The sequence below is a fragment of the Acinetobacter radioresistens DSM 6976 = NBRC 102413 = CIP 103788 genome (assembly GCF_006757745.1).
GTDB classification, from domain to species: domain Bacteria; phylum Pseudomonadota; class Gammaproteobacteria; order Pseudomonadales; family Moraxellaceae; genus Acinetobacter; species Acinetobacter radioresistens.
This window is the reverse complement of record NZ_AP019740.1, coordinates 2,534,618-2,649,960: the sequence shown is the minus strand read 5'-3', so window position 1 is coordinate 2,649,960 and position 115,343 is coordinate 2,534,618. Positions and strand designations below refer to the sequence as shown.

Sequence of the window (115,343 nt, the reverse complement as noted above, 5' to 3'; positions counted from 1 at the left end):
TATTGTTTTAATTTACTTTTTTTTATGTAAATTATTTATTAATCCGATTATTAGGTGAGTTGCTGTTCGTCAAATAAATTATAAAAATTTTAATTTGTCTGACAATTCTTCATGTCTAGTTGTCAAACATAGGTTAAATTGATTCACAAGCAGTTTTTAATATCTTTACTTTTTAAGATAACACTAGATTAAAACGCTGCATCAAATTTAAAAAATTACAAATGAATTTGAATGTAGGGTTTGCACTGAATATGTCCAGTTAATAAGTAGCATGTGCTGAACCGTCGCAATGCTACTTTTTTTTGCCTAAATTTTTTAAATTTCCTGATTCAGGTCATATTTAATCGTACTTTTTACTGGCACAGTTGCAGTGAAAATTAGAGTAATTACTCTTCTCTTCAGATTTTGCATCTGATATGTTGAGCTAACTCATGGATATAACAAAATTAAAAAGAGGACAGGAAGAATGTTAAACGTCCAAAAAATTGGCCAAGGCATGGCACTCGCAGTAATGGCAAGTTCTTTATTTACCGGATGTTCTTATGCAGTAAAGTCTGGGACAAATCTGGCCTTGGGCTTTAGTGAACGGCACATTGTGCCCCCAATACTGGCTATGAATGATTCGGATATGGTCTGTAATTCTGGTAATGCTTTAACACCGGCAATTATGGCGACTAAAGATATGGGGGGAGATCCTACCCGCATAGCTGTGTTGCTTTACACGGCTTCTGGCATGTGTGCGGAAAATCAGGCACTTGAAGCCGAGCTGCGTTATTTGCGTGCATCAAAAAGTGGTAACGTGACCGAAGCACAGGATGCCCGGATTGAGCAAAAACGCTGGGCTGCAACTGCTGCACAGCGCCAGTATACGGCCTATCAACTATTTGCAGAGCGCTGGGAAGCAAAACATAAAGCTACCCTCGGTGACTCATGTCCGACCATGCGTAGTGACCTAGACCAGACTGTGTATTTGCTGGGAATGATCAGCGGCTTGCAAGCCATGACTAATGATATTAATTCGGGGGGGGAAGCCAATGTACCTAAAGATATCGCTGCAATTGTAGAGCGCGGCATGACTTGTCTGGATAATAACAAGTTCTGGGGCGCTCCACAGGCGACCCGCGCCGTGATCTGGACTCTGTTGCCTGGTTCAGGTGATGGTAAACCCGACCCGTATCAAACCTTAAAACAATCGGTACAAATTGGAGAGCAAAAAGGCGTGCGCATGTCACATGCATTATATGCAGTCGCAGCACAGGCATCAGGTGATGATAATAAAATCCGTGATGCATTACGTACCTATCATGCCTCACTTGCTGAAGACAAACCGGTTAATCCGGATTACCGTTTAATCGATACAATGGCAGGAATGATGGTTCGCGGTATTTCTGATCGTTACTGGACTGAGAATACCGGAGTACGTACTGCTGAAGGCGGGATGAGCAGTTTCTGGGATGAGCAGCAATCTGGCAATGAACTAGAGGACCTGTTTGAAGGGGGAGATACAAATGGCGTGGAGGACTCTAGCGATATAGAAGTCGAAGCATCAGATACCCCAAACGAAACTAAACAGGGCAATTAACAGTTCAAAAAGGGCAGAACATGATGCTAGCATAATCTAGATTTACCTACATTTGAATATGGCGAGTATAAGGGCATATGACTATAAACGACTGGAATTTAATTAAGAAGTTAGTTTTTATAGCCAGCTGTGCCTCAATTTCAGCCTGTTTACAGGTATATGCGGATTATTTTATTTATTGGCGTGATCTTGTATTTAGAGAGCCGTGGCGTTTATGGTCTGCCCACTGGGTTCATGTAGGCTGGATACACTATTTACTGAACATGCTGGCATTCTCTTGTCTGCCTTTTATTTTTCCCCATATTCGTATTCGCAATTTCTTTTTCTTGCTGATTGTTTTAGCTCCACTCATCAGCCTGAGTTTTTATTATATTTTACCCTCAGTTGAAGCCTATGCAGGTCTATCCGGTGTCTTGCATGGTTTATATGTAGCAGGCGCAGTCATCTATAGCCAGTATAAAAGAGAGCGTAAATTTGCATTGTTAGTATTCAGTCTGATACTGGCCAAACTACTTTGGGAAAATACAGTAGGTCAGCAGGGAACAGCAGAGCTAATTGGCAGTCCCGTACTGGTTGAAGCTCATCTGCTAGGCGTATTCTGGGGCACTATATTGGCCTTAATTGCTCTGGTATACCGCAGGAGGAAAATTAAAATAGGCATGGCAATTTAGAAAAAGAGCAAGGATCGTATTTAACTACTTTTTACAGTTTCATCATAAATAGCGTAACCGTAGTGTGGATAAGGATATATCCACATTAAAGAAATAAAAAAAGAATTTTATGCCTAAGCATTGCTGAAGCATAAACACAGGATAAAAGTGGAAAGAACATGCAACCAACACAAAAACAAACTGGCTTGGGTCGCCTAAGCTATATCTGGACAGAGTGGATTTCCACTTTTGTTATTCTTGTTTTGTTACTGCTTACACTGGTGATTGGGACCGGTGAAATGATTCATGGTCAACTGCTACGGATGGGAGAACGTCTGTATGGCGATCCTGCAAGTGGAATGCAATATTCGTTTTTACGGGCTGAACCAGAAAAGCCAACCTGTGAACGTCATCCTGATATTGATGCACAGGTACAAAAACAGATGCAGGCCAATGCAGCAGATGAGTTCGCTGATATTTTCGGCACCGCTTCAGAGGCTGATGTTAGGGCTTCGATCTTGGCAGGGCAGCAACTCTGTGAAGAAAAATATCAGTTCCATGATCGGGCAGTTACCTATATTGATGACCACAGTACCCTCAGAACATATCGTGCCGTCGAAACTTCATTTTTCGGAGTTTTTCAATTTGGAACCGAAAACCGTGCTCTAATTCTAGTTATTATGGTGGTATTTGCTGCCATCAGCGCGACTTTAAAAACTCATCATATTGGTTTGCGGAGTCCTGCTACCCGAATTGACTATAAAGTATATTCGGTCTTCATGCTGGCGGCGAATCTGTTACTCACTTCATCTGCTTTAAGCCAATATCATTCAATGATGAATGCCGGAGTTGAAATTGGCCGGGAAATCCAAATTATTTATGGGCTGTGGATTACCCTGTTTGGTATATTAAGCCTGATCAGCTTATTTTATCTGTTTAAGCCTCCTAAACCGTCACGTGAAGGCGGCAGCTTTGGTCTGGCATTTCTAAGTGTGCCTTTATATGCCTATATGGCAGTAATTACTGGGGTGGCCTTTACTTTCTTCATGGACTATCCGATGGGTCAGGGAATTTATCTCGGACAATTGGTGGAGTTCTCCAGTATCTTTTTAAATTTGGCTTTATTTATCTGGGCAGGGATGCTGTTAAAACAGACCCAGATTGTAGATATGTTCCTGAATATTTTACGTCCATGGAACTTGGCTCCAGAAACTTTGACCTGGTTAATTTTGCTGGCTGCTGCTTTGCCTACAGCTTATACCGGTGCATCGGGAATTTTTGTTATTGCAGCCGGCGCGATTATATATAAAGAGGTTTGGCTTTCAGGTGGGCGCCGACAGTTCGCACTGGCTGCAAGCGCCATGTCTGGCTCACTTGGTGTAGTATTACGTCCATGTCTGTTGATTGTAGTGGTCGCTTCACTGAATAAGGAAGTAACGACTGACTTGCTTTACCACTATGGTTTATATGTATTTTTATTGACTTCGACTCTGTTTCTCGTTATTTCACTCTTCTTTGCCGAACAGAAATTTCGGATTGCTGCGCCAAGTGTCGCTTTTCCAAAGTCATTTCGTGCTATAGGCCCGGTACTGCCTTATGTACTGATCTTTGTATTGATCTGGCTGTTTTACAAATATATCCTGGCAACCGATCTTAATGAATTTACAGCACCAGTCATGATGCCCGTAATTCTGCTTATGATTGTTCTGTTTGATAAGTTAAGGCAAAGCCCGGAAGCTGTTACTACGGTAGGCTACAATCCTGCTGTAGACCGTTATGCAGTAACAATGGGAGATCCTGCTACGCTGGCTACAGTGAATACCGCTATACCTGCGACTGAATACCATCAGGTGGTTACAGCTAACGCAACACAAGGAATGTCTGCTGATCATAGTGTAGCAAGATCAGGTCCGGTAAAAGAGCCCCAAGTAGGTTTTAAGCGTGCTTTACATTTATCTACCAGTGAAACAGTGGGCCATATTGGTGCCTTAGTAATTCTCATGGCACTGTCAGTCAGTGTGGGTGGGTTTCTGGAACGCATTGAGATTATGAGTGCTTTCCCAACCGATATCAGCAATACCTTTTTAGTGCTGGCAATGATTGTTGCTGTCATGGTATTTGTTGGCATGATTATGGACCCATTTGGGGCAGTCATTCTAATCTCAGCTACAATTGCGCCCGTGGCTTATCAATATGGTATCCATCCTGTACATTTCTGGATGATTGCTTTAATTGGTTTTGAACTAGGCTATGTCACGCCACCTGTTGCCTTAAATCATCTCCTTGCCCGTCAATCTATTGGTGATGAAGAGGTAGCAGATGCGGATGCAGAAGTACGCCATAAATCATTTTACTATCGTTATGAGCGGTGGATATTACCAGTTATTGTCATGTTTCCTGCGATGCTAATTATTACTTTCGCGCCTTATATTTTTAAGCTGTTCGGCTGGTATCATTAAAATATTGAAACATTAATAGAAAAGCACTCTCGAGTGCTTTTTTTGTAGATATCTTTAGGTAACAGATTAGCTCGAAGGTTGTTGTGCCAGCTGGGCTTCAAGTAATTTAAGCTGCTCTTCTTTAAGCTGAATCAGTTTATCTGCACTGGCATGCTGTTCTTGAAGAAGTGCCTGCTGTTGCTGTAACTGGTCCTGGATATCATCCAGTTTGGCAATTTCTTCTTTGGCCAGTGCTGGAGCCGGATGAACAGGTTCATTTAGGAGCTGATCATCGACCAAGGGAGGACCTTGTTTGGCTTGCTGAGTTTCGGACTGGTCTGAAGATGCAGCATTCATAGGCTTTGATGTACTTTGCTTAATTTCTACCGGCTGTGAGACAGCAGGGGACTGGTCTTGTAGCAACCAGAAATACAGCGCGATCATGACGATGATTGCCGTAATAACGCCGGCAATAAACCATAATAAGTTTGAATTATTTTTTTGCACTGTAACAGGCATCTTTACAGCCTACTGTTTCTGACGAGGCTTGAACTGGATTACCCCTACATCATCAGGAAGAGGAACCTCCTGTGGCTGCTCTATATGAGTAGGACGCCGATCTGAATAACTACATTCAATGCATTCAATCCATTCATCATCTTCGGTGGTCAGCATAATAATTTTATCCAGCGCTTCGCATTTTGGACATCTTACTCCTGCGATAAAACGACGTTTAATATTCATTATCCTAACCACACACTGATTAAATAAAGGACTAGTTTAAGCGGTTTTAGGGTGATCCGTCCAACCTTGATGACGTAATAGCGCGTCAATTTTAGGTTCACGACCACGGAAATTGACAAAAGCATCTAGTGCCTTATCTTTACCGCCTGCGGCCAGTATGGCTGAACGGAAAGCCTTGCCGGTTTCAGTATTGAAAATACCTTCATTCTCAAAGCGGTCAAATGCATCACTTGCCAGTACTTCAGCCCACTTATAAGAATAGTAACCAGCAGCATAACCACCGGCAAAGATATGACTAAAGCTGTGCTGGAAGCGATTATAGGGTACAGCTGGCACCACGGCATATTGTTCACGAATATTATCCAGAACTTGTTGAATCTGCGGGCTATTTAATGCTGGCGTCATTTTATGAATAGTAAGGTCAAATAGTGCAAACTCGACCTGACGTAAAGTCTGCATGCCAGACTGGAAAAAACGTGCTGCCAGCAGTGCCTGTAGTAACTGCTCTGGTAAGGCATCTTTAGTTTCAATATGTTCACTTAACAGGTTCAGGCTCTGCTGATCCCAAGTCCAGAATTCCATAAACTGACTAGGTAGCTCGACTGCATCCCATTCCACGCCATGTGTACCTGCTACTGAAATATTGTCGACTTCGGTGAGCATGTGATGCAGACCATGACCAAATTCATGGAATAGCGTATTGACTTCATCATGAGTGAGCAGGGCAGGTTGTGTTCCGACCGGGGGAGTAAAGTTACAGACCATGTAACATACGGGCTTTTGCAGGTGTTCGGATTGCTGCATGCGTGAACGGAATCCGCTCATCCAGGCTCCGCCGCGTTTACCGCTACGCGCATACAAATCAAAATAGAAACCGCCCAGAACTTCGCCTTGGTCTTCAAGCTCAAAATAATGTACATCGGGATGCCATGTGGCTGCTTCCCGCTCTACAATCTGGATACCATATAAACGTTCTACGATCTGGAATAAACCACGAATGACTTTAGGAGCAGGAAAGTAAGGCTTTAAATCTTCCTGAGACAGATTGAACTGTTGTTGTTTAAGTTTTTCTGAGTAGTAAGCTGTATCCCAAGGTTTAAGCTCATTCACTCCATCTGAGCCGGCTATTGCTTTAAGTTCAGCAATTTCTTTCAGAGCGGGCTTACGGGCATGTTCAGCCAGTTCAACCAGAAATTTATTCACACTGTCTACATCGGGCGCCATCTTGCTAGCCAAGGAGTACTCAGCATAGTTGTTAAAACCTAGCAGTTTTGCCATTTCCTGACGCAGACTCAGAATTTCTTCCATAATCTGGCTATTATCATATTCAGGATGGTCAGACTGCTCTGAAGCGCGTGTAGTATAGGCCTTATACAGTTCTTCACGTAACTCGCGGTCATCGGCATAAGTCATAATTGCCAGATATGCAGGCAGGTCCAGTGTTGCTACAGGCTGTTCCAGTTCACGCTGCTGTCCATACTGTTTTAGCAGCTCGATACTGCTTTGTGGTAAGCCCCTGAGCTGCTCCTGTTCAAGCGGTTTAAAATAGGCCTGCGTAGCATCTAGCACGTGATTGGAAAAATCTGAAGAGAGTTGTGATAAACGTGCAGAAATCTCTGCATAGCGTTTCTTTTCTTCACCTTCTAGAGCAACACCTGAAAGTTTAAAGTCACGTAAGGCCAGTCGAATGGCGCTTTGCTGAGCTTCTGGCAGTAGGGAAAAGTCAGGGCTATCATGTAGAGCCTGATAAGTCTGATACAAGACACTATGCTGACCAAGCTCAGTATAATATTCACTTAAGGCAGGAAGTAAGGCCTGAAAAATCTCGCGTGTTTCGCTATTATTCATCACGGCATTTAAATGCGAGAGTATGCCCCAAGATTCGCTCATATTATTCTCAAGCGTATCTACCTGTTCCAGTATGTGAAGCTGTTGCTGGTGATTTTCTGGGACTTGCTGTAATTGCTTTAAAAAAGTCTGGCCATATTCAATCTGCTGTTCAATCTGCCGCTTTAAATGCTCAAGTTTGATCTGGTCAAATTGTGGCAAAGGTAAAGTTGCTTTTTCCAAAGTCATCGTTATACGCCTGATTTTCAAAATACTTGCTACTAGATGTAAGTCTTGTATAAAGGGAAATCAAGACTTGGCAGGAAAATAAGCGTGGGAATCTTGTGGCTGAGCATTAAACTTGCCTTTAAAAAAACATGATTGCAATAAAATTTTTAATAAGGCTAAAAATGAAAAGGCAAGAGATTAGCTCTTGCCATTCACCAAAATAAAGAAGATTTAATCCTGCCGTGATTTGGCATTGGACCTGCGCTTCTTATCCTTTGATTTTTTCTTGGGAGCTTCTTTGCTTACAGAAGCCTTTTCAGCAGATTTTTTTCCTGACTTCTTGGTATAAGAGCTAGGCTTACTGCTTTTATTGCGTTTTTTACGGACAGGTTGCTCACCAGAGTCATCCTTGTTGCGTACGCCGTGATTTTCTTCCCGCACCTGTGCAACGCGAGGGGCACGGCTACGCACTGCTCGTCCAGCATGAGTAAGTTGCCGAACCAGCTCAAAGTCAATTTTCCGTTCTTCAAGCTGAACACCTGCAACCTTAATTCTGACTTCATCTCCCAAGCCAAAAACCTGGCCACGAGACTGGCCAATCAGACTCTGACTCGGCTGGTCATAGACAAAAAAGTCATCTCCAAGCTGGCTGACATGCAGCATGCCATCAACGTACAGATCTTTCAGGGTAACGAACAGCCCGAATTCAGTTACAGCACTGATTATACCGTCGAATTCTTCACCTAGATGCTGCTGCATATAATGGCATTTTAGCCACATTGTTACACTACGGGAGGCTTCATCAGCACGGCGTTCTGTCTGAGAATAATGCTCACCTGCCTCAGCCAGCTGGTTGCCTGACAGGGCAAATTGTTTATGTTTCAAATGTGCTTTAATTGCGCGGTGTAACAGTAAGTCCGGATAGCGGCGGATTGGCGAGGTAAAATGAGTATAAGCTTCATAAGCCAGACCGTAATGACCGATATTTTCTGGTCCATAATAAGCCTGCATCATAGAACGTAATAACACGGCATGAATACTTGGTGCATCAATCCGGTCTTTTGTTGCTTCAATGACGGCCTGATAATCAGCCTGAGTTGGCTGCTCCGGGAAATTTAGTCCCAGAAGTTTCACATAATCTCGTACTTTCTGGGTACGTGAAAATTCTGGTGCATCATGAACCCGATATAACATTGGAATTTCATTTTTCAATGAATATTCAGCAGCTGCAACGTTAGCCAGCAGCATACATTCTTCAATCAGTTTATGTGCTTCATTACGGCTACATGGCAAAATTTCCTTAATACCGCCCAGCTCGTCAAATGTCATATATGTTTCGACAGTTTCAAATTCCATCGCATGACGTTTTGCACGTAATTCTTTCAGGACCTGATAAAGTTGGAACAGGGTATTAAGTGATTTGCGAACAGTACGATCTTCAGGGACAGCCTGGCTGTCACCGTCCAGATAGGCAGCAACCTGGGTATAGGTCAGACGTGCTTTAGAGTGCATGACTGCCGGATAAAATTCATACTGGGTAACACGGCCGGCACGTGAAACATTTAAATCACAGACCATGCACAAGCGGTCCAGATGCGGATTCAGTGAACAGAGACCATTAGAGAGCGCTTCTGGCAACATCGGCAGGACAAAATGCGGAAAATACACAGAAGTCCCGCGTTCTTCAGCTTCTTCATTCAGTGCTGTGCACAAACGTACATAGTGACTGACATCAGCGATTGCGACCACCACTCGATAGCCACCGCCCGGACGTTTTTCTGCATATACGGCATCATCAAAATCGCGTGCATCTTCACCGTCAATTGTGACCAGAGCCAGATCACGTAAATCTACCCGGCCCTGACGGTCCTGTTCATCCGGCTCTTTAAAACTGGCTGCTTCCTTTAAAACCTCTTCAGGAAACTCATAAGGCAGCCCATATTCCAAGATGGTTTGTGGAATGATAATTTCAGTATCGGCTTTATCTGCCATTGATTGCACAATATGACCGGTAGAAAACTCTTCCCGAGTCGGATAATCATCAATGGCAACACGCACCATATCACCCAAGTTAATTTTGGCGTGATCGATCAGTTCTTTTTCCAGGGTAATCGGTTGATGCTGGTTTGGCATGGAAGGCTGAATAAAATATTCACCCTCATACATTTTCAGCTGCCCAATAATCTGCTTGACCCGGCGCTGGATTACTTCAGTAATAAAGCCCCAAGCTTTACCCTTGCGGTCAGTACTGGTCTGACGTACCCGTACCCGGTCACCATTAAAGACCAGACGAAGTTCACGTTCTGGTAAATACAAGTTATCCTGGCCATCAATCTGTGCGATGCCCATACCTTTTGTATTGATATACACTGTAGCTTCATAAGTAGGCAAGTCAGCAACCAGCTGAAACTTGAATCCATCCTTGACCAGTTGTCCATCACGTACCATTGCAATCAGGCGGTGATTAAGCGCGTCAATACTTTTTTGGTCCTGGATTTCAAAATGCTCAACCAGGTCGGCATGGGATTGCGGCGCCTGTAACTGTTCAATCGTTTTTTGAATCAAAATACGACTAGGAATAGGATTGTCATAACGTTCAGCTTCTGCTTTAGCTTCAGGATCGACCCAATTTTTCATAATTTCATTTGGCTTGACATCAGAAGATACCTTTAGCATAAGTCATGCCGGCCCGGACTGCACGTAAATGATTGCAATAATGTGTTTTATCTTGAGAATAATCGGAAACTAAGTATCTCAAAAATTATAGAGTGAGCATTTAAAGATCAGAAAAGTCTGTAAAACCCGATAAATTGCTTAAAAAATATTTAATTGAACAAAAAAGGCAGAAATTTTTTCAGTCATGGCTTGATGATTGGGAATTAAGTTTGTATTATGGCGGCTCGTTACGGTGAGATGGGTGAGTGGCTGAAACCACGTCCCTGCTAAGGACGCATACGGGCAACTGTATCGAGGGTTCGAATCCCTCTCTCACCGCCAACGATTACCTCAATGCGCTCATAGCTCAGCTGGATAGAGCACTTGGCTACGAACTAAGGGGTCGGGAGTTCGAATCTCTCTGAGCGCACCAATTTATTGGTTTAATTCCTATAAATATTTGAAGTAATTGATTGTAACGACTTGCCATTAATGGCACACAAGTACGCGCTCATAGCTCAGCTGGATAGAGCACTTGGCTACGAACTAAGGGGTCGGGAGTTCGAATCTCTCTGAGCGCACCAACTTGAACATTAAACCGCTTTATAGCGGTTTTTTTGTGCCTGAAAATAATAGATTACTACTTTAATAAATTGGCCTTTAGCTACTTTGGAAATATGAAAACTGCTTATAAAAATTTTTGATCAAGAGTTATCTGATTTTCTCCAAAACGCTTACTAACTAGGCATTCAGATAAAAGTTGTTAAAAAAGACTTATAAAATTCTGAAAAACACGTATAATGCGCAGCATCAAGTACGCGCTCATAGCTCAGCTGGATAGAGCACTTGGCTACGAACTAAGGGGTCGGGAGTTCGAATCTCTCTGAGCGCACCAACTTGATAAACAATAGAAGAAACCGCACATTTGTTGCGGTTTTTTGTATCCAAAATAACGATAAAATATTTAATAATTATCTTACTCGCTGTTTAATTTTTAAAGCTAATATTGTATTTCCACCTATGGCAGGTAATATATCATGATAGGGCAAACTGCGCATGGCCCGCAGCAGGAAAGGCGCCTGGTCATGAATTTTTACCGCACTGGTAAGCTTTAATACAGTACCCTGACCATATGCATCAAGCTGCATACCGCCTTGTATATACTTTAAGTCTCCACCCACCGCATGAAAAACATTTTGTAGTGAATTCGGGTAGTCAAAGCGCAGTTTAAAATCGAAAGGAATACTGATTACACCTAAACCGACAGAAACCTGATAATCAGCATCAAGTTGTTGTGGATTAAGCTGCTTGGTCTGTACATTTTTAATCTGACGTGGAAAGAGCGATTTAAAGCTAGGTGGCTGTAGCCAAGGTTTAAGTTGCTCCGGGCTCTGTGCAAAATACTGATAGCTGGTACTAAAACGCATAGCTTCTGTACCCTGCTGATAGGGCACTTGATAGCCCGAAAGAATAAAAGATACAGGTTCTTGAGACTGCTGGCTTAACTGGACAATTTTCTGACGCTGAGCAGTACTGAGCTGGAACTCTGGTAATATGCCTGCTTTCAGGTTTTGGGTTGTTGATATTTTATAGCGACGTTGCAAGGCTTCTAGTAAAAAGGCATTGGTAGCACCTGGAATACCAAGTTTGGCTTCTGGAATGGCATTCAGGATCTTACTGAATAAAAAACCTTTAGGCTGGTTAAGATCACCCCATTGGGTAATCGTAATTAAAGTTCTCTGGTTGCCTATATCAAACCATTCAATTTTTCCTGCACCGTAAGGAACAGGAGCATCAATTACTAAGGTGGCAATACTATTATTGCTGTATTGATGCTGCATTAATACCTGTTCTTTGAAATTGAGTACCGGAATAGGCGTGGGAATATGAATCTGATATTTGACCTGAGTAATATTGCCTTGTTGAGCTTGGATCTTCGCAGATTTAAGCGTAGGAAATAAACCGGCATAATTACGATAGTGAGTCAGCAGTTTGGCAATATTCTGGCTAGAGGTTGGAACAATTACTGCACCACTATAATATTTTCCTTGTATTTTCTGCTGGGCTTGAAATGTAGGCAGTTGAATATTTTGTTTAGGGTGAGCATAAATAAAAATACGGTCGCCTGTGAAGCCTGCAAGCGTCTGGATGTTACCTTGAAATGGTGAAAGACTGCTGGGTATCTGTTCGGTCCAGGTTATAATTTGGGCTGATACTACAGTACTAGCAGATAGCCAAAACCATACAATGAGATAAAAATATCTGTTGCTATAGAACATGCCAATCCTGTTTATCTATTTTTTATGGGACAAAGTGAAATAATATTAAGGAAAAAGGGCAGTTATCTACTATAACTTCGGACACTAAAAAGATGAGGAAATAACGTATTCTGGTGTAAGATTTAAAACAATTTGAAAGTTTTGTTGATGTGCTTATGTCTGAAGTTCAGCCTGCTGTATCTGTGCGCTATAGCCTAAATCTGGAAGAATCCCAAGATGGCTTCTCTTTGGCAACATTTGGCAAAAAACAGCTGACCCGTTTTATTACACCTCTTGTCAGCATCGCTATTGTGACATGGGGTATTTATTTAGGACCTACCGGCGTTGGCCGTTATTATGTGGCACTTGGCGTATTCTTTCTGATATTACAACTCATCATGCGTTACTGGTTTTTACCGATGATGTTCAAACGTCAGTTTATCAAGTATCAGTTTGGTAAAAGTGAGCAGGGAATCGAGCTGTTTCAGGACTATATTGAACTCTATGCAAATGGTCGCAAGCAGACTTTCCAGTATGCAGAAGTACAGCACTTTGCTATAGGCAAGCTTACTTATATGCTTGAGTTCAAGAACCGGACTGTCATTATTGTACCAAAACGGGCTTTTCTGAATGCCCAGCAACAGGCTGTATTTGAAAATACATTCAAGAAATAAATTTTATTGAACTGAAATAGAAAAGGAAGGGAAAAGCATGGCTACGCGTCCATCAAAAATTGTCTGTGTAGGCCGCAGTTATGCGGATCATGCCAAAGAGTTGGGGAACGCCGTACCTGACCATCCGGTACTATTTATCAAGCCGCCAAGCAGCTTGGTTGGACTTGAACAGGGAATCAGCTGGAATCCGGCATGGGGCGACTGTCACCATGAATGTGAACTCAGTTTACGTATAGACCAGCCATTACATAATGAAACTGATCCGCAAGAAGCTTTGAAAGCTGTTGGAGCAGTAACTCTAGGTTTGGACCTCACCTTACGAGAGTTACAAACCGAACTTAAACGCAAGGGCCAGCCTTGGGAGCGGGCCAAAGCTTTTGATGGTTCCTGTATCTTGGCAGACTGGGTAAGTCTGGAAGAAATAAAAGACTGGAAAAATATTCATTATAGCTTACAGGTAAATGAGGCATTACGTCAGGAAGGTGACACTTCATTACTGATTTTTGATATTGGTTATCTGCTTGCAGATATCAGTCAGGTATTTACACTTGAACCGGGTGATGTCGTCATGACCGGTACACCGGCTGGTGTGGCTGCATTAAAATCTGGAGACCGTCTGATCATGACGTTAAAAGGTGTTTCCCAAGATTTTACATGGAATACATTTGTTCAATAAGCAGATGGTTTTAAGTGTTAAAAAAGGCCATTTCATATGGCCTTTTTTAAGCAGATAGGTAATTTTAAATTTTATTTTCTCTCAAAAATCGTTGAAAGAGGAACAGAAAGTTTGGCAGAAAGATAGTCATCACTTTCAATGAGTACGGGGCCAAGCTTTTGCATCCATTCATCATCTGGATGAATATTGCCTACATCATTACGTCGTGGCAGTGGATACGGAAGTGCTTTATAGAAACTCCAGAAGTCAACCTGACTTAGATTACGTACCAGTACATAATCATTATTTTCTGTACGCTTGACCAGATTCTGCTCTTCCAGCATAGCTACATAAGCGGGCCAGCGACCTATTTCCCCCCGGCCCAAGATATTCATAGCTTCTTTTTCAGTAACCGTTTCCCCCAGTTTCTGTTTTCGATAAAACAGATCCAGAACATCCAGCAGCATCAATACCGGATGACGTGTCTGGCCATAGCGAGAATGAAACGCAGTAATCGCAAAACTGACCTCAACCCCTAAAAGTACAATATTCCAAGACAGGTAAATCCATAACAGGAAAATAGGAATTGCGGCAAAGGCACCATAGACAATTTCATAACTGGTAAAATTGGACATAATGGTGCCAAACAAGTTCTTGAGCATTTCAAAAACAATTGCACTGAATACGCCGGCCAAGGCAGCAGCAATCACAGGTACATTGCGGTTGGGTATAGTCCAGTAAATAATAAAGAAACCAGCAATCGTCAATGCAATGGAAAGCAATGACAGGAGAAACGCGCCATCCATTTCATAGCCTGCAAAGTTATTGCTTAAAATACTTAAAGAAGCCAACGCAGATGAGATGACAAAAGCACTGCCAAGCACAATGGGCCCTAAAGAGATAATTGTCCAATAACGCATAAACCCGACAATGCCTCCCCGCGTTTCTTTAACACGCCAGATCCGGTTAAATGCGGTTTCAATGGTACTTAACATCATGATGGTTGTGACAAAGAGGAACAGCACCCCGATGACAGTCAGATTACTAGACTTCTCGGTAAAAGCATTGAGCATCTTGTCAAATGCAATCGTGCTTTTAGGCAGAAAATTGCTATAAATAAGCTGCTGCAACTGCTGACGCGCTGGTTCCAAGGCCTGAATAGAGGAAATAATGACCAGAAATACGGTCAGCATGGGCACAATCGCAAAGAGCGTGGTATAGGTTAAAGAACCTGCCAGCTCTCGACAACGGTCTGCTTCAAAACGGCGAATGACAAACAGGATAAATTTGAACCAAGTTTTGTCATAGAACGGAAGCTTCTTTAAAAAATTCAACATAAAAATAAAATCTCGATTTTTTTCATGATCTTTATGTAATTCGTTGTTCCAGCTTAGCAAAAACTTAAAGAAATACCGTATAGTTTTCTTTTTAGCTAAACTCTAAAAGTGTATGCAAGCTTATATTCTTGTTTTTTATTACAGTAAATATGGTTCTACCCGAGATATGGCGCATTTAATTGCAAATGGTATCGAAGCCACCGGTATGAATGTAAAGATCCGTACGGTCCCACAATTGGCGACAGTAGTCACAGAAGCTGCACCGAGTATTCCTGCAGAAGGCGATATCTATTGTACGCTAGATGAGCTGGCTAACTGTAGCGGTCTGGCTCTTGGTTCACCTACCCGCTTTGGTAATATGGCCAGTGAGATGAAATATTTCTGGGACCAAACAACCAGTTTATGGCTGAGCGGAGCATTGCATAACAAACCTGCCTGTGTATTTAGCTCGAGTGGTTCTATGCATGGTGGGCAGGAAAGCACTTTGCTGAGCATGCTGCCTCCACTTTTCCATCATGGTATGATGATTATAGGGCTTAGTAATGACCATCCGGCGCTCTCAAATACTAAATCTGGGGGTACACCTTATGGTGCCACACATGTGAGTGGACCACGCCATGACCAAGGGTTGACTCAGGAAGAAAAAGATTTGTGCTTCGCCCAAGGTAAAAGGCTTGGAGAGATTGCTCTTAAACTGCAGCCATAAAAAAGAGCGCTAATGCGCTCTTTTATTGTCAAAGAAGCTTATTCCTGAACAAAAACTACTTTGCCATCTGCTAGTGACTGTACACGGGCTAGTGACTCGACACGATATCCTTTTTCAAGTAAGACATCGCGGCCAGGCTGAAAAGACTTTTCAATTACAATCCCGACCCCGACAACTTCAGCACTGGCTTGATGAATCAGGTCAATCAGACCTAAAGCCGCCTGGCCATTCGCCAGAAAGTCATCAATGACCAGTGCGCGGTCACTTGAGTTCAGATGTTTGTTTGAAATCGCAATTGTACTTTCAGTCTGCTTGGTAAATGAAAAAACTTTAGAACGGTATAAGTCATCTTTTAAAGTTAATGACTGATATTTACGGGCAAAAATTACAGGAACACCCAGTTCTAAACCTGCCATGACTGCAGGAGCAATACCAGATGCTTCAATCGTGATAATTTTGGTGATGCCTGCATCTTTAAAGCGGGCAGCAAACTCTTTACCAATTTGCTGCATCAATACAGGATCAATTTGGTGATTTAAGAACGCGTCCACTTTTAAGACTTGATCAGATAGAACGATACCTTCACTTAAGATTTTCTGTTCTAGTGCATGCACGGGAGAATTCCTCTAGGGGCGGATGCTTTTTCAAGCAAAAGCGTATTTTAAAAAGCATCCGCAAAAATGCAAGCTGAAATTGATCAAATTACTTAATTTGTTGGTCCTTTATAACCTGTTAATAACAGGCCATAGGACGTTTTACCATCTTGATGGGTAACTTTAACCGGTAAGTAATCTAATTTTGGGGCCAGCCAGAAAACTGTATTTCGCTCGGCCTTGTCATGTTGCATCCGTACTTTAATGGTGCTGAATGTACCATAAGAGGTTTTCACCTGTTCAGTACCTTGCCTAACAAACTTACGGTTTTCCACTTCTTTGGCATCAGCAATTGGATAGGTTGACTTTAAACCTGAGCCTTTTAAATCTTCCCGAATCTGTAATTCGGCATTTAGCTCATCGAGTACCCCAGATTGCCAGGCAAAAGAACGGGACTTATCATCTTTTTGCGTTTTGATAAGTTTGGTGCCCGGATTAAACTGGATGCTCATTTTGTCATTATGTACTAAAATTTTGCTGGTCCGGTTAAAGCTGTCAGAGATAATCTTGTTATTGTTAAAGCTAAAACGGCTGGTTTCGGTGGCTGATGCAATAGCGCCCGCCTTTGCGGCAAAGGTGTACACCCACTGGTTACCGTTCTTACTTAAAGTCCGGGTCGCTGTACCCATATTCTTATCATTATAAGAAAATTGATAGCTGGCTTGAAAGGGACTCATGGCGAGAGCATGACTTGAAAAACCGGAAAATAACAGCGCCGTGGTCATACCAGTCGCTAAGGTCAGGGTTTTAAACAGGGTAGTTGCCATAAGTGTGGGGATCCTTTTACAGAAACAGGTTGCATCAAAGAAACATAACTTATTTTTCATCTAGTATTATGCTCTTCAATAATGAAGAAGTAATAGAAATAGGCTACTTAACTGTATCAGTATGTAGGTTTTTCACAGTTCAGCTTAAATATAAGATATTTTAAAGTCTATTTTTGTTGAAGTGGCGTCACATGGGTAGCTTCAATATCATCTTCTATTTTCTGCATTTGGGCATCGCGCATAGACTTATGCAGAATAGCCCGCATATTAACATTCCCAACCAGAACCAGTTCTGCTTCACGTAACAGCCCCTGATTTACATTGATTTTATCCAGTGTTTCCAGAACCGAACGGCTTTTGCCCAACCACTGATTCAAATCCAGATATAACAGGTCATCTTTAACTTGCACAATATTAAAACGCTCCAAGATAGAACCTAAAGGGTCTTTTCTTAAAATTTTCTGGTAAAAGAAGAGAGCGGCATTAAATCCGATTTTTATAAATACATTTTTAAATTTGGCCTCAATCACCTGCGTGTCACTGATCTGCTCAAAAATCAGAAGCTGGGTGTTTTTATTGAGTTCCATCTGTAGCAGTTTTAAGTCAACAGACAGGGTGGTATATAAACCCTTTACTTCCAAAGTGGCGTACAGTCTGAGCCAGTCATCATGCACATCAGCATGCAAATCCTGCAAAAGTTTAACATTATTGGTGACATAACGTTCAAAAGTGGCATTCAAAAAAACTTGAGACAAGGCAAACTCACGCTCTTCTTCAATAAATCCCTCTGCTTTTTGATATACTTGACGTATACGTTTAGAAATATTGGAAATTAGCGTTCTAGGCATAAAAATGATTCCAGATGGAGAGTTCTTTTTCGTTCAGTTGCAATCTTGACGGGACGTAAGAAAATTTCAAGCTTGAATCCTGCAGTTAGCTGAATTTAATCGCGTCATTTTTAATGTTGAGTATGAAGATTGGTGACTGGGGTGACAAGTCCATAAGTTTAATAATAACTTTGTATTGTTGTTATTTTCTACTTCTTTCTAAACCGACTTCAAACCAAAAGAGTCTGGCTGGTAAAAAGTCATATGTTGAAAAAAATAATTTTACCTGGTGGGATAGGTCTGGCTTGGTGGCAGGATCCGATTTTTATGGGTGCTCTGTTGCTGGCTGTCATTTTACATTCGGCGATTTTAACTCTGCATTTTGCAATGCCAGATCCAGAGGCTGCTGCCAGTAAGGAAATCGCTGTCAGCATTCGTCCGAGTTCTGAGCAGGTCAAAGATGCCGACTATCTGGCACAGGCAGACCAGCAGGGTTCAGGCCGCTTTCGAGAGGCTCACCGTATCTCAAGCCAGCTACCGGCCAGTTCACAACAACAGAGTGCGGGTGAGCAGCAGCAGGAGACTTTACAGCAGATGCACCAACAGCCTCAAATACAGTTTGAAGACAAAGTCCTGATGACAATCATGAGCTGGCGCAAAGAAGCGGAGCAAAACCAGCGTAAAAAGGCTTTAGAAGAATTACAGAGCCAGTTTCAGGCTAAGGCAGCAACGGCTGCCAGTCTGGAAGCCCAGTATTTACAGCGTCAGCAGGATTTCAGCCGTCAGCAGCGTATCAAAACGGTGGATGGAATACAGGCCAAGCAGGATGCAGCAGCTGCCTATCTGGACAAGTTCCGTGAAAAAGTTGAACTCTATGGTAACCGCTATTATCCGCAGCAGGCTAAGGCTGAGCGCCTAACAGGAGAAGTGCAGCTTATGGTCATCCTGAATGCTCAAGGCGGGATACGTGCAATCCGGTTATTGGAAAGTTCAGGACATACCATTCTAGATGAGGCAGCTAAGGCTTCTGTACGTAAAGGTGCGCCATTTGGGCGATTTGATGCAGGTATGAAAGATATTTCTGAACTACGCATTGTACGGACGTGGCGATTCGACCCGGCCGAGGCTGAATTCGAAGTAAAATAAATTAAAGGTTTCGTATTAAGGATTAGAGTTCAGTTTCGGCCGGTAATAAGTTCCCTGCTCACGGCCATCTGCCCAGACAGCTTTGAGTTTTTCATCAGCAAGATAAAGAGAACTTGGAAAAATCTGAAGCTGTTTTAAGAATTTGGCTTCAGGTTTGAGACCGATACACTCTCCGGTTTTCCACCAGATACCTTCTGCATATTGGTCCAGGCTACCGACTGCCAGCATCCATTTAAAATGACCATTTTCTTCCAGTAGCAATTCAGAGCCAACTTCCATGACGCCGCTGAGATAATAATGTCCACTCCATGTTTTATCTTTAGACTGAAACTCAGACTGCGGACAGCTGCTCTGCACAGTAACAGGTTGTTCTGCAAAAACTACAGGCATAAACATTGTACTGGTCAACAGGGCAGTAATTTGCATGAGTAGTTTCATAGTTATTATTCCTGCCAAGTTTGTAATTATTAAAATAGCTTACTTTAATTTATTCTTCCTGATAAGGATTATTCAGGCCAAGCTTGGCCAGAATTTCAATTTCCAGTGCTTCCATTTCATCGGCATCTTCATCACTGATTTCGTGGTCATAACCTAACAAATGTAATGTGCCATGGACCAGCATATGTGTGAAATGCTCTACGGGTACTTTCTGCTGCTCGGCAGCTTCTTGTAATACGACCGGAATACAAATCACCAGATCACCCAAAGGCCGGGCTGCCAGCATGGGTAAAATTTCTTCCGGAATTTCACTCGGGAAAGATAAGACATTGGTAGGTTTGTCTTTCCGGCGGTATTCCAGATTCAGCTGTTGACTTTGATCAAGGTCAACACAGGCAATTCCAATTTCGCAGTCCTGTTTAACGTCAAGATGACGAAGAGTGGTTTCAATCACTTTTTTAAGATAAGCACGTTTGAGCACCAGTTCAGGCGCTACAAACGTTTGTTGCAAAGAGAGACTAAGTTTCAAAATAAACCTTAAATGTTGTCTGGTGTTTCTGATTGATGCTGTGCATCTGCAGCAGTATCATTTTCATTTACAAGTGCTTCTTGACGTGCCTTGCGCTCAGCACGTGCTTCAGCACTCAGCCGGGACTGTTCACTGTCCCAGCCTTCATATGCTTCTACAATTTTTTGTACCAACTGGTGGCGTACTACATCACGTGAATGAAAGCGGGTAATATGAATTTCCTTAATCGGTTCCAGTACCCGCAAAGCATGGGCTAGTCCTGATTGCTGTCCACGTGGTAAATCTACCTGAGTAATGTCTCCGGTAATTACTGCACGCGAACCAAAACCCAGACGGGTCAGGAACATTTTCATCTGTTCTGGCGTGGTGTTCTGTGCTTCATCCAGAATGACAAAAGAATGGTTCAGGGTTCGACCACGCATATAAGCAAGTGGGGCAACCTCAATGACCTGCCGTTCGATGAGTTTGGCAACCTTCTCGAAACCGAGCATTTCATACAGTGCATCATAAAGAGGGCGAAGGTAAGGATCAATTTTCTGGCTTAAATCACCCGGCAGGAAGCCCAGCTTCTCACCTGCTTCTACCGCCGGACGGACCAAAAGAATTCTCTGGATTTCATTACGTTCCAGCATATCGACTGCAGCAGCAACCGCCAGATAGGTCTTACCTGTACCAGCAGGACCGATACCAAAAGAGATATCACTTTGCAAAATGCGCTGCACATAACGTTTCTGGTTGGCACCGCGTGGATTGATCCGGCCTTTTCGGGTCTGTAACCAGACACTGTCGAGGCCGGTATGTTCCTGCTCGGTATCATCCATCAGCTCGCGCTCGGTCTGACTGCCTTGAATCATCATATGCAGTACATCGGCACTGATCTGCTGCGAAACCTCGGCTTCTTCATGCAGTCGCTGTAACAGGCTTTCTGCCCGTTCAACTGCATCGATTTCACCATCTACAAAGAAGCTATCACCACGATGGGTAACTTTGACATCCAGACGCTGTTCAATCTGTTTCATATGTCCGTTATAAGCACCTAACATGCTCTTAAGGCGTTCCATAGAAATGCCAGGGAAACTTACTGTACGTCGAATCGCTGCAGTCAAGAGAAATCCTTTAAGTAATTTTTGTCGTTCCCCTTACATTACGCCACGTCAGGCTCAAGATTCAAGAGTTCTCCGTAAACTAAATTTAAAGTTTTAATTTCGGTAATTTCAATCTCGGCAAAACGTCCCACCCAAGCCGGGTCTCCGATAAAGGTAACCAGACGGGTATTATCGGCTGTACCGACTAGCAAGTTCGGATCCCTTTCTGAAATATTTTCAATCAGAACACGTTGAATCGTTCCTTGCATGGCATTTGTTTTTGCAATACTGGATTGCTTGATCCATTGCTGAACACGTGCTAAACGCTCTTTTTTCACTTCTTCCGGTGTGTCATCGGCCAGCTCTGAGGCTGGTGTACCAGGACGTTTGGAATAAATAAAGCTATAAGAGTGGTCAAAGTCCATTTCCTGAATAAACTGATAAGTTTCTTCAAAATTCTGATCAGTCTCGCCTGGAAACCCAATAATAAAATCACTTGATAAATGCATATCGGGACGGACTTTACGAAGCTTGGCTATTTTTTCAATATAAACATCAATAGTATGGTTACGCTTCATTGCCTGAAGTACGTCATTTGAACCACTTTGTACCGGCAAATGTAGGTGTGAGACCATTTGTGGCAAGTCGCGGTAACACTGAATCAGATCATCATTAAATTCTAGCGGGTGTGAAGTGGTATAACGAACCCGGCCAATACCCGGAATTTCGGCCACCAGACGCAGCAGGTCAGCAAAGGTACAGATAGTGCCTTCGAAAGTCTCTCCACGATAGCCATTTACGTTCTGGCCAAGCAGATTGATTTCGCGAACGCCTTTTTCTGCCAGACCAGCAATCTCGGCCAGTACATCATCCAGCGGACGTGAAACTTCTTCACCACGGGTATAAGGAACTACACAAAACGAACAGTATTTTGAACAGCCTTCCATGATTGAAACAAAAGCTTTATAGCCTTCTACGCGTGGTTCGGGCAAAAAGTCAAATTTTTCAATATCCGGAAAGGAAATATCAACCAGCTTGATCTTCTCTTTCTTTGGCTTCTCAAGCTGGTCTATATGCTGGTCCAGCATTTGCGGTAAACGGTGCAGGGTTTGCGGGCCAAATACCATATCGACATAAGGCGCACGCTTTTGAATATTATCGCCTTCTTGGGAGGCCACACAGCCACCCACACCAATCACCAAGTCAGGATTCTGGTCTTTCAGCTTACGCCAGCGGCCCAGCTCACTAAACACTTTTTCCTGTGCTTTTTCACGGATTGAACATGTGTTCATCAGCAGGATATCGGCATCAGCCGGATTGCTGGTCAGGATATAGCCATGTGAGTCGCCTAAAAGGTCTGCCATACGGTGACTGTCATACTCATTCATCTGACACCCTTGCGTTTCAATATACAGTTTTTTAACTGGCATATTATCGGCAGGGGTGTGCTGTGGCTGGGTAACAGTGTTTTCTGAGGCAGCTTTGGCACCATTTGGAATGAAGGTTTGAACCGTCATGTAGGCTCCTAAAGGATAATGATCAGATAACCGGCCTGAATATACATAAATCAACCGGTAAAGGGATTTTTAAGGTCGCACATTTTAACAGTATTTTTAACTAAAGCCCTAAAAATAAATTCAGTTCAGTTTACGTTGATTTTACAGACAAAATTACTTTTGAATTAATGAGAGGTGAATCATGAGTTTACATAACACAACAGTAGTCATCATAAAGAATAATTAAACTATCGGTCCGGAACTGGGTTTTGCAGCTGGAAAAGGGCGGGTATGCATCTCAAGAAAAATAATTCATTAAGTAAATATGGATTAAAAAACAAAAGTTTTCAGCGCCTCTTGCTTGGAAGCTTGATGAGTGTATTCGGTATACATTGTAGCCAAGCTGCTGACGAGCAGTTTAATGATGCCTTAAGGGCTGCCAATGCGGGTAATGTTGCGCTGTTAGATCAGTATCAGGCTGCTATGCAAAATGATGTACTTGGCTATTATCCGGAATACTGGAAATTAAATACCAATCTGGGTTTTCAGTCGCCTTCAGCAATTATTAGCTTTGCCCAGCGGTATCCGCAGGCTGCCATGACCGAAAAACTTGCCGCTGACTATGTAGAAGAAAAAGTAAAACAGGCTGATTATGCCAATGCCCAGCCAGTTTTGGCTTATGTGACCAATCCTGACCGTGCAGAAAGCTGTGCGGTTGCCCAGGTGCGGGCTAAGACTGGCGACCCTCTGGTCTTCGCCGAGTATAAGGATATATGGTTTACTACTGAATCGCAGCCTGATTCCTGTACCGGTTTGGGGCGTATGATGCTGGCCAGCCCATTAATGACTGCTCAAGATCGCCAGCAGCGTTTATGGGGACAACTACGGGCAGGACAGTCGGGTCATGCGCTGGCAACTGCACAAACTATTGGGCTACCTTTATCATTGCCCCAGCTGAACCAGATTCAGGCTAATCCGCTTAATTATTTATGGTCTGCACCCAAAGCGACTCCAACCGATCATGCTTATCTGATTTTTGCCTTGGGACGCTTGGCCAATAACGAACTGGAAACAGCGTTATCTTCGGTAAAACGCGCGGCTGAGGGTACGCCTGCCGATGTACAACGCTATTTGTATCGCACAGTGGGTTATATTGGCGGTACTACTGTCATGAAGAATAATTTTAATCGGGAAGTCCTGAATGCTTTAGATACCAGCTATGGTTATCCATTTACCCCTGAAGAAGCAGAAATCTATGCGCGACAGGCGATTCGCTTTGGAGCGTGGGAGAGTGTAATCCGTGCTATTGATAGTATGACAGTCACCCAGAAACAGGAAGACCGCTGGCAATACTGGCTGGCCCGTAGCGTGGAAAAACGGAATGACAGTGGTTCACGCCAGACAGCACGAGCTATCTATAGTAAATTGGCCCAGGCAGGCGATGATTATCATAATCTGTTAGCAAAGGATCAGTTGGGCCAAAAATACAGCAGTGTGCCGGGTAATCAGCAACCTTCTAGCCAAGACATGCAGCGGCTGAACCAGAATATCCATTTTAACCGCGCGTTTACCTTGCGCCGTATTAATGCACCAGATAGCTATATTAACCGTGAGTGGAACTGGGCAGTACGTCAGGCATACCTGAAGCAGGATGATGGTTTATTACTCGCTGCGGCGAAACGTGCTCATGATATGGGATGGTATGATCGAGCAATCTATGCCGCAGAACGTACAGTGAGACAGCATAATTACAGTTACCGTTATGCTACTCCACATCAGGGTACAGTGGTGAGTCATAGCCGCAATGTGGGAGTAGATCCTGCTTGGGCTTATGGACTTATGCGTCAGGAAAGCCGTTTTGTATCTTCTGCACGTTCACATGTTGGAGCTGGCGGATTGATGCAGATCATGCCGGATACAGCACGACTGGTCGCCCGGCAAATGGGCGAGAGTTATAACCCGGCTGCCCTGACTGATATGAATACCAATATCCGCTACGGTACTTATTATCTGTCCATGATACAAAATCAGCTCAGTAATAACCCTGTATTGGCAACGGCTGGCTATAATGCCGGTCCGAACAGGGCTAAGCGCTGGCAGCCTGAATTTCAGAGTCTGACTGCTGATCAATATACGGAAGCCATTCCGTTACTTGAAACCCGTGACTACGTTAAAAATGTCATGGCAAATGCAACTCATTATGGGGTGCTATTGGGGCAAGGACCACAATCTATTCAGAACCGGATGAAAGTAATACCGGTCAGGAATACACCATAAGGGTCCGGTGAATTAATGTGTTACTGCAATTTATAGCTAGTTTTTCAATGAAGAAAATAAGTCTAAAGGCAACCTCTTCTTTTGCAGCTGCCGGATGTGTAACTGCTGTGATCGGGTTGTGTAGTTCTCCGGCCTTTGCTGCACCAGCTTTGCAGGGGTATGTGATGCGTGTGCAAATGACACCGGCAGTATGTGCACTGGACTCATCCAGACAGAAAACCCGCCAGTGTCTGGAAGGGTATTCATTGACGATTGCCGGTTTGCTGCCTGAAACAACAGAAGAAGACTGTACAACCAGTTCTTCTGCAAATCTGTCACCCATTCAGGCAAACGTTGTGTCGCGTATTATGCCGGGTGAAAATAGCCGTGCTCAGTTATGGCATAGCGTAGGAGGGTGTTTGCCAATGAATGCCAGCCAGTATTTCCGTACCATTATTAATTATGCCGAGCGCTTAAAAATACCTGCCGATCTGACCGGCTCAGTCAGTCGTCAAATGCAAAATAATTCATTAAAACAGCAGTTTTTAAAACTGAACCCTGCTTTGCCAAATAATGGAATACGCTTTAGTTGTGAAAGTTTAAGAGGCACACCTGTCTTGACAGAGGTTCAGGTATGTTACCGGGTTAATGGGCAGTATAAACAGTGCTCAAGTGAAGTCGTCTCCAGTTGTCCAGGTAGCTTTACCGTAAAAGGGGCATATTAAACAATTATTTGATGCTTAAAGATAATCTGAAAGTATGAAAAGGATTTCATTTATATTTCCTATCAGACTTTAGGGGAAATCCATTCTCTTTTACATGCATCTATCAGACGATTGGAGTACAATCTTTGCCGTTTATGTTTATTAAGATTAGATAGAACAGCTATTTAATCATTATGACGATCCTCAATTGGAGATAATTACATGAAGCAACCTGTTCGCGTTGCCGTTACTGGCGCTGCTGGTCAAATTGGTTACAGCCTGTTATTCCGTATCGCAAGCGGCGAAATGCTGGGTAAAGACCAACCAGTTATTCTTCAATTATTAGAAATTCCTGTTGAGAAAGCTCAACAAGCGCTGAAAGGCGTAATGATGGAACTAGACGACTGTGCTTTCCCATTGTTGGCGGGCATGATCGGTACTGATGATCCTAAAGTAGCATTCAAAGATGCTGATTACGCGCTTCTTGTGGGTTCACGCCCACGTGGTCCTGGTATGGAACGTGCTGACCTGCTTAAAGTGAACGGTGAAATCTTCATCGGTCAAGGTCAGGCGCTTAACGAAGTGGCTAGTCGTGACGTTAAAGTATTGGTTGTAGGTAACCCTGCAAACACCAATGCTTACATCGCAATGAAATCTGCTTCAGATCTTCCAGCGAAAAACTTTACAGCAATGCTACGTCTTGACCACAACCGTGCCTTGACTCAGCTTGCTCAAAAAGCAGGTGTTGCAGTTTCTGACATCGAAAACATGACTGTTTGGGGTAACCACTCTCCAACCATGTATGCTGACTATCGTTTTGCAACTGTGAACGGCGAAAGCTTGAAAGACAAAATCAACGATGCTGAATGGAACAAAGACGTATTCCTTCCAACTGTTGGTAAACGTGGCGCTGCGATTATCGAAGCGCGTGGCCTGTCTTCTGCTGCTTCTGCTGCAAATGCTGCTATCGACCATATGCGTGACTGGGCACTTGGTACAAACGGCAAATGGGTAACAATGGGTATTCCTTCTGATGGATCTTACGGCATTCCTGAAGGCGTAATGTTTGGTTTCCCTGTAACCACTGAAAACGGTGAATACAAAATCGTTCAAGGTCTTGAAATCGACGAATTCAGCCGTGAGCGCATTAACGTAACTCTGAACGAACTTGAAGAAGAGCGCGCAGCAGTTGCTGATATGCTTAAATAATCTATTTTTTAGATTGATAAAAAGCGCCTGTCATAGGCGCTTTTTTTATAGTCATCTTTAGATTTATCACAAAAGATAACAAGAATACATCGGCCTGTAGCCCTAATTTTCTGCGTATTTGTTAGTTTATAGATTGATGAAATAACAAATAGGAGTCAAGTTATGGTACTCGAACAACAACCCACTTTAGAATTATTATTTGAGCAATTAGGCTTACCTTCAGATGAAGCTTCTATAGACCAGTTTGCAAAAGATCATCAGCTTCCTTCTGATGTAATTTTACCAGAAGCAGATTTCTGGACACAGGGGCAGAGTTCTTTCCTGCGTGAACACTGGCATCAGGATGATGAATGGATTGTGATTATTGACAAGCTGAACCAGATGCTGCACGTTGAAGACGATAAAAATCCTAAGCATCCTGAATAAGAAAAAAGGCTCTTCTGTGAAGAGCCTTTGATTTCAATCAATGAACACGCGACTGAAGCAGTTTCATAAACCAGTCCTCATTACGCACAGCCTGAAAGGCAAAATGTTGTCGTAATGTTTCCCGATCAAACTCTTGAGTCTTGGTATATTTGCTCAGCCAGTGCCGGGTAAGAGCCAATTCATTTTTAGCAACAGATGCATAGCCTAAAATCAGAAAAATTTCACCATGCTCATAATGTGCCAATGGTTTTAAAATCTGCTGGGCAATTAAGGCAAAATGCGCTTCACGATTCAATTCAAAGAAAACCATATAAGCTTTAGCTAGCTGAATCGAGAGGTCAAGGTAAACCCTTAACGGCATTTCTTCATATTCCAGGCGGCCTTGTTCAAGAATGACAATAGCCTCCTGTAAGAAATGAACCTGTTCCTGACGATGATTGCTGCGATTTACCAGTTCCATGCGTAACTGCCCACGCTCAAGCGCCAGTTCAGGCGTACTGCATGACAAGAACAATTGATCTGTTTCACCGATGCGGGCTATCAGTTGCTTGGTATCTTCTAGCATTCGCCATTACTCTTATAAATATTAAGTTTATATATGAGGCTGGTTTTACAGATTTAAAGCGACCGGCCCGGCCTTTACCATAACACCGGTCCACTACGTAGCCATGCAGTAATAGACAGGCGCTGTTGTTGCGCCTTTAAGACTTCATGCAAAAGATCACTTTGAAAAATCACCAATCGATTGGGTGTGGGTTCAATAATATGCCAATCCTGATGTACATCCTGTAAGCGCAACTGCCCACCCCAGTGACTCTGCCATTGTTCATGTAAGTAGTAAACAGCAGAAAAAACCCGATCATTTTTTTGTTGGGGATTATCACGGTGTAAAGTATAAAACTCGCCAGCATTATAACAGGCGAAGTGAGCTTCAACTTCACGAATACTGGTAAAGAATGCCCGGTTAAGTGTGATAGCCAGTTGTTGCAAGGTGTTTATATGTTGCTGTGCAATAGGCAAATTCTCATTGATCCATAAAATATGGTCACTGCGGATTTGCGTAACCACTCCGTTTTGAACAGCAGCTTCCCGAAAACGATTAATATTTTCAGTACATTCTTCTACTAAATCATGCAAATAAGCTTGCTCATAGGCTCGATCAATAACTGCAAAACCATGTTGATGTAAATCACTGATCACTTGGTCAAGAGCCCAGGATTGCGGTAGAAGAACGTCTTCCATATCACCTCGAAAAAATAAGGATAAAAAGTAAGGGATTATTTTAGAATAAGAGAAGTTCCTTAAAGAAACATTTTTTCATGCTAAAATGCCTATTGAACTAAGGAATTAATGCAAAAATGAATTACCGTCACCATTTCCATGCAGGCAACTTTGCCGATGTTATGAAACATGTACTGTTGCTGCAATTGTTGACACGCCTGAATAGTAAAGACAAGCCTTATCGTTATATCGATACGCATGGCGGCGCGGGTCAATATGATCTGTCGTCTGCACCTGCACAAAAGTCTGGTGAATTTCTGACAGGTATTCACCGTTTGGTCAAGCTGGATGACTCAGTCAAGCGTAATGCACCAGAAGGCGTACAGCAATACCTGAAACTGGTTGAAAGTATGCGTAGCCAGCAGGGTCAAGGAGCTTATCCGGGCTCACCATGGTTTGCATTACAGGGAATGCGTGATATTGATAAAGCCACAGTGTTTGAAATGCAACGGGATATATTTCAGCAGTTACGTGACAATATTCGTGATTCACGTGCTGGGCTGCATGAACGTGATGCTTATGAGGGACTACTGGCCGTTATTCCACCGAAAGAAAAACGCGGTCTGGTCATGATTGATCCGCCTTATGAATTAGAACGTAAAGATTTTCCGCAATTGGTAGAGCTTTTACAGAATGCCTATAAAAAATGGCCGACGGGCGTATTTGCCGTGTGGTATCCGATTAAGGATCGCGCCATGATTGAGCGTTTTGAAAAGAAAATGATGAAGACCGGTATTCGCCGGCAGCTCATCTGTGAAATCTGTGTATGGCCGGATGATACGCCAGTCGGTTTAAATGGTTGTGGTTTACTGGTCATTAATCCGCCTTGGAAGTTTTCTGAAGATGCAGATGAGGCACTACAATGGTTGTTTCCACATCTGCGCATGCAGGAAATTGGCGGACATGCGGCAGTACGCTGGCTAGTTGGTGAATAATCTGTATTTTACCGTAAATTGGATAAGGTCATAGTTAGGACGTATAAGAATGACAAATATACCTAAGCCTGAACGGGATGATAATTCTCACGACTCATTTGATGGAATTACCTTTGAAGTAGTCGAAGAAGAGCATACTCATGAAGGGCAGAAAATAAGGCGTCGTGGAATTTATCTATGGCCGAACCTAATTACGACCGCAGCTTTACTTGCAGGGTTCTATTCAATAGTCGCGAGCATGAATGGAGTCTATAGTCAGGCCATTTATGCGATTTTTATTGCTGCGCTCTTAGATGGTCTGGATGGACGGGTAGCACGTGCCATTGGTGCACAAAGTGCTTTTGGTGAACAATTTGACTCATTGTCTGACCTGCTGGCTTTTGGCGTAGCGCCTGCAATGCTCATGTATAGCTGGAGTCTTAATGATCTTGGTCGTATTGGTTTAGCTTGCTGTTTTGTCTATACCGCTTGTGCCGCCTTCCGGTTAGCCCGTTTCAATGTGCAGATCGGAGTAGTCGATAAGCGTTATTTTATCGGGATTGCAAGTCCGTTGGCTGCAATCATTGTGGTTTCATTAATCTGGGTAGGAATAGATTTTCCAGCGATTTTTGATCTGCAGGACCGGGGAATTCAAGCCACCAATGCTGTCCTGATGCTGATTATCGGAATCCTGATGATTTCTAATATCAAGTATTACTCATTTAAACAGATGGATCGCAAACGTGTACCTTTTGCAGTCATGCTTCCTGTTGTTTTGATTCTTGCAGCAATTACGTACAATATACCTGTTGGAATACTGACTGTTTCTATTATTTATGCATTATCAGGTTTCATTACAACATTTTTGGCCCGAAGACATCAAAGTCGTATTATAACCTAACCAAATCAGGGGGTTCAGTATGGTTAAATTGATTACGTCGTTGAATCAATCACAGCAGCTGAACCCTAAATCATTTTCTAAACTGAACTTGGCTTATCATCCGCCTAAAGGCCGTTTTAAAATTATCCATCAGGGTCTGATTCTACCCAATCTGCCTGCTCCATTTCATTATCTTAATTTTATAAGTCTTATCGGCCAGCCCCGAATACCAGTATTTTTTAATCAAAGTGCCATTCTTGAGCAGGCGCTCGATACTGCAACAGTTTTGGTCAGCTCCAGTCCACATATGGTGGGGCAACTTAAAAGTTACTCTATAAAAGAACAGTGCCTTTTTAATTCTGATAATTTTTCCTTTGCAGATATTGATCAAGTATCTGGTGAATTACCTGCATTGCGAATCAAACACCAGTCACCCGAGTTTTCTATAGATTTAAATGTGGTGACTCTGCCTGTTCTTTCTCAATTTATAAAAATAAAATGGGGCTTATTCGAGCACTGGTCTTTGCTTTGCCAGTGTAAAGGCGAAGTTTACTACCAAGAACAGCGTTATTTAATTGAAGGAACCGGTAGCTTTGAATATGCCCGTGCTGCCAATATACCCGTAATTACCTGGTGCTTTTTTACCTATCAGGTTATTAATCTGAGTCCGTCCTTACAAGTTCTGCTTCTACAAATCCGTAATAATTTTAATCAACTTGTTCAATCACATCTTTATGTGCGTGATATAGCTGGAGACATGGAGCTCCATGACAAAAATGTAATATTCAAAGTAGACCGTGTTTATCCTAAAGTGACTACACCTAATGGTAAAAAGATGTACTTGCCTAGAGAATTTTCTTGGTGCGTAGAACATGAAGGACAAATATTATTTGAATTGCATGCACAAAGCCGAGGGGATTTCAAATTTGGTTTGGCAGCAGGCTATGTCGGAAGCTTTCGTTATCAGGCTCATTGGGAGGGCGAAAGCTATGAAGGCGAGAGCGGTTATATTGAATATATTGACTGCCGACCTTTGCGTTGGCAGGAAAAAAATGAACAGGATAAAATACTGGATCAGTTAAGTGTGGCTGAGCCGTGTATACTTAAGAAATAAAAAAAAGCCGGGTTTTTGCCGGATAAATAACCAGCCGATCACTTTTTTATAAAATACCGCTTGCGTTGAGAAAAAAATGGCCTATAATGCACATCCATCGGCGGTGATGAAGATTAAAACTTCTGATAAAACAGCAACTTAGTTAAATATAGTTAAGTCGGGTTTTGTTAGATAAGTTTAAAATAATCTGAATTACCAGTTGACTTTCTGAAAAGAAAGCGTAATATAGCCGACCTAGCTTGCTGCTGACGAAGCAGTAAGAAGATCATTAAGAGAATATGAAGAACAACTTGTGTGGATTTTTACTGGTTGATCGATCGAAATAATTTTCATTGATTGAATGGTAGAAATTTCTCGAAGTTTATTTGAGTAAATTTTTAGTCAGAAGATTAATGAGCCAGAATTGGTACCTTGTCTATAAATAAGGTACAAATGATTTTAACTGAAGAGTTTGATCATGGCTCAGATTGAACGCTGGCGGCAGGCTTAACACATGCAAGTCGAGCGGATGAAGGTAGCTTGCTACTGGATTCAGCGGCGGACGGGTGAGTAATGCTTAGGAATCTGCCTATTAGTGGGGGACAACGTTCCGAAAGGAGCGCTAATACCGCATACGTCCTACGGGAGAAAGCAGGGGACCTTTGGGCCTTGCGCTAATAGATGAGCCTAAGTCGGATTAGCTAGTTGGTAGGGTAAAGGCCTACCAAGGCGACGATCTGTAGCGGGTCTGAGAGGATGATCCGCCACACTGGGACTGAGACACGGCCCAGACTCCTACGGGAGGCAGCAGTGGGGAATATTGGACAATGGGGGGAACCCTGATCCAGCCATGCCGCGTGTGTGAAGAAGGCCTTTTGGTTGTAAAGCACTTTAAGCGAGGAGGAGGCTACCTAGATTAATACTTTAGGATAGTGGACGTTACTCGCAGAATAAGCACCGGCTAACTCTGTGCCAGCAGCCGCGGTAATACAGAGGGTGCGAGCGTTAATCGGATTTACTGGGCGTAAAGCGTGCGTAGGCGGCCAATTAAGTCAAATGTGAAATCCCCGAGCTTAACTTGGGAATTGCATTCGATACTGGTTGGCTAGAGTATGGGAGAGGATGGTAGAATTCCAGGTGTAGCGGTGAAATGCGTAGAGATCTGGAGGAATACCGATGGCGAAGGCAGCCATCTGGCCTAATACTGACGCTGAGGTACGAAAGCATGGGGAGCAAACAGGATTAGATACCCTGGTAGTCCATGCCGTAAACGATGTCTACTAGCCGTTGGGGCCCTTGAGGCTTTAGTGGCGCAGCTAACGCGATAAGTAGACCGCCTGGGGAGTACGGTCGCAAGACTAAAACTCAAATGAATTGACGGGGGCCCGCACAAGCGGTGGAGCATGTGGTTTAATTCGATGCAACGCGAAGAACCTTACCTGGCCTTGACATACAGAGAACTTTCCAGAGATGGATTGGTGCCTTCGGGAACTCTGATACAGGTGCTGCATGGCTGTCGTCAGCTCGTGTCGTGAGATGTTGGGTTAAGTCCCGCAACGAGCGCAACCCTTTTCCTTATTTGCCAGCACTTCGGGTGGGAACTTTAAGGATACTGCCAGTGACAAACTGGAGGAAGGCGGGGACGACGTCAAGTCATCATGGCCCTTACGGCCAGGGCTACACACGTGCTACAATGGTCGGTACAAAGGGTTGCTACACAGCGATGTGATGCTAATCTCAAAAAGCCGATCGTAGTCCGGATTGGAGTCTGCAACTCGACTCCATGAAGTCGGAATCGCTAGTAATCGCGGATCAGAATGCCGCGGTGAATACGTTCCCGGGCCTTGTACACACCGCCCGTCACACCATGGGAGTTTGTTGCACCAGAAGTAGGTAGTCTAACCGCAAGGAGGACGCTTACCACGGTGTGGCCGATGACTGGGGTGAAGTCGTAACAAGGTAGCCGTAGGGGAACCTGCGGCTGGATCACCTCCTTAACGAAAGATTGACGATTGGTAAGAATCCACAACAAGTTGTTCTTCATGACGATGTATCTGAGGGTCTGTAGCTCAGTTGGTTAGAGCACACGCTTGATAAGCGTGGGGTCACAAGTTCAAGTCTTGTCAGACCCACCACTACTGACGAAAGCAGTAATGCAGAAAAACAGATATGTTGACTTATTGATAAGCTGGGGACTTAGCTTAGTTGGTAGAGCGCCTGCTTTGCACGCAGGAGGTCAGGAGTTCGACTCTCCTAGTCTCCACCACGAATCAAACATGATTTGATTCGAAGCTAGAGATTACAGAATTTAGTAAATGGAAGGTTCAAGAATCCTGGTTTATTAACTTCTGTGATTTATCACAGTTGACTGCAATCCGACGAGGATGCAGTGAATCATTAACAGATTGGCAAATTTGAGTCTGAAATAAATTGTTCAACTCATTCAATAGACGTTACAGGGCAACCTGTTGACTAACGTAGATTGAACTGAGAACTAGCAAATTAACTGAATCAAGCGTTTTGGTATATGAATTTAGATTGAAGCTGTACAGTGCTTAAATGCACAGTGCTCTAAACTGTAATGTTGAAGTTGCTCCTTGTAGGTAACGTCGACTGTTTGGGGTTGTATAGTCAAGTAATTAAGTGCATGTGGTGGATGCCTTGGCAGTCAGAGGCGATGAAAGACGTGATAGCCTGCGAAAAGCTTCGGGGAGGCGGCAAATATCCTGTGATCCGGAGATGTCTGAATGGGGAAACCCACTTACCATAAGGTAGGTATTGCATGATGAATACATAGTCATGCAAGGCGAACGAGGGGAAGTGAAACATCTCAGTACCCTCAGGAAAAGAAATCAATTGAGATTCCCTCAGTAGCGGCGAGCGAACGGGGATCAGCCCATTAAGTTATGTGTGTTTTAGCGGAATGCTCTGGGAAGTGCAACCGTAGAGGGTGATAGTCCCGTACACGAAAGGGCACACATAATGATGACGAGTAGGGCGAGGCACGTGAAACCTTGTCTGAATATGGGGGGACCATCCTCCAAGGCTAAATACTCCTGACTGACCGATAGTGAACCAGTACCGTGAGGGAAAGGCGAAAAGAACCCCTGTGAGGGGAGTGAAATAGATCCTGAAACCGCATGCATACAAGCAGTGGGAGCACCTTCGTGGTGTGACTGCGTACCTTTTGTATAATGGGTCAGCGACTTATATTCAGTGGCGAGGTTAACCGAATAGGGGAGCCGTAGAGAAATCGAGTCTTAATAGGGCGTCTAGTCGCTGGGTATAGACCCGAAACCGGGTGATCTATCCATGAGCAGGTTGAAGGTTGGGTAACACTAACTGGAGGACCGAACCCACCGTCGTTGAAAAGCCGGGGGATGACTTGTGGATAGGGGTGAAAGGCTAATCAAACTCGGTGATAGCTGGTTCTCCCCGAAAGCTATTTAGGTAGCGCCTCGGACGAATACCATTGGGGGTAGAGCACTGTTTCGGCTAGGGGGTCATCCCGACTTACCAAACCGATGCAAACTCCGAATACCAATGAGTACTATCCGGGAGACAGACTGCGGGTGCTAACGTCCGTAGTCAAGAGGAAAACAATCCAGACCGCCAGCTAAGGCCCCAAAATCATAGTTAAGTGGGAAACGATGTGGGAAGGCATAGACAGCTAGGAGGTTGGCTTAGAAGCAGCCACCCTTTAAAGAAAGCGTAATAGCTCACTAGTCGAGTCGGCCTGCGCGGAAGATGTAACGGGGCTAAAACTATGTGCCGAAGCTGCGGATGCACATTTATGTGCGTGGTAGGGGAGCGTTCTGTAAGCCGATGAAGGTGGATTGAGAAGTCTGCTGGAGGTATCAGAAGTGCGAATGCTGACGTGAGTAACGACAAAACGGGTGAAAAACCCGTTCGCCGAAAGACCAAGGGTTCCAGTCCAACGTTAATCGGGGCTGGGTGAGTCGACCCCTAAGGCGAGGCCGAAAGGCGTAGTCGATGGGAAATTGGTTAATATTCCAATACTTCTGTGTAATGCGATGAGAGGACGGAGAAGGTTAGGTCAGCCTGGCGTTGGTTGTCCAGGTGGAAGACAGTAGGCATGCATCTTAGGCAAATCCGGGGTGCTCTATGCTGAGAGTCGATAGCAAGCCAGTTTACTGGCGAAGTGGCCGATACCATACTTCCAAGAAAAGTCTCTAAGCTTCAGTTACACAGGAATCGTACCCGAAACCGACACAGGTGGTCAGGTCGAGTAGACCAAGGCGCTTGAGAGAACTCTGCTGAAGGAACTAGGCAAAATGGTACCGTAACTTCGGGAGAAGGTACGCTGCTGATGGTGATAGGACTTGCTCCTTGAGCTGTCGGCAGCCGCAGAAACCAGGCCGCTGCAACTGTTTATTAAAAACATAGCACTCTGCAAACACGAAAGTGGACGTATAGGGTGTGATGCCTGCCCGGTGCTGGAAGGTTAATTGATGGGGTTAGCGTAAGCGAAGCTCTTGATCGAAGCCCCAGTAAACGGCGGCCGTAACTATAACGGTCCTAAGGTAGCGAAATTCCTTGTCGGGTAAGTTCCGACCTGCACGAATGGCATAATGATGGCGGCGCTGTCTCCAGCAGAGGCTCAGTGAAATCGAAATCGCTGTGAAGATGCAGTGTACCCGCGGCTAGACGGAAAGACCCCGTGAACCTTTACTGCAGCTTGACACTGAACTTTGACCTTACTTGTGTAGGATAGGTGGGAGGCTTTGAAGTAGGGACGCCAGTTCCTATGGAGCCATCCTTGAAATACCACCCTGGTAATGTTGAGGTTCTAACTCTGACCCATAATCTGGGTCGAGGACCGTGTCTGGTGGGTAGTTTGACTGGGGCGGTCTCCTCCTAAAGAGTAACGGAGGAGTACGAAGGTGCGCTCAGCGTGGTCGGAAATCACGCGTAGAGTATAAAGGCAAAAGCGCGCTTAACTGCGAGACCCACAAGTCGAGCAGGTACGAAAGTAGGTCTTAGTGATCCGGTGGTTCTGTATGGAAGGGCCATCGCTCAACGGATAAAAGGTACTCTGGGGATAACAGGCTGATACCGCCCAAGAGTTCATATCGACGGCGGTGTTTGGCACCTCGATGTCGGCTCATCTCATCCTGGGGCTGAAGCAGGTCCCAAGGGTATGGCTGTTCGCCATTTAAAGAGGTACGCGAGCTGGGTTTAGAACGTCGTGAGACAGTTCGGTCCCTATCTACCGTGGGCGCTGGAAATTTGAGAGGATCTGCTCCTAGTACGAGAGGACCAGAGTGGACGAACCTCTGGTGTACCGGTTGTGACGCCAGTCGCATCGCCGGGTAGCTATGTTCGGAAGGGATAACCGCTGAAAGCATCTAAGCGGGAAGCCTACCTCAAGATAAGATTTCCCCGTGACTTTATGTCACCTAAAGAGCCGTTCAAGACCAGGACGTTGATAGGTTGGATGTGGAAGCATAGTGATATGTGAAGCTGACCAATACTAATTGCTCGTGAGGCTTGACTATACAACACCCAAACAGTTGTATACAAAGCATCAATCGATTCATAAATATGCAATATCCCTTGATTCAGCCTAATGCTGGAACATACAATTCAGACCCAGATCTGCCCGCTGTTAATAACTCATTTGGACTAAAGTACGGCATATACTGCACCGCAGTTAAATCAGACCCGAACAAGTCCATCAACAGTTGTGCTGGCGACCATAGCAAGAGTGAACCACCTGATCCCTTCCCGAACTCAGAAGTGAAACCTCTTAGCGCTGATGGTAGTGTGGGGTTACCCATGTGAGAGTAAGTCATCGCCAGCTCATTATTCTAAAAAGCCCCCTCACATGAGGGGGCTTTTTTTATGCGCAGGGGTTATATAAAATAATAGTTACTTTTAATAAATAAATTATTATATTGATTTTTCACTTATTTAAACTTCAGCTTATGAGCTGTATTTATAAAGCAGATAAATTGATAGGGATTATTATTAAATGAAAAGACAATTAAAATATGGCATAGGTATAGGTATATCACTTTTTATTTGTACTTCAATCAGTCATGCCGCCTCAGCTCAAGAATTAATAAAAGTAGCTGAGTCACAAAAGCAGCCTTTTTTAAATACTTTAAAAACTTTAGTAAATATTGAGTCTGGTAGCCGCGATATAGAAGGGCTGAATATAATTGCCAAGCAGGTAGCGCAACAACTTAAAAATACGGGTGCTCAAGTAGAAATTATTACTAATCACGATATTTATCGTATGGATGATACGCCCGAGCAAGTGGGACCAGTTGTGAAAGCAACCCATAAAGGTAAGGGGCAAACTAATATTATGCTAATTGCGCATATGGATACAGTTTATCCGAAAGGCTCGTTAGCAAAACAGCCATTTCGTATTGAAGGTGATAAAGCATATGGCTTGGGAATCATTGATGACAAGCAGGGAGTTGCATCGATTATTCATATTCTGTCTATACTTAAAAAATTAAACTATCAGGACTACGGCACCATAACAGTATTGATGAATTCAGATGAAGAAATCAGTTCGCCAGGTTCCCGTAAACTGATTAGTAAAATTGCTCAACAGCAGGATGTCATATTTTCATTTGAGGGTGGGGGAACAGATGGAAGTTTACGCTTGGCTACCAGCGGTATTGGCGCTGCCTATTTAGAGGTTAAAGGTAAGGCCTCTCATGCGGGTGTTAAGCCTGAAGATGGGGTAAATGCATTAACTGAGCTTTCTCACCAGATATTACAGCTGCAGGATCTGTCTGATGCTAAAACAGGTTTAAAATTAAACTGGACAGTTGCTACAGCTGGCAGAACCCGTAATGTAATACCAGAAGAGGCTCAAGCCCAGGCAGATGTACGTGCCTTAGACAATGCCGATTTTAAGAAAGTTGAAAGAATATTGGCTGAGCGGATAAAAAATAAAAAATTAAAAGACAGCCAAGTGGCAGTTAAATTTGAATTGCGCCGGCCTCCTTTATCTGCAAGTGAGCAAGCTCTATCAATTGCCAAGCAGGCCCAACAAATTTATTTGCAAGAATTCAAACAGCCGTTAAATATTCTAACTGAGGCAACAGGTGGAGGGACAGATGCTGCCTTTGCTGCGCTGGATTCCAAAGCAGCAGTCATCGAAGGAATGGGAGTTTCAGGATATGGAGCCCATTCCAATCAGGCCGAATATATTCTGGTAGAAAGTATTGTTCCACGTTTATATATGGCTACTCGGCTCATTATGGATATTTCAGAGCAGAAAAATAAATAGTTTTATATAAGACTAGAGTAAAGCCATGAATTCTTATTCATGGCTTTATTTAATTTAGGACATTTAATTGTCTGCGTGCGTGCTTTAATGCTGTTCTTAATCCTTCTTCCATAGTTGGGTGATAAAATGGTTTTGCAAGTAAGCGATCAACAGTTATATTTTCGGCCATCATCCAGTTTAGCAGATGGGCAAAATGTTCAGCATTGTTTACTAATAGTTCTGCACCCAGTAATTGTTTAGTCTGTTTATCTACGTATACCTCAACTTTGCCCATATTCTTTCCTAATACGATGGCTCTTCCCTGTTTCTCATAAAAAACTTCTCCAGTCACAAATTGAGAGCCTGCTTTAACCAGTTGTTGATAACTTTTTCCAACTATAGCCATTTCTGGTTGGCTAAATACAATAGATAGGGGCGTAAATAATTTTATAGGTTGAATATGGGGGTAACTTAAACAGTTATGTACAGCAAGCTTGCCTTCTTGTGCTGCCTCATGCTGAATGGGAGTATCTGTATATGCATCGCCTACTATAAAGATAGGGTACTCTGTAAGCTGTTTGGTTTCTGGATGAACAGGAAGATTTTTAATATCTTTAAAATCAGAGTGAATCTGGTCAAGTTTTAATGTATTTAGAAGACTTTTCCTTCCGGTAGCTACTAACAAATAATCAACTTCTAAGTCTTTAAATTTTCCATTCTGCTGATAACTTAACTTTACCCCATGCTCTGTTTTTACTACCTGTTCAGGTAAGGTGTTATATAAAATACATAACTCTTTAGCAAATTCCTGCTGGGCGATTTTCTGAAGTTCTGGACTGCTTAAATTACCTATCCGCTGACTACGTGCAAATATGGTTGTTTTTACATTTAAACGTTGCATGGCTTGTGCGAGCTCAAGGGCAATTACACCGCTACCCACTACGGCCAGTGAATTGGGTAGAGTCTCGAGCTCAAAAATATCATCTGATGTAATTAAACGATCCTGAAGTTCTTTTTTCCATTTAATATCGAAGCTTGGAGTTGAGCCAACTGCAAGAATAAAGCTTTTAGCCTGATAATGCTGGCTATTCACTTCTATGGTGTTGGCATTAATAAAATGTGCCTGTCCAGAGATTTTATGAGCTTCATTCCAGCTTTTTACATCCATCAGAGTAGCTTTTACAAATTGATCTCTGAGCCGTCGTACATGTGGCATGACGTGAGCTGTATTAATCTTACTTTTAGCTTTTAAGCCAACTTCATCTGCATGATGTATGTCATGCATCCGGTTAGCTGAAGAAATCAGAACTTTACTTGGCATACAACCTACACGGGCACATGTAGTATCCCAAGAGCCATCATTGATAATTAAAATATTTTGTGTATGTTTAATTGCCTCCTTATAGGCACCGATGCCGGCTGTGCCTGCCCCAACAATAATAAGATCGTACATTTATCTACCTATTTTAAAAGATTTTTTATATTCAAGGCTTCATCATATATTGTTGTAATTTTTGGTCTGTATCTTTTGTTAAAACTAATTAAAGAAAGGTATTAATAAAGAATCAGATTGATAAAAAATGTTATTTTAAGTAAATTTCACTTATAAGTAATCAATTTTTAAATGATTTGAATTTTACAAGAAATATAGGGTCTATAAATGTCTAACTATTTAATCAAATTAAAAAAACTTGGGGTAAATATAACTCTACTCACGAGTTCAATTGTATTGGTCGCTTGTGGTGGAGGTGGAAGTGACGGATATTTTAATCAAGATGGTGGGTCTGGAAATGGGTCAGGCTCGACCGATGGGGGGACTACAGCTGAAGTTCGTATAAGTAATATTGAGCTCTATGATACTAACAATTTATTGACCCGTACCGTTACAGTGCAAGGCGCTACAGCAAAAGTTAAAGTAACTAATGCTTCTGGTCAAGCTATAAGCAGTGCTTTAGTTACTTTTTCAGGTTCAGGTGTCACATTTGGCACCACTAATAATGCTGTCTTAACTAATGCTGAAGGTGAAGCCAGTATTTCTCTTAAACCATCAAATACTACAGATACAGGAAGTCACCAGATTTCTGCCACTGTAATTTATAATGGTATATCGTCAACTTCTTCTCCCTATTATTTCACTTTACAGGCTTCTAATATAACTTTAGCTAACATGACTGCAGAAAGTACACTATTGGAATCAGGTGCTTCTACAAATATTACTTTAAAAACTCAAGATGCAGTAACAGGTATTAATCAGAACGATGTAACTGTAAACTTTAGTGCAACTTGTGGAAAATTTGAACCAAGTTCTATGGTTTCTTCAAATCAAGGCGATATTACTACAACTTATACAGCAGTTAATGCAAATGGTAACTTGTGTGAAGGTTTACAGACTATCACTGCAACTGGCAGTAATACAGCTATAAGCAATAGTATTCAAGTTAATATTGCGAACATACAGGCTAACTCAATAGTTTACAGCTCAGATCCGGTAAATCTTGGCATACAAAGAAGTGGATCTGCATCTTCTGGCCAGATTGAATATACGATTTACTCTAATGGAAAACCGGCTACCAATCAGGATGTCAGAATTGAGCTTATGCGAGGGCCAGAAGATATAAGCTTCATTACGCCAGGTAATCGCTTAACTAAAATTGTCAAAAGTAACTCATCTGGTAAAGTAATTATTAATTTATATCCAGGTAATAAACCTGGGCCTGTAGAAATCAAAGCCTCATTAGCTTTAAATTCTAATATTTTTGCACTGTCTAAAAACGTTACTATCTCTACGGGGCGTGTGACTCAAGATGGACTAAGTCTCTCAGTAGATAAAAACTCGCTTCAAAATGATGTAGATGGAGATTCTGCTACAATTGTAGCTCGTATGGTTGATAGAGTCGGTAATCCTGTACCCGATGGTACGAGCATCAGTTTCGTTGCAGAAGGCGGAAGTATAATGCCTAATTGTTCTACAGTAGGGGGCGCTTGTACTGTAAAACTGATTACCCAGAATCCTCGTCCTGCTGACAATCGTGTGACTGTGTTAGCTTATGTAGAGGGAGATAAAACCTATGAGGATTTAGATGGCGATAACTTATATACAGCTGGCATAGATAAGCTTAGCTCTAATATTGGTGACTTCTTCCGCGATGATAATGAAGATAATATCTACAATTCTAACTTGGGCGAGTTTCTTTATAAACGCGGAGCTAGTGGTACAGCTTGTACTGATTCTAAATTTGTGCAACCTAATATACCTTCTACTTGTGACAATAACTTGGATGCAGTTATTCGTCAGCAATTATTATTTGCTTTTGCTACAGATACTCCTACTATTTCTGATATTAGTCTTTCAAATACGCAGTTCTCATTCAAGCTTTTTGGTAATAGTGCTAGATCAGTTCCGATGCCTACAGGAACCACAGTTGCAGTTAAAGTTGAGGATAATACTAAAAACAATGAGTTATCATGTTCAGCTGAATTAAGAGCAGGTGGAGCGACTGTACCTAATGTATTTGACTTAAAAACACCTTCAGCTTTTAGGAATAATGAACAAGTCAATTATGAATATCGCTTAAAAGAGTGTGCTGCAGGAGACACTATTATTCTGGGTATAACAGCTCCTAATGGAAAGATCAAATCAGTAGAATATACCATCCGTTAATTAAAAATAAAAAACAGCGCCTAGGCGCTGTTTTTTTATGAATGTCAGTATCTGAAAATTAAAGTGAGGTTCCCACACTTACCCCAACAGTTGGGCGTACATTCATAGAACTGCAGCCCATCAAGGTAAGTGAACATAAAAGAACGAGTAAAATTTTATTCACGTAATAATCCCTGTTGCTTGGCCTGATTAAATAGAGCAGTCGAGCGCCCCCCACTATGACAGATCAGCAGAATCGGTTTAGGCAGGCTATTATAATAACGAGCAAACTCAACAATATCCGGCTGTGAAACTTTTACACTTTCAACAGGCTGGTAAATCAGACTGACATGAGACTTTTCTGCAACAGTCCGGAGCTGATTTACGGTTACAGGATTGCCGAGCTCACCGTCGGGCCGGTTAACAATGACTGATTTAAAACCCTGCTTGAGTAACTGCTGAAACTTTACCAAATCCATCTGTCCGGCTACGCTAACCTCTTCATTTAAAGGTTTGCTGATGGCCTGGTCAGTAACAGCAGCATTGACTGAAGAGATGGCACTTCCACACCAGCCCAGACTGAGCAGAAGGGCGCATATGTATTTAGTCATCCAGCAGGTCCATCTGTTTTGCTAATTGATAGAGGTTATTTGAGCGATTGCCAGTACGGCAGAACATTAAAATAGGTTTTGGCAGTTCATTATAGTGATTTGCAAATGTGCGCACATCAAGTTCACTGATCTGGCCAGCAACAACAGGCTGATAGACATAATCTAGGCCCGCAGCTCGAGCGGCCTCTTCAATCTGTGCACTGGTAGGCTGTTCAGCACCACCTTCCATATCTGGACGGTTATTGATGATCGATCTGAAACCTTTTTCAACTACTTGGGACACATGATCAGGGCCAATCTGGCCTGCAAAACCTACATTCTCGCTCATTTTTTTACTCCATAGACTCATAAGGAATTTATGCAGACATGATAGCATTAAGCAAGATTATGCGTCGAAATCGGTAGAAAATTAATAAATTTTTCCCAACAAAATATTAATGGATCTGATGAATATTTTTGATTGGAAGGTTTTTTAATCATATATGGGCTGAGGGCAGATTTAGAGTTTCTGTTTTTATAAAATAATACCATTTGAAAAGTCGGGCATACTCGCATTAAAATTTTCATATACATTGACTGGATGAAAATGAATGATTCTTGTATGTCCAAGCTGTAGTGCAAAAAATCGTGTACCAGAGGAAAAGCTTGATGCAGCTCCGAATTGTGGACAATGTCATGCTGCCTTGCTTCCACGAGCACCAATTGAGTTAACTGAGCAGAATTTTAGTAATTTCATGAGTCATAGTGACCTGCCTGTACTGATTGATCTATGGGCCGACTGGTGTGGGCCATGCAAAATGATGGCGCCGCATTTTGCTGAGGCTGCCAAACATAACCCGCATGTTATTTTTGCCAAGATTAATTCCGAGACTTCTCCACGCTTAAGTGCTGCATTTAATGTCAGAAGTATCCCGACCCTGGTACTGATGAATAAAACCACAGAAGTTGCTAGAATAAGTGGCGCCCTTCGATCTGCCGAGTTACAACAATGGCTGGATCAGCAACTTAAAGTCCGGAGTTAATGTGTCAGATATTAATCTAAAACCTGAAGGGGTATTGTCTCTTCAAACAATTGCTATGCCTGCTGATACCAACTGGAGCGGAGACGTGTTTGGTGGCTGGATCGTTTCACAGATGGATTTAGCTGGTGCAATTCATGCTGAACGTTTTAGTAAAGGACGATGCGCCACTATTTCGATTAACCAGATGACTTTTCTGGTACCGGTTAAAGTGGGCGATGTAATTAGCTGTTATACCAAAATTTTAAAAGTTGGTAATACTTCAATCCAGATGCAGATTGAAGTCTGGGATAGCCATGATTCATCACGGCCAGCTAAACGTGTTACAGAAGGAGTTTTTACTTTTGTCGCTGTAGACGTAAAAGGTAATAAACGCATAATTCCAGAAGAGGTTAAGCAGAAGTTTTAGAGTCACAACAGGTTTAAAATAAAAATCCCAGACATAATCTGGGATTTTTTATAATTGTCATTAAGACGGTTTAAGCCGATCTTTAGCGACCCAGGCCCACAGCATTTCACACTGAATGGGCTCTTCACCAGACTCGTCTACCACTGAGACTGTAACGAGCGTTTCGCCTTTCTCCGAGGTTTGCATCATCTGCTGCTGTTCAGCAGACAAAGTTGCTACAGCGGTCATCGCTCCTTGAGTGGGCCGTTTAAAGTCAATTTTAAAACTTTTAATCAGTACAATAGCATTTTGAGGAACATTCATTGCAGTTACAAAACCAGTAGCAGTTTCGGCAAGAAGTGTCATGGCACAGGCATGAATCTGACCAATATGGTTCTGCATGGTATGATGATTCGCCATACTGACTACCACTTTGGATGCGGTTACTTCAAGATAACGAATCTTTGCTGTACCTACCATTGGCACCACCCGACCAAATGCTCTACTCCACAAAGTACTGCGCAGGCCTTTAGGAAGCTTTGAGGTGGTCTTGATCAGTCTGGACAAGCGATTATTATGGGCCATGAGGTTTCTCTTGCAAGCAATAGTGTCTTAATCTTTGAAGTTGTTAAATTGTAGTGGCAAGCCAAACTGCTGCTCACGCAGAAAGTTCATTACCTGCTGCAGGGTATCGCGCTTTTTGTCTGTTACACGGATTTTGTCACCCTGAATCGATGATTGCACTTTAATCCCACTTTCTTTAATGGCTTTATTAATTTTTTTTGCCGTATCTGAGTCAAGGCCATCTTTAAGTTTGATCACCTGGACTACATTTTTTCCTGAAGCAGTCGCTTTTTGGGGATCGAGTGCCTGTACATCAATTTTACGTTTATAAAAGTGATTCTCTAACATGCTATACACTTGTTCACATTGGAAATCACTTTCTGTGATAATTTTAATTTCTTTATTTTTTTCATTTAGTTCGATGGAAACATCCTGGCCGCGGAAGTCAAACCGGGTTGCAATTTCCTTTTGGGTATTTTGAACAGCGTGATTAACTTCAAATAACTCTAATTCGGATACAATATCGAAAGATGGCATGGTTTAGACCTTTACAAAGGGAAAGAATATCTGAGATGCTAGGGATGTTTTCTTCATTTGCCAAGTATTGTTTACATCAAAGGAGTGCGCAATGATCCGTAAACAAGAAATTACTACATTTGAGTTCCCAGAAAATGCTGTTATCTGGGATGTCCGTGACACAGGTGCATATGCAGAAGGTCATATTCGAGGTGCGATCAATCAGCCTATCAATGATCTGAGCGCAGAAAGCTTGTCTCAGGTAGCAGCGGATCAACCGATTTATATCCTGTGCGGTGGTGGCAGTAAAGCCCCGCGTGCGGCTGAAATGCTTGAAAGCATTGATGACTCGCGTGAATACGTGGTATTGATGGGGGGGACCCGAGCAGCACGTGATGCAGGATTGCCTTTGGAACAAGAAGGATAGAAAAAAGCGCCCCAGAGAGGGCGCTTTTTTTCAGGCTATGAGTACTGTACTGTCCAGCTTCGCACAGGCTGGTTGATTCAAGAATTTCTTTGCTGTTTTAAACGTTTTTGAAACCGTTGAGGGTTGAGCTTCTGTACTACACTGGCCGGTACAGGGCAGGCTTCTTTAAATACCAATGCGGCCAGTATTTCACTGCATAAGGGTGCATACAGAAAACCTTTAGAGCCTAAACCGGAAAAAGTATAAATTTCTGTATCAGACTCTATTTTGCCGAGCAGGGGAAAGTAATCCATAGTTTGGGCACGAATAGAGGCACGGCCCTGCCAAGCTTCTATAGGTGGTAAAGTGGCTGCATATTCTGGAAATACTTTTGCAAGAAGTTCTGCATTATGCTGATGATCCTCAGCCAGGACTTCATCATCTTCACGGCCTGGTAAGAACGAAGCGCCAAGAAGCAGATTTTCAGGATCAAATTGCAGACAATAACCGCCATAACTGATGGCTTCCTGCATATTCAGAGGTTGTACCGTATTATTGACCCAGCTTACTTGCCCTCGAATTGGCCGTAGTTTCGGGCAATTGCTGAGCAGTGACTGGCTCTGTCGAGCACAGCACACCACCACATGGTCAAATTTACCCAGAGATTTACCGTTGGCATCATATAAGACGGTGTCTTGAGCTTGCGGAATAATACGTTCCACGGCTGCCTGCGCAAACTGGATCAGTGAATGTTCTAAAATCTGGTCACGTAACAGATGTGGAGAGACACCGCCAGCTTGATTAAGCCGTAGACTTTCAGACTGTGTAGAAAGCGGGTGACATTGAGCAGTTTGTACTGTAAGTAATTCATCCGGATATTGTTCTGCCAGACTCAAGAGCTGTTCGCCTTCTTTTAAAGCCATCTGGTGAATCTGTAATGGCCGGAAAGCTCTAAATTGCTGATAATAATTAAGTGCATATTGCCAAGTAACTGTCATTAAATGGGTATGACTTTTTTCGATCTGGCTGAGCTTCGGATTTAACAGGGCAAGTGGATTTCCAGAGGCACCAGCTAAAGGCGCATTGCGGTCAAACAGTTTAACCTGATGGCCACGCTGGGCAAAAGACCAGGCTACACTTAGTCCGGCAATACCTGCACCAATCACAGCGATCTGTTTTTGCCGATGAGTTGTTTTAACAGCTATTCGGGGGGGGAGTTGCCCTGAAGTCAGACTCTCTGGTTTTTCCTGCTTTTCAGTTGCAGCATCGGCAACGGACGGCTGCCAGATCGCTTTTAACATTTCACGCTTATGACCAAAACCACGTGGACGTGTAACCTGAATGCCGTGACTACGTAACCCCCGCTTGAGAACACCGGCGACGCTGAATGAAGCAAATGTAGTACCATGGTCAGATAAACGGATAATATGATTTAAAACCTGTTCTTCCCACATATCCGGATTACAAGAAGGCGCAAAGCCATCCAGAAACCAGGCATTTACAGATGCTGTCTTTTCCATAAGGGGGAACATATCATGTGCATCTCCCAGCCACAGGTCAAGGCTAAAGCGTTCTTCAGGAAATGACAGCCGGTGACAGCCTGCAATCAGTAAGGGATACTGCTGGAGCAGCTGCTCGGCTAAAGGAGCAAGTTCTGGCCAAGCTTTTAATGCACGGATCAGATCAGGTTTACCAAGCGGAAACTTCTCTACACTGACTGCATGCAGATGGCTATGATTATCAGGTCTGACCTGTTGCCAAAGTTGCCATAACGCTAGAATATTCAGTCCAGTACCAAAACCGGTTTCACCTACACAGAAATATTCAAAGTCGCTTAAGGTAGCGAGGCGTTCAGTCAAGTCATTGCCATTTAAAAAAACATGGCGTGTTTCCAGCAGACCGTTATCTTTAGAGAAATAGACATCTCCAAACTGTCGGGATACCGGTACCTCAATATTATCGATAAGTTGCCAGTCTAAAGCAGCTGTTTGAATCGGATAGGACAAACCATAAAACCCTTTATTTATGCAGAGAAAAAGTGGAAATTACCACTGACGCCGGCGCTTGGTGTATACATAACTTGCAATAAGAAAACCCATCAATACGCCTACAGCTAAAGTTGCTGCGCCGTAGAGAAACATCTGGGCACTACGTTCACTCTGTAAAACCTGAACCTGTACAGCAAGGCTATCATTTTTTAATTGCAGTTCCTGATTTTGTGCCAGCGCGTCCAGATTGGCTTTTTCCAGTTGTTGCAGGCGTATACCTTGATCTTTGATCAGTGTTTTAATCTTGGCATCTTGCAAGGCCTTATTTTTGGCGAGTTGTTCAGCTGTTAAAGGCCGGACTTCCTGAGGTTGGCCTGTAGGGGCAACTGTTGCAGCGACAGCCATAGCGGCTGGTCGGTTAGCCGTATTAGCATTTAGTGGGGCTGTTACAGGTGCAGCTGCTACAGGTTCACTGACTGCTTCAACAGCCCAGGCGGTAGAACAAAAAAATAGAATGCCCAGACAGCTTTGGACTACAACACGCATGAATTTATCCTTGAGGAAAGGCTTTATTGAAAGGCTTAATATCGATATGCGCATAAACACCAGCTTTTAGAAAAGGCTCTTCTTTAAGCCAGACATCCAGTGCTTCACGGCTATCAAACTCAACAATCATAGTACTGCCATAAAAACCTGCCTGAGGATCAGCAGGGTCTTTAGGCATCGCACCTGCTACGATCAGGCGGCCTTCGTCATTTAGCTTTTGTAACCGTTCAATGTGTTGAGGACGTGTGGCGAGACGTTTTTCAACTGTACCCTCGTGATCGGTACAGCTTAATACAAATAAAGGCATGAAATTTTTGACCTGTATGACACACCTTAAGCTTCGGGCGACTTAAAGTGTTTACGTAAGACTATGAACTGAATAATGATAAAGGAAAACATAACAATCATGTCACCAAATGCCGTAAATTCTCCCCAATATTTTCCATTCATCCAGATAAAGGCAAAGAAAATATGCAGGCAGGCCATGACTACAAACATGGCAGCCCAAGCAAAGTTCAGATTCTTCCAGCCTTTTTCGGTCAGGTTGAAAATAGGACCAAATAAACGCTGGATCAGGGGTTTACGTTCTTTACCGAAAAATGGCGACAAAAGGAAAGCTCCGGCAAAGACCAGATTCAAAATAGCTGCCTTCAGACGGATATAAAAATCATCGCTAAGCATTAAAGTGATACCACCAAAAATTACGGTCATAAACAGCACAATCCACTGCTGTTTATCCAGACGGAATTTTTGCATGACAAATAAAGCACCATACACCACCAACATGGAAATGATGAGTCCTGTGGTCGCCACCAGAATATTATTGTTATCTACACCGCCCGCAGAGCCGATCAGTTGTAAAAGTGGATGTTGGGTATCATCTGGTTCAACCGTCTTGTACAGATAAAAGAAAATAATCAGTGGAACAAAGTCCAGAAGCGCTTTCATGTTAGAGTATCAGTTCTGTTTAAATAAATAGCATAGTATAAGAGATGCACGGCATAGATTTACATACACACAGCAATATTTCTGATGGAACTTTGTCTCCAGAGGCGCTGGTGCATGCTGCTGTTGCAGCAGGTGTTCATACCTTGGCCCTTACAGATCATGACAATATGGACGGCATCCAGCGGGCTAAAGCCTGTAGCATGACACTTGAGGCTCCTTACTCACTCAGGATTATTCCTGGTGTAGAGATTTCAAGCCAGTGGTCACGCCCTGCCACCAAAAAGAGTTATGGTGTACATGTGGTCGCGCTGGGCATGCAAAATCCGGCCCCATTATTGCAAATGCTTGAGCAGCAAAAACGTATACGTGCAGCACGTGCCAGACACATTTGTCATCTGCTCACCGATATTATTCAGGTAGATATTTATGAGCAGGTTCTGGCGCTGGTTGAAGGTGAACCTGACCGGATTACCCGAACACATATTGCCAAAGCGCTGGTACAGCAACAGATTGTATCCCGGCCACAGCAGGCTTTTGACCGTTATTTAAAAGAGGGGAAAAAAGCTTTTGTAAATTTTGAAGGTCTAGGGCTGGCCGAAACCATTCAAGTTATACATGCCAGTCGTGGTTTTGCAGTTTTGGCTCATCCAACTCGTTATACCTTGTCGGCCACCAATATCCGTTATCTGGTCGAGTTATTTGCAGAGTCTGGCGGGGATGCCATCGAATTGCCACCGGCCAGTGACCCGACTTCTACTCGCCAGATGATTGACCGGCTGATTCAGCAGTATGCACTGAAAGTTTCAATTGGTAGTGATTATCATGGTGAAAACATGCCTTGGCTCAAACTGGGCAATGTACCTTCACTCCGCCCAGACCAGATTGGGATTTGGGAAAGTTTTTCGCTATAAACCTGTTTAAAGAAGATTATCGTCCTGTGCCTGAATTGGGGGAGGCGTAGGCTTACCTAAAGTGCCGAGCAGTTCAATTTCAATCAGTCGTACCATTGAGTCTAGCGGTAAGTCATTACTTTGGGTGCCAAACGGTTCTTCAAGTTCTGTACTCAGTGCGTCAAGCCCCAGGAATGTATAGGCCAGCAGCCCGACCAGAAATGGGGTAAGCAAACCTAAAGTCTGGCCCAGACTAAAAGGCAGCAAGAAACAGAAACAATAAACAGTACGGTTAAGCAAAACCGAATAGGCAAACGGAAGAGGCGTATTGGCAATCCGGTCGCAACCAGTCTGGACCTCACTCAGTGCTGCTACATTTTGATTCATCTGTGTATAGATGATGTCGGAAATTTCGCCTTCTTTTAAAGCCAGCAACAGTTCCCACTGAATCAGGCTCAAAGTATACTGCGGCGCATTATGGTGCTGATAAAGCTGGGTCAGTGCCTGTTGTGACATACCGCTGGTCTGCAAAAGTTCAGTAGGATTAGCAGTCTGATGACGCAAACGGTCACGTAATACATTGGCAAATACAATGACGTGCTGAATAATACGTTCACGACGTGCCTGTGGCAGTACACGGCAGTCACGGTCAAAATGGCGGGCATTGGCAATCAGAATACCCCAGAGACGCCGGGCTTCCCACCAACGGTCATAACAGGCGGTATTTTTGAAACCCAGAAAGATCGAAAGTACTACTCCAATTAAAGTAAAACCGGCTAAAGGAACTTCCGGAAAGCGATACAGATCAATATATTCAATTCCGCCTACAATGGCTGAGATGAGCATAACAATCCCAAGCGGCGGCAGAATTTTAGGTAGAATTGTACCGCGCCAAGAAAATAATAACTTTAAAACATCGGGTTGCTCGCGGACAATCATATCTGCTAAAACGTCACTGGGTTTAAGCTGATCTTTACGGCTTCAACCAGCTTTGTCAACCTTATTCTCGACCTGTTCTGAAGTATTGAATAAGCCCTGCTCAGCAAAGGAAAAACTGCATTCTGGAGAGATAATAAAATGATCAAGCAGGACAATTTCTACTAACTTACAGGCCTGAGATAATTGCCGTGTAAGTTCCAGATCAGCCGGTGAAGGTTGTGGCTGTCCAAAAGGATGGTTATGTGCAATAACCAGATGACAAGCATGCTGTTTTAAGGCATAGCGCAAAATCTGGTTGATAGATACGGCACAATGATTCAGTGAACCAAAAAATAATTTCTTGAAACTGAGCTTGCGCAGGTCATTATCCAGACAGAGCACTGCAAAAACTTCCTGCCGTTCTCCCAGCAGTTCGTAACGTAAATAGTCTAACACCTGAGCTGAAGAGTTAAGCTCGAGCTGGGGCTGGTGGAAATATTGCTGGAGGTAACGCCGTCCTAACTCTTTAACTGCCATGAGTTGTGAATATTTACTAGGTCCCATGCCATGGAACTGGCTTAGGTCACTTAGTTCGGCATCAAATACCGGACTCAGGCCACCAAAATGCTGAATCATCTGTCGTGCCAGCTCCACTGCTGAATGCTGTCTAGAACCGGAACGCAGGAAAATGGCCAGAAGTTCTGCATCGGAAAGGCTTTGTGCTCCTTGCTGTAATAGCCGCTCTCTGGGCCGTTCCTGTTCCGGCCAATGCTTGATTGAATTTTGCATAATAGTTCACTTTTCTTGTTTATTTTCGTTTTTATATTTCCAGCCGAGAGGCTTGGGTCAGCAGATATTTAATGCTATTGTGAGCGGCACTGCAACAGAGGATTACTGTTCGTGAGCTTTGATTTAAGTGTAATTTCAAATAAAAATATTATTGTCGCTGTCACGGGCGGAATCGCCGCCTATAAATCTGCTATTCTGGTCCGCCGGCTAAAAGACTATGGTTTTAATGTCAGAGTAGTGATGACGCATGGTGCCCAGGCTTTTATCACACCGCTGACTTTCCAGGCCCTCTCAGGTAATCCGGTATATACTGAACTTTTAGACCCTGAAGCTGAAGCAGGAATGGGGCATATTGAACTGGCACGCTGGGCAGATCTGGTTCTGGTTGCACCCGCCAGCTGCGATACACTGGCAAAATTCGCTGCCGGTCTTGCCGATGATTTGCTGAGTACCTTATATCTGGCGACTAAAGCTCCAGTCTGGGTAGCGCCAGCAATGAACCAGCAAATGTGGGCAGCAAAAGCTACACAACGAAATCTGGCGACACTGGTTGAAGATGGTGTTCATGTGGTTATGCCAGAAGCAGGTGCTCAGGCTTGTGGTGATGTCGGACTTGGTCGCATGCCGGAACCAGAAGATCTGGCCCGTCAGGTTAAAGACTATTTTCATAAAGCCCAGCGTGCCATTGCTGAAAAATTTGGTCTTCTGGCCAGCAAACATGTGGTCATTACAGCAGGTCCGACCCGCGAAGCGATTGACCCGGTACGCTATATTTCTAACCATAGTACCGGAAAGATGGGTTTTGCTCTGGCCGCGGCCTGCTATGCAGCAGGAGCTAGAGTTACCTTAATTGCTGGCCCGGTAAGTCTGGATACGCCTAATGGGGTAAGACGCATTAATGTATCTTCAGCAGTTCAGATGTTAGAACACAGTATGCAGATGCTGGAAGAAGGCTGTGATATTTTTATCGCCACCGCAGCTGTTGCCGATTATCGTGTAGCAGAAGTTGCTGAGCATAAAATCAAGAAAGCCGGCGATGAGCTGAATGTTTCCCTGATTAAGAATCCCGATATTGTGGCAACTATTGCCCAGCAGCAAAAGCGCCCATTTATGGTCGGTTTTGCAGCAGAAACCCGTAATGTAGAAGAGTATGCAGCTGGGAAGCTGATTGCGAAAAAGCTGGATATGATCGCTTGTAATGATGTATCACGGAATGACATCGGTTTTGCTTCCGATGAAAATGCCATGATTGTATTTTTTGCCGAGCAGTATCATCTGCAAAAACGTGAGCTGGAAAAGGCGTCTAAGCAGGAAATTGCCCAGCAGCTGGTTGAGGCTGTCGCTGATGCACTGCATCAAAATGCCGCTGTATCCTGATGTATAAAAAACAGTTAATAAAAAAGACCGCAGATTGCGGTCTTTTTTTTACAGGCTGGTAATTAAGCCTGACCTTCAGCATCGGCAGCCCGTTGCATATTAGCTTCAAACTCGGCATCAAAGTTGATTGGAGTTAAAAGCAATTGCGGGAAGCTACCTTTAGTAACCATATCATTTACAGCTTCACGCAGGAACGGAAATAGGATATTCGGGCAATAAGCACCCAGAATGTAAGGAAGACGCTCTTCCTCAACATTATCTACCAAAAAAATGCCTGACTGGGTTACATCGACAATAAACGCAGTATCGCCGGCATTGTTCGCTTGAACTACTACTTTGAGTGAAACCTCAAAATGAGTCGGATCAATTTTCTCTGCGGAAGAGGATAAATTGATATTCAGTTCAGGCTGCCATTCTTTAGTAAATACTTGTGCCCCTGGTACTTCAAAAGAAATATCCTTAGTATAAATACGCTCTAAGGCAAGTTGTGGTTGAGTTTGTTGTTCTTCACTCATTCTTTATATCCTTGATATGGAAACGGGTTAAGCTAAAAGACTATCGAGTTTACCTTCGCGCTCAAGAGCATAGAGCTGATCAAAACCACCGATAAACTGATCTTTAATAAAAATTTGTGGAACAGTACGATGATTAGTGCGCTGCATCAACTCCACACGTACTTCAGGTGCTTCATTTGATAAGTTAATTTCTTTGTATGCTACACCTTTACGCTCAAGAAGCTGTTTAGCACGTACACAGTACGGGCAGAAGGTGGTTGAGTAAATTGTTACTTCAGCAGCCATAAAATATCTCCTTAAGCTTTGGTGGTTTTATTACCTTTTACCAAGGGTAAACCTTGGGCTTTCCAGTTGCTAATGCCACCGTCGAGACGGTAACTGTCATTATGTCCAACTTTCTGTAGCGCACTACCTGCAACCTGACCCAGATTGCAGATAAAAACTAAAGGACGTTCTGTCGCTTTTAATTCATCAACATGATTGGCGATCTGGCTATAAGGGATATTTCGACTACCACTAATATGGCCTTCACGAAAATCTTTAGCATCACGCAGATCGATCAGCATGGCATTTTTTGCCTTGACCAGAATTCCAAGTGACTGCGGTGAAATTTTGCGGCCATTTCGCTGTCCTTCAAAAATGAAAAACAACACCAGCAAAACCCCTAACGTACCAAACAAAAAGGGGTGATTCCCCATAAATTCAAGCCAACGTTCCACAAGTCACCTAATTCAAATCAAAACTGATCTAGAGTATATCGTATATATATGGTGATCAAAATCATCCCTTCAAGGGATGGGCTTTAGAAAACCGTAATAAAACTAATTTTTTTGCTGAGCTTCAGCAATCTCATCCTGCAAGCGTAAATAGCTTTCCAGACGACGGGGCAGAATTTCTCCATTCTTCGCCGCCTCTCTAAGCGCACAATGTTTTTCATGTGTGTGAGTACAGTTACGGAACTGACAGTGCCCCAATAGATTTTCAATTTCAGGAAAACCGCGCTGAACCTTATCTGCATCCAGATGCCACAGGCCAAATTCACGAATTCCAGGCGAATCAATCAATGCGCCGCTAGTTCCAAAACGGATTAAACGCGTAGAAGTAGTCGTGTGCTGACCTAAAGCAGAATTCTCGGAAATTATATTGGTTTTCTGAGAGGCATCAGGAACAATTGCATTGATCAGGGAACTCTTTCCTACACCAGACTGGCCTACAAATGCGACAGTTTCACCATCCAGGCGTTGTGCCAAAGCAGACAGATCACCTTTAGACTGTGTTTGCATGACTTCATAACCCAGTGCTTCATATTCGGACACTAGCTGTAAAATAGGATCATTCTGACTGAGCAGATCAGTTTTGTTGAGTACTAGAAGCGCAGGTATCTCGGCATCTGCACATGCAACTAAATAGCGGTCAATTAGCATCGGGGCCGGTTCTGGCAAGACAGCAAAAACGACTACGATTAGAGAAATATTAGCTGCAACCGGTTTGACCTTATGATAGCGATCCGGACGGGTGAGTAAGGAAGATCGCGAATGAATCGCTGTGATAATACCTAAACCGGTATTGGGGTCGGCTTGCCATTTGACCCGGTCTCCTGTAACCAGTAATTCTAGATTGGTACGGGTATGGCAGCGCCAGATACTGCCCAGTTCCACTGGTTTCCAGAATGGCTCCGGTTCACCTGGCTGGGTCACAGGTTGTGGCGGATGTTCAACAGGAACAGACAAGGCTTCCACTTCAAGCTGGCGGCCATAATGCTGTACCACCAGACCTTCAAGGTCATTTGAAGTATCGATTTCTTCCTGACGTGTTTTTTGCTGTTTCTGAATCCGGCGTTGCTGTTGTTCAGTCAAGCGACGTTTACGAATTAATGCCATTCATATCCTGAGAAAAACCACCTGTTAAGGATGGCAAAAATAGCATGAAGCGGGGTTGAAGTTACAGCCAAGATACAAGAAATTTGCTACTATTATTACTTTCCAAGTACATTAAGATGGTCTTTCATGAGTAGTACCCCAGATACACGGTTAATTTGGATTGACCTGGAAATGACCGGTTTAGATACCGATAACGATCAGATTATTGAAATTGCAACAATTATTACAGATGATCATTTAAATATTCTGGCTGAAGGTCCGGTACTGGCTATTCACCAGTCTGATCAGGTCTTAAATGCAATGGATGAGTGGAATACTCGCCAGCATGGACAATCGGGTCTGATTCAGCGTGTACGTCGTAGTACTTTAACTGCTCTTGAAGCAGAACAGCAGACGATAGATTTTCTAAAAAAATGGGTTAACCCGAAAACTTCACCAATGTGTGGTAACTCGATCTGTCAGGATCGCCGTTTTCTGCACCGGTTAATGCCAGAACTGGAACAATTCTTTCATTACCGTAATCTGGATGTTTCTTCAGTCAAGGAACTGGCGAAACGCTGGCGGCCAGAAATTATGAGTGGCCTTAAAAAGCAGGCATCGCATCTGGCAATGGATGACATTCGTGACTCAATCCGTGAATTGAAATATTATCGCGAGTATTTCTTTATTACACATGATAACCAGCATTAAGATATTTTTAGACTCAAATATGCTGCTGAATAGAAATATCAGTCATAAAAAAACGCCTGAATTTACAGGCGTTTTTTTAGATATTGAATCAGGATTGTGATGTAAAGAACTCTTCACTAAATTCCATCACCAGGTCAGAGCCAGCATTAATCTTGGCAATACGCATAGACAGTTCAGGTAAGATGCGCTGTACAAAATAATGTGCCAAGGTCAGTTTGTTCTGGTAAAACTCACCAGATTTATCTTTTGCTGCCGCTGCAATACGTGCAAACATATAACTGAAGCTGAGCAGGCCAACTGCATGCAGGAAGTCAACTGCAACAGAGTTAGAGAAATCTGGTTTTTCTGATGCCTGTTCAATGATAAAACGACTTACCGCTTCAATATCAGTTGCCGCGTCTAGTGTTGCATCTTTAATGAAGTTGAGATGAGTATCCATATTGTTGGCAAAATCACGGATCTCTGCAATGTACTCTTCCAGGAAAGCACCATTATTTTTTATCAGCTTACGGCCAATCAGATCTTGTGACTGTACACCATTGGTGCCTTCATAGATCTGGGCAATACGCAGATCACGAACACATTGTTCCATACCCCATTCGCGAATATAACCGTGCCCGCCTAAAACCATTTGTGCATCCAGAGTTGCCTGGAATGCCGTATCCGTTAAATATGCTTTAGCAATTGGAGTGAGCAGGGCCACGCGATCATTGGCTTTTTTCACAGCTTCAGGGTCAGTAGAGAACTTGGTAATGTCCAGTTGCTGACCTACATACACCGCAAATGCACGTGATGCTTCACTGTTAGCACGAACATTAAGCAGCATACGGCGTACATCGCCATGAACCAGAATACTGTCGGCAACCTTGTTGGGTGATTTTATACCTGAGGCGCTACGACCTTGAATACGGTCAGTGGCATACTGGGCTGCATTCTGGTAGGCGAACTCGGAAGCTCCGATACCTTGAATGCCCATTGACAGACGTTCATAGTTCATCATAACGAACATGGCTGCCAGGCCTTCATTCTCTTTACCAACAATAAAGCCTTTAGCGCCATCAAAATTCATTACACAGGTAGCGGAGGCTTTAATACCCATCTTATGTTCAATAGAGCCTGGTCCGACAGGGTTACGTTCACCTAGACTGCCATCTTCATTGACCAGAAATTTTGGAACAATAAAGAGCGAAATACCGCGTGAACCAGCAGGGGCATCCGGAGTTTTTGCCAATACCAGATGAATAATATTATCACTCAGGTCATGGTCACCACCGGTAATGAAAATTTTGGTACCGGTAATACTGTAACTGCCATCTTCATTTCGTTCTGCTTTGGTTTTAATAATACCCAAATCAGTGCCCGCATGCGGCTCAGTCAGACACATGGTCCCTGACCATTCACCTGAATAGATTTTTGGCAGATAGGTTTCTTTTTGTTCCTGCGAAGCATAACTGTTAAGTGCCATACCTGCACCTACAGAAAGCAGGGGATAGAGCATGAATGCCGGATTGGTCGCAAACAGCATTTCATCTGCCAATACAGTCAGCATTTTTGGCATTGCCTGACCGCCCCATTCTTCATCGGCGCCCAAGCCAATCCAGCCACCTTCTGCATATTGGCGAAAAGCTTCCTTATAGCCCGCAGGAGTAGTGACTGCACTATTATTATATTGTGCACCTTCTTCATCACCACTGCGGTTTAATGGCAGAGTCACGTTCTGTGCAAACTTGGCCATTTCTTCAAGAATTGCTTCAGCAGTTGCTGCATCTACATGGTTTAGGTTTTCATTGGCTTGCCAGAATTGTTCTGCCTGAAAGACATCATTCAGAATAAAGCGCATATCTGCAAGAGGTGCATTATAAATTGGCATAGTTCACCTGTTTATTGTTCGAATCAGTAGATTTTAATCAAGTTAAGTAAAGTGCCGTTATACCTTAACCGATTACGTACCAGATTTTGAGTATTTGATAAAAGAAAAGGACTGTCCAGAATAATGCTGTGCAGTCCTTTCCCATGAAAACTTGCTATAACAATGTTTTGTTAGAAGACGAAATGTTCAGCATCAAGTGCCATGAGTGAATCAAGGCCGCCTGCGATTACGTCAACATGTGAGCGTACACGTGGCAGGATTTTCTTGAAGTAGAACCGTGCAGTGGTAATTTTGGCATTGTAGAAATCAACTTCTGTACTGCCGGCTGCCAGCTGCTGCTGAGCCAGAAGCACCATACGTGCCCACAGGTAAGCCAGTGTTACATAGCCCGAGAAGTACATGTAGTCAACTGCTGCTGCACCTACTTCATCCGGATTTTGCATTGCTTTCATACCAATTTGCATAGTCAGCTCACCCCACTCTTTATTGAGTTTGGCAAGTGGCTCGATGAACTCGGCAAGTTCTGCATTGTCTTTGTTGGCTTCGGCAAATTTATGAATGATCTTGGTGAAATCTTTCAGCATGGCGCCTTGAGTGCCCAGCACTTTACGGCCTAGCAGGTCAAGAGCCTGGATTTCAGTAGTTCCTTCGTACAGGCAGGCAATACGGGTATCACGTACAATCTGTTCCATACCATGTTCAGAAATGAAACCATGACCGCCATACACCTGAATACCTTTATTTGCAGCTTCCAGACCGGTTTCAGTCAGGAATGCCTTAGCGATTGGGGTAAGAAGTGACAGGATATTGTCGGAGAATTTACGCTCTTCTTCAGTTGCGCCTTTTTCAACAACATCAGCATGCTGGGCCAGCAGATAAACCAGTGCACGGCCACCTTCGGCAAATGCTTTCTGAGTCATCAGCATGTTACGTACTGCCGGGTGAACAATAATTGGATCAGCTTCTTTTTCTGGGGCTTTAGGGCCAGAAAGCGAACGCATCGCCAGACGGTCTTTTGCATATACAATAGACCCTTGGAACGCTGACTCAGATGCAGCCAGACCTTGTACTGCCGTGCCAATACGTGCCGTGTTCATGAATGTGAACATACAGTTCAGGCCGCGGTTTTCAGGACCGATCAGGTAACCGGTTGCGCGATCAAAATTGATAACGCAGGTGGCATTACCATGAATTCCCATTTTATGTTCAATTGAACCACAACGCACGGCATTACGCTCGCCAACTGAACCATCAGCATTCACATTGAATTTTGGCACAATAAACAGGGAAATACCTTTGGTACCTTTAGGCGCGCCAGGCAAGCGGGCAAGAACAATATGAATAATATTTTCTGCCATGTCGTGTTCGCCGGCAGAAATAAAGATTTTTTCGCCAGAGATTGCATAGCTGCCATCAGCATTTGGTTCAGCTTTGGTACGAATAATACCCAGATCAGAACCTGCATGTGACTCGGTCAGGCACATGGTACCCGTCCATTCACCTGATACCAGTTTCGGCAGATAGGTCTCTTTTTGTTCATCAGAACCATGATGCTCAAGAGTACGCACTGCACCATGAGACAGACCCGGGTACATGCCCCAAGCCCAGTTAGAACTACCTACCATCTCAGAAATAGCAATGCCCAGCGAGTTTGGCAGGCCCTGACCGCCGTATTGCTCTTCAGCAGAAAGAGATGGGAAGCCGAGTTCGATATATTTTTGATAAGCTTCTTTAAAGCCGGTTGGTGTAGTTACTACACCATCATTCCAGCTACAGCCTTCACGGTCACCAATCTGGTTTAACGGAGAGAGTTCGTTTTCACAAAAGTCTGCTGCCGCTTCAAGATACTGATCTACTAAATCACGGCTTACATTTTCCTGAAAAGCCGGTAATTTTGCATAATGTTCTTCGGCATTTAACAGTTCATGCAGAACAAATTGCATATCACGTAAGGGCGCTTTGTATTGTGGCATATCGGGTTCCTCAATACTGGTTAAACCAGATTTATAATCCTAATAAACGATTTACGTGCCAGCAGCGACACATATATTTGTACGCTTACATCGTGCAATAAGTTGCACCACCACACAAGCGTCGAAGGGGTATTGTTGGTGACTGTAAAGTCAAAGAAAAGACTCTTGAAAAATCTAACCTGTTTGAGTGTAAACAGTTTTTATTATTTTAAGCTGACACAAATAGTCAAAATCGTAAGGGAATATGTATGGTATGAGGCAAGGAATTAAATAAAAAAGACACCCAAAGGTGTCTTTAATAGTTTTACTTTCATGCTACCGGTTTAGCAGCAGGCTGCGGTGTTAATGGCTGAGCAGTTGAAGGCTGGGGCGCCACTGTTGCTGTCCGTTTAGGCTTAAAGCGCATTTCACAGGTGCCTTCAATGGTTTTGTCGGCCATTTTGAGCTGAACGGTTTGTCCGGCAGGCTTACCTGCACAGGCCTGCTGAAGCTGCTGATAATGCATCTGCCGTTCAGCACGGCGCTTATCCCACTCTGCACGTTGTTCCGGTGTCATATTCCGGTGATGGCGTTTCATATGATGGCCTCTATCACCATCTTTGTGCATCATTGGGTGATGTGGTTTATCTTGTGGAGCTGTAGAGGATTGACAGGCAGTCAGGCCTATAACAGCAGTCAACGCTGTACCCAATAATCCGGCCTTGATTAAAGATTTCATTATTACTCCTGAGCCAACTGTATTTACCAATAGCTTAAGATTAAATAATAAAGATGTAGAAACAATGAAGAGTATTTTTGCCAGAGCTTGGTTACAATGATGAATCAGAAGAATAAATTGAGAAATTGTTTTGAAGATCCGCCGAGTTCCTATTGCCTTACGCCTGTTTCTGACCGTGCTGTTTACGACGTTATTCATTACGACGCTCAGCTTGGGGGTATTGCACTGGACCATGCAGAAAAACTTTGCCAAGTATGTGGCAGATGTAGAAATGCAGAAGCTGGATCTTCTGATCAGTAATCTGGCTGGTGTATACGGTTTATATCAGGACTGGGGTAATGCTATTCAGGCGCAGATTTTACAGATTGAAGGTGAGGCTGCACCAGACGACTATGACCGTCTTTCGCGGTGGTGGCTGCGCCGTCAATACGATATTGCCTTGCAGCAGCGTTATTTTCAAGAACATTCTATGATGAATGTCTCTCCCCAGTTTCCGGCCAATGAACAGTTACGGCAAAAAATGGTGGATACTGAAGAACTACGGTTTATTGAAGAAAATTTACCTTCCGAATATCAGCCTTTTGAAGGACTGCGTTTTCCGTTAAGTGCTAACCAGAGCATGACCCATAATCCGGAAAAGAAAACCAATCCCTCTACGCTTCAAAGCGTAGAAGCTCAAGCTGGTAAAAAACGGTTCATTTTTATGCCAGACCGTCTGGGGCTGAGTTCGCGGTTATCACTGTATGATGCCCAGCGACAGTTTGTAGTTGGTGAGCCCTCTGATCAGGAAGTATCTTATCGTCCTATAGTAGTAGGTAATCAGGTAGTCGGCTATCTGGGCTTAAAACCTGTACTGGATCAGGATGATGCTTTAAGTATTAATTTCTTCAGTAACCAGAAGCGCTACCTGCTTTTAGTATATGCCTTAACCATTTTGGCCAGTTTGATTGCCGCTATATTAATGGCAACCTATTTTAAAAAGCCGATTCAACGCCTGCTGCGTGCCACACAGGAATTAACTCGAGGTAATTATCTGCATCAGGTCAAAATTCGCCGTAATGATGAGTTAGGTGATCTGGCCAATGAGATTAACCAGTTAGCAATTATTCTTGACCAGCATGAGCAGTCACGCCGGCAATGGGTTGCAGATACTTCACATGAGTTGAAAACACCGTTAGCGGTACTACAGGCCCAGATTGAGGCCATGCAGGATGGTATCCGAAAAGCTACCCCTGAGCATCTTGCTGCCATGATGCGTCAGGTCAGCAGTCTGAAAAAACTTACTAAAGATCTGGCGGATCTGGCCCAGGCCGAGGCCCAGCAGCTCAAGTGCTATTTCTCTAATGTTGATCCGTGGTCTGTGGTACAGCAGGAAATTGAAAACTTCCGGCCGAACTTTGAACAGGCAGGACTCTCAGTACACTCAGAGGGAACAGAGGCTGAATTACAATTGGATGTAGACCGATTCAAACAAATTGTGGTCAACTTGCTTGGAAACAGTATTCGCTATACAGAAAGTGGTGGAGAAATCCGTATTCATACTGAACAGTCTGATACGCATTGGAGTCTGTATGTGGATGACAGCCCATTTGGGCTCAGCGATGAGCAGCTGTCACGTCTGGGTGAGCGCTTTTACCGAGTAGATGATTCGCGTACGCGCAGTACCGGCGGAACCGGATTAGGTCTGGCCCTGTCCTGTAAAATTGCCCAAACCATGGGCGGAGAATTAACATTCCATCATTCACCACTCGGCGGTTTGCGTTGCAAGCTGACTTTTCCCAAATTAACCACTATATAAGGAAGCACACTCATGAAGCATGTCATGCTAGTAGAAGATGAAGTTGAACTTGCTGGACTGGTACGCGATTATCTTGAGGCTGGCGGTTTTGAAGTGAGCGTCTTTCATGATGGGCAAGAAGCCTATGACCATTTCCTTCAGCGCAAACCAAGTCTCATGATTCTGGATCTAATGGTACCGCGTATGGACGGGTTGACTATTTGCCGAAAAGTACGTGAACAGTCAGATATTCCTATTATTATGGTCACTGCCCGGACTGAAGAAATTGATCGTGTGCTTGGCTTAAATATGGGTGCTGATGATTACATTTGTAAACCGTTTAGTCCTAAAGAGCTGGTAGCACGTGTACAGGCGGTACTGCGCCGTCTGGACCGCAAGGCTGAACCTGAACAAAATAGTCTTTTCAGAATCGATAAGGCGCAACAGCGTATCTGGTATCAGCAGAAATCCTTGAATCTGACACCCACAGAGTTCCGCCTGTTAGAGCTGTTTTTAGAACACGTGGGACAGGTATATTCACGTGCCCAGCTGTTAGATCATATTAATCCTGACAGTTTTGATGTAGCTGACCGTGTGATTGATAGCCACATTAAAAATCTGCGCCGTAAAATCACTGATGCAGCTAATACTGGCAACCGCCATGAGTGGATTCAAGCAGTTTACGGGGTAGGCTATCGTTTTGAATATCCAGATGAATAAATAGCACAGCTTTAATTTTCTTACTAAAAAGCGGAGAGCATATGATCCGCTTTTTTATTGATTAGCTCTGGTTAGAGGCTGTGGATGCTGAGACTAAGAAGTTGTCTGATGATCAGTGCGGTGCAGAATATGATAAGTCTACTAGCCATATATTATTCTCTTGTCTTTATACCACAAATACTCTATTTCTTATAAAACACATTAGATAAATTGTTTTTAGAGAAATAGTTGCTGAACAAATACTTATAATTTCCTGTATTTTTTCTAATTAGCTGACTCTAATCGGATTAGAGGTGTGGATAAAATGTATTTTATCCACACCTCTACAGTTTCAGCTATGAAGAGCAGCTAACCATAATTTCGGGTATATCACTTGGTAGAGGCGCCTGGTCTTCCGGTTTTTCGGTTTCTGGCTGAAAAACAAACGGCTGACTGAGTAAGGTGAATAAACGGTCTACTTCAGAAAAGTCATCCTGTTCTGCCAGTTCAATCGCTTTTTGTGCCATGTGATTACGCAGAATATAGCGAGGATTAACCTGTTGCATGGCCTGATCCAGCTTATCTGTATCTTGATGCTCACGGATTTGCTGATATAGGGTCAAGAAGGTATCAAACTGCCGGATATCGAGGCAGTCATCACGAAGAGCCTTATATTCCTTTTGCTGTAAGCGGATAAAACTGTGAGTGTAGTCCAACTGTTCACTTTGCAGAATTCTTAAGAAGGCCATACCACATTCCATACTCTCTTTATGGAATTCGGGTAAGCCCATTTTCTGACATAAACCAAATTGATACTGTTCCAAAAAGGTCGGTTCAAACTGTTCCAGACATTTGGCAAGTTCTTCCTTGAATTGTTCCTTGTCGGTTTCTTCAGCCAAAGGAATAAGGTTATTTAACCAGATCCATAAGTTCCAGTGGGCAATACTTGGCTGGTTCTGGTAACTATAGCGCCCCTGATAATCCGAGTGGTTATTGATCCAACCCGGGCGGAAACGCTCCATAAAGCCATAAGGACCAAAATCAAGAGTTGAGCCAGTAATATTAAGATTATCGGTATTCATCACCCCGTGGGCAAAACCAACCAGTTGCCACTTGGCGATCATGCTGGCAGTTCTTTTAATCACTTCTTCAGCAAACGCCAGTACAGGTAATTGTGTTTTCAGACAATCCGGATAATGCCACTCGATACATTTATATGTGAAATCTTTAAGTAACTCTGGAGCATACTGGTTAATCCACTCAAAATGTCCGAAGCGGATATGGCTATCAGCAGTTCGCAGTAGCATGGCACCTGGTTCCAATGTCTCGCGCTGTATATTCTGGGTGGAACTGGTGAAACCTACGGCATTGCTAGATGGTACACCCAAGGCATTAAGTGCATGACCAGCCAGATATTCGCGGATTACCGAACGCAATACTGCCCGGCCGTCACCCATGCGTGAATAGGGGGTAGGTCCTGCACCCTTAAGATGAAGGTCAATCGTCTGGCCTTGTCGGTCAAGTACCTGTGCAATCAGCAGGCCGCGGCCATCTCCAAGTTGTCCGGCCCACTGCCCAAACTGATGTCCTGCATAGACCATGGCTAAGGGCGAACATTCCTGAAACGTTCTTTGTCCGCTGCAAATTTCAACCCAGTTTTGTTTTTCTTCTTCAGTCCATTGCAACTCTTCCGCCAGATGCAAGTTAAAGTGACCCGGCTTGGCACCTCGTAATGGTACAGGCTGTTGCTGATGATAAAGTCGGGAGTCGAGGGAAGAATATCTTGGATTAAACTGCATAAGGTACCAGACAAATAAAAATATAGATTTACTATAACAAATTTACTGTTCCTGCCTAGCACTAGTTAAGGCGTGATAAGAATTGGATACAAATACCTTAAAAACATAACTGCTTTAAAAGAAAAAAGGCTAAAACCCATTTCCGGTTTTAGCCTTTTTTAAAGTTTTAAAAATCAGGTGGTCTGTTTTTTCAGGCCACGCATAACTTCTTCTAACGATTTACGGTGATGAGCCAGACGCTCCTCTACCTGCTGGAATTCACCTTTTAGGCGGTTATCCATCTGGTGGATTTTTTCTGCTACAGCAGCTTTCTTGGCATGAAGCTCCTGTTCCTTGAGTTTAGCCCAGTCATTTAAGGTATGAGTAAAAGCTTCGTATTCCTGAGCAAGCCGCTGTTTAACAGTACTGATATCTGTATTCACATCATGGCCGTAGATAGCAAGATCTTGTTCAGCATATTTAAACTTCATTGCCAGTTCAGCTTTCTTGATATTAAAGCTTGGTATGCGGCGCAGATTTTTAGCAAGTCCCAGTTTTGAACAGCTCCAGATGAGCCACTTGGTAGGGTCGTATTGCCACCACTTTACACCATTACGATAGTCGTACTGGAAAATGTGGTGATAGTTATGATAACCCTCACCCCAGGTAGCAATTGCCAGCCAGAAGTTATCACGTGCTGTATTTTCATCTGTATAGGGACGTTTGCCCCACATATGACAAAGAGAGTTAATAAAGAAAGTCACATGATGACTTAGAACCAGACGTAACAACCCACCCAGTAGAACTACTCCCCAGATATCACCTACAGCCCAGCCAATCCCGCCCAGAATTGCAACATGTACGGCGATTACCAGCGGTACATAGTACTTGTGCTGAAACATAACCAGTTTGTCATTCAAGAGGTCAGGTGCATTTTTATAGTTAGGTGCTGCAGCCGGATAGTCACGAATCATCCAGCCCAAGTGGGCATACCAGAAACCATTATTGATGGAATACGGATCTTCTTCTACATCATCAACATGACGATGATGGGTACGGTGGCCAGAAGCCCAGTATAAAATACTATTTTGTACTGCAAACGTTCCACCAATCATCAGGAGGATTTTTAAAGGCAGGGAGGCTTCATAGGCACGGTGCGCCCATAACCGATGGTAACCTGCAGTAATACTTAAGCTACTAAATGCTAACAAGAAAAATAAGCTGAGCCATGCACTTAAGCTAAAATCATGATGATACGCGTAAAGCGGAATCAGAACAGCGGCAGCAATGGGAGTCCCAAGTAGAGTAATACTGGCGGTCCAGTTAATTGGGGCTTTGGTTAGGGGAGGATTATTCATCTCCAGTAACGCTCCTACAAGCCTTTGCAACAAAGGCAAAAACGAAACAGCGCAGCTATTTTTTGACAAAAATAGCCATAAGACCCGCATCTTAACATGTGAGTACAGCTGTTCACTAGCATTATTGTACGCTTGTACACCTTAAACCGTAACAGAATGAATGTTTGTTTTTCACGCGTAAGTAGCAGAGTACAATATGAAGAAATATACTGATAAAGCGTTTAAAAAATATACCTTTTTGAATCTAAGGCTTAGCGTGTTTACAGGCAGTTTAATGTTCTTGATTGGGCTTGCAGGCTGCCAGTCATCACAACCTTCCACTTCTCTAGAATCCCGCACAGTCTCAAAACAGAAAGTAGTGACTCAAGCGTCATCTAAGCAGCTCAGCCGTGACGGTGTTCAGGATGTAAATTGGCGTATTGTCAAAATTAAAAGCCAGCCAGCCAAATTTTTCAATCAGGTACCTTTTATCCGTTTAAACTCTGTATCAAGAACCGTGACCGGACATACAGGGTGTAATACTGTCTTTGGGCGTTATGACATTAATACGGCCCAGAAAACCCTGAACTTGACTATTAAGGCAGGACATCAGAGTTGTGATCAGGCACTGGCACAGGAAGCTGATCTGGCTGATGCTTTAGAGCGGATCAGCCGTTTCCAGCTGAATAATAAGCAGCTGTATTTGCAGGACCGGGCTGGCCAGATTCTGATTCAGGCCGAGAAAAACTAGTCGACTGGTTTAAAGCTGGCTCTGCATGGTTTTGGGAATGTCGGTAATAAGACCTTGTACACCTGCATCACGCAGGGCTTTTGCCCGCTCAATACTGTTGACTGTCCAAACACTAATATTCAGTTGAGCTAAATGAGACAGTTGAATCATTTCAGGAGTAGCCAACTGGTCCATCCAGCCAATATGCGAGCAGCCTAAATGATGGGCTTTTTCGATTGCCTTGCTTTTAATATCATCTTCTACCAGAAGGCCGCGTTTAAATCTGCTGCGTTGCTGCTGCAAGCTACTTAAGACTTTTTCATCAAAGCTGGTGATAGTAACCTGTTGCTCCAGACCCTGTAGCTGTTGTTCTAGGCTCAGTGTCAGTTTTTCTGCTTCTGGAAGTGTAGTAACCGGTTTAATCTCAACTTCAATATGCTCAAAGTCATTTACCAGACTAAGCACCTGCTGTAATTTTGGCGTGTTTTCCGTTTTAGGCCAGTTGGCCCACTGATGCCGGTGGTCATAACGTACCAGATCACTTTCAACACATTCATACAGGGGGTGAGGCAAGCCTGCAGTTCTCAGAAAGTTATCATCATGAATAACAGTAAGACAGTTATCCTTGAGCTGCCGTACATCAAACTCGACAGCACGGACTCCCAAATCACGTAAATACTGGAAGCCCCCTAGTGTATTTTCAGGAGCTTCACCACGGGCACCACGATGGCCAATAATTTTCATGAAACAACTCGAACGAGTTTTGAACTTAACTGAATATTATAAACCTAAATTGTGTCATTTATATTTTTTTGCCACAGAACCTCATTGCCACCCTCAGCCCGTTGCAAGGCACGTGAAGCCACGAACAACCAGTCCGATAAACGGTTCAGAAGTTGTAAGGACGTTGGTTGGATATTCTGGTCACGGCTATGTACAGACATCAGGGTGCGCTCGGCACGACGGCAAACAGCACGTGCCTGATGGGCATAACTACAGGCTAAAGTGCCTGCCGGTAAGATAAAGTCCTTTAACATCGGTAGATCTTCATTCATCCGGTCAATTTCCTTTTCAAGAAATTCCACTGAAACTTGTTGTAGCAGGTTGAAATTTGGAATACAGACTTCACCCCCTAAGTCGAACAGCCAGTGTTGAATTAAACTCAGAGATTTATCCCAGCAGCTTTTGTCTTTGATTGTACTCACTGCAATTTGTGCACGTAAGACGCCTATACATGCATTCAATTCATCCACATCCCCTAAAGCGTCTATACGCAGATCATCCTTGGCGACGCGTGAGCCATCTCCAAGGCCGGTAGTACCTGAGTCGCCTGTACGGGTATAAATTTTACTTAAACGGTGGCCCATAAGTTTTCCTTAAACTGAAAGCAATAAAAAAGGATAATGCCGGTCAGAACATTATCCATAAACTGCGCTGTTTTAAATATATTTTTTAGAGTTCAAATATTAATAACGGAATGTAACACCGGCTGAGGCGAGGCGGCCGCCATTTACATAATAGTAGCCTTGGTCTTGATAAGCTGTTTTATAATCGACATCTCCAATATTTTGAATATTGGTAAACAGTTTAATATTTGGATTCATATTCCAGTAGGCATTAACATCTACTGTTGCATATCCTGGATTGTGGTAGTTGCTATTCCAGTCTTTCGATTTTGATTTTGCAACGAGCGAAGCACTGATGCCGTAAATTTCATTTTGCAGACCTGTTGTTAGGGTCAAACCTTGACGAGGACGGCGATTTAAATCCTGATGAGTCTCTTCGTTCTCAGGTTTGACATAGCTATAAGTTGCTTTTGCAAATAGATCTTCTTTCTGCCAACCAATATAAAATTCACCGCCTTGGTAAGTTGCTTTATTAATATTGGTTAATTTACCGAAGTTCACTGAACCTATAAGGTCTTCAACTTCAGTATAATAAGCAGATAAACCTGTTTTAAAACCTAATGGTAGATTTTGATCTATACCAATTTCATAAGATGTACTTTCTTCTGGTTTTAAATTTGGGTTGCCATTAAATGAGTTAAAGAGTTCATTAAGCGTTGGTGATTTGAAAGCAGTGCCAATATTAGTATAGATACTTGTTTTATCTAGAATTTGGTAACGTGCAGCAAGCTGACCAACAGTATGCGAGCCGTATTTTTCATTATCTTCTATACGAACACCAACTTGAGTATTTAATTTACTACCATTAAATTGATGTTGTAGATAGTATCCTGTAGAGTCGACATTCTCATTATAAGGCGTTCCATAGGAGAGAATATCTCCGTCCAGTGAGCGGTGGGTAACGCCAGTTAAAAGTATTTGTTGCGGTAAAAAATTCCATTTACTATATAATTCTAGTTCTTGAGTTTTACTATGAACAAAGTCAGCAGAATCTTTTTGATTAACTTCATCTTTAAATTGAGATAAACGAGTATTTAATTCGAAGTTATCTGCTACATTTAAACGACTGCGTAAATTAATAATTTCATTTTCGAAGTCTTGTTTTAGTAATGCGCCATTAAATGTGTACGCATCATAAAGACTTGAACCTTCATTATGACTATAGTCAACAGAAATACCGTAATCTTTCTGCTTAACTCCAATCTTTGTACTAAAACCTTTTTGATCAAAGGATGCAGTGTCAGTCGTATCAGTTTTTTGGTTAGTTACTTTAGTTGCATCAGATTCTAAACGTTGTCCACGAATTTGAGCGTAAAAACCTTCCTCATATAAATCGGCACCAATAACTCCTTTATAAGTTTTATTTTCCCCAACTTCACCTGTTATAAAGGCACTATTTTTTTCTGGTATTTTTGATACAAGTTGAATAACACCACCAATTGCATCAGTACCGTATAAAACAGAGGCTGGTCCTTTTAGTACTTCAATCTGCTGAATATCTGTTGTATCAATAAATGCAAGACTTGCACTTCCTGAAGATGCATTATTTAGCCGAATTCCATCTCGTAATACAAGAATATGGTCGGATTCTGTACCTCTTAGATAAATCTCTGCAAGTTGGCCATAACCTCCGCTTTGTACCATATTGATAGCAGCATCTGTCTGTAATAATTGTGGTAAAGATGCGATGGGTGACTGTTCAAGAACCTCAGGTTCAATAATCGTAATTCGAGCGGGAACTTCACTCGCTTTTTCAGCACTTTTTGACGCAGTCACTACAATTGGGTCAAGTTGAGCCGATATAATCGTATCTTCAGCAAAAATGGCAGGAGAATACCCCATCGCAATAGCGATAGCTCCTACCAGACGGGTAGGTTGAAATAAAATAGACATGACTTTATGCTCCATACATTCACCCCCCGTGAATGATTGAGTTGACAGGCGCAACAAGCAGGTCTCCGGACTCAAATATAAATATTGCTTTGCAATATTGGCATATTCGCCTTCCCACACTTTATGCAGTGGCGTAAGTTAAAACTCAAATAATATGCGGTTCATTTTACCGTTGCGGGGGCAGTGTTGGATTTGCACCAACTTCCCTAAAGCTCTAAGCTAGACTTGTTGCAATCGCGCGCAGTATAAAGTTTGCCTGTCAATTAAACAATCCATATCAAGAATATTCAGGATGAACTTTACGCAAGCCAAAAAAATTGCATTACAATGAACGGCCCGTCATATTTATAGATGAACTATAAACCAGGCAGTCTAAGAGCCAGAACTGTATGCGTACCCGTGCTAAAATTTGTGGAATTACCCAAACTTCTGATATTCAGGCCGCTGTAGAGGCGGGTGCAGATGCTATCGGGCTGGTGTTTTATGCACCAAGCCCCCGATATGTCAATATCATACAGGCTAAAAATCTGATAAAACATATACCTGCTTATGTCCAGATTGTTGGACTATTTGTTAATGCTACTGCAAGTGATGTCTGTCAGGTACTGCATGACATTCCATTAGATGTGCTTCAGTTTCATGGTGATGAAACGCCTGAACAGTGCCAGAATATTGCAAAGCAGGCTAAACGGCGCTGGTATAAAGCAATTCAGGTCAAACCTGATCTGGATATATTGGCCCAGATCAGTCATTATCAGCAGGCAGGTGCAAGTGCTGTATTACTGGATGCCTGGCATCCTGTACTTAAAGGTGGTACAGGACACCAGTTTGACTGGTCAAAATTTCCTAAAATCGATGTACCTTTAATCCTGGCAGGCGGTTTAACGCCTGAAAATATTGAAGAAGCTATTCAGACTACCGGAGCATTTGCGGTAGATGTCAGCGGAGGCGTAGAGTCCGCAAAAGGTATTAAAGACCAGCAACTCATTGAACGATTTATGCAAGGAGTCCAACGTGGATCAGCAAAATAATGTGATTGACTACACCCGGTACCCGGATGCCCGTGGGCATTTTGGTATCCATGGCGGACGTTTTGTGTCAGAAACGCTGATGGCGGCTTTAGAAGATTTAGAAAATCTATATAACCGCATGAAAAATGATGAGCAGTTTCTGGCAGAATTCGACCGTGATCTTGCCTACTATGTAGGTCGTCCTAGTCCTTTATATTATGCTGAGCGATGGTCGAAAGAATTAGGTGGTGCGCAGATTTATCTGAAACGTGAAGACTTGAATCATACGGGCTCTCATAAGGTGAATAACACGATCGGACAGGCTCTGCTTGCCAAGCTTTCCGGTAAAAGACGGATTATTGCAGAAACTGGGGCCGGTCAGCATGGAGTAGCTACCGCTACGATTGCAGCACGTCTGGGAATGGAATGTATCGTTTATATGGGCGCAGAAGACGTTAAACGACAGGCCATGAACGTGTACCGTATGCGTTTGCTGGGCGCGACTGTAGTACCGGTAGAAAGTGGCTCTAAGACACTCAAAGATGCCATGAATGAAGCCATGCGTGACTGGGTTACCAATGTCGATTCTACTTATTATGTGATTGGTACAGTAGCGGGTCCGCATCCATATCCACAACTGGTTCGTGACTTTCAGTCGATTATTGGCCGTGAAGCCCGTCGTCAAATTCAGGAGCAGGCCGGACGTTTACCCGATGCACTGGTTGCCTGTGTAGGAGGCGGCTCTAATGCTATGGGACTATTTTATCCGTTTTTAAATGATGAAAATGTCCAGATGTATGGTGTAGAGGCCGCAGGACACGGTATCGAGACAGGCAAACATTCAGCACCATTGAATGCTGGTCATGTCGGTGTATTGCATGGTAACCGTACTTATTTGATGTCAGATGCACAGGGTCAGATTATTGAAACCCATTCTATTTCGGCAGGTCTGGATTATCCGGGAGTAGGGCCGGAACACAGTTTTCTAAAAGACATGAAACGTGTGAATTATGTGCCCATCAATGATACAGAAGCCTTACAAGGTTTTCGTGATCTGACCCAGATTGAAGGAATCATTCCTGCACTGGAAAGCTCACATGCTATGGCTTACGTTTCCAAGCTAGCACCGACCATGTCAAAAGACCAGATTATCATTGCAACCGTATCAGGACGTGGTGACAAAGACCTGATGACTGTTGCCCGTATTGACGGTGTAGAAATGGTTGAGATGTAATTCTCCATCTTTTCATACACCTAAAATAGCTCGTGCTGGATTAAACTCCAGCACGATTTTTTTATTTATCAGATCAATTAATGCTTTTATCAATTTTAGAATATTAAAAATATTTATTAGTAGAGTGGCTATTAATATACTTGGTATTTCAATGATTGATTACTAAAAATATAAGATCTTTTTCTGGTTGGCCCGATTTTATCAAGACAGGATAAAATTATGGCCAATACAGCTCATCTATAGATATTTTGACAGGAGTATCAATGCCTAGTCTATTTATTGTTATGCTTGGCGGACGACATGCACGTGCCAATACTGAAGTACATGATGTGGTACTGGCAGTCGGGGATACACTTGAAGAAGTTTACCCTCAACTCAAGCAGTCGTGGTTTGGAGAACAGAAAGGCCTGCACATAGATGCATGGGCTAAAATCAATGGTATAACGTTTGAAGAAAAGAATTATCAGATCCATTTTACCCAAGCTCAGCCTCAGGCTTCTGAACAGAAACTCTATTTAATTAACCTTGGCGGTTACGATGCACAGGAATTTGGGGAACTGCATCGTTATGTACTGGTCGTAGCACAGAACCATATGATAGTCAAACAGCGGGGGAAGCAGTATTTTGCCAGACATTGGAAAAAACAGCATACAGACCGCGTATTAAATATTGATGACTGTATTGCCATTGATCAGGTCTATGGCCGTTACATACAATTGATAGAAGGTAATTTTTTTGGTAATTGTTGGGAAAATACCTATCTAACCATTTAATCAAAAAATTGGTAAAAGAAGTTCTGGATATTTTCTGGAAAGCATAATTGACTGTTAAACCCAACTGTTTAATACTTGAACAGTGTTTTTTCTATATTGTTTTGAAATTTATGGAAGAGCCTCCTTAAGCTGTTTAAATGAGCAAAAAAATAAAAGGAAATATAGAGAGTAAAATGATCTTAGTAGGCAGATTATAATTTTTAAAAGCTTGAATAAGCTGATATAGCTTAGGTTTGGGAGCAGGGGAAATAAAATGGATTTGATTCAGGCAAATGGACAGCCGCGTTATGGGCGATTTTCTCAATTGCCGAGTAGTATCAGCCTTGATCAGTACGAGTACAAAACACCTTATGGGGATGTCCTTCAAGGCTGGCGTAAAAAGCTAAAATATAAAAAGTTTAAATTCTGTAGTATTCAGCATGAACATTATTCAATTGGTCTGGCAATTGTTGATATTGGCTGGGCCGGCCATGCTTTTTTCTATATTTATGATCATGCAAATGAGCAGGTGCAGCAGTGGAATGCAATTCAGCCTTTTGGCTATAGAACCCATCTGGATGAACAACCACTTTACAATCAGAGTCATTTCTACAAATCACCCTTTGCAATTGAAATCCAGCATGCCAATGGGGTGCGTTATATCCGTATAACCAGACATGGCGAAATTAAATTAAGTGCACGAATGTTTTGTGCCGGTACCCAGCCCTTGAGTTTGTGTAGTCCAAATGGAATCAATGGGTGGACTTATACCCAGAAACTGACCACCTTGGCCGTAGAAGGTTATTTTGTTAATAAAAAGAAACAGACCATTCAGTTTAATGAAACCAGTTTTGCTTCACTGGATGACACCTGTGGTTTTCTAAGACCGGAAACTGCCTGGTACTGGCTGTCATGCAATTTCTGGGATGCTAAAAAACGGCGGATTGGATTGAATCTGGCCTCTGGGGTGAATGAAAGTTTTGGTAATGAAAACTCGCTCTGGATTAATGGTGAGCTTTTTGCTTTAAGTGATGTATTATTTGAACCGATTGATGACAAAAGCTGGAGTATCCGCGCATTAGATCAGCGTTTAAATCTGGTGGTCCAGACCAGCTGGCGTCGTTATGAAAGTATTAACTTACGAATGGTAGGAAGCCAGTTTAGCCAATGGCAGGCAAAAATAAGTGGAACAATCCGGACTGAACAGGATGAAACCATAGAACTTTTATTTGAACATGGCTTATTAGAACAGCACTATGCAAAATGGTAATGTTCGCTTATTTATAGTGACTCAAAAATGAAAAGGCCAAGATGACTCAGCCTTTCCATTTTTTATATATAGCTTCAGTCTTGCGCTGCCTGCCAGAAAGCCTCTCCTGCCAGAACCGGATCACCCGTTTCTTCTAGTGTTTTTATCCATACATCATATTGCGCAATAATAGGATGCTGACTGGGATGAAAGTCTTTTTTAAACCAGTCCCGGTACTGTTTGCCCATACGTGTTAATGTACCGTGACGGCCAAAAAACCAGGGTAAACCCCGAACATTCATCTGCAAGCGTTGCCAGGCAGAAAAGCCGTCATGCCTTAACATGACGTTGGCACGATAAAGAGTAAAACCAAACATCAGGCCGGTAGTCCACGCTAAAGTAAATTTACGGGTCATTTCTGGCACATTGGCGATGTCATGCATGACATCAAATGCAACATCACGATGTTCCATTTCTTCAATAGCATGCCAGGCAAACAGAGCACGGACATAGGGATGCGCATCTTTTAAAGTTGATTTGTATGCAAAAAAAGTCTCGGCCATTAACGCGGTGAGATGCTCGGCAGCAGCAGTCATGGCAATATTATATTCAGGAGAACGCTGTTCGAGTTCAAATTTGAAAATTCTGGTTAAACGCTGAATAAACTGGTCTACGGGCATACCCTGTGCTTTCATGAGCTGGTTCATCTGATCATGGGCAATTCCATGCTGTGCTTCCTGACGGATAAAATCAGCCACCCGGTTCTTCAGCTCAGGGTCGGTAATCTGATCACGAAACAGGCGTACACTCTGAATAAAATAACGCTCACCATCAGGAAAGGTCAGACTTAATGCATCAAACATACGGGTAATAAACGGATCACCGCCAAACCAGAAACGTGGTATCTCATTCAGTTTGAAATTCAGGTGAGAGCGTACCACCGGACGGGCTTGATACTGGACTACTGCATTCATATTATTTTACTTCATATAGCCATTTATACTGCTCAGTATGTCGGGCTTTATCGCTTTTGTTTTGACAGTTCTTGCCAATTTTTATACTTTTTACGACAGCAGGACAGTTAATGGATTAAGCTGCACATGTCAGTATTCAAAATATCAAATGGTTATTTCCATTTATGGAAAACCTGCTTGCAGAGCAAAAACCTGAACTGGCGCCAGCTGGACTTATCTGCTGAACAGCAGCAACAGCTTGAGCATATTTTAAGTCTGCCGATTGATACCCAGTCAGACATGCAGTTTTTTCTTGATTTGATTGAGGTAAGCCGGCAACAGTGGCTCCTTCCGAATCTGGTACTCGATATGGCCTACTGTATTAGCCCGGCAAATTTCGGTGTACTAGGCTATATGGCTTCCAATAGCGCTACCTTGGCACAGGCAATTCAATACGTGATGCGGTTTCATCGTTTAGTGATTGACAGTGAGCAGGTATTACCTCTGCATATTACCGAATATAAAAATAAAATCCGCCTCTATTGGCCTTTGGTTGATGAGCAGATGACGGTATTATGCGAACTGACTCTAGCTGCAATGGTACATTTGGCCCGTCAGATCATCCCTGAACAGCAGCTTTTTTTACAGGCTGTGGAGTTTGTCCATTTTCCAAAAGTTTCCTTTCTTAATTACCAGAAGTTTTTTCAGTGTACGCTAAAGTTCCAGCAGCCTTATTATGCTATTACCTTTGCACGGGAAAGTTTAAATAGCCGGCCATATCAGGCAGATTCTACCCTTATACAGTTGCTGGTCAGGCAGGCAGAAGAAGCGCTGGCCTCTAAATCGACAGCGCAGGATCTTACCCAGCAAATTCACTGGATTGTAGGTGAATATATGAAACAGCAGCAACGGGCACCTTTACTGGAATGGATTGCAGACGAGTTGCATCTATCTGTGCGAAGTCTGCAGCGCGCCTTAAAAAAGCAGGATACTTCCTTTAAGGAAATTGTAGACCTGCAGACGATGAAGCGCTGTGAGCTATTACTGGTACAAAATGAAAGTCTAAACCGGATTGCTGAGCAGCTGGGCTATTCGGACCAGTCAGCATTAGCACGCGCCTATAAACGGGTGAGAGGCTCTACACTGCTGGCATTTCGTAGAGCACAGCAATGAGACCATTTATATAATAACTGTTTACAATATAGGCTGATTCAGACTGTTTTCAGGCGTGGATAACGGAACAGGATGGAGAGGATGGCAAAAATTGCCAAGACCCAGCAGTAATAAATATGGCCAAGCAGCTCAACAGGCGACAGTTTGGCAATGGAGCAGGCCAATAGCAATTGAGCTCCATAAGGAATCAGACCCTGAACAACACAAGAAAAAATATCCATTAGAGCAGCCACACGTTTTGGATCAAGTCCATATTCTTTGCTGACTTCACGTGCCATGTCACCTGAAAGGATAATTGCTACGGTATTATTTGCCACAAACAGATTGGAGAAAACTACCAGAAAACTGACCCCCAGTTCACCGGCCCGTTCACGGCTAATCCTGAATAGACGCGTAACGCTATAGATCCGCTCAATCAGCCACTGCAGTCCGCCTTCCTTTTGCATGATGGCAGACAAACCGCCTAAAAACATAGACAGCAAGGCAACTTCAAACATGCCGACAAAACCGTCATATATTGCAGTGTTTAGCTTCAATAGATTAAATTCAGGCTGTACAAACAAACCGATAAGACCTGAAAGCAAAATTCCTGTACCTAAAGTAACCAAAACATGCAAACGGCTAAAAGCCAGCAAGAAAACAGCCAGATACGGTAAAATGAGCCATAAATTATAAGAAGTATGCTCAATGGTCTGGGAGTCATGCGTGGTTAGAATATAGATCATCAAAGTAATTACCGAAGCGGGGACGGCAATCCAGACATTCACCCGGAACTTATCGCGCAATTCAACATTCTGACTACGGGTAGCGGCAATTGTAGTATCTGAAATCATTGAAAGGTTATCACCGAACATTGCGCCACCTACCACTGCACCAATGGCGTAAACCACTTCAATATCGGTAACTTGGGCAAATCCAAAAGCAATGGGTGCACAGGCAGCAATTGTTCCCATTGAGGTGCCCATCGCCGTAGCGATAAAAGCTGAAATAATAAACAGCATGGGTAAAACAAAAGAAGGCGGAATAATAGAAAGTCCGAGCTGTACGGTTGCATCTACGCTGCCAATAGTACTGGAAACACTGGCAAAAGCTCCTGCAAACATAAACACCATGAACATGAGAATCAGGTTCGGATGACTGGCACCTTTTAGAAATTCTTCAATAGCTTCATTAATCTGGCCGCGATAGATCAGCAATGCAAGAATAATCGCTGGGAGGGCTGCAACAGGAGCTTTAACTTGATAAAAGGCAAATTCGGTTCCGATAATTGAATGGTAAATACCACTGCCTAAAAAGATGGCCAAAAATACAATAAGCGGAAGCAGTGCAAGCACGCGAGCCTGCACCTTGCTAGAAAGGTCGGAGGTCATAAAGTATAAGAGAGAATAAGAAAACCCTTATAGTATAAGGCAGGTTTCAATATTTCAGTAAATTTAAACAACCGTGCAGGAAAACTGCAAAATATAAAAAATAAAGGCTGTAAAAATTAGGTCTAACTCATTTAAGTTCATTTCAGACAGCCCAAAAATAGGAAGCTTTGATCATTGAGAAAAAAACGAAAATATTGATAAATGTAGACCTCGGGTTGTTCTGGAATAGATCGCCACAATGCGCTGCTTGCTTGCTCTATCTATTGAGTAAAAAATAGCGTTACAATGCAGCGTCTTGTATTTCTACAAAACCAAATTCTCAGTTTTCAATGATTCAAGGAATGCACAACCCTATGTCACGTTTAGCCACCCGTTTTGAGCAGCTTAAATCACAACAGCGTAAAGCTTTGGTTTCTTATGTGATGGCTGGTGATCCAGCACCGCATGTAACAGTCCCGCTGTTACATCGTATGGTGGAAGCAGGGGTAGACGTGATTGAACTTGGGTTGCCATTTTCAGATCCAATGGCGGATGGTCCAGTCATTGCTTTGGCTGCAGAGCGGGCACTGGCAGGCGGAACCAATACGCTAGATGCACTGAATATGGTAAAAGAATTCCGTGAGACAGATCAGGAAACACCGGTCGTACTTATGGGTTATCTGAATCCGGTCGAAGTAATTGGCTATGAGCAGTTTGTTTCAACAGCCAAAGCTTGTGGTGTAGATGGCATATTGCTAGTCGACTTGCCGCCTGAAGAATCTGATCGTCTGGTGACGATCCTGAAACAGCATGAGATGGATCAGATCTTCCTGCTTGCTCCGACTTCAACCGACCAGCGTATTCAGCACGTAGTAAAACAGGCTAGTGGCTTTATTTACTATGTTTCGCTCAAAGGTGTAACTGGAGCTGCCAGTCTGGATGTCACTGCAGCTGCAGAACGTATCGAAAAAATCAAAAAAGCCACCGATGTTCCAGTCGGAGTAGGCTTTGGAATTAGCGATGCGGCTTCTGCAAAAGCAATGGGCAGTGTGGCAGATGCAGTAATTGTGGGAAGCGCTTTTGTAAAAACTTTTGCAACTTTGGCCCCAGAACAAGCCGTTGAGCAAACGGTCAATAAAGTCAAGGAGCTTCGAGCAGCGCTCGATGAATTAGTATGAATCAAGAAGTGAAACCAGGGAAAATCCTTAGTACACCAACACCATGGACGGAACGTTCAGTTCCGGGTATTGAGGTACCTGACGAACAGCAGGCTTTAAAAGCCACCTTTACCGAGCCAACTATTGAGTGCCCGGAATGTCATGCCCTGGTTACACGTACGGCTATGTCTTTTAATGCGTATGTTTGTCCACAATGTGATGAACATTTGCGTATGAAAGCCCGCGAACGCCTGACTTGGTTCCTGGATCAGGTCACAGCTGAACTTGGCCAGGAATTTACTGCTAAAGATCCATTACATTTCGTCGACAGTCGTCCTTATCCGGAGCGTATGCGTGAAGCACAGGATAAGACCGGTGAAAGTGAAGCTCTGATTGTCATGCAGGGTACGCTTAAAAATCTTCCGCTAGTGGCTTGTGCTTTTGAGTTTGATTTTATGGGCGGTTCCATGGGTACGGTTGTGGGCGACCGCTTTGTGCAGGCCGCTGAGCGAGCTATCGCACAACGTCAGCCGCTGATCTGTTTTGCAGCTTCAGGTGGTGCCCGTATGCAAGAAGGGATGTTGTCTCTTATGCAGATGGCTCGTACTTCTGCAGCGATCCAGCGACTTAAGGATGCCGGTTTACCTTATGTTGTGGTCTTGACTCATCCAGTATATGGTGGTGTTACTGCATCTCTAGCTATGCTGGGCGATGTACATATTGCTGAGCCTAAAGCCATGATTGGTTTTGCCGGTAAACGCGTTATTGAGCAAACTGTTCGAGAAAAGCTTGAAGAGCCGTTCCAGCGTGCTGAATACCTGCTTGATCATGGTGTAGTCGATCAGATTGTCCACCGTCATGCATTACGTGATACTGTATATCGCATTGTAGCTAAACTGATGAACTTGCCTTGAACAATGCTCCACATGCAACCGATACATTAAACACATGGCTCGATTATTGGAGCCATGTTCACGTTACAGGGATTGATTTAGGTCTTGAACGGGTCATCCCTGTTGCTGAAAAACTGGAAGTCACCCAACCTGTTGCCAAGATATTTACTGTCGCTGGTACCAATGGCAAGGGATCAACCACCACCACTCTGGCCGCAATTCTCAACGCGCAGGGTTATAAGGTGGGTTTATATCAATCTCCTCATATTTACCGTTTTAATGAACGGGTCAAACTGGCTGGTCAGGAAGTTGATGACCAGACCCTGATCAATGCGTTTGTAGCTGTAGATCAGGCCCGCCGTGAATGTGGACTGAGCCTGTCTTTTTTTGAAGCCACTACACTGGCCGCTTTTGTAATCTTTAAGCAGCAGCAATGTGATGTCTGGGTACTAGAAGTCGGGTTAGGTGGACGCCTCGATGTGGTTAATGTGGTTGATCCGGATATTGCTGTCATTACCAATATTGGACTCGATCATACTGACTGGTTAGGTGATACTATTGAAAAAATTGCCTATGAAAAGGCCGGGATTATCCGTCCTGGAATTCCTGTAGTATTTGGTGGTTTACAAACTCTGCCTCAAGCCATCCAGACAAAAGCCGAAAGTTCACAGGCAACGCTATATACCGCTAATCGGGATTATTTCTTTAAATATAGTGAAGATGGACAGTACTGGTTTTTTGCTTCATCGGGTCTGACCGTGAAATTGCCAGTCGGCTCACTGGCACTGGAAAATATTGCGCTGGCTGTTGCGGCAGTTCTGCTGAGTGGCCTTGATGTTACTCAAACTGCTATTGCTCAGGGCATTCAAAAAGCTCGCCTGTCGGGGCGTTTTGAAATACGTAAATTGCAGGACCGCACTATAATTTTAGATGCAGGACATAATCCTCATGGTGTAGAATTTTTGTTAAAGCAATTGCGAAAATTTCTAGAATACAATAAACAATACACGGAAATTATAACTGTCTTTTCAATGTTGGCAGATAAAGATATTGAAACCGTGGTGGATATACTCAAACCTGCTGTTTTAAGTTGGAATATTGCCCCGTTAACCGTACCGCGTGCAGCTTCTTTGGAGCAGCTTGGCTTTGCATTACAGGAAGAGACAGTTAAACAGTTCAGCAGTGTGCAAGAAGCATTTCACTCGGCAGTGGCCGAAGCTCAACAGCACCAGCTGATTTTGGTTTGCGGTTCGTTTCATACCTTAGAAGCGGTTTGGGAGTATCTGGAAGAATGTCAATGAATAGCAAACAGCGCTGGATGGGAGGCGTTGTTTTATTAGGTGGTGGTGTTTTATTGGCAGCATTACTCTTAAAGGGTAAAGAAGAAATTGACCAAAAACATGTTCAGGTTCCCCCAACTGAACAAGTACAACAACAACGTAAAAATCCTGCTAACCAAGATCTGGTTCAGCTACAACCTTTAGCTGTAGATGTCGAAACTGAAAAGCGTCTGCTTGAGGAGCAACGTCGCGCGCGTGAGAGAGCAGTTGCCGAACAGGAAGCACGTGCTGCAGAATTTTTACAAATGCAACAACAGGCCGAAGCAGAGGCTGCAAGAAAAGCTGCTGAGGAATATGCAACGTTAAATGCCTTGCGTAATGGAAATCAGGAAAGTTCAGATAATATTCCACCTGAACTGGTTGATGAGAAAGCTAAATCAGCACCTAATACACAAAATAAACCACAGAATACTCTGAACGCACAGCAGTCAGAAGCTCAGAAGAAGGAAGCTCAGCGCAAGCAGGAAGCTGAGCGTCAGGTGGTTGAAAAAAAGCGCAGTGAGCTAGAGGCCAAACAAAAGGCTGAGGCAGAACGCAAAGCGGCGGCAGAGAAAAAGGCCCAAGAAGAGCAAAAACGTAAAGCAGCAGAGAAAAAAGCTGCCGAGGAAAAAAACTTAAAAGCTGAAGCTGAAAGGAAAAAATCTCAGGAAGAGGCCAAGAAAAAAGCCGAAGCTGAAAAAGCTCGTAAATTACTAGAGGAAGGAGATGATGACCGGCAGTGGATGGTCCAGGTGGCTTTGGCAGCTAATGAAGCTAATGCAGATGCCATTGTCTCCAAATTACGTGCTAAAGGCTATAAAGTTACCCGTAGCCCAACTTCTAAGGGAATCCGGATTATGGTCGGACCGGCTAAAGACCGGGACACGGCAGATGAAGCCCGTAAAAAAATTGTTAATGATGCCAGCCTGAATATGAAATCTGCTTGGGTTATTGACTGGGTGCCACTCGATAAACGCTAATCCTATCATTATTTTTGTTCTGGACTCTGCAGCTGTTGCCGGGTCCATTGAATATTTTCTATACTAAAAAGTCTCTCTATATTCTTCCAGATAACATGGTAACCATAACCCCCATGCTTCATTTCAAGTAAAGCCTGCTCTGTGCTCCAGTTTTCAAATACAATACGGTACATTGCAATACTGGCACCAGTACGGTCTGAGCCGTGATAGCAATGAATCAGTACCTTCTGTCCAGAGTGTTGAGCTTGCTTTAGATATCGCATAATTCCCAGCAACTGTTCACGGTTCATTGCCCAGGTGCGAATGGGCAGATGTATGACTTGAATATTCTCTCCCTCTAAAATACCGCTATCCCGGTCGTGTGTACGCAGATTAATTACAGTCTTGATATTTTTCTGTTTTAATAAAGGTAATAAACCGGAACTGGGCTGTTCGCTACGGTAGACCCATGAACTGACCTGATAAAAATTATGTGCTGCTGAAAGCTGGTTGCCCCAGTGCTCAGGTCGCTGATGGTCAGGCAGCGCAGGAGCAGTCATGCATCCATTAAGTATCAAAATGCTGCTGCATAGACCTGTGAGAATGTATCTGTTTTCTATCATCCTGCTCTTCTTTAAATGGAGTAGCCATTTATAACAAAAAAGCCTATCTGCAAGAGATAGGCCTAAGAGAATATAAACAGATTAAATTTAGTCTTTATCAGGTTGTGGAGTTAAGCGTAGATAAGGTTTAACCGCCTTATAACCCTTTGGAAAACGTTCTTTCAGTTCGGTTTCATCCTGAAGAGATGGAACAATCACAACATCTTCACCTTGTTGCCAGTTTGCTGGAGTGGCGACTTTGTGATTGTCGGTAAGTTGTAATGAATCTACAACGCGCAGGATTTCATTAAAATTACGACCAGTAGATGCAGGATAGGTAATAATCAAACGTACTTTTTTATTCGGATCGATAATGACCAGAGAGCGGACAGTTGTAGTTTCACTGGCATTCGGATGCAGGAAACCATAAAGTTCAGAAACCTTGCGATCCTGATCTGCAATAATCGGAAAATTTACTGTAGTGTTCTGGGTCTCATTAATGTCATTGATCCAGCCTTTATGTGATTCCACATCATCTACAGATAAAGCAATCGCTTTCACTCCGCGGCGTTCAAACTCGTCTTTAAGCTTTGCAGTATAGCCCAGTTCAGTGGTACAGACCGGAGTATAGTCGGCAGGATGTGAAAACAGAATTCCCCAGCTATCTCCAAGAAATTCATAAAAATCAATAATTCCTTCACTAGACTGCTGCTGGAAATTTGGTGCGGTATCGCCTAGGCGTAATGTCATGATTATTGCCTCTAATTCTGATTGGTAAGTATAGTCTTTATATAATATGGAACAGATCTTTAGTATTGAGAACCACTGTTTACATATTTTCTTATGAAAATTTTGTATATGAATATTTTAATTTTCATCAGTAATTCTGATGGAAAACTCTTTTCTGTGCTAGGTGAAACTGTTGTAAGTTTGCTAAATTAGCAGCATTTTCGTGCAGCGATATGAAAGCCATTCAACAATTTTTTTTACAGGTTTTGTGCAAAGCCCTTGTACTTGTAAATTCTGGCATCATAATAACGACTGAGAAAAAATTACCATTTGACAAGCAAGATTTAGAGAGTCTATTACATGTTGGCAAGTCTGATCGGAGGTATCTTCGGTACAAAAAATGAGCGCGAACTCAAGCGGATGCAGAAAATTGTCGAGAAGATCAATGCGCTCGAGCCGACCATATCTACCTTAAATGATGCAGACTTATCTGCAAAAACCCAAGAATTCAAACAACGTTATAATAAGGGTGAAACGTTAGATAACCTTCTGCCAGAGGCTTTTGCTGTCTGTCGTGAAGCTGCAAAGCGTGTAATGGGCATGCGTCATTATGATGTGCAGCTGATCGGTGGTATTACCCTGCATGAAGGCAAGATTGCCGAGATGCGTACCGGTGAGGGTAAGACCCTGATGGGAACACTGGCATGTTATCTTAATGCCATCAGCAGTCAGGGCGTGCATGTTATTACTGTCAATGACTATCTGGCGCAGCGTGATGCTGAGTTAAACCGTCCTTTATTCGAGTTTCTCGGCTTGTCGATTGGTGTCATCTATTCGATGCAGAATCCGGTAGAGAAATCTGAAGCTTATAAAGCTGATATTACTTACGGAACCAACAACGAGTTTGGCTTTGACTATCTGCGTGACAACATGGTGTTCTCGCTGCAAGAGAAAAAACAGCGTGGTCTGGTGTATGCCATTATCGATGAAGTTGACTCAATTCTGATTGATGAAGCACGTACACCACTGATTATTTCTGGTCAGAGTGAAGACTCGTCACAGCTTTATGCAGCAATTAATACGATTCCACCAAAACTGCGTCCACAAAAAGAAGAAAAAGTGGCCGATGGCGGTCATTTTTGGATCGATGAAAAACAGCGCTCAGTAGAGATGACTGAAATTGGTTATGAAACGGTAGAGCAGGAACTGATCCAGATGGGCTTGCTGGCAGAAGGTGAAAGCCTTTACTCCGCAGCAAACCTGAACCTGGTACATCATATTACTGCTGCGATCCGTGCACATTACCTGTATCAGCGAAATGTACATTACATCATCAATGATGGTGAAGTAATTATTGTTGATGAAAATACTGGCCGTACCATGCCGGGACGCCGCTGGTCAGAAGGTCTGCATCAGGCAGTAGAAGCTAAAGAAGGTTTGGAGATTCAGCCGGAAAACCAGACACTGGCAACCACGACTTTCCAGAACTATTTCCGTCTGTATCAAAAACTTTCCGGTATGACCGGTACAGCTGATACTGAAGCTGCGGAGATGAAAGAAATTTATGGACTGGATGTGGTGATTATTCCAACTCACCGCCCAATGATCCGTAAAGATCTCAACGATTTAATCTATCTGAATCGTAATGGTAAATATAATGCCATTATCGGAGAGATCCGAAATATTCGTGAAGCTGGTGTAGCACCAATTCTGATTGGTACCGCTACCATTGAAGCCAGTGAAATTCTGTCTGAGAAATTAACGCAGGCAGGTATTCATCACGAAGTTCTAAACGCTAAGCAGCATGAGCGTGAAGCAGATATCATTGCGCAGGCGGGTTCACCAAATGCTGTTACCATTGCTACCAATATGGCAGGCCGTGGTACAGACATTTTGCTTGGTGGTAACTGGAAAGCTAAACTGGCAAAACTTGAAAACCCGACAGCAGAAGATGAAATACGGCTCAAAGCAGAGTGGGACCAGTACCATGAAATGGTACTAAATGCCGGCGGCCTGCATATTATTGGTTCCGAGCGTCACGAATCACGCCGTATTGATAACCAGCTGCGTGGTCGTGCCGGACGTCAGGGTGACCCGGGCGTGTCACGTTTTTATCTGTCACTAGAAGATGATCTGATGCGTATCTTTGCAGGTGACCGTGTAGTGGCAATGATGCGTGCTATGGGGTTGCAGGAAGATGAAGCAATTGAGCATAAAATGGTATCGCGCTCTATTGAAAATGCGCAGCGCAAGGTAGAAGCACGTAACTTTGATATTCGTAAAAATCTGCTCAAATATGATGATGTTAACAATGAGCAGCGTAAGATTATTTATTCTCAGCGTGACGATATTCTCGCAGAGAATAGTCTGCAAGATTATATTGAAGAGATGCATCGCGATGTCATGCAGGGACTGATCGGTAATTTTGTACCCCCTGAATCGATTCATGATCAGTGGGATATTGATGGTCTAGAAAATGCATTGCGTACAGATTTAGGAATTGATCTGCCAATTCAGCAATGGCTGGAAGAAGACCGCCGACTGGATGAAGAAGGTTTGGTTGCACGAATTACGGATGAAGTCATTAACCGTTACCGGGCCCGCCGTGAACAGATGGGTACTGAGTCAGCAGCAATGCTAGAACGTCATTTCCTGCTCAGTTCACTAGACCGTCACTGGAAAGAGCATCTTGCGGCAATGGATTATCTGCGACAAGGTATTCACTTACGTGGCTATGCCCAGAAAAACCCTGAACAGGAATACAAGAAAGAAGCCTTTAACCTGTTTGTAAATATGTTGGGTACCATTAAAGCTGACGTGGTAACAGATCTGTCACGTGTACATGTGCCGACTGCTGAAGAGCTGGCAGAAATGGAAGCACAACAACAGGCACAAGCGGAATCTATGCAGTTAAACTTCGCTCATGATGAAGTAGATGGCCTAACAGGTGAAGTAACTCATGAAGAGACTTCTTCTGTACCAGAGCGTTCACGTCCAGCTCAGGGGAATATTACTCCGCCAGCAAGTCGTAATGCTCCTTGTCCGTGTGGTTCAGGCCTGAAGTATAAACAGTGTCATGGTAAAATCTAAATATTAGCACGTTAAGCTTAAAGCAGAACTTCGGTTCTGCTTTTTTACAAGGTGTTACATATTATGTATTCGATTGCAGATGCTGCATTTAAATGTTATTTACTTGCTCATGATGAGTTGAAAAACTGGAAAAATATGAAAAAAGTACTCAACCTTTTAGTGGCTGCTACGCTCGCTTTACCTGCTCTAGCTTTTGCCGAAACGGGTCAATTAAGTCAAGCTACCCCTGCGCAAGTACAAGCTGCCCAAGGAACAGCTACGGCTCAGGCTGAATTAAAAAATGATACCATTACCCTGATCAGCCCTCGTACTGGTATTCGCTATACCATGAAAGCTACTGAACGCCCGATTATTTTGAGAACAGCGGCTATTGCAGCAGTAAATAACGTTACAGTGAACCGCATTGTAGCGTCAAATCCTGCATTATCGGCTGCCAGTCAGGAACAGGCCAAACAGTCACTTCTAGGTACAGAAACAGCTCTTGCTTCAAATTAATTTTATGATTCACATATTAAAAGCCGGATTCTATTCGGCTTTTTTGTATGTATTTAATAAAGCTTAATATAAAAATCACCAATTCATTTAGAGTCTCTCGATTTTTAGAAAAATTTGCACTAAGCTGTTGTGTTTTCAATAACCATATCACTGGAAATTCAAAAATGACTGTGGGTGACGTATCAATGCCACAAATGCATGTGGTGCAAGGCGTAAAAATTGGTTCAACTGAAGCATATATACGTTATCCGAACCGACGAGATCTGGTTATTTTTGAATTTGCAGAAGGGTCAAATGTTGCGGGCGTATTTACCCAAAATGCTTTTTGTGCTGCGCCAGTGCATATCTCTAAAGCGCATCTTTTAAAAAGTAATGCCCGTTACCTGGTGATTAATACAGGTAATGCCAATGCCGGTACTGGTAAGCTGGGGATGCAAAATGCGCTAGAGACCTGTAACAAGCTTGCCGAATTAGCTGGGGTTCAGACATCTGAAGTGCTGCCCTTTTCTACAGGCGTCATTGGTGAGCAGTTACCAATGCAGCGTTTACTTACAGGCTTGCAGCCTGCACTTGATAGTTTGAAAGCAGATGCGTGGCTGGATGCAGCAAGTGGAATAATGACCACCGATACTACACCTAAAGGTGCATCGGAACAGTTCGAACTTGATGGCATTACCTACAGCATGACTGGTATTTCTAAAGGTGCAGGTATGATTCGGCCCAACATGGCGACTATGCTAGGGTTTATTGCCACTGATGTACCTATTAGTTGTGAGCTGGTACAGCATCTGTTGAAAACTACTGTGGAACAGTCCTTCAACCGCATTACTATTGATGGCGATACATCAACCAATGATTCATGTATTTTGGTGGCTACCGGTCAGGCTGGCGGAGCAGAAATTACCAGTCTGGAAGATGAGCGCTATCAAACTGTACTTGAGGTTTTAACCCGCATCATGAAACGGCTGGCCCAACTCATCATTCGTGATGGAGAAGGGGCAACCAAGTTTATGACTGTGGCGGTCGAAGGCGGGGCAGATACCCAAGAATGTTGTGACGTTGCCTATAGTATTGCTCATTCACCTTTGGTAAAAACGGCTTTCTTTGCATCTGATCCGAACTGGGGACGAATTCTGGCCGCGATTGGCTATGCAGGTGTTAAAAACCTGGAGGTAGAAAAAATTCAGGTTTGGCTGGATGATGTCCAGATTTGTAAGGATGGCGGAGCTGCTGCTGACTATACCGAAGAAGCCGGAGCAGAAGTGATGGCGCAACAGGAAATTACGATTCGTGTTGATTTAGGTCGCGGCGAGGCGAAAGATACGGTTTATACCTGCGATCTGTCTTATGATTATGTCAAGATTAATGCAGATTATCGTTCTTAATATCATGAATAAAAAAAGCCCTCCATGTGGGGGCTTTTTTCTAAAATAAAGGTTTTTATCAACTGTATATTTAATATGGTTGAGATGATGGATCAAATGCCAGCGAAAAGGCTAGCAGCAAAAACAGAGAAGGCATGGTTATGACTGATGCGACATTAATTGCCAATGAAGCAAAAAATATTGTGCAGGCGCATTTGGACCGTTTAGGGGAACCCAAAAGTACTTCCCTGACTGAACAAGTGAAACAGGATAAATTTGAACAGATCAGGGCCGAACTGAACAAGCGTGATGCTGTACTGGTGGCACATTATTATTGCGATCCTGAAGTTCAGGAACTGGCTGAAATGACGGGCGGCTGCGTATCCGATTCACTGGAAATGGCACGTTTTGGTCGTGATCATGCTGCTTCTACCTTGGTAGTAGCCGGTGTAAAATTTATGGGTGAGACAGCTAAAATTCTGTCACCAGAAAAAACTGTGCTCATGCCTACACTGGAAGCTACCTGTTCACTGGATCTAGGTTGCCCTGAAGATGCGTTTACGCGGTTTTGCGATGAACACCCTGACCATACTGTTGTGGTATATGCCAATACTTCAGCTGCGGTCAAAGCACGTGCTGACTGGGTAGTGACTTCAAGCTGTGCAGTTGAAATTATTGAGCATCTAGATAGCTTGGGTGAGAAAATCATCTGGGCACCTGATCAGCATCTTGGTCGTTATATCCAGAAGAAAACCGGTGCAAATATGTTGCTCTGGGATGGGGCTTGTATTGTTCATGAAGAGTTTCGCGCACGTGGTATTGCCACCTTGAAAGCTCTCTATCCAGATGCAGCCGTTCTGGTGCATCCTGAATCCCCTGAATCGGTGATTGAGGTGGCTGATGCAGTAGGAAGTACATCACAATTGATTCAGGCAGCAAGGTCTTTGCCACATACCCATCTGATTGTGGCAACAGATCGTGGTATCTTCTATAAAATGCAACAGGTCGTGCCTGACAAGATCCTGCTTGAGGCACCAACAGCAGGTGAAGGGGCAACCTGCCGTTCATGTGCACATTGTCCTTGGATGGCTATGAATGAACTCGATGGAATTTTGCAGGTTTTACAAAAAGCTGACCAGAAAATAGAGGTTGACCTTGCACTTGCGCAGCGTGCAAAGTTGCCTTTAGACCGTATGTTAGCCTTTAGTGCCAGCTTAAAGCGTTGAAAATGATTAAAAAATGTCTAAAGTGCCTGATAAATATACATTTGAGGTGTTTTTTAATATTTTTTTAAATATAGGTGTTGACGTGACCATGCGTCACGCCTAGAATGCACACCGTACCGCACAAAGTGCGATACAATAAAAGCTGAGATGAATCGGAGTATGGCGCAGCCTGGTAGCGCATCTGGTTTGGGACCAGAGGGTCGTAGGTTCGAATCCTACTGCTCCGACCAATTTAAATCGGCGAAGTATCGCATGATATTTTTATCATCGGTCATGCGCCTGTAGCTCAGTTGGATAGAGCATCCGCCTTCTAAGCGGATGGTCACAGGTTCGAATCCTGTCAGGCGCGCCATTTGGTAGCTTGGTATTTAGAATCAAAGATGTTATGGTGGATGTAGCTCAGTTGGTAGAGCCCTGGATTGTGATTCCAGTTGTCGCGGGTTCGAATCCCGTCATTCACCCCATACTCGGAGTATGGCGCAGCCTGGTAGCGCATCTGGTTTGGGACCAGAGGGTCGTAGGTTCGAATCCTACTGCTCCGACCATTTAAAGAATCCGCGTCAAGCGGTTTTTTTATGCTTGAAATTTAGAAAAATAAATCATAATCTCTAATCTCTAATCTCTAATCTCTAATCTCTAATCTCTAATCTCTAATCTCTAATCTCTAATCTCTAATCTCTAATCTCTAATCTCTAATCTCTAATCTCTAATCTCTAATCTCTAATCTCTAATCTCTAATCTCTAATCTCTAATCTCTAATCTCTAATCTCTAATCTCTAATCTCTAATCTCTAATCTCTAATCTCTAATCTCTAATCTCTAATCTCTAATCTCTAATCTCTAATCTCTAATCTCTAATCTCTAATCTCTAATCTCTAATCTCTAATCTCTAATCTCTAATCTCTAATCTCTAATCTCTAATCTCTAATCTCTAATCTCTAATCTCTAATCTCTAATCTCTAATCTCTAATCTCTAATCTCTAATCTCTAATCTCTAATCTCTAATCTCTAATCTCTAATCTCTAATCTCTAATCTCTAATCTCTAATCTAAGAATTAATTATGAGTTCCTTAATAATGAGCCGTGTATACTTAAGAAATAAAAAAAAGCCGGGTATTTGCCGGATAAATAACCAGCCGATCACTTTTTTATAAAATACCCCTTGCGTTAGGAAATAAATGGCCTATAATGCACATCCATCGGCGGTGATGAAGATTAAAACTTCTGATAAAACAGCAACTTAGTTAAATATAGTTAAGTCGGGTTTTGTTAGATAAGTTTAAAATAATCTGAATTACCAGTTGACTTTCTGAAAAGAAAGCGTAATATAGCCGACCTAGCTTGCTGCTGACGAAGCAGTAAGAAGATCATTAAGAGAATATGAAGAACAACTTGTGTGGATTTTTACTGGTTGATCGATCGAAATAATTTTCATTGATTGAATGGTAGAAATTTCTCGAAGTTTATTTGAGTAAATTTTTAGTCAGAAGATTAATGAGCCAGAATTGGTACCTTGTCTATAAATAAGGTACAAATGATTTTAACTGAAGAGTTTGATCATGGCTCAGATTGAACGCTGGCGGCAGGCTTAACACATGCAAGTCGAGCGGATGAAGGTAGCTTGCTACTGGATTCAGCGGCGGACGGGTGAGTAATGCTTAGGAATCTGCCTATTAGTGGGGGACAACGTTCCGAAAGGAGCGCTAATACCGCATACGTCCTACGGGAGAAAGCAGGGGACCTTTGGGCCTTGCGCTAATAGATGAGCCTAAGTCGGATTAGCTAGTTGGTAGGGTAAAGGCCTACCAAGGCGACGATCTGTAGCGGGTCTGAGAGGATGATCCGCCACACTGGGACTGAGACACGGCCCAGACTCCTACGGGAGGCAGCAGTGGGGAATATTGGACAATGGGGGGAACCCTGATCCAGCCATGCCGCGTGTGTGAAGAAGGCCTTTTGGTTGTAAAGCACTTTAAGCGAGGAGGAGGCTACCTAGATTAATACTTTAGGATAGTGGACGTTACTCGCAGAATAAGCACCGGCTAACTCTGTGCCAGCAGCCGCGGTAATACAGAGGGTGCGAGCGTTAATCGGATTTACTGGGCGTAAAGCGTGCGTAGGCGGCCAATTAAGTCAAATGTGAAATCCCCGAGCTTAACTTGGGAATTGCATTCGATACTGGTTGGCTAGAGTATGGGAGAGGATGGTAGAATTCCAGGTGTAGCGGTGAAATGCGTAGAGATCTGGAGGAATACCGATGGCGAAGGCAGCCATCTGGCCTAATACTGACGCTGAGGTACGAAAGCATGGGGAGCAAACAGGATTAGATACCCTGGTAGTCCATGCCGTAAACGATGTCTACTAGCCGTTGGGGCCCTTGAGGCTTTAGTGGCGCAGCTAACGCGATAAGTAGACCGCCTGGGGAGTACGGTCGCAAGACTAAAACTCAAATGAATTGACGGGGGCCCGCACAAGCGGTGGAGCATGTGGTTTAATTCGATGCAACGCGAAGAACCTTACCTGGCCTTGACATACAGAGAACTTTCCAGAGATGGATTGGTGCCTTCGGGAACTCTGATACAGGTGCTGCATGGCTGTCGTCAGCTCGTGTCGTGAGATGTTGGGTTAAGTCCCGCAACGAGCGCAACCCTTTTCCTTATTTGCCAGCACTTCGGGTGGGAACTTTAAGGATACTGCCAGTGACAAACTGGAGGAAGGCGGGGACGACGTCAAGTCATCATGGCCCTTACGGCCAGGGCTACACACGTGCTACAATGGTCGGTACAAAGGGTTGCTACACAGCGATGTGATGCTAATCTCAAAAAGCCGATCGTAGTCCGGATTGGAGTCTGCAACTCGACTCCATGAAGTCGGAATCGCTAGTAATCGCGGATCAGAATGCCGCGGTGAATACGTTCCCGGGCCTTGTACACACCGCCCGTCACACCATGGGAGTTTGTTGCACCAGAAGTAGGTAGTCTAACCGCAAGGAGGACGCTTACCACGGTGTGGCCGATGACTGGGGTGAAGTCGTAACAAGGTAGCCGTAGGGGAACCTGCGGCTGGATCACCTCCTTAACGAAAGATTGACGATTGGTAAGAATCCACAACAAGTTGTTCTTCATGACGATGTATCTGAGGGTCTGTAGCTCAGTTGGTTAGAGCACACGCTTGATAAGCGTGGGGTCACAAGTTCAAGTCTTGTCAGACCCACCACTACTGACGAAAGCAGTAATGCAGAAAAACAGATATGTTGACTTATTGATAAGCTGGGGACTTAGCTTAGTTGGTAGAGCGCCTGCTTTGCACGCAGGAGGTCAGGAGTTCGACTCTCCTAGTCTCCACCACGAATCAAACATGATTTGATTCGAAGCTAGAGATTACAGAATTTAGTAAATGGAAGGTTCAAGAATCCTGGTTTATTAACTTCTGTGATTTATCACAGTTGACTGCAATCCGACGAGGATGCAGTGAATCATTAACAGATTGGCAAATTTGAGTCTGAAATAAATTGTTCAACTCATTCAATAGACGTTACAGGGCAACCTGTTGACTAACGTAGATTGAACTGAGAACTAGCAAATTAACTGAATCAAGCGTTTTGGTATATGAATTTAGATTGAAGCTGTACAGTGCTTAAATGCACAGTGCTCTAAACTGTAATGTTGAAGTTGCTCCTTGTAGGTAACGTCGACTGTTTGGGGTTGTATAGTCAAGTAATTAAGTGCATGTGGTGGATGCCTTGGCAGTCAGAGGCGATGAAAGACGTGATAGCCTGCGAAAAGCTTCGGGGAGGCGGCAAATATCCTGTGATCCGGAGATGTCTGAATGGGGAAACCCACTTACCATAAGGTAGGTATTGCATGATGAATACATAGTCATGCAAGGCGAACGAGGGGAAGTGAAACATCTCAGTACCCTCAGGAAAAGAAATCAATTGAGATTCCCTCAGTAGCGGCGAGCGAACGGGGATCAGCCCATTAAGTTATGTGTGTTTTAGCGGAATGCTCTGGGAAGTGCAACCGTAGAGGGTGATAGTCCCGTACACGAAAGGGCACACATAATGATGACGAGTAGGGCGAGGCACGTGAAACCTTGTCTGAATATGGGGGGACCATCCTCCAAGGCTAAATACTCCTGACTGACCGATAGTGAACCAGTACCGTGAGGGAAAGGCGAAAAGAACCCCTGTGAGGGGAGTGAAATAGATCCTGAAACCGCATGCATACAAGCAGTGGGAGCACCTTCGTGGTGTGACTGCGTACCTTTTGTATAATGGGTCAGCGACTTATATTCAGTGGCGAGGTTAACCGAATAGGGGAGCCGTAGAGAAATCGAGTCTTAATAGGGCGTCTAGTCGCTGGGTATAGACCCGAAACCGGGTGATCTATCCATGAGCAGGTTGAAGGTTGGGTAACACTAACTGGAGGACCGAACCCACCGTCGTTGAAAAGCCGGGGGATGACTTGTGGATAGGGGTGAAAGGCTAATCAAACTCGGTGATAGCTGGTTCTCCCCGAAAGCTATTTAGGTAGCGCCTCGGACGAATACCATTGGGGGTAGAGCACTGTTTCGGCTAGGGGGTCATCCCGACTTACCAAACCGATGCAAACTCCGAATACCAATGAGTACTATCCGGGAGACAGACTGCGGGTGCTAACGTCCGTAGTCAAGAGGAAAACAATCCAGACCGCCAGCTAAGGCCCCAAAATCATAGTTAAGTGGGAAACGATGTGGGAAGGCATAGACAGCTAGGAGGTTGGCTTAGAAGCAGCCACCCTTTAAAGAAAGCGTAATAGCTCACTAGTCGAGTCGGCCTGCGCGGAAGATGTAACGGGGCTAAAACTATGTGCCGAAGCTGCGGATGCACATTTATGTGCGTGGTAGGGGAGCGTTCTGTAAGCCGATGAAGGTGGATTGAGAAGTCTGCTGGAGGTATCAGAAGTGCGAATGCTGACGTGAGTAACGACAAAACGGGTGAAAAACCCGTTCGCCGAAAGACCAAGGGTTCCAGTCCAACGTTAATCGGGGCTGGGTGAGTCGACCCCTAAGGCGAGGCCGAAAGGCGTAGTCGATGGGAAATTGGTTAATATTCCAATACTTCTGTGTAATGCGATGAGAGGACGGAGAAGGTTAGGTCAGCCTGGCGTTGGTTGTCCAGGTGGAAGACAGTAGGCATGCATCTTAGGCAAATCCGGGGTGCTCTATGCTGAGAGTCGATAGCAAGCCAGTTTACTGGCGAAGTGGCCGATACCATACTTCCAAGAAAAGTCTCTAAGCTTCAGTTACACAGGAATCGTACCCGAAACCGACACAGGTGGTCAGGTCGAGTAGACCAAGGCGCTTGAGAGAACTCTGCTGAAGGAACTAGGCAAAATGGTACCGTAACTTCGGGAGAAGGTACGCTGCTGATGGTGATAGGACTTGCTCCTTGAGCTGTCGGCAGCCGCAGAAACCAGGCCGCTGCAACTGTTTATTAAAAACATAGCACTCTGCAAACACGAAAGTGGACGTATAGGGTGTGATGCCTGCCCGGTGCTGGAAGGTTAATTGATGGGGTTAGCGTAAGCGAAGCTCTTGATCGAAGCCCCAGTAAACGGCGGCCGTAACTATAACGGTCCTAAGGTAGCGAAATTCCTTGTCGGGTAAGTTCCGACCTGCACGAATGGCATAATGATGGCGGCGCTGTCTCCAGCAGAGGCTCAGTGAAATCGAAATCGCTGTGAAGATGCAGTGTACCCGCGGCTAGACGGAAAGACCCCGTGAACCTTTACTGCAGCTTGACACTGAACTTTGACCTTACTTGTGTAGGATAGGTGGGAGGCTTTGAAGTAGGGACGCCAGTTCCTATGGAGCCATCCTTGAAATACCACCCTGGTAATGTTGAGGTTCTAACTCTGACCCATAATCTGGGTCGAGGACCGTGTCTGGTGGGTAGTTTGACTGGGGCGGTCTCCTCCTAAAGAGTAACGGAGGAGTACGAAGGTGCGCTCAGCGTGGTCGGAAATCACGCGTAGAGTATAAAGGCAAAAGCGCGCTTAACTGCGAGACCCACAAGTCGAGCAGGTACGAAAGTAGGTCTTAGTGATCCGGTGGTTCTGTATGGAAGGGCCATCGCTCAACGGATAAAAGGTACTCTGGGGATAACAGGCTGATACCGCCCAAGAGTTCATATCGACGGCGGTGTTTGGCACCTCGATGTCGGCTCATCTCATCCTGGGGCTGAAGCAGGTCCCAAGGGTATGGCTGTTCGCCATTTAAAGAGGTACGCGAGCTGGGTTTAGAACGTCGTGAGACAGTTCGGTCCCTATCTACCGTGGGCGCTGGAAATTTGAGAGGATCTGCTCCTAGTACGAGAGGACCAGAGTGGACGAACCTCTGGTGTACCGGTTGTGACGCCAGTCGCATCGCCGGGTAGCTATGTTCGGAAGGGATAACCGCTGAAAGCATCTAAGCGGGAAGCCTACCTCAAGATAAGATTTCCCCGTGACTTTATGTCACCTAAAGAGCCGTTCAAGACCAGGACGTTGATAGGTTGGATGTGGAAGCATAGTGATATGTGAAGCTGACCAATACTAATTGCTCGTGAGGCTTGACTATACAACACCCAAACAGTTGTATACAAAGCATCAATCGATTCATAAATATGCAATATCCCTTGATTCAGCCTAATGCTGGAACATACAATTCAGACCCAGATCTGCCCTCTGTTAATAACTCATTTGGACCAAAGTACGGCACATACTGCACCGCAGTTAAATCAGACCCGAACAAGTCCATCAACAGTTGTGCTGGCGACCATAGCAAGAGTGAACCACCTGATCCCTTCCCGAACTCAGAAGTGAAACCTCTTAGCGCTGATGGTAGTGTGGGGTTACCCATGTGAGAGTAAGTCATCGCCAGCTCATTATTCTAAAAAGCCCCCTCATGTGAGGGGGCTTTTTTTATGCTTTGATTTTGAAATAGAAGGGGAGTTAACCATAGCAATACTGGCAATGGCTGATAGTCCGGTTTAAGCGGCTTAGAAGTTTAAAATTTTTTAATTAGCTAGCTATCTTAAAAAATAAATTGTATGTTTTATAATAAGAATATGCTATAAAAATTAAAAGAGGCATAAAAATTGCATTAATTTTATATGATAAAGTAAGGGTGGGATATTATGAAGTTGTCGGTTGGGCTTAAAGTTGCAAATAGTTTATCCCTTACCCCCCAATTACAACAAGCCATCCGTTTACTTCAGTTATCTAATTTGGAACTCGAACAAGAAATCCAGCTTCAGTTAGAAAGTAATCCTTTACTTGAACAAATAGATGATGAAAATTCAATTTCTACCCTATCAAATTCTAATAATACAGATATTCATGAGCTTGATCAGAGTCTAAATGCAGACCATTTACCTGAAGAGCTACCAGTAGATACTCATTGGGATGAAGTTTATATTCATCAGTCTACCGCACTTGAGACTCCTGAGTTTCAGGAACAAGAGGACAATAATCATAAATCTTTAAATTTAAAACAGCATTTACTTGAGCAAATTAACCTTTTACATTTTTCCCAGATTGATCAGTTAATTGCCTATTGTTTAGTTGATTCTTTAGACCAACGGGGCTTTCTTGAAGCTGAAATTGAAGAAATTACTGCTTCTGTTCAAAATTTACTTGCAGAAATGGGTCATGAAGAAGAAGTAGAGGATGATGAGGTTTATGTGGTACTCAAGCATATTCAGCAGCTTGATCCTTTAGGTGCAGGTTCACGTAATCTGGCAGAATGTCTTAGGATTCAGCTTGAAGCTTTACCCTCTGTGCCAGTTATTCAGGATGCTTTGATATTGCTGGAGCATTATCATTTACTGATTGCTAATGATCTTGGCAAGCTATTAAAACAGACAGGGTTGAATACTGAACGTTTAAAGTCAGCAATTAATATGCTTAAAACTTTAAAAGCTTATCCCGGTATAGAATTTGAGGATGAATCATCTAATTATCAGATTCCTGATGTAATTGTATCTAAGAAGGACCAGATTTGGCATGTTCAGCTAAATACCGATATTTTACCTAAACTGCGTATTAATTCTTTTTATGCTGGTATGATTCGGCGCGCTGATCAAAGTACCGATAATAATTATTTAAAAGATCAGTTATATGAGGCAAAAAATTTTATTAAAAGTATTGATGAGCGGCATAAAACTTTATTAAAAGTAGCCAGCTGTATTGTTGAACATCAGCGGACTTTTTTTGAAATTGGGGCAGAGGGCATGAAACCCCTCATTTTGAGAGAGGTCGCTGAAGAAGTACAGCTGCATGAGTCAACTGTATCCCGGGTCACAAGTAACAAATATATGCTGACTCCACGTGGCCTGTTTGAGCTTAAGTATTTCTTTTCAAGTCACGTAGGCACCACCTCAGGGGGCGAGGCTTCTTCAACTGCAATTCGTGCCATGATTAAAAAACTAGTCTCAAATGAGAATCCCCGTAAACCCTTGTCTGATAATTCCATTACGAATTTACTTAAAGAAGAAGGGATTGATGTAGCACGTAGGACAGTAGCAAAATATCGTGAATCTTTAAATATTCCGTCGTCTTCTGACCGAAAGGTCTTGATCTAGTTTTTAGTCGAGCTATTCTAATAGTTCATTATGACAGCATAGTGAAACTTTCATTTTGATTTAAAGGAGTACAGGAATGGTTTGATATAATTTAACAGAATTCTATTTTCTGTCATTAGACTATCCCTGTTCTGACTTTAAAGCCTGAAACGAGGTGAGGAATAGAATTATGCAAATTACCATTCGTGGCCACCATTTAACGATTACCCCTGCAATAGAACAGGATATCCGTTTCAAGTTTAATCAGCTGACTCAGCATCTTGACCAGGTAAATAGTATGCAGGTCAAGCTTAGTAAAGATCATGAAGTTACCAAGCGTTCAAAAAAAGGTAGTGCTAACCATAAGGCTGAAGCGATTATCCGTTTACCTGGAATTGAGCTATTTGCACAGGCTTGTGCAGATGATATGTATACTTCTATTAAAAAATTATCAGAAAAAATAAAAAGACAGCTTTATAAACATAGAAAGTTGCAGTGTAGTTATCAACCTTTAGCAATTTAACGAAACAGTTTAAAAAAGAGGTTTAATACCTCTTTTTTTTCATGTGTAAATTTTACAGGCCAACTGCATTATTCCTTTAGAGTTATAGTAATATATCTGGTTTTTACACCGTCAGTCTTACAAGAGGTTTTTACAATGAATAGTGAACAGCTCACTGAGATTCTACAAGCTGCTTTTCCAGAGGCAGAAGTTGCTGTGAGCGGACAGGCGGGAAAATTTGATCTTCGTATTGTTGATGATCAGTTTGAAGGTAAACGTACAATTGCTCGTCAGCAGGCAGTATATGCTCCTCTAAATTCCTATATCGCGAGCGGAGAAGTGCACGCGGTCACTATTCGCGCAATGACCAAAGAAGAGTGGCACAAAGCAAGCCTGTTTGGAGCTTAAGACTTAAATGGATAAATTTGTAATTAATGGCGGTATCAAGCTCCAGGGTGAAGTACGTATTTCGGGTGCAAAGAATGCAGCTTTACCTTTACTTGCCGCCACTATTCTTGCCGAAACACCTATTACACTGACCAATGTTCCTAACTTAAAAGATGTAAATACGCTGGTAGAACTGATTGCCGGACTAGGAATTAGCATCAGCTACAGTAGTGATACAGTCAAGGCAGATACCTCTACCTTAAATAATCAGTTTGCACCTTATGAGCTGGTTAAAACGATGCGCGCCTCTATTTTAGTGCTTGGGCCATTGGTAGCCCGTTATGGCAGTGCTCAGGTTTCCCTGCCGGGTGGCTGTGCAATCGGATCGCGTCCGGTTGACCTGCATCTCAAGGCACTCGAAGCATTGGGCGCACATATTGAAGTTGAAAATGGCTATGTTAATGCCAAAGTAGATGGCCGTTTAAAAGGTGCAGATATTACCTTTGATATGGTCACAGTGGGCGGTACAGAAAATATTTTAATGGCAGCAGTACTGGCAGAAGGTGTGACTACACTGCGTAATGCTGCTTGTGAGCCAGAAATTACAGATTTGGCTAATATGCTCATTAAAATGGGAGCCAAGATTGAAGGTGTAGATACAGATACGCTGGTGATTACAGGCGTAGAATCTTTGCAAGGCTGTGAATATGCTGTAGTAGCTGACCGTATTGAAACCGGTTCATATCTGGCTGCTGCCGCGATTACTGGTGGTAAGGTTAAGACGACCCATACAGACCCGACATTACTTGAGGCAGTGCTAGATAAGTTCGAGGAAATGGGTGCAGAAGTTACACGCGGAGATGACTGGATCGAACTGGATATGCAGGATAAACGTCCTAAAGCAGTAAGTTTCCGTACATTACCTCATCCCGACTTCCCGACAGATATGCAAGCACAGCTTATGGCTGTTAATGCGATTGGACATGGTTTTGCAACTATTAGTGAAACAATTTTTGAAAATCGTTTTATGCATGTGCCTGAGCTTTCACGCATGGGAGCCAATATACAGGTGGAAGGTAACGATGCCGTCGTGACAGGAGTTGAAAAATTATCAGCAGCTCCGGTCATGGCTACAGATCTGAGAGCTTCATTCTCTCTGGTACTGGCCGCGCTGGCAGCTGAAGGGGAGTCCATCGTTGACCGTATTTATCATATTGACCGGGGCTATGAGAATGTTGAGGCTAAACTTCAGAGTTTAGGTGCCCAGATTAAGCGAGTAAGTGCATGAGTGAAGTAAGAAACGATGATCCAAATTTTGATGTAATGGGTAATTTTGATCATGGTTTAACCTTGGCTTTGAGTAAGGGACGTATTTTAAAAGAAACATTACCTTTACTTGAAACAGCAGGTATTAATCTGCTGGAAGATCCGGAAAAGTCTCGCAAGCTAATTTTTCCAACTACCCATAAGCAGGTACGTATTCTAATTTTACGTGCTTCAGATGTACCTACCTATGTTGAAAATGGTGCAGCAGATCTGGGCGTTGCTGGTAAAGATGTGTTGATGGAACATGGGGCTCAGCATGTTTATGAGCCACTTGATCTAAAAATTGCTAACTGCAAGTTAATGACAGCAGGCAAAGTCGGTATGAAACGTCCACAAGGACGTTTAAAAATTGCCACTAAATATGTCAACCTGACTCGCCAGTACTATGCAAGTCTGGGGGAACAGGTAGATGTAATTAAACTTTATGGTTCAATGGAGCTTGCTCCCTTGGTCGGCTTGGGGGACTATATTGTTGATGTCGTAGATACCGGCAATACCTTGCGGGCTAATGGTTTGGAGCCACTCGAAGAAATCTGTAAAGTGTCTTCACGTCTCATTGTTAATAAAGCTAGCTTTAAACGTAAGCAGGCATTGCTCAATCCAATTATTGCGCAGCTGGAAAAAGCAGTAGAAGCACGCCAGCAAATGAGCCCATAAAGTATTTGTTATCTAAGACCGTCCTCAAGGACGGTTTTTTTATACCTTAATTGGTTTTACCGCAGATTTGAAACTTCATCAATCTTAGCAAAAGTTATTTTCAATAAAAGTCCTTGAATACAAGAGCGATTCCTACCCACAAGTTCGTAGAAAACAGGTAAACTAAAGTTTTACATAGACCTTGTGGGTAAATTGATGCGACGTTTATCGACTCAAGATCAAAACTTCAAGCAAGCTTTTGCAGACTTGTTAGCTTTTGAGACAGTTAGTGACCCTGAACTTTTAAAAACTGTAGACCAGATCATTGCTGATGTGCGTCAACATGGTGATGCTCACGTTCTTAAACTCACTCAACAGTTCGATCGACATCCAGCGCATCAGTTTTCTGAACTTGAACTGACTCAAGCACAGTTAAAAACAGCATTTGAAAATTTAGAGCCGCAGGTACGTGATGCTTTAGAGATGGCAGCGGATCGGATACGTGCTTTTCATCAGGCACAGAAACAGGATGGCTGGTCTTATATAGATGAATTGGGCAATACCTTAGGCCAGAAAGTGACTCCATTAGATCGGGTCGGTATTTATGTTCCGGGTGGCTTGGCCTCTTATCCTTCCTCTGTTCTGATGAATGCGATCCCTGCACATGTAGCAGGAGTATCCGAAATAATCATGGTAGTACCGGCACCAGATGGTGAATTAAATCCTCTGGTACTTGCTGCTGCATTCCTTGCCGGGGTAAGCCGGGTATTTACTATTGGCGGAGCACAGGCAGTAGCTGCACTTGCTTATGGTACAGAAACTGTTCCGCGTGTTGACAAGATTACCGGACCGGGTAACCGTTTTGTTGCAGCAGCCAAGCGTGCCGTATTTGGGCAAGTGGGTATTGATATGATTGCAGGTCCTTCAGAGATTCTGGTTTATGCTGAGGGACTAAATAATGCTGATTGGCTAGCCATGGATGTGCTGTCTCAGGCAGAACATGATACTGTGGCTCAAGCTATTTTTATTACGCCAGATGAGCAGCTATTACAGGCTGTGGAAGAGGCGATTGAAAAACATTTAAGTCAGCTACCCAAAGCCGAGATTGCCCGTACTTCAATTGCCAATCGTGGTGCTTTAGTTCTGGTAAATAGCCGTAAAGAGGCAATAGAGCTGATTAATCAAGTTGCTCCAGAGCATTTAGAATTATGTCTTGATGAAGCTAAAGAGATGGCTACCTTGATTCGTCATGCAGGAGCTATTTTTATGGGCCGTTATACACCAGAGGCAATTGGTGATTATTGTGCAGGTCCGAACCATGTCTTGCCGACATCAGGCACAGCACGTTTTTCTTCTCCGCTTGGTGTATATGATTTTCAGAAGCGGACCAGTCTCATTATGTGTTCTGAACAGGGCGTACAACCACTGGCACGCACTGCGGATATCCTGGCACAGCAAGAAAATCTGGATGCTCATGCTCGCTCAGCCCGCTATCGCTATTGAGAGGCTTTTATAAAGAATTCAGGGGCTGTCAGGAACAGCCCTTTTTGGAAAATGAATTTGAGAATCTTAAACATGGAACTAACTACCGAACAAATGCGTTTTTGGAGTCCTGAAGTACGTAAACTTGAACCGTATATTCCTGGTGAACAGCCTAAACTTCAAAATCTGTTAAAATTAAATACTAACGAAAATCCTTATCCGCCATCACCTTATGTTGTTGATGCAATACAGGCTGTGCTGGCTAATCAGGCTGATGTATTACGTCTTTATCCGGACCCCGATGCAACTGCATTAAAAGAAGCAATTGCCCAGCAGCAGGGTATTACAGCCAGTCAGGTATTTGTAGGCAACGGGTCTGATGAGGTACTTGCACATATTTTCAAAGCATTTTTTATTCAAGAGCATCCAATTTTATATCCAGATATAACCTACAGCTTTTATCCGGTATATAGCCAGTTTTTTGGAGTTAAAACTAAAATACTGCCACTAAACGCTGACTTCGAAATTGACATTGCTGATTATAGGCAACCCAATGGCGGTATTATTATTACTAATCCAAATGCGCCAACCAGCATTGCATTAGATCTGCTGTCAATTGAAGAAATTCTTCAGAATAATCCTGACTCTGTAGTGGTTATAGATGAAGCCTACGTAGATTTTGGTGCAGAATCTGCAGTAAGTTTGGTAAGTAAGTATGAGAATCTGGTGGTATGCCAGACGACCTCCAAATCACGTTCACTCGCAGGTTTACGCGTTGGTTTTGCAATTGCCCAGCCACATTTAATTGCTGCACTTGAGACTGTTAAAAACAGTTTTAATTCCTATCCAATGGACCGTTTAGCTATTGCTGCTGCGGTAGCTTCATTTCAGGATCAAGACTATTTTCAGGCTATGTGCCAGAAAGTAATTGATAGCCGTGAGCAGCTTGTAAATGGGCTAGAAGCTTTAGATTTCAAGGTATTACCTTCTAAAGCTAATTTTATTTTTGTTTCTTTAGCTCATAAAAATGCTGCTGACTTGGCTGCCGAGCTGCGTCAACATGGCATTATTGTACGTTATTTTAACAAACCCCGTATTAATCAGTATTTACGTATTACTGTCGGTACGGATGAACAAAGTCAAAGACTTATTGATACATTGAGAAATCAGATTCTAGTCTGATTATGATTCACCTGTTCTCTGCCATGTATTGAGTAAGTCCAGCATGGCAGATATTTTATCGAAACATTCCTGATATTCTGCCTCCTGTTCTGAAGCAATAGTAATACCGCCGCCTGCCCAGATAGAAATATCATGATCATATTTTTGGATGGTCCGGATCAGGATATTCCAGCAGCCTGTTCCATCAAAATTAAAATAACCTAATGAACCGCAATAAGCACCCCGAGCAGCTTCTTCAAGTTCTGCAATAATTTCCATGGCACGTATTTTAGGCGCACCCGTAATTGAGCCGCCCGGCAAAGCAGATAACAAGACCTGAAACGGTGAAATATTTTTGTTTAATATAGCTTGTACTTCACTGACCATATGATGGACTTGATTAAAACTTTCAATTTCAAATAATTTTAGTGTTTTAACTGAACCCTTTTGGGCATAGAGACTGAAGTCATTACGCAGTAAATCAACGATCATAACATTCTCTGCCTGATCTTTTTTGGAGTTAATTAAAGTGTTTTTTGCTTTCTGGTCAAGTATCGGATCTGCATAACGCGGCATGGTCCCTTTAATCGGGCGTGTTATAATTTGCTGTTGTTCTTTAAAATCAATAAAAAGCTCAGGAGAGCAACTTAAGATTTCAAGATTATCTATTTTTAGGTAGCCCGCATAAGGCGCATTTGTCATAGCCCAAAATTTCGCTGCACAGTCTAGTAAATGACCATTACCTTGAGCTTTAAACTCTTGAGTTAAATTAATTTGGTAACAGTCACCTGCTGTAATATATTCCTGCACTTGCTTAAAGGCTGAAATATATTGCTGTTTAGTCCAGCGTGGCTGACAGGTCTGAACCAGCTGAAACACCTGAGTATCTGAATCATGATCTAAATGAAGAGCATCATAAATATTTTGATAAATGATTAATGCATCTTGACCTTCACTATAAAATATCCACTCTTCTGCTTCATACTTTAAATAATGATGATATTTGCCTAAATATAAACTTGGCTGTTTTTTATATTCTATATGAATTTTAAGATGTTGTTGGGCAGCAAAATCGTAGCTAATAAATCCAATATATCCACCGTTAAATCCTGCTTGAGAAGAACCCTTAAATTCAGGATCTAAACAAATAAAATCAAGTAAATCTATTTTATGATGAGTAATTGAATAAGAATAATCAGTATTTTTTTTATAAGCTGAAAATAAGCCGGACTGGTATTTAATATATTGATCTGGCAGAAATGCAATAATAGGCCGATGATTATCTTCTAAATAAACTAAACCAAAAAAATCCCTCAATTTATTTAAAATAGAAGCAGGATCATTATGATAAAAATCAAGCTTTTTTCTCAGCTTTGGCATAGTCTATAAGTGCATCTGATAAAACAGTGGCACATATTACTACATAATTAACTATGACCTAAATCCAGATACCGTTTATCGGTTTTGCTTTGATTATGATGGGCAGCAGTTGATCAATTAATCCTCTCAGGCTAACTTAAGCTTGCTAATCTAAAGTAGCTACTCAAGGACAGGATGTTTCTACTGCAGAAAATAAAAAAACAGTAGAAATTAAGAGTAGCTAGACAATCAAAAAAATAAAAACTCTTAGGAGAGTATGGAATGAAAATGTTTACTAAAATTGCTTTAGTTTCTTCTATGGCAATTAGTGCAAATGCAATGGCAATGCAAGCGATGGATGATGCTTCATTAAGTGCAACCACTGGCCAAGATGGTATTAATATCGGGATCGGTATTTCAAAGGTTGAAATTGAAAAATTATTTATTCATGATAATGATGGCCTAACAGGTGGAAGCACTGCTGGAAAGGCTGGTGCCATCGTAATTAAGGGTAACGGTAAAACAGGCGATATTAACGAAAAGCTGGGTGTAGTAGTCAAAGCCAATTATGATGATGCAGGCAAATATCTGCTAACAACTCGTAATCTTGCTGACCTGCGTATTGACTCTGATGCAGGCGACAAAGCAGCTGGTGGTGCATTTATTAATATTGCTGCTGATGTATCGGGTCTAGATATCAATATTGGCGAGATTGGGGTAACCGGTTCTAATGCTGTAGCAGATCCTGCAACTGCAACGAGTATTCGTCGTGGGGGGGATGATACAAACTATAATGCTATTCTCTCTGGCCTTTCATTAAAAACAGGTCCAATGTCAGCAAATATTCAATTAGGTGCAGCTCCACAGGGCGCCATGATTAAGCTAGATGCAAAAATGCTGGGCGGTCTTGAGATCAAGAACCTGGGTATTCTAGATAACTCAACTAAAACAGCTACACGTGCTGCTGGTGAAATTTTTGTCGATAGTATTAAAGTAGCTGATGCTAATGCTCGTGATCTATCAATTGATCAAAAAATTAGTGTGATCGGTAAAGAAGGTACTAATAATGGCTATATTCGTATGGTAAGTAACTCAGGTCCAATTGATAACTATGTTAAGGGTGTTCATTTAGGTAGCCGCGATGCTGCTTCAATTGGGGATGTAGAAATTCAGGGACTACAAACTTATTACAGTCCTGCAATGGGTCAATACAACCAAGGTTCTGTGATTACCATTTCTGGTCGATAATAAATTTCTATTTAAAAGCGCGTGACTTCACGCGCTTTTTTTTACAATAAAATATAATTTTTTTCAAAAATCCTAAAAAAAGCTGTTATTTTTAAAAAAAAAAGGTATCTTGAGTGGTACAAGGAAGTAGAGTTTATACTCTAGAAAAATAACGAATATCAGTATAATTACTGAAAACTAAAAAGTTAAAGATATGTTAGAGATCGCTTTAGGCTCGGCATTAATGTATTACTTTGCCACGGAAGCCTTTGAAATAAAAAAGAAACCGGAAGAAGCAGTTTATTATACAGAAACTTTAGATTCTCGAAATAACTCTTTTGTCCGAATGCATAGAGAACCTGTACTTATTAAACCCGCATTAGAAGACCAGTTCCGAGGTATTGTCCGTCAGGCTTACGATTATAGTTGTGGTTCAGCCGCACTTACTACACTTTTAAATGGGTATGTTGGCACTGATTTATCAGAACAGCAGACCATGAATGGACTTTTAAAGTTTGGTGAAACAGAACGTATTATTGAGCGACGCAGTTTTTCCCTGTTGGACATGAAGCGTTTTGTAGAAGCTTTAGGTTTAGAAAGTGGAGGGTATAAAGGAGAATTTTCAGATTTGGTCAAGCAGGGTCAGCCTGCAATTGTACCAATCAGTTACGCCGGTTTTAAGCATTTTGTGGTTTATAAAGCCTATAAGAATGGGCGCGTTTACGTCGCTGACCCAGCTTTGGGGAATATAAGTTTTGACGAGCAGCGTTTTAAGGAAATTTGGGAAAATAATACACTGTTCTTGATTAACGTAGCGCCTGAACAAAGAAAAAACCTGTTGGCTTTGCAAGATGCTGATATGCGTCATGTAGAAGATGCCACAGTAAACCGTTATGCCTTTGTGGATATTCAATATCCGCAATTCTATATGGAAAAAATTGCCGATAAAGCCTCAACTATACGTCTAGATCGAAATTTGAATAAGGAATCAGAAAGTTATGGGCAACCTACTTATAACTATCTGAGGCTCTATTACAAAAATAAATAGCAGCACAGAAATTTTTTGAAATTAAAAAAATAAAAAGGTGGGATGGAAAATGGACCGTAAGTGGATGAATAGAACAGTCTTGGCTTTAAGTATTCAGATGTTATTCGGGGTGGCTTATGCGGCTGAACAGCCGGGAGCGCTAGAGAAGGAAAAAACAGCAAATCGGCAGGATATTGAAGCCGTATCTCCTGAACAGCCTATTACATCAGAAACAGTGTCAGAGCAGCAAGACGCTTCAATGGCTCTGCAACAGCAGGTAGGTGATGCGACTAAAGAAACCAATTTACAGGAAGTGTTTACATCCAATGAGCGTCAGTATTCTTTAATCAAAAAGGGTGATATCTCTGCATATTATGATGTCGACTATACTTATTACAGAGATACACAACTAGATCTAGAAATGGCTCAAGGGCAGCTATACCAATTACGGGTGCAGGAAAATGCCAGTCATACCCTAACCAATACCTTTACTGCTCAATATGGCGTGCTGGATAATTTAACGTTCACTGCTTCATTACCTTTGGTTGCAAAAACAGATCTGCTCAAAGATGCTTCTACTGCGGGTCTGGGGGATATTTCAGTAGGGGCGCGTTGGGAGCCTTTTCCCCTAAAAGCTGGACGCTTACCGCTGATCTTATTTGGTAATCTTTCCAGTAAAACTGGCGATAGTCCTTATGAGATTAATCCAACAACAGATCTTTCTACCGGTAAAGGATATTATTCGGCAGGTATAGGGGCGAGTACCCGTAAATATATTGATCCTGTTGTACTCTTCGCCTCAGTATCAGCCAACTACGGTTTTAAAGAAACTGGACTGAATCAGCGCCGTGGGTCACGAATCATTGATGAGTTTAATCCAGGTATAAGTGGTGGATTCGCTTTTGGTTTTGCCTATTCATTTAACTATGACGTTTCGATGACCATGTCTTATCAGCAAAGTTTCAATACTGATGCTGAATTCACATATACAAGTGGAGAAAGTTATTCGGTTGCAGATCAAACCAGTTCAACCTTTGCAATATCTCTAGGCGTACGGGTATCACCAGAGACTATTGTAAACGGTACACTGGGTATAGGACTGACAGAAGATGCACCTGATGTGTCTTTGGGTCTTTCTTTCCCACTAGATATTTTAGGTTTTGGTAAAAAATTACGCTAAGAGGCTGGTCGTATGAAAATTAATCGACTTCGCCCGCTAGTGTCTGCAATTTTATTATCGGGCTGTTCCAGTGTTGCATTTGCTCAATTAGGGCAAAATTTATCTGTTGATATTCGGTCATTAACTATGGGAAATGCTGTAACAGCAGACCCTCCCGGGATTAGTGCAATCCATTTTAACCCGGCGGCATTGACCAAAATTGAGGGCTTACAGACCGACCTGCAAGGAATTGTGGCGAATTTTGATATCAAACGTGAGTTTACCGTACCTGCTGGCTACAATGTATTTGGTTATTCTGATGACCCATTAGTATGTAATGACGGGCCAGAAGTTGATTCGGACTTGTGTACTGATTTTAAAGGTCCGGTCAGGGGTGATGTAGAGTACGTCAGCCTGTATGTTCCGATTTTAAAAAAAATGGTCGATTTGGGCGAAGGAATGCCAATGGTCGCACCAACAGCGGGGGTTGCATATAATCCGCCTGGATCTAAAACTACATTTGCTACCGCTATGTATGCACCTCTGGTAGCCGGTTTCGGTGCCGAAAATGGTAATCCTGGTAATTTTATGGGGCAACAGGTTGCCTTGGAGAGGATTACCTATCTATCGCCATCTTTTGCTTATGAAGTGAATGATGAATTATCAATTGGCGCATCTATTGGCATGTCTTATCAAGCCATTGGTCTGAAAACAGATTTACGTTTTCCCAATGAGTTGATTGGAATGTTACGTATGATTGATGAGGTGGTCTGTACACCTTTCAAGGAAAATCAGGACATTATTACTGATATCTTACTATTAGGTATTTGTAATGCTGAAGAAGGTATGAATCCTTTTAGCCGTTTTGGACAGATGCAGGTCGCTTTAGAACAATCTCTTAGTCCAAGTTATAACTTGGGTGTACTGTGGGAGCCAACGGATGACTTTAGCTTAGGCATGGTGTATCAAAGTTCTGCAAAAATGCGGTTAAAAGGTAAATACCATATTGATAATGCCAAAGCTCCACAAGAACTCATCAATGGTCTCATGTCCTCACCGACTGGGCAGATTCTGGCTGCTATTTTAGGCTTTCCCCGTTCTATTCCAGGAAGTGAGTCAGGGCTGGTGGCTATGGATTTTGAATATCCGGCACATTTTCAAGCAGGAATAAAATATAAAATTTTACCTGATTTACAGCTTAACTTCGACGTAGGCTGGACAGACTATAGGGCTTGGGACAAATTTAAATTTGAGTTTGACCGGGAAATTTCTGCGCTAAAAATTGCAAAACTTTTATCTGAGAATATTGGGGATGCCAATCTGGCCTTACCTCTAGAATTTACTTCGCCATGGAATTTTGGAATTGGCCTCGAATATTCAGCTACAGACCGTTTAAAGCTACGGGCAGGCTATGAACCACGGACCAGCGCTATTCCTGACCATAAACGTAATACCATGGTTCCAATCAATAACGCACAACTATTTGGTCTTGGATTAGGCTATCGTTTTGATGCAGACACAGATCTGGATTTATCAATTGGTTTCTTACAAAGCCGCGATAAAATTCCAGCAGGTGCCAGTAATCTAGGGAATTTGCCTGGGGTAAATAATATCTTGCTGAACCCGTTTGCGGGTTTAAATATGAAAACGGATACTAAAATTACAATCTTGGGTCTAAGTTATAGAACAAAGTGGTAGGCTTTGAAAAAAAATGAAAAGGGACATCGTCATTAAAATGATATTCGCATTAGGTTTAATGCCAGTATCGTTTGTATCAGCTGGAGAGTTTCATACTATTATTGGTCCTGATGGGCGGCCTATGGTAGTACAACGCCCAGATAAAAGACCTGAAAAGCTGGTTCAGCCTGAGGCTGAAACTACCAATTTTACTCATAAACTAAAAACATCTAGGGATGACAAAAGTCAGAGAGATGTTGTAATTATATCATCAAAAAATGTTCCATCTTCTTCAAATGGGATGGAGAAGAAAACAGCTCAAGATATAATTAATGCAGATAATCAGCCATTAATTTTCGCCCCTAAAGAAATACAGCCTGTTACATCGATAGTTAAACCAGTAGAAAAGTTGCCAGAACATAGTTCTTCTATAAAGCAGCCGAAACGAGTTGTGACGCCACAAAAAAACATTATTATTCCAGAGACGCAAGCAACCCATCAAAAAGAGCAAAAAACTAATACAACAACCCTCACCGCACAGCAACAGGCTTTAACAGTAATTGACGGTGAACAATATATTAAAAGTGAATATCTGGAAGATAAAGAATTTAATATAGATGGAAAAAAACGTTTCTATACTATGCCAGAAGGGATTATTGATACACGTAATGGCTCCACGCGTTTACAGGTTATTGAAAGGGAAAAAGGGGTAGGCAAGTCCACTTTAGATCATCTGTTCAAAAAGGGTCCGATACAGGCAAATCAGGTAATTGTTTTAGCTCCTACTTACTATCGTATATCTCAGGCCGAAGCAGTAGAAAGTTTAGGACAACAGTGTTTTGAAAATAAAAAGATTAAAAAAGCTAAAAGGATGAATGCAGAGCAAGAAATTAATATCTGGCCGCGCGCTCCTTTAAAGGATCAGTTCGATTTTGAAGTGGTTGAACTATCTGACCAGATACAACATGTCCAGATTAACTCATATGCCTCCCAGCAAAACAGACCGACTTTTTATTGGCCTTTAGCCATATTTCTGGATGCAGAGGGTTGTGTGATTGAGGGGGCTGGAGGCTTTAAAAACCGTGATACTGATGCCTCAATGATTCATTTTAAAAAACTTGAAGGTGTGATCCGTATACCAGTCCATACTCAGTACTTACTAATGACTCCCTTACTTTCAGCCCCGGATACGCCGAATTATGTACTGAGTAATCAGGGACAGTTAAAACTAATTGCACTACGTTAAACCGAAAAAAAAGAGCATGAATAATGAAAAATAAATATCTACTACCATTTACGATGACTGCATTAATGGCTGCATTGAGTGGCTGCGGTGGTGAAAGTGCAAATATTATCCCCGAAAAAGATACGATGACGTATGTCAATGGAACATGTAAAGCAAATGATGAAGGGTGTACTGAATTTATTTTAGATTATCCCGTTGATGGTCTGAATTTTACCTGTAGTAGTGACGCCAATAATACGTTTATAACTTTAATGGATTTTGCCAACTCTGTAGTTACAGGAACTTGCCGTACAGGCGATAAGGCAAAATTCTTTATGATGGGCAGTGATGACAGAAAAATTAGTCTGGGTGAAGTAGACCTCAATAAAATTAGTTCATCCGATACAATTGGTACGGTTCCTCGTTTGACCTTGCTTGATCTTGCTGCTGGAATAACCGGGCAAGATGCTAAAATGCTTCAGCAGAGTGATCCTACCGTGAAAGTTGCCTTAGAGCTGGTTAAAATTATTCAGGCATTGGCACTCAAAGAACAAAGAATTGAAGTGCCTACGGATATCCAGGCACTTTATATTACAGATGCAGTAAGACAAAATCTGGAAAAAATTTCTACCTCAGTGACTGCCGAAGATATTGTCAGTAAAAGATATGTTGAATTGATTCGCCCATGGCTGGATGTTTCACAAATTACAGATCAAGATGCTTTTATTGCGCTAAATAAATTAGTCAATATTGCTAATTCTGCAGTTTACCAACCTGAATTTGCCGTCTTTCCAACGAATTTAATTGATCAAATAGCAAGTAATGCCGGCTCAGAAGGCATGGTAGGGTGTAATAAACCAGTTTGTGACTTAAATGATATTTCTATTAAACGTGCTTTAGGTCATTTTATGCTGATTACTGACCGGCAGGGCTACACTCTTGGGAGTGGCATTCAATGGAAGGGAGGTGTTACTAAAGCTACATCTGCAGTTATCGGTGCTAATCTGGAACTTATTACCTCTACCAGGCCAGTGAGAATCACTGCGGAACCACAGGACCACTGGATTAATCCACTTACTAAGAGAATAGATCAGCCTTTTACATTTAAAGTCAGTGAACAGAACTCTCAGGATTTACTGATTACTCAAGGTAAACTACTTAATAACAGTATTATGGCCGGGCAAGAAAAGTTCTATAAAAAAATTACCAGAAAAACAACGATTACAGAAGCAGATAAAAATGATTTAGGCCACTGGCAGCAGGAGGTAGCCGGTGAGTTATTTCAAGGACCTATGGACCTGTACAAAATCTACCATATTACTTATCTGGATAAAAAAGTCTTCAAGTCTATTAATAATAGCCGTGTAGGCGAAAATTATATTTTTCCACTTTATGCTGATCTGACCTTCAAGTTTAATGATACTTCGGTCAATAATATTAAACTCGGCATTGTAGTAGATGCCAATGGAGATATTCGAACTAATATCCGGCCAAATGCAACTGCATCAGATATGTCTACGGCTTTATGTAATTCAGATAGTATCAGCCCGGAATTAATAGATAATTATGGAGTGCAACAGTATCGTTTAGGAACCACGGCCCGCGTATTTACTAATGATAATTCTATTTCTGTACGCATGATTTTAGCCAATGATACTTTTAATAATATCAATGGTGCATTAGTGGGAATGAATGTCAAATTGCAGCTCGCAGAAAATGGTGAAATACTTTCTGTTGGGGGAGCAAGGATACAGCTTGGTGGACTATTAAACGGTAACAGGTCAATTCGCTTTACGGACTCTGCAGGAGAAGCTGTACAATGGGCCAATACATTAGCAAGCTTCCAGAATACCTTTAATAATGCAAACCAGAAAAAGACTGAAAATGATCCAACTAAAAAAGAAGTCACACAGGCTGATTTAAATCTGGCAAAGCTGGCGGGCGGAAAAATAGAAATGACTTTGCCAGACTGTTATCAGGTTAAAACTAAATAAAATTCTGACATCAAATGATTTGTATTTATATGAATCAAGTTCTATAAAAGACCAGAGTAATATTAATTTGTTCTGGTCTTTTTATTATATTTTATATTAGCCGGTGTGATCTATACGCGTACCAATAGTTTCAAGATGGGTAATAAAAGAATTATTTTTCCGGTCTTCAAAATAATGACGTAAAGTCCGCTCGACACTCGGAAAAGCTAATTCAGTCCAGGGAATTTCATGTTCATCAAAGAGACGACATTCAATACTTTCTTCACCCGCTCCAAATGTACCATCAATTAAGTTAGCTTTAAACAGCACATAGATCTGCCCGATTCGTGGAATATTATACATACAGTATAACTGTTCAATATGAATTTCAGCTTCAGCTTCTTCACGGGTTTCACGTGCTGCACCCTGTTCCATGGTTTCAAATAATTCCATATAGCCAGCTGGCAGTGTCCAGAGTCCGTAACGCGGTTCAATAGCGCGGCGACAAAGCAGGACTTTATCTTCCCAAAGTGCTAAAGCTCCACAAATTACCTTCGGATTCTCATAATGTATATTTCCACATTGAACACAGACACGACGAATTTGATGATCGCCTAAAGGAATTTTTTCAGTTGTCTCATGCCCACAAATGATGCAGAAATTCATATACATTAACGCCAGGAGAGGTGGCATTCAGCATAACCGAAATTTTATGCTTTCGCATCATTTGTATGTCAAGCCCGACAATTTCAGCTATGATGAAAATAGAATAAAAGAGCGAAGATAAGGTAATGGCATGGATGATCATTCACTCATACAACTTCTGCAACAACGCTTGCGGTTTTCAAGACGTATACAGCCTGCCCATGCCGCAGTCCTAATTGCTATTACCAATGAGCCTGATCCGAAAGTGCTGCTAACACGCCGTTCTGCCTATCTGAACAGTCATGCAGGTGAAGTCTCGTTTCCAGGCGGGAAACGGGATGCGACAGATACCAGCAATATTGTGATTGCACTACGGGAAGCTCAGGAAGAAACTGGCCTTAACCCGTTTGAAGTAGAGCTGATAGGCGATTTACCTATGCATCGTGCGCGTAATGGCATGTTGGTTAAACCGGTAGTTGGACTTATTCCGGCCGGGTTGGAGCTCAATCCGCAGCCTTCTGAAATCGACCGGATTTTTTATGTTTCATTAGACGAACTGATGCATGCACCTCCTGTACCTTATGAGGTTCACTATGCGCATCAATCATTATATTTTCCCAGTATGCGGATTAATAATGAAATTATTTGGGGCCTAACTGCCCGAATGTTAATTGTGCTGTTTAAATATGGCTTAAATTATAAAAAAGAATGGCCATTCTTGTTGAACTCGCCTACTTTTCAGGCTAGAAAATACTGACTAAAACAAACAGGGAATAGAAACATGTTATATAAATTTGAAGGGCACGCGCCTAAAGCTTTACAGCAGCCTTGGGATGGATGGGTA

At 42.9% G+C, this 115,343-nt stretch carries 97 protein-coding genes, 12 tRNA genes, 6 rRNA genes and 1 riboswitch (1 of these 116 cut by a window edge); of the genes, 71 read left to right on the top strand and 44 right to left on the bottom strand.

What is annotated here, in order from left to right; genetic code table 11:
• The first annotated feature begins 466 nt into the window (after window positions 1-466).
• From ACRAD_RS12440 to ACRAD_RS12430, 3 genes are all read left to right on the top strand, one after another.
• On the top strand, window positions 467-1,582 hold the full coding sequence (locus tag ACRAD_RS12440) for a hypothetical protein (RefSeq protein ID WP_005024452.1): 1,116 nt from the start codon (window positions 467-469) through the stop codon (window positions 1,580-1,582).
• 77 nt (window positions 1,583-1,659) lie between these two features.
• The gene (gene rrtA, locus ACRAD_RS12435) at window positions 1,660-2,253 is read left to right on the top strand and encodes a rhombosortase (protein WP_005024454.1); all 594 of its coding nucleotides are present in this window, start codon (window positions 1,660-1,662) and stop codon (window positions 2,251-2,253) included.
• Window positions 2,254-2,411: 158 nt separating this feature from the next.
• Window positions 2,412-4,691 carry a TRAP transporter large permease subunit gene (locus ACRAD_RS12430; protein ID WP_005024457.1) on the top strand — a complete coding sequence of 760 codons (2,280 nt, stop codon included), beginning with the start codon at window positions 2,412-2,414 and terminating at the stop codon, window positions 4,689-4,691.
• A 66-nt stretch (window positions 4,692-4,757) separates the two neighbouring features.
• Here ACRAD_RS12430 and ACRAD_RS12425 read toward each other — a convergent pair whose 3' ends face one another.
• The 4 genes from ACRAD_RS12425 to rnr all read right to left on the bottom strand — a co-directional run bounded on the left by ACRAD_RS12425 (window position 4,758) and on the right by rnr (window position 10,109).
• Entirely contained in the window at window positions 4,758-5,189 is a 432-nt protein-coding gene (locus ACRAD_RS12425; protein ID WP_005024459.1) for a hypothetical protein, read from the bottom strand.
• A gap of 9 nt (window positions 5,190-5,198) precedes the next feature.
• Window positions 5,199-5,414, bottom strand: coding sequence for a YheV family putative zinc ribbon protein (locus ACRAD_RS12420; RefSeq protein WP_005024461.1), 216 nt, complete (start codon window positions 5,412-5,414; stop codon window positions 5,199-5,201).
• 36 nt (window positions 5,415-5,450) lie between these two features.
• A complete protein-coding gene (locus ACRAD_RS12415; protein WP_005024463.1) occupies window positions 5,451-7,490 on the bottom strand; it encodes a M3 family metallopeptidase in 2,040 nt (679 codons plus the stop codon).
• Between the two features lie 210 nt (window positions 7,491-7,700).
• Window positions 7,701-10,109, bottom strand: a complete 2,409-nt coding sequence (rnr, locus tag ACRAD_RS12410) for a ribonuclease R (protein WP_026055445.1) — start codon at window positions 10,107-10,109, stop codon at window positions 7,701-7,703.
• A 267-nt stretch (window positions 10,110-10,376) separates the two neighbouring features.
• Here rnr and ACRAD_RS12405 point away from each other — a divergent pair.
• The 4 genes from ACRAD_RS12405 to ACRAD_RS12390 all read left to right on the top strand — a co-directional run bounded on the left by ACRAD_RS12405 (window position 10,377) and on the right by ACRAD_RS12390 (window position 11,019).
• Window positions 10,377-10,466: transfer RNA gene (locus ACRAD_RS12405), tRNA-Ser, on the top strand.
• A 14-nt stretch (window positions 10,467-10,480) separates the two neighbouring features.
• Window positions 10,481-10,557 (top strand) — tRNA-Arg (locus tag ACRAD_RS12400).
• 74 nt (window positions 10,558-10,631) lie between these two features.
• Window positions 10,632-10,708 (top strand) — tRNA-Arg (locus tag ACRAD_RS12395).
• Window positions 10,709-10,942: 234 nt separating this feature from the next.
• Window positions 10,943-11,019 (top strand) — tRNA-Arg (locus ACRAD_RS12390).
• A gap of 76 nt (window positions 11,020-11,095) precedes the next feature.
• Here ACRAD_RS12390 and ACRAD_RS12385 read toward each other — a convergent pair.
• Window positions 11,096-12,403 (bottom strand): hypothetical protein, encoded by a 1,308-nt coding sequence (locus ACRAD_RS12385; RefSeq protein ID WP_005024467.1) that lies wholly within the window; start codon window positions 12,401-12,403, stop codon window positions 11,096-11,098.
• 155 nt (window positions 12,404-12,558) lie between these two features.
• On the opposite strand from ACRAD_RS12385, the gene ACRAD_RS12380 reads away from it, so the two are divergent.
• On the top strand, window positions 12,559-13,056 hold the full coding sequence (locus ACRAD_RS12380; RefSeq protein ID WP_005024469.1) for a YcxB family protein: 498 nt from the start codon (window positions 12,559-12,561) through the stop codon (window positions 13,054-13,056).
• 37 nt (window positions 13,057-13,093) lie between these two features.
• On the top strand, window positions 13,094-13,732 hold the full coding sequence (locus tag ACRAD_RS12375; RefSeq protein WP_005024471.1) for a fumarylacetoacetate hydrolase family protein: 639 nt from the start codon (window positions 13,094-13,096) through the stop codon (window positions 13,730-13,732).
• A 71-nt stretch (window positions 13,733-13,803) separates the two neighbouring features.
• On the opposite strand, the gene ACRAD_RS12370 is transcribed toward ACRAD_RS12375, so the two are convergent.
• Window positions 13,804-15,048 carry a YhjD/YihY/BrkB family envelope integrity protein gene (locus tag ACRAD_RS12370; RefSeq protein WP_005024473.1) on the bottom strand — a complete coding sequence of 415 codons (1,245 nt, stop codon included), beginning with the start codon at window positions 15,046-15,048 and terminating at the stop codon, window positions 13,804-13,806.
• A gap of 112 nt (window positions 15,049-15,160) precedes the next feature.
• Here ACRAD_RS12370 and wrbA point away from each other — a divergent pair, with 112 nt between their 5' ends.
• Complete coding sequence (gene wrbA / locus ACRAD_RS12365; RefSeq protein WP_005024475.1) at window positions 15,161-15,754, top strand: NAD(P)H:quinone oxidoreductase; 594 nt, start codon at window positions 15,161-15,163, stop codon at window positions 15,752-15,754.
• Between the two features lie 38 nt (window positions 15,755-15,792).
• Here wrbA and ACRAD_RS12360 read toward each other — a convergent pair whose 3' ends face one another.
• The 3 genes from ACRAD_RS12360 to ACRAD_RS12350 form a co-directional block, all read right to left on the bottom strand.
• Complete coding sequence (locus ACRAD_RS12360) at window positions 15,793-16,368, bottom strand: xanthine phosphoribosyltransferase (protein WP_005024477.1); 576 nt, start codon at window positions 16,366-16,368, stop codon at window positions 15,793-15,795.
• Window positions 16,369-16,460: 92 nt separating this feature from the next.
• Window positions 16,461-17,174, bottom strand: a complete 714-nt coding sequence (locus ACRAD_RS12355) for a DUF3108 domain-containing protein (RefSeq protein ID WP_005024479.1) — start codon at window positions 17,172-17,174, stop codon at window positions 16,461-16,463.
• A 167-nt stretch (window positions 17,175-17,341) separates the two neighbouring features.
• Window positions 17,342-18,022 (bottom strand): hypothetical protein, encoded by a 681-nt coding sequence (locus tag ACRAD_RS12350; protein WP_005024481.1) that lies wholly within the window; start codon window positions 18,020-18,022, stop codon window positions 17,342-17,344.
• A 243-nt stretch (window positions 18,023-18,265) separates the two neighbouring features.
• Here ACRAD_RS12350 and ACRAD_RS12345 point away from each other — a divergent pair, with 243 nt between their 5' ends.
• Complete coding sequence (locus ACRAD_RS12345; RefSeq protein WP_010699894.1) at window positions 18,266-19,147, top strand: energy transducer TonB; 882 nt, start codon at window positions 18,266-18,268, stop codon at window positions 19,145-19,147.
• A 15-nt stretch (window positions 19,148-19,162) separates the two neighbouring features.
• Here the strand turns inward: ACRAD_RS12345 and ACRAD_RS12340 are convergent, their stop codons facing one another.
• The 4 genes from ACRAD_RS12340 to miaB all read right to left on the bottom strand — a co-directional run bounded on the left by ACRAD_RS12340 (window position 19,163) and on the right by miaB (window position 22,716).
• Window positions 19,163-19,537 (bottom strand): hypothetical protein, encoded by a 375-nt coding sequence (locus ACRAD_RS12340; RefSeq protein WP_392388350.1) that lies wholly within the window; start codon window positions 19,535-19,537, stop codon window positions 19,163-19,165.
• Between the two features lie 97 nt (window positions 19,538-19,634).
• Window positions 19,635-20,114, bottom strand: a complete 480-nt coding sequence (gene ybeY, locus ACRAD_RS12335; RefSeq protein ID WP_005018409.1) for an rRNA maturation RNase YbeY — start codon at window positions 20,112-20,114, stop codon at window positions 19,635-19,637.
• An 8-nt stretch (window positions 20,115-20,122) separates the two neighbouring features.
• The gene (locus ACRAD_RS12330; RefSeq protein WP_005018410.1) at window positions 20,123-21,220 is read right to left on the bottom strand and encodes a PhoH family protein; all 1,098 of its coding nucleotides are present in this window, start codon (window positions 21,218-21,220) and stop codon (window positions 20,123-20,125) included.
• Between the two features lie 38 nt (window positions 21,221-21,258).
• Entirely contained in the window at window positions 21,259-22,716 is a 1,458-nt protein-coding gene (gene miaB, locus ACRAD_RS12325; protein WP_005018411.1) for a tRNA (N6-isopentenyl adenosine(37)-C2)-methylthiotransferase MiaB, read from the bottom strand.
• Between the two features lie 270 nt (window positions 22,717-22,986).
• Between miaB and ACRAD_RS12320 the strand changes: the two genes are divergently transcribed.
• The 4 genes from ACRAD_RS12320 (at window position 22,987) to ACRAD_RS12305 (ending at window position 27,290) form a co-directional block, all read left to right on the top strand.
• A complete protein-coding gene (locus ACRAD_RS12320; RefSeq protein WP_005024490.1) occupies window positions 22,987-24,972 on the top strand; it encodes a lytic transglycosylase domain-containing protein in 1,986 nt (661 codons plus the stop codon).
• A gap of 47 nt (window positions 24,973-25,019) precedes the next feature.
• On the top strand, window positions 25,020-25,676 hold the full coding sequence (locus ACRAD_RS12315; protein ID WP_005024492.1) for a ribonuclease T2 family protein: 657 nt from the start codon (window positions 25,020-25,022) through the stop codon (window positions 25,674-25,676).
• Between the two features lie 201 nt (window positions 25,677-25,877).
• Window positions 25,878-26,864, top strand: coding sequence for a malate dehydrogenase (locus ACRAD_RS12310; protein ID WP_005018414.1), 987 nt, complete (start codon window positions 25,878-25,880; stop codon window positions 26,862-26,864).
• A 162-nt stretch (window positions 26,865-27,026) separates the two neighbouring features.
• Window positions 27,027-27,290 carry a DUF2789 family protein gene (locus tag ACRAD_RS12305; RefSeq protein ID WP_005018415.1) on the top strand — a complete coding sequence of 88 codons (264 nt, stop codon included), beginning with the start codon at window positions 27,027-27,029 and terminating at the stop codon, window positions 27,288-27,290.
• Window positions 27,291-27,327: 37 nt separating this feature from the next.
• Here ACRAD_RS12305 and ACRAD_RS12300 read toward each other — a convergent pair whose 3' ends face one another.
• Window positions 27,328-27,855, bottom strand: coding sequence for a hypothetical protein (locus tag ACRAD_RS12300; protein ID WP_005024495.1), 528 nt, complete (start codon window positions 27,853-27,855; stop codon window positions 27,328-27,330).
• Window positions 27,856-27,929: 74 nt separating this feature from the next.
• Window positions 27,930-28,532: a 2OG-Fe(II) oxygenase gene (locus ACRAD_RS12295; protein ID WP_005024498.1), complete on the bottom strand. Its 603-nt coding sequence runs from the start codon at window positions 28,530-28,532 to the stop codon at window positions 27,930-27,932.
• A 116-nt stretch (window positions 28,533-28,648) separates the two neighbouring features.
• On the opposite strand from ACRAD_RS12295, the gene ACRAD_RS12290 reads away from it, so the two are divergent.
• The 9 genes from ACRAD_RS12290 (at window position 28,649) to ACRAD_RS12250 (ending at window position 38,731) form a co-directional block, all read left to right on the top strand.
• Window positions 28,649-29,506 carry a 23S rRNA (adenine(2030)-N(6))-methyltransferase RlmJ gene (locus ACRAD_RS12290; RefSeq protein ID WP_005024500.1) on the top strand — a complete coding sequence of 286 codons (858 nt, stop codon included), beginning with the start codon at window positions 28,649-28,651 and terminating at the stop codon, window positions 29,504-29,506.
• Between the two features lie 49 nt (window positions 29,507-29,555).
• A complete protein-coding gene (gene pssA, locus ACRAD_RS12285) occupies window positions 29,556-30,386 on the top strand; it encodes a CDP-diacylglycerol--serine O-phosphatidyltransferase (RefSeq protein WP_005024502.1) in 831 nt (276 codons plus the stop codon).
• Window positions 30,387-30,405: 19 nt separating this feature from the next.
• Entirely contained in the window at window positions 30,406-31,479 is a 1,074-nt protein-coding gene (locus ACRAD_RS12280; protein ID WP_005024504.1) for a DUF6670 family protein, read from the top strand.
• 439 nt (window positions 31,480-31,918) lie between these two features.
• Window positions 31,919-33,455 (top strand): 16S ribosomal RNA (locus tag ACRAD_RS12275).
• Window positions 33,456-33,516: 61 nt separating this feature from the next.
• Window positions 33,517-33,593: transfer RNA gene (locus ACRAD_RS12270), tRNA-Ile, on the top strand.
• Window positions 33,594-33,648: 55 nt separating this feature from the next.
• Window positions 33,649-33,724, top strand: a tRNA-Ala gene (locus ACRAD_RS12265).
• Window positions 33,725-34,087: 363 nt separating this feature from the next.
• Window positions 34,088-36,977 (top strand): 23S ribosomal RNA (locus ACRAD_RS12260).
• Between the two features lie 190 nt (window positions 36,978-37,167).
• Window positions 37,168-37,282, top strand: a 5S ribosomal RNA gene (gene rrf / locus ACRAD_RS12255).
• The 16S, 23S and 5S rRNA genes sit together here with 2 tRNA genes alongside, the layout of an rRNA operon.
• Before the next feature lie 171 nt (window positions 37,283-37,453).
• Window positions 37,454-38,731 carry a M20/M25/M40 family metallo-hydrolase gene (locus ACRAD_RS12250; protein WP_005021312.1) on the top strand — a complete coding sequence of 426 codons (1,278 nt, stop codon included), beginning with the start codon at window positions 37,454-37,456 and terminating at the stop codon, window positions 38,729-38,731.
• A gap of 49 nt (window positions 38,732-38,780) precedes the next feature.
• Here the strand turns inward: ACRAD_RS12250 and ACRAD_RS12245 are convergent, their stop codons facing one another.
• Window positions 38,781-40,163: a dihydrolipoyl dehydrogenase gene (locus ACRAD_RS12245; RefSeq protein WP_005021313.1), complete on the bottom strand. Its 1,383-nt coding sequence runs from the start codon at window positions 40,161-40,163 to the stop codon at window positions 38,781-38,783.
• Between the two features lie 207 nt (window positions 40,164-40,370).
• On the opposite strand from ACRAD_RS12245, the gene ACRAD_RS12240 reads away from it, so the two are divergent.
• Entirely contained in the window at window positions 40,371-42,371 is a 2,001-nt protein-coding gene (locus ACRAD_RS12240; protein WP_005021314.1) for an Ig-like domain-containing protein, read from the top strand.
• 155 nt (window positions 42,372-42,526) lie between these two features.
• Here ACRAD_RS12240 and ACRAD_RS12235 read toward each other — a convergent pair whose 3' ends face one another.
• Together ACRAD_RS12235 and ACRAD_RS12230 are read right to left on the bottom strand one after the other, a co-directional pair.
• Window positions 42,527-42,961, bottom strand: a complete 435-nt coding sequence (locus tag ACRAD_RS12235; RefSeq protein ID WP_005021315.1) for a beta-lactamase hydrolase domain-containing protein — start codon at window positions 42,959-42,961, stop codon at window positions 42,527-42,529.
• Window positions 42,954-43,289: a TIGR01244 family sulfur transferase gene (locus tag ACRAD_RS12230; RefSeq protein ID WP_005018435.1), complete on the bottom strand. Its 336-nt coding sequence runs from the start codon at window positions 43,287-43,289 to the stop codon at window positions 42,954-42,956. Before ACRAD_RS12230 ends, ACRAD_RS12235 begins: the two co-directional genes overlap by 8 nt.
• A gap of 262 nt (window positions 43,290-43,551) precedes the next feature.
• Between ACRAD_RS12230 and trxC the strand changes: the two genes are divergently transcribed.
• Window positions 43,552-43,983 carry a thioredoxin TrxC gene (trxC, locus tag ACRAD_RS12225; RefSeq protein ID WP_005021316.1) on the top strand — a complete coding sequence of 144 codons (432 nt, stop codon included), beginning with the start codon at window positions 43,552-43,554 and terminating at the stop codon, window positions 43,981-43,983.
• A 55-nt stretch (window positions 43,984-44,038) separates the two neighbouring features.
• On the top strand, window positions 44,039-44,389 hold the full coding sequence (locus ACRAD_RS12220) for an acyl-CoA thioesterase (protein WP_406565408.1): 351 nt from the start codon (window positions 44,039-44,041) through the stop codon (window positions 44,387-44,389).
• 60 nt (window positions 44,390-44,449) lie between these two features.
• On the opposite strand, the gene ACRAD_RS12215 is transcribed toward ACRAD_RS12220, so the two are convergent.
• Both ACRAD_RS12215 and ACRAD_RS12210 read right to left on the bottom strand, forming a co-directional pair.
• Window positions 44,450-44,953: a DUF4442 domain-containing protein gene (locus tag ACRAD_RS12215; protein ID WP_005021319.1), complete on the bottom strand. Its 504-nt coding sequence runs from the start codon at window positions 44,951-44,953 to the stop codon at window positions 44,450-44,452.
• A 27-nt stretch (window positions 44,954-44,980) separates the two neighbouring features.
• Window positions 44,981-45,469, bottom strand: a complete 489-nt coding sequence (locus ACRAD_RS12210) for a YajQ family cyclic di-GMP-binding protein (RefSeq protein WP_005021321.1) — start codon at window positions 45,467-45,469, stop codon at window positions 44,981-44,983.
• Between the two features lie 91 nt (window positions 45,470-45,560).
• On the opposite strand from ACRAD_RS12210, the gene ACRAD_RS12205 reads away from it, so the two are divergent.
• Window positions 45,561-45,875, top strand: coding sequence for a rhodanese-like domain-containing protein (locus ACRAD_RS12205; RefSeq protein WP_005018447.1), 315 nt, complete (start codon window positions 45,561-45,563; stop codon window positions 45,873-45,875).
• A 77-nt stretch (window positions 45,876-45,952) separates the two neighbouring features.
• On the opposite strand, the gene mnmC is transcribed toward ACRAD_RS12205, so the two are convergent.
• From mnmC to ACRAD_RS12185, 4 genes are read right to left on the bottom strand one after another with little or no spacing between them, the layout of a single operon-like run.
• The gene (mnmC, locus tag ACRAD_RS12200; protein ID WP_005021323.1) at window positions 45,953-47,860 is read right to left on the bottom strand and encodes an FAD-dependent 5-carboxymethylaminomethyl-2-thiouridine(34) oxidoreductase MnmC; all 1,908 of its coding nucleotides are present in this window, start codon (window positions 47,858-47,860) and stop codon (window positions 45,953-45,955) included.
• Window positions 47,861-47,899: 39 nt separating this feature from the next.
• Window positions 47,900-48,388 carry a hypothetical protein gene (locus ACRAD_RS12195; RefSeq protein WP_005018451.1) on the bottom strand — a complete coding sequence of 163 codons (489 nt, stop codon included), beginning with the start codon at window positions 48,386-48,388 and terminating at the stop codon, window positions 47,900-47,902.
• A gap of 4 nt (window positions 48,389-48,392) precedes the next feature.
• On the bottom strand, window positions 48,393-48,695 hold the full coding sequence (locus ACRAD_RS12190) for a YciI family protein (protein WP_005018454.1): 303 nt from the start codon (window positions 48,693-48,695) through the stop codon (window positions 48,393-48,395).
• 26 nt (window positions 48,696-48,721) lie between these two features.
• Window positions 48,722-49,336 (bottom strand): inner membrane-spanning protein YciB, encoded by a 615-nt coding sequence (locus ACRAD_RS12185; protein ID WP_005018456.1) that lies wholly within the window; start codon window positions 49,334-49,336, stop codon window positions 48,722-48,724.
• A gap of 44 nt (window positions 49,337-49,380) precedes the next feature.
• On the opposite strand from ACRAD_RS12185, the gene ACRAD_RS12180 reads away from it, so the two are divergent.
• The gene (locus ACRAD_RS12180) at window positions 49,381-50,247 is read left to right on the top strand and encodes a PHP domain-containing protein (RefSeq protein WP_005021326.1); all 867 of its coding nucleotides are present in this window, start codon (window positions 49,381-49,383) and stop codon (window positions 50,245-50,247) included.
• Between the two features lie 6 nt (window positions 50,248-50,253).
• Here the strand turns inward: ACRAD_RS12180 and ACRAD_RS12175 are convergent, their stop codons facing one another.
• Both ACRAD_RS12175 and radC read right to left on the bottom strand, forming a co-directional pair.
• The gene (locus tag ACRAD_RS12175) at window positions 50,254-51,165 is read right to left on the bottom strand and encodes a bestrophin family protein (protein WP_005018461.1); all 912 of its coding nucleotides are present in this window, start codon (window positions 51,163-51,165) and stop codon (window positions 50,254-50,256) included.
• 42 nt (window positions 51,166-51,207) lie between these two features.
• A complete protein-coding gene (radC, locus tag ACRAD_RS12170) occupies window positions 51,208-51,933 on the bottom strand; it encodes a RadC family protein (RefSeq protein ID WP_005021340.1) in 726 nt (241 codons plus the stop codon).
• Window positions 51,934-52,044: 111 nt separating this feature from the next.
• Here radC and coaBC point away from each other — a divergent pair, with 111 nt between their 5' ends.
• Complete coding sequence (coaBC, locus tag ACRAD_RS12165; RefSeq protein ID WP_005021342.1) at window positions 52,045-53,310, top strand: bifunctional phosphopantothenoylcysteine decarboxylase/phosphopantothenate--cysteine ligase CoaBC; 1,266 nt, start codon at window positions 52,045-52,047, stop codon at window positions 53,308-53,310.
• A gap of 62 nt (window positions 53,311-53,372) precedes the next feature.
• Here the strand turns inward: coaBC and secB are convergent, their stop codons facing one another.
• The 4 genes from secB to rsgA all read right to left on the bottom strand — a co-directional run bounded on the left by secB (window position 53,373) and on the right by rsgA (window position 55,705).
• Complete coding sequence (secB, locus tag ACRAD_RS12160; RefSeq protein ID WP_005018466.1) at window positions 53,373-53,825, bottom strand: protein-export chaperone SecB; 453 nt, start codon at window positions 53,823-53,825, stop codon at window positions 53,373-53,375.
• Between the two features lie 27 nt (window positions 53,826-53,852).
• A complete protein-coding gene (gene grxC / locus ACRAD_RS12155; protein ID WP_005018469.1) occupies window positions 53,853-54,110 on the bottom strand; it encodes a glutaredoxin 3 in 258 nt (85 codons plus the stop codon).
• An 11-nt stretch (window positions 54,111-54,121) separates the two neighbouring features.
• Window positions 54,122-54,544 carry a rhodanese-like domain-containing protein gene (locus ACRAD_RS12150; RefSeq protein WP_005018472.1) on the bottom strand — a complete coding sequence of 141 codons (423 nt, stop codon included), beginning with the start codon at window positions 54,542-54,544 and terminating at the stop codon, window positions 54,122-54,124.
• Between the two features lie 102 nt (window positions 54,545-54,646).
• On the bottom strand, window positions 54,647-55,705 hold the full coding sequence (rsgA, locus tag ACRAD_RS12145; RefSeq protein ID WP_005021343.1) for a small ribosomal subunit biogenesis GTPase RsgA: 1,059 nt from the start codon (window positions 55,703-55,705) through the stop codon (window positions 54,647-54,649).
• A gap of 126 nt (window positions 55,706-55,831) precedes the next feature.
• Between rsgA and orn the strand changes: the two genes are divergently transcribed.
• Window positions 55,832-56,395: an oligoribonuclease gene (gene orn / locus ACRAD_RS12140; protein WP_005018477.1), complete on the top strand. Its 564-nt coding sequence runs from the start codon at window positions 55,832-55,834 to the stop codon at window positions 56,393-56,395.
• 88 nt (window positions 56,396-56,483) lie between these two features.
• Here the strand turns inward: orn and ACRAD_RS12135 are convergent, their stop codons facing one another.
• From ACRAD_RS12135 to ACRAD_RS12125, 3 genes are all read right to left on the bottom strand, one after another.
• Window positions 56,484-58,265 (bottom strand): acyl-CoA dehydrogenase C-terminal domain-containing protein, encoded by a 1,782-nt coding sequence (locus ACRAD_RS12135; RefSeq protein WP_005021344.1) that lies wholly within the window; start codon window positions 58,263-58,265, stop codon window positions 56,484-56,486.
• A gap of 170 nt (window positions 58,266-58,435) precedes the next feature.
• Window positions 58,436-60,238: an acyl-CoA dehydrogenase C-terminal domain-containing protein gene (locus tag ACRAD_RS12130; RefSeq protein WP_005021346.1), complete on the bottom strand. Its 1,803-nt coding sequence runs from the start codon at window positions 60,236-60,238 to the stop codon at window positions 58,436-58,438.
• A gap of 310 nt (window positions 60,239-60,548) precedes the next feature.
• On the bottom strand, window positions 60,549-60,956 hold the full coding sequence (locus ACRAD_RS12125) for a hypothetical protein (RefSeq protein WP_005021349.1): 408 nt from the start codon (window positions 60,954-60,956) through the stop codon (window positions 60,549-60,551).
• A gap of 130 nt (window positions 60,957-61,086) precedes the next feature.
• On the opposite strand from ACRAD_RS12125, the gene baeS reads away from it, so the two are divergent.
• Window positions 61,087-62,754, top strand: coding sequence for a sensor histidine kinase efflux regulator BaeS (gene baeS / locus ACRAD_RS12120; protein WP_005021351.1), 1,668 nt, complete (start codon window positions 61,087-61,089; stop codon window positions 62,752-62,754).
• A 12-nt stretch (window positions 62,755-62,766) separates the two neighbouring features.
• Window positions 62,767-63,453: a response regulator gene (locus ACRAD_RS12115; RefSeq protein ID WP_005018483.1), complete on the top strand. Its 687-nt coding sequence runs from the start codon at window positions 62,767-62,769 to the stop codon at window positions 63,451-63,453.
• A gap of 335 nt (window positions 63,454-63,788) precedes the next feature.
• On the opposite strand, the gene ACRAD_RS12110 is transcribed toward ACRAD_RS12115, so the two are convergent.
• Window positions 63,789-65,231: a protein adenylyltransferase SelO gene (locus ACRAD_RS12110; RefSeq protein WP_005021353.1), complete on the bottom strand. Its 1,443-nt coding sequence runs from the start codon at window positions 65,229-65,231 to the stop codon at window positions 63,789-63,791.
• 173 nt (window positions 65,232-65,404) lie between these two features.
• On the bottom strand, window positions 65,405-66,568 hold the full coding sequence (locus ACRAD_RS12105) for an acyl-CoA desaturase (RefSeq protein WP_005018486.1): 1,164 nt from the start codon (window positions 66,566-66,568) through the stop codon (window positions 65,405-65,407).
• A gap of 196 nt (window positions 66,569-66,764) precedes the next feature.
• Here ACRAD_RS12105 and ACRAD_RS12100 point away from each other — a divergent pair, with 196 nt between their 5' ends.
• Entirely contained in the window at window positions 66,765-67,298 is a 534-nt protein-coding gene (locus ACRAD_RS12100; RefSeq protein ID WP_005021355.1) for an META domain-containing protein, read from the top strand.
• 9 nt (window positions 67,299-67,307) lie between these two features.
• On the opposite strand, the gene ACRAD_RS12095 is transcribed toward ACRAD_RS12100, so the two are convergent.
• From ACRAD_RS12095 to ACRAD_RS12085, 3 genes are all read right to left on the bottom strand, one after another.
• Window positions 67,308-68,021 carry a glycerophosphodiester phosphodiesterase gene (locus ACRAD_RS12095; RefSeq protein ID WP_005018491.1) on the bottom strand — a complete coding sequence of 238 codons (714 nt, stop codon included), beginning with the start codon at window positions 68,019-68,021 and terminating at the stop codon, window positions 67,308-67,310.
• Window positions 68,022-68,065: 44 nt separating this feature from the next.
• Window positions 68,066-68,644: a cob(I)yrinic acid a,c-diamide adenosyltransferase gene (locus ACRAD_RS12090; protein WP_005021357.1), complete on the bottom strand. Its 579-nt coding sequence runs from the start codon at window positions 68,642-68,644 to the stop codon at window positions 68,066-68,068.
• 99 nt (window positions 68,645-68,743) lie between these two features.
• Entirely contained in the window at window positions 68,744-70,576 is a 1,833-nt protein-coding gene (locus ACRAD_RS12085; RefSeq protein WP_005021359.1) for a TonB-dependent receptor plug domain-containing protein, read from the bottom strand.
• 39 nt (window positions 70,577-70,615) lie between these two features.
• Window positions 70,616-70,820: riboswitch (cobalamin riboswitch) on the bottom strand.
• Window positions 70,821-70,965: 145 nt separating this feature from the next.
• Between ACRAD_RS12085 and ACRAD_RS12080 the strand changes: the two genes are divergently transcribed.
• From ACRAD_RS12080 to ACRAD_RS12065, 4 genes are all read left to right on the top strand, one after another.
• Complete coding sequence (locus ACRAD_RS12080; RefSeq protein ID WP_005021360.1) at window positions 70,966-71,607, top strand: phosphoribosylanthranilate isomerase; 642 nt, start codon at window positions 70,966-70,968, stop codon at window positions 71,605-71,607.
• A complete protein-coding gene (trpB, locus tag ACRAD_RS12075) occupies window positions 71,591-72,820 on the top strand; it encodes a tryptophan synthase subunit beta (RefSeq protein ID WP_005018505.1) in 1,230 nt (409 codons plus the stop codon). Before ACRAD_RS12080 ends, trpB begins: the two co-directional genes overlap by 17 nt.
• 263 nt (window positions 72,821-73,083) lie before the next feature.
• Window positions 73,084-73,593, top strand: coding sequence for a DUF1543 domain-containing protein (locus ACRAD_RS12070; RefSeq protein ID WP_005021363.1), 510 nt, complete (start codon window positions 73,084-73,086; stop codon window positions 73,591-73,593).
• Window positions 73,594-73,846: 253 nt separating this feature from the next.
• Entirely contained in the window at window positions 73,847-74,842 is a 996-nt protein-coding gene (locus ACRAD_RS12065; protein ID WP_005021365.1) for a DUF2804 domain-containing protein, read from the top strand.
• 74 nt (window positions 74,843-74,916) lie between these two features.
• Here the strand turns inward: ACRAD_RS12065 and ACRAD_RS12060 are convergent, their stop codons facing one another.
• Window positions 74,917-75,795, bottom strand: a complete 879-nt coding sequence (locus ACRAD_RS12060; protein ID WP_005018518.1) for a metal-dependent hydrolase — start codon at window positions 75,793-75,795, stop codon at window positions 74,917-74,919.
• A 126-nt stretch (window positions 75,796-75,921) separates the two neighbouring features.
• On the opposite strand from ACRAD_RS12060, the gene ACRAD_RS12055 reads away from it, so the two are divergent.
• Window positions 75,922-76,947 (top strand): AraC family transcriptional regulator, encoded by a 1,026-nt coding sequence (locus tag ACRAD_RS12055; RefSeq protein ID WP_010700225.1) that lies wholly within the window; start codon window positions 75,922-75,924, stop codon window positions 76,945-76,947.
• Between the two features lie 38 nt (window positions 76,948-76,985).
• On the opposite strand, the gene ACRAD_RS12050 is transcribed toward ACRAD_RS12055, so the two are convergent.
• Window positions 76,986-78,317, bottom strand: coding sequence for a Na+/H+ antiporter NhaC family protein (locus ACRAD_RS12050; protein WP_005021370.1), 1,332 nt, complete (start codon window positions 78,315-78,317; stop codon window positions 76,986-76,988).
• Window positions 78,318-78,670: 353 nt separating this feature from the next.
• Between ACRAD_RS12050 and trpA the strand changes: the two genes are divergently transcribed.
• The 4 genes from trpA to ACRAD_RS12030 are packed head-to-tail and all read left to right on the top strand — an operon-like array spanning window position 78,671 to window position 82,645.
• Window positions 78,671-79,474 (top strand): tryptophan synthase subunit alpha, encoded by an 804-nt coding sequence (gene trpA, locus ACRAD_RS12045; RefSeq protein ID WP_005021373.1) that lies wholly within the window; start codon window positions 78,671-78,673, stop codon window positions 79,472-79,474.
• The gene (accD, locus tag ACRAD_RS12040) at window positions 79,471-80,367 is read left to right on the top strand and encodes an acetyl-CoA carboxylase, carboxyltransferase subunit beta (RefSeq protein WP_005018522.1); all 897 of its coding nucleotides are present in this window, start codon (window positions 79,471-79,473) and stop codon (window positions 80,365-80,367) included. Before trpA ends, accD begins: the two co-directional genes overlap by 4 nt.
• Window positions 80,364-81,647, top strand: a complete 1,284-nt coding sequence (gene folC, locus ACRAD_RS12035; protein WP_005021375.1) for a bifunctional tetrahydrofolate synthase/dihydrofolate synthase — start codon at window positions 80,364-80,366, stop codon at window positions 81,645-81,647. Before accD ends, folC begins: the two co-directional genes overlap by 4 nt.
• Window positions 81,638-82,645, top strand: coding sequence for an SPOR domain-containing protein (locus tag ACRAD_RS12030; protein WP_005404783.1), 1,008 nt, complete (start codon window positions 81,638-81,640; stop codon window positions 82,643-82,645). Before folC ends, ACRAD_RS12030 begins: the two co-directional genes overlap by 10 nt.
• Before the next feature lie 8 nt (window positions 82,646-82,653).
• Here ACRAD_RS12030 and ACRAD_RS12025 read toward each other — a convergent pair whose 3' ends face one another.
• Both ACRAD_RS12025 and ACRAD_RS12020 read right to left on the bottom strand, forming a co-directional pair.
• Entirely contained in the window at window positions 82,654-83,184 is a 531-nt protein-coding gene (locus tag ACRAD_RS12025) for a phosphatase domain-containing putative toxin (RefSeq protein WP_005021377.1), read from the bottom strand.
• 150 nt (window positions 83,185-83,334) lie between these two features.
• The gene (locus ACRAD_RS12020) at window positions 83,335-83,976 is read right to left on the bottom strand and encodes a peroxiredoxin (protein WP_005018543.1); all 642 of its coding nucleotides are present in this window, start codon (window positions 83,974-83,976) and stop codon (window positions 83,335-83,337) included.
• 339 nt (window positions 83,977-84,315) lie between these two features.
• On the opposite strand from ACRAD_RS12020, the gene secA reads away from it, so the two are divergent.
• The 20 genes from secA to hisC all read left to right on the top strand — a co-directional run bounded on the left by secA (window position 84,316) and on the right by hisC (window position 104,228).
• Window positions 84,316-87,045 carry a preprotein translocase subunit SecA gene (gene secA, locus ACRAD_RS12015; RefSeq protein WP_005018545.1) on the top strand — a complete coding sequence of 910 codons (2,730 nt, stop codon included), beginning with the start codon at window positions 84,316-84,318 and terminating at the stop codon, window positions 87,043-87,045.
• 135 nt (window positions 87,046-87,180) lie between these two features.
• Window positions 87,181-87,540, top strand: a complete 360-nt coding sequence (locus tag ACRAD_RS12010; protein ID WP_026444185.1) for a hypothetical protein — start codon at window positions 87,181-87,183, stop codon at window positions 87,538-87,540.
• A 164-nt stretch (window positions 87,541-87,704) separates the two neighbouring features.
• Window positions 87,705-88,925 (top strand): bifunctional glutamate N-acetyltransferase/amino-acid acetyltransferase ArgJ, encoded by a 1,221-nt coding sequence (gene argJ / locus ACRAD_RS12005; RefSeq protein ID WP_005021380.1) that lies wholly within the window; start codon window positions 87,705-87,707, stop codon window positions 88,923-88,925.
• Between the two features lie 140 nt (window positions 88,926-89,065).
• Complete coding sequence (nadA, locus tag ACRAD_RS12000; protein WP_005021382.1) at window positions 89,066-90,130, top strand: quinolinate synthase NadA; 1,065 nt, start codon at window positions 89,066-89,068, stop codon at window positions 90,128-90,130.
• Between the two features lie 153 nt (window positions 90,131-90,283).
• Window positions 90,284-90,360 (top strand) — tRNA-Pro (locus ACRAD_RS11995).
• Window positions 90,361-90,405: 45 nt separating this feature from the next.
• Window positions 90,406-90,482, top strand: a tRNA-Arg gene (locus tag ACRAD_RS11990).
• A 36-nt stretch (window positions 90,483-90,518) separates the two neighbouring features.
• Window positions 90,519-90,594, top strand: a tRNA-His gene (locus tag ACRAD_RS11985).
• Between the two features lie 4 nt (window positions 90,595-90,598).
• Window positions 90,599-90,675 (top strand) — tRNA-Pro (locus tag ACRAD_RS11980).
• A 995-nt stretch (window positions 90,676-91,670) separates the two neighbouring features.
• Window positions 91,671-93,207 (top strand): 16S ribosomal RNA (locus ACRAD_RS11975).
• A 61-nt stretch (window positions 93,208-93,268) separates the two neighbouring features.
• Window positions 93,269-93,345: transfer RNA gene (locus ACRAD_RS11970), tRNA-Ile, on the top strand.
• A gap of 55 nt (window positions 93,346-93,400) precedes the next feature.
• A tRNA-Ala gene (locus tag ACRAD_RS11965) sits at window positions 93,401-93,476 on the top strand.
• Between the two features lie 363 nt (window positions 93,477-93,839).
• A 23S ribosomal RNA gene (locus tag ACRAD_RS11960) occupies window positions 93,840-96,729 on the top strand.
• A gap of 190 nt (window positions 96,730-96,919) precedes the next feature.
• A 5S ribosomal RNA gene (gene rrf, locus ACRAD_RS11955) occupies window positions 96,920-97,034 on the top strand.
• A 254-nt stretch (window positions 97,035-97,288) separates the two neighbouring features.
• Window positions 97,289-98,734 (top strand): RNA polymerase factor sigma-54, encoded by a 1,446-nt coding sequence (locus ACRAD_RS11950; protein ID WP_005027737.1) that lies wholly within the window; start codon window positions 97,289-97,291, stop codon window positions 98,732-98,734.
• Between the two features lie 169 nt (window positions 98,735-98,903).
• A complete protein-coding gene (hpf, locus tag ACRAD_RS11945) occupies window positions 98,904-99,236 on the top strand; it encodes a ribosome hibernation-promoting factor, HPF/YfiA family (protein WP_005018556.1) in 333 nt (110 codons plus the stop codon).
• A gap of 135 nt (window positions 99,237-99,371) precedes the next feature.
• A complete protein-coding gene (gene ibaG, locus ACRAD_RS11940) occupies window positions 99,372-99,623 on the top strand; it encodes a BolA family iron metabolism protein IbaG (protein WP_005027733.1) in 252 nt (83 codons plus the stop codon).
• 7 nt (window positions 99,624-99,630) lie between these two features.
• Complete coding sequence (gene murA / locus ACRAD_RS11935) at window positions 99,631-100,890, top strand: UDP-N-acetylglucosamine 1-carboxyvinyltransferase (RefSeq protein ID WP_005027731.1); 1,260 nt, start codon at window positions 99,631-99,633, stop codon at window positions 100,888-100,890.
• Window positions 100,887-101,585 carry an ATP phosphoribosyltransferase gene (hisG, locus tag ACRAD_RS11930; RefSeq protein WP_005018563.1) on the top strand — a complete coding sequence of 233 codons (699 nt, stop codon included), beginning with the start codon at window positions 100,887-100,889 and terminating at the stop codon, window positions 101,583-101,585. The genes murA and hisG overlap by 4 nt, the downstream gene beginning before the upstream one ends.
• A gap of 183 nt (window positions 101,586-101,768) precedes the next feature.
• Window positions 101,769-103,067 (top strand): histidinol dehydrogenase, encoded by a 1,299-nt coding sequence (gene hisD / locus ACRAD_RS11925; RefSeq protein WP_161794082.1) that lies wholly within the window; start codon window positions 101,769-101,771, stop codon window positions 103,065-103,067.
• A gap of 72 nt (window positions 103,068-103,139) precedes the next feature.
• Window positions 103,140-104,228, top strand: coding sequence for a histidinol-phosphate transaminase (gene hisC, locus ACRAD_RS11920; protein ID WP_005027727.1), 1,089 nt, complete (start codon window positions 103,140-103,142; stop codon window positions 104,226-104,228).
• Here the strand turns inward: hisC and ACRAD_RS11915 are convergent, their stop codons facing one another.
• The gene (locus ACRAD_RS11915; RefSeq protein ID WP_005027725.1) at window positions 104,229-105,587 is read right to left on the bottom strand and encodes an anthranilate synthase component I family protein; all 1,359 of its coding nucleotides are present in this window, start codon (window positions 105,585-105,587) and stop codon (window positions 104,229-104,231) included.
• Window positions 105,588-105,848: 261 nt separating this feature from the next.
• On the opposite strand from ACRAD_RS11915, the gene filA reads away from it, so the two are divergent.
• From filA to filF, 6 genes are all read left to right on the top strand, one after another.
• Complete coding sequence (gene filA, locus ACRAD_RS11910; RefSeq protein ID WP_005027722.1) at window positions 105,849-106,814, top strand: putative pilus system protein FilA; 966 nt, start codon at window positions 105,849-105,851, stop codon at window positions 106,812-106,814.
• Between the two features lie 193 nt (window positions 106,815-107,007).
• Window positions 107,008-107,841 (top strand): putative pilus system C39 family peptidase FilB, encoded by an 834-nt coding sequence (gene filB, locus ACRAD_RS11905; RefSeq protein ID WP_005018574.1) that lies wholly within the window; start codon window positions 107,008-107,010, stop codon window positions 107,839-107,841.
• Window positions 107,842-107,890: 49 nt separating this feature from the next.
• Window positions 107,891-109,000, top strand: coding sequence for a putative pilus system protein FilC (gene filC / locus ACRAD_RS11900; RefSeq protein WP_005027719.1), 1,110 nt, complete (start codon window positions 107,891-107,893; stop codon window positions 108,998-109,000).
• A gap of 12 nt (window positions 109,001-109,012) precedes the next feature.
• Window positions 109,013-110,677 carry a putative pilus system OmpP1/FadL family transporter FilD gene (gene filD / locus ACRAD_RS11895; RefSeq protein WP_005027718.1) on the top strand — a complete coding sequence of 555 codons (1,665 nt, stop codon included), beginning with the start codon at window positions 109,013-109,015 and terminating at the stop codon, window positions 110,675-110,677.
• A gap of 13 nt (window positions 110,678-110,690) precedes the next feature.
• A complete protein-coding gene (filE, locus tag ACRAD_RS11890) occupies window positions 110,691-111,902 on the top strand; it encodes a putative pilus assembly protein FilE (protein WP_005027716.1) in 1,212 nt (403 codons plus the stop codon).
• Between the two features lie 23 nt (window positions 111,903-111,925).
• Window positions 111,926-113,875, top strand: a complete 1,950-nt coding sequence (gene filF / locus ACRAD_RS11885) for a putative pilus system protein FilF (protein ID WP_005027714.1) — start codon at window positions 111,926-111,928, stop codon at window positions 113,873-113,875.
• Window positions 113,876-113,971: 96 nt separating this feature from the next.
• Here filF and ACRAD_RS11880 read toward each other — a convergent pair whose 3' ends face one another.
• On the bottom strand, window positions 113,972-114,520 hold the full coding sequence (locus tag ACRAD_RS11880) for an NUDIX hydrolase (protein WP_005404874.1): 549 nt from the start codon (window positions 114,518-114,520) through the stop codon (window positions 113,972-113,974).
• Window positions 114,521-114,650: 130 nt separating this feature from the next.
• Here ACRAD_RS11880 and ACRAD_RS11875 point away from each other — a divergent pair, with 130 nt between their 5' ends.
• Together ACRAD_RS11875 and ACRAD_RS11870 are read left to right on the top strand one after the other, a co-directional pair.
• Window positions 114,651-115,256 carry a CoA pyrophosphatase gene (locus ACRAD_RS11875; RefSeq protein WP_005027712.1) on the top strand — a complete coding sequence of 202 codons (606 nt, stop codon included), beginning with the start codon at window positions 114,651-114,653 and terminating at the stop codon, window positions 115,254-115,256.
• 24 nt (window positions 115,257-115,280) lie between these two features.
• On the top strand, window positions 115,281-115,343 hold the 5' end (the start) of the coding sequence (locus tag ACRAD_RS11870; protein ID WP_005018592.1) for a gamma carbonic anhydrase family protein. Its footprint extends 468 nt past the window's final position; 63 of the gene's 531 nt are visible here — the first part of the coding sequence; it begins with the start codon at window positions 115,281-115,283; its stop codon lies beyond the right edge, outside the window.

Bases quoted from the DNA above. Each gene is read 5' to 3' on its own strand.
- ACRAD_RS12440 (WP_005024452.1), top strand. From the start codon at position 467: ATGTTAAACGTCCAAAAAATTGGCCAAGGCATGGCACTCGCAGTAATG.
- rrtA (WP_005024454.1), top strand. From the start codon at position 1,660: ATGACTATAAACGACTGGAATTTAATTAAGAAGTTAGTTTTTATAGCC.
- ACRAD_RS12430 (WP_005024457.1), top strand. From the start codon at position 2,412: ATGCAACCAACACAAAAACAAACTGGCTTGGGTCGCCTAAGCTATATC.
- ACRAD_RS12425 (WP_005024459.1), bottom strand. From the start codon at position 5,189: ATGCCTGTTACAGTGCAAAAAAATAATTCAAACTTATTATGGTTTATT.
- ACRAD_RS12420 (WP_005024461.1), bottom strand. From the start codon at position 5,414: ATGAATATTAAACGTCGTTTTATCGCAGGAGTAAGATGTCCAAAATGC.
- ACRAD_RS12415 (WP_005024463.1), bottom strand. From the start codon at position 7,490: ATGACTTTGGAAAAAGCAACTTTACCTTTGCCACAATTTGACCAGATC.
- ACRAD_RS12385 (WP_005024467.1), bottom strand. From the start codon at position 12,403: ATGTTCTATAGCAACAGATATTTTTATCTCATTGTATGGTTTTGGCTA.
- ACRAD_RS12380 (WP_005024469.1), top strand. From the start codon at position 12,559: ATGTCTGAAGTTCAGCCTGCTGTATCTGTGCGCTATAGCCTAAATCTG.
- ACRAD_RS12375 (WP_005024471.1), top strand. From the start codon at position 13,094: ATGGCTACGCGTCCATCAAAAATTGTCTGTGTAGGCCGCAGTTATGCG.
- ACRAD_RS12370 (WP_005024473.1), bottom strand. From the start codon at position 15,048: ATGTTGAATTTTTTAAAGAAGCTTCCGTTCTATGACAAAACTTGGTTC.
- wrbA (WP_005024475.1), top strand. From the start codon at position 15,161: ATGCAAGCTTATATTCTTGTTTTTTATTACAGTAAATATGGTTCTACC.
- ACRAD_RS12355 (WP_005024479.1), bottom strand. From the start codon at position 17,174: ATGGCAACTACCCTGTTTAAAACCCTGACCTTAGCGACTGGTATGACC.
- ACRAD_RS12350 (WP_005024481.1), bottom strand. From the start codon at position 18,022: ATGCCTAGAACGCTAATTTCCAATATTTCTAAACGTATACGTCAAGTA.
- ACRAD_RS12345 (WP_010699894.1), top strand. From the start codon at position 18,266: ATGTTGAAAAAAATAATTTTACCTGGTGGGATAGGTCTGGCTTGGTGG.
- ACRAD_RS12340 (WP_392388350.1), bottom strand. From the start codon at position 19,537: ATGCCTGTAGTTTTTGCAGAACAACCTGTTACTGTGCAGAGCAGCTGT.
- miaB (WP_005018411.1), bottom strand. From the start codon at position 22,716: ATGACGGTTCAAACCTTCATTCCAAATGGTGCCAAAGCTGCCTCAGAA.
- ACRAD_RS12320 (WP_005024490.1), top strand. From the start codon at position 22,987: ATGCATCTCAAGAAAAATAATTCATTAAGTAAATATGGATTAAAAAAC.
- ACRAD_RS12315 (WP_005024492.1), top strand. From the start codon at position 25,020: ATGAAGAAAATAAGTCTAAAGGCAACCTCTTCTTTTGCAGCTGCCGGA.
- ACRAD_RS12310 (WP_005018414.1), top strand. From the start codon at position 25,878: ATGAAGCAACCTGTTCGCGTTGCCGTTACTGGCGCTGCTGGTCAAATT.
- ACRAD_RS12305 (WP_005018415.1), top strand. From the start codon at position 27,027: ATGGTACTCGAACAACAACCCACTTTAGAATTATTATTTGAGCAATTA.
- ACRAD_RS12300 (WP_005024495.1), bottom strand. From the start codon at position 27,855: ATGCTAGAAGATACCAAGCAACTGATAGCCCGCATCGGTGAAACAGAT.
- ACRAD_RS12295 (WP_005024498.1), bottom strand. From the start codon at position 28,532: ATGGAAGACGTTCTTCTACCGCAATCCTGGGCTCTTGACCAAGTGATC.
- ACRAD_RS12290 (WP_005024500.1), top strand. From the start codon at position 28,649: ATGAATTACCGTCACCATTTCCATGCAGGCAACTTTGCCGATGTTATG.
- pssA (WP_005024502.1), top strand. From the start codon at position 29,556: ATGACAAATATACCTAAGCCTGAACGGGATGATAATTCTCACGACTCA.
- ACRAD_RS12280 (WP_005024504.1), top strand. From the start codon at position 30,406: ATGGTTAAATTGATTACGTCGTTGAATCAATCACAGCAGCTGAACCCT.
- ACRAD_RS12250 (WP_005021312.1), top strand. From the start codon at position 37,454: ATGAAAAGACAATTAAAATATGGCATAGGTATAGGTATATCACTTTTT.
- ACRAD_RS12245 (WP_005021313.1), bottom strand. From the start codon at position 40,163: ATGTACGATCTTATTATTGTTGGGGCAGGCACAGCCGGCATCGGTGCC.
- ACRAD_RS12240 (WP_005021314.1), top strand. From the start codon at position 40,371: ATGTCTAACTATTTAATCAAATTAAAAAAACTTGGGGTAAATATAACT.
- ACRAD_RS12235 (WP_005021315.1), bottom strand. From the start codon at position 42,961: ATGACTAAATACATATGCGCCCTTCTGCTCAGTCTGGGCTGGTGTGGA.
- ACRAD_RS12230 (WP_005018435.1), bottom strand. From the start codon at position 43,289: ATGAGCGAGAATGTAGGTTTTGCAGGCCAGATTGGCCCTGATCATGTG.
- trxC (WP_005021316.1), top strand. From the start codon at position 43,552: ATGATTCTTGTATGTCCAAGCTGTAGTGCAAAAAATCGTGTACCAGAG.
- ACRAD_RS12220 (WP_406565408.1), top strand. From the start codon at position 44,039: ATGCCTGCTGATACCAACTGGAGCGGAGACGTGTTTGGTGGCTGGATC.
- ACRAD_RS12215 (WP_005021319.1), bottom strand. From the start codon at position 44,953: ATGGCCCATAATAATCGCTTGTCCAGACTGATCAAGACCACCTCAAAG.
- ACRAD_RS12210 (WP_005021321.1), bottom strand. From the start codon at position 45,469: ATGCCATCTTTCGATATTGTATCCGAATTAGAGTTATTTGAAGTTAAT.
- ACRAD_RS12205 (WP_005018447.1), top strand. From the start codon at position 45,561: ATGATCCGTAAACAAGAAATTACTACATTTGAGTTCCCAGAAAATGCT.
- ACRAD_RS12195 (WP_005018451.1), bottom strand. From the start codon at position 48,388: ATGCGTGTTGTAGTCCAAAGCTGTCTGGGCATTCTATTTTTTTGTTCT.
- ACRAD_RS12190 (WP_005018454.1), bottom strand. From the start codon at position 48,695: ATGCCTTTATTTGTATTAAGCTGTACCGATCACGAGGGTACAGTTGAA.
- ACRAD_RS12185 (WP_005018456.1), bottom strand. From the start codon at position 49,336: ATGAAAGCGCTTCTGGACTTTGTTCCACTGATTATTTTCTTTTATCTG.
- ACRAD_RS12180 (WP_005021326.1), top strand. From the start codon at position 49,381: ATGCACGGCATAGATTTACATACACACAGCAATATTTCTGATGGAACT.
- ACRAD_RS12175 (WP_005018461.1), bottom strand. From the start codon at position 51,165: ATGATTGTCCGCGAGCAACCCGATGTTTTAAAGTTATTATTTTCTTGG.
- radC (WP_005021340.1), bottom strand. From the start codon at position 51,933: ATGCAAAATTCAATCAAGCATTGGCCGGAACAGGAACGGCCCAGAGAG.
- secB (WP_005018466.1), bottom strand. From the start codon at position 53,825: ATGAGTGAAGAACAACAAACTCAACCACAACTTGCCTTAGAGCGTATT.
- grxC (WP_005018469.1), bottom strand. From the start codon at position 54,110: ATGGCTGCTGAAGTAACAATTTACTCAACCACCTTCTGCCCGTACTGT.
- rsgA (WP_005021343.1), bottom strand. From the start codon at position 55,705: ATGGCATTAATTCGTAAACGTCGCTTGACTGAACAACAGCAACGCCGG.
- orn (WP_005018477.1), top strand. From the start codon at position 55,832: ATGAGTAGTACCCCAGATACACGGTTAATTTGGATTGACCTGGAAATG.
- ACRAD_RS12135 (WP_005021344.1), bottom strand. From the start codon at position 58,265: ATGCCAATTTATAATGCACCTCTTGCAGATATGCGCTTTATTCTGAAT.
- ACRAD_RS12130 (WP_005021346.1), bottom strand. From the start codon at position 60,238: ATGCCACAATACAAAGCGCCCTTACGTGATATGCAATTTGTTCTGCAT.
- ACRAD_RS12125 (WP_005021349.1), bottom strand. From the start codon at position 60,956: ATGAAATCTTTAATCAAGGCCGGATTATTGGGTACAGCGTTGACTGCT.
- ACRAD_RS12115 (WP_005018483.1), top strand. From the start codon at position 62,767: ATGAAGCATGTCATGCTAGTAGAAGATGAAGTTGAACTTGCTGGACTG.
- ACRAD_RS12110 (WP_005021353.1), bottom strand. From the start codon at position 65,231: ATGCAGTTTAATCCAAGATATTCTTCCCTCGACTCCCGACTTTATCAT.
- ACRAD_RS12105 (WP_005018486.1), bottom strand. From the start codon at position 66,568: ATGAATAATCCTCCCCTAACCAAAGCCCCAATTAACTGGACCGCCAGT.
- ACRAD_RS12100 (WP_005021355.1), top strand. From the start codon at position 66,765: ATGAAGAAATATACTGATAAAGCGTTTAAAAAATATACCTTTTTGAAT.
- ACRAD_RS12095 (WP_005018491.1), bottom strand. From the start codon at position 68,021: ATGAAAATTATTGGCCATCGTGGTGCCCGTGGTGAAGCTCCTGAAAAT.
- ACRAD_RS12090 (WP_005021357.1), bottom strand. From the start codon at position 68,644: ATGGGCCACCGTTTAAGTAAAATTTATACCCGTACAGGCGACTCAGGT.
- ACRAD_RS12085 (WP_005021359.1), bottom strand. From the start codon at position 70,576: ATGTCTATTTTATTTCAACCTACCCGTCTGGTAGGAGCTATCGCTATT.
- ACRAD_RS12080 (WP_005021360.1), top strand. From the start codon at position 70,966: ATGCGTACCCGTGCTAAAATTTGTGGAATTACCCAAACTTCTGATATT.
- ACRAD_RS12070 (WP_005021363.1), top strand. From the start codon at position 73,084: ATGCCTAGTCTATTTATTGTTATGCTTGGCGGACGACATGCACGTGCC.
- ACRAD_RS12065 (WP_005021365.1), top strand. From the start codon at position 73,847: ATGGATTTGATTCAGGCAAATGGACAGCCGCGTTATGGGCGATTTTCT.
- ACRAD_RS12060 (WP_005018518.1), bottom strand. From the start codon at position 75,795: ATGAATGCAGTAGTCCAGTATCAAGCCCGTCCGGTGGTACGCTCTCAC.
- ACRAD_RS12055 (WP_010700225.1), top strand. From the start codon at position 75,922: ATGTCAGTATTCAAAATATCAAATGGTTATTTCCATTTATGGAAAACC.
- ACRAD_RS12050 (WP_005021370.1), bottom strand. From the start codon at position 78,317: ATGACCTCCGACCTTTCTAGCAAGGTGCAGGCTCGCGTGCTTGCACTG.
- trpA (WP_005021373.1), top strand. From the start codon at position 78,671: ATGTCACGTTTAGCCACCCGTTTTGAGCAGCTTAAATCACAACAGCGT.
- accD (WP_005018522.1), top strand. From the start codon at position 79,471: ATGAATCAAGAAGTGAAACCAGGGAAAATCCTTAGTACACCAACACCA.
- ACRAD_RS12030 (WP_005404783.1), top strand. From the start codon at position 81,638: ATGTCAATGAATAGCAAACAGCGCTGGATGGGAGGCGTTGTTTTATTA.
- ACRAD_RS12025 (WP_005021377.1), bottom strand. From the start codon at position 83,184: ATGACTGCTCCTGCGCTGCCTGACCATCAGCGACCTGAGCACTGGGGC.
- ACRAD_RS12020 (WP_005018543.1), bottom strand. From the start codon at position 83,976: ATGACATTACGCCTAGGCGATACCGCACCAAATTTCCAGCAGCAGTCT.
- secA (WP_005018545.1), top strand. From the start codon at position 84,316: ATGTTGGCAAGTCTGATCGGAGGTATCTTCGGTACAAAAAATGAGCGC.
- ACRAD_RS12010 (WP_026444185.1), top strand. From the start codon at position 87,181: ATGAAAAAAGTACTCAACCTTTTAGTGGCTGCTACGCTCGCTTTACCT.
- argJ (WP_005021380.1), top strand. From the start codon at position 87,705: ATGACTGTGGGTGACGTATCAATGCCACAAATGCATGTGGTGCAAGGC.
- nadA (WP_005021382.1), top strand. From the start codon at position 89,066: ATGACTGATGCGACATTAATTGCCAATGAAGCAAAAAATATTGTGCAG.
- ACRAD_RS11950 (WP_005027737.1), top strand. From the start codon at position 97,289: ATGAAGTTGTCGGTTGGGCTTAAAGTTGCAAATAGTTTATCCCTTACC.
- hpf (WP_005018556.1), top strand. From the start codon at position 98,904: ATGCAAATTACCATTCGTGGCCACCATTTAACGATTACCCCTGCAATA.
- ibaG (WP_005027733.1), top strand. From the start codon at position 99,372: ATGAATAGTGAACAGCTCACTGAGATTCTACAAGCTGCTTTTCCAGAG.
- murA (WP_005027731.1), top strand. From the start codon at position 99,631: ATGGATAAATTTGTAATTAATGGCGGTATCAAGCTCCAGGGTGAAGTA.
- hisG (WP_005018563.1), top strand. From the start codon at position 100,887: ATGAGTGAAGTAAGAAACGATGATCCAAATTTTGATGTAATGGGTAAT.
- hisC (WP_005027727.1), top strand. From the start codon at position 103,140: ATGGAACTAACTACCGAACAAATGCGTTTTTGGAGTCCTGAAGTACGT.
- ACRAD_RS11915 (WP_005027725.1), bottom strand. From the start codon at position 105,587: ATGCCAAAGCTGAGAAAAAAGCTTGATTTTTATCATAATGATCCTGCT.
- filA (WP_005027722.1), top strand. From the start codon at position 105,849: ATGAAAATGTTTACTAAAATTGCTTTAGTTTCTTCTATGGCAATTAGT.
- filB (WP_005018574.1), top strand. From the start codon at position 107,008: ATGTTAGAGATCGCTTTAGGCTCGGCATTAATGTATTACTTTGCCACG.
- filC (WP_005027719.1), top strand. From the start codon at position 107,891: ATGGACCGTAAGTGGATGAATAGAACAGTCTTGGCTTTAAGTATTCAG.
- filD (WP_005027718.1), top strand. From the start codon at position 109,013: ATGAAAATTAATCGACTTCGCCCGCTAGTGTCTGCAATTTTATTATCG.
- filE (WP_005027716.1), top strand. From the start codon at position 110,691: ATGAAAAGGGACATCGTCATTAAAATGATATTCGCATTAGGTTTAATG.
- filF (WP_005027714.1), top strand. From the start codon at position 111,926: ATGAAAAATAAATATCTACTACCATTTACGATGACTGCATTAATGGCT.
- ACRAD_RS11880 (WP_005404874.1), bottom strand. From the start codon at position 114,520: ATGAATTTCTGCATCATTTGTGGGCATGAGACAACTGAAAAAATTCCT.
- ACRAD_RS11875 (WP_005027712.1), top strand. From the start codon at position 114,651: ATGGATGATCATTCACTCATACAACTTCTGCAACAACGCTTGCGGTTT.